Raw genomic sequence first — 115,343 nt, forward strand, 5'->3', positions numbered from 1 at the left:
TTTGTCGTTATTTGTGCAAAAGAAGATATTGTAGAGTCTTTTGATGCCGAATTTGAAGTACAGCTAGGTCGGGGAGGACTTCGACCGGCCATGATTTTAAACCTTAAAGAGAAGTCTACTTCTCAAGCAATCTCAATTGTAGGTCTCCACTTAAAAGCGGGCACAAGAGAAACCCAAACAAGACTTAATCAAATCGAAAAGCTTGCGAACTCGTTAAAGATTTCAAAAAAGAGTCTTATTATTGGTGATTTTAATACCTTTCCTTTTGATGTAACTGGTAATTGGAAAGATGATCATGAGCTGATGGAAGATATCCTTTCTCCTGTTGGTTACCAGCATATTGAAAATAGAGTAGCTACTTTTCTAGGGCGATTTCCAAAAACCTTAGATCGTGCGTTCTCTCGTGGACTAGAGATTCAATCTCTTCGTGTCTATGGACCTTGTCAAAAAGGCTCAGTACAAACCCCCTATCAAAACGAAAGATTTTACAATCGTAATATCTCTGACCACTGCGCTGTTCAAGTAAAGCTTTAAGGGGTACTCATGAAAGATACATCATTTGGTAGAATGAGAACTCTTGATCTCAATGCGGATCTTTATAAATTAGAACATCTTATCTTTGAAAGAGAAGGGAGATTTCATTCTCATTTAGAAGATGAGTATGTCTATGTCTTAAGTGGACAGGGTGTCATTGAAACGCCCAAAGAAAATATGGAATTATTGAGTGGGATGATACAAAAAATTCCCGCCAAAACGGCGCATAGAATGATTCCTGAAAGTGGAAAATCGCTTGAATGTCTTATTTGGTATCGAAATCCGGTTTAAAAGATAAGTTGAAGTTCACGATATCTTGATATGCTCATCTGCATTTCTTTTTTAAAGAAGCGTCGAAAGCTAACATCATCGATAAAGCCTAATTGAAAGGAGATCTCTTTAATAGGGATCTTCTTTCCAATTAACTTCTTTGTTTCATAGAGACGGTAAGTTTTAAGAATCTCTCTAAATGAACAATCATATTTCTCTTTTAAGTAGCGTTGAAAACTTCTCTTAGACATTTTGTAATGATGTGAACATTCTTCGAGAGTGAATTGCTCTGGGTTTGCTCTAGAGAAATAGTCGTATAAAACGGGTCTTTTTTCATTCTCTTGGTATGTTGGTTGATATTCTCTAATCCCTGGTCCTTGCAGAAAGTGGTTAAATGATCTTGCTACCTTGATTCCGTGAACCTTTTTGATAATAAAGCAGATGACATCGAGATAACTAAGAAGTCCTCCAGCGGTAACGAGTTTACCTTGTTCAATCAGTACGTGGTTAAGGGCCGGTTTAATATTTGGATATTTTTCTAGCAAATCATTTTGAAATATTCTGTGAGTCGTCGCTTTTTTTCCATCTAAAAGACCTAAGGATGCAAGCTTTAAAACGCCACCGCAACAAGCAATAACGTACTTTTTATCCGAAATGGCCCTGTGAATGAGATTCGCTTCTTTTTTCGTAGGAAGGTGAATATCAAAACTTGGAGGTAGAATGAGAAAGTCGACATTCTCTTTAGGAGATAATGGAGATTTTGATTGATTTGTAACTAGAAAGTCACTTTTATGAATTAATTTCTTCGCAATCATAAAGTGGTCGTAAAAACTATAGGTAATACTTTTAAGAGTATTTGAGTCATCTAAAATATGAATTCTTGTTGGCGTATATTGCATAGATTGTGTTTTATGTGACAGTGCCCAATAGGTCAAGAAGAGATTAAATTGAGGGAAAAGGATTATAATATGAAAGAATTAGTTGCTCCCTCAAAGTGTTTTCTCGTTAAGAACTTAATCAAACATGAATTTAAAGAATCTCTTTTTAAGCTTTCAAAAATGATTCATCTAAATAAAGTAGATTATCTAAATGAAGATATTTGGGAAATTCCAAAAAGCTCAAGAGTCGAGAAAATTCTTAACTTGGCCAATGAACTCTATGAACCAGCTCTTTTAAATCATGGACTTCGAAGTTATTCGTTTGGAAAGATGATGATGAAAGCAAATAATGAAAGAGTAGATGATGAAGTATTCTTTGTCGGTTCACTTTTGCATGATCTTGGACTTATGAGAGATTGCACACATACAACATTTGAAGTCGCTGGAGCAAAGGAGGCCTGCTCTCATTGTAAGGATGATTTTGAAGCACGTGAGCTTGATCTGATTCATGAGATGATTATGTACCATGATGCTATAGGGGTTGCTGAATCAAAGAGTTTAGAGCTTAAGTATCTTCACTATGGTGCGGGAATAGATGTTGCAGATCTTTGGACCCATCGACTTCATGAGGAAAATTATAATGAAGTTTTTGAGCGCTATCCTGGAAAAAATCATATCTCAGTCATGATTGAACTTATGAAAAAGCGTATGAAAGACAATCCAAAGATGTATCTTTCAACGCTTATTAATTTAGGGTTCTATGAAAAAATGAAATCTCATCGTCACGCTTAAGAGCTACATGAAAGCTGTGAGCAGCCAGCCGTTTTAAAGGCCCACTTGGGAGCTTTCTTAGGAAAGCTTTTAAGGTGCTTGTCACTATAAGGGTCTTTAAGGGCCTCTAGAAGTTGATCGAATGTCTCTCTCTTTCCTTGATTCAGTTCGCTAATGGCCTCGTGAAGAAGATAATTTCTTAATATAAAAGATGGATTGGATTTTTTCATTAACTTAAGAGAGCTATCACTAAAATCTTTAAGAGAAAGATATTCTTTTAAGTAGGCCTTAATTAAAAGCTCATCATCAGATGAGATGTCTTTATAAGAAAATTCTTTGATTTCTTCACGTGTGAGTTTATCGATGCTCGATTGATTATGAATCGTTTCAAGTAATTTAAAAAATGAAGTGTAATCGAATTCAAATTTTTCTAACACCTGAAGCGTTCTTTGAATGAACTCTGTTGATTTGTCACATTCTGTCAGTGAAAGTTTTTTGTGCATCATGAGTTCATATTTTCTATAAAAGATCTCTTGATATGATTGAAGAAGGGTCTTAATTTTGTCGTTATTCTTGTCTAATTTAAAAAGAGATTCAGCTAGCATCGCCAAATTCCAATAGACAACAGAAGGCTGTCTTCCATAGGCATAGCGACGTCCAGGAAGATCTGTGGTATTGGGAGTAAAATTAAGATCAAATTTATCGAGCATAGAATAAGGGCCGTAATCGATTGTTAAACCGAGAATGGACATATTATCTGTATTCATTACTCCATGAGTGAATCCGACTCTCATCCAATGAATAACCATATCGATACTTCGATGAAAGACCTCTGAATAGAATTTAAAATGGGAGTCTTGATCCGAAGGGTCTATTTCTGGATAGTAATTTTCAATTGTATAAGTGACAAGAGAGCGAAGATTGTCGATCTCTCCTCGGGCAGCGAGTAACTCGAAATTTCCAAAGCGAAGAAAGCTCTCGGCCATTCGGCAGACTACTGCACCTTGCTCGTAATCAGGATTTCCATCATAGAACATATCGCGAAGAACATCTTCACCTGTTAGGGTTAGACTTAATGCTCTTGTCGTTGGAACTCCTAAGTAGTGCATCGCCTCACTCATCAAAAACTCTCTTACAGATGAGCGTAGGACGGCCTTTCCATCGGCCCTTCTAGAATAAGGAGTTCTTCCTGCGCCTTTTAATTGTAATTCCCATCGTTGATTCACTCCCTCAACTTCACCAAGAATAATGGCCCTTCCATCTCCCAGTTGTCCGGCCCAGTGACCAAATTGATGCCCCCCATAGCAAAGAGAATAGTAGGGGATATTTTCATCGGGACTACCGGTTAAGATATCAATTGATCTTTGATCGAGTGAATCGATTTTAAGTTCAGACAACAACTCGCTAGAATATCCAATCAGTTTTGCATTGCTCGGCTGCTCAGGCTGAATTCGAGCATAGAGCGCATTGTGTGTTTGTCTTGGCATAAAATTAATATCATCTTCACCTTGGAAATTCTCAGTGAATGGTGCCTTGAAGCTGAGGTCTGTTAATGTTTTTTTCATAGGTTACACTTTCTTTTTAACTAAATTTTTTTCACTATAGCACATTAATCTCAATTCGTATGTTATTCCAAAATAGTATTATAAATGCGAGTTAATAACGAATTTATTATGAAAAACCTGAACCTCAATTACCTAAAAACATTTGTCGACTTGGCCAAGACATTGAACTTCTCAAAGACAGCACAAAACTTGAGTGTCGCTCAACCAGCTGTTTCAAGGCAGATTAAGGAATTGGAAGCTCAGCTTGGGAAGAGTCTCTTTATTCGTGACAATAAGAAAGTTCATCTCTCTTCAACAGGACTTATGCTTAAGCAGTCATTGACACCTTTACTTGAATCACTTGGTGAGAGTATTTCAATGGCCCTGGATAAAGAGGGAACAGTAAAAGGTCATATTAATTTCGCCTGTCCGCAAGAACTAGGTGAGCTTTTGGTAATTCCTATTATTAATCAATTTAGTAATCTCTATCCCGAAGTAACTTTCAATATTCTGTTTACAAAGGCAAATGAAATTCCAGAGGCCCTCTTAAGAGGTGAAATTGATTTTGGCATTTGTCTGAATCCTCTGGATCATGAAAATTTAAAATTCTATAAAGTCATTGACCAGGAATCGTATTTATTGACCAATAAGGAGAGTGAGAAAACGGGAGCCCTTAGAAAGCTTCGATATATTGGTTATCGAAAGAACGATCCTTTGATTGAAACATATATTCGAAAATTCTCTCCAAGAAGCTCTCTTTCTAAGATAGAAATGCCGATGACTATGAATTCTCACAAGGCCATCGTTGAATATATTGCAAGAACAAAAGATTACTATGCCGTTCTTCCTTATTATTCCGCTCCTGTCATTGAGGCCCTTAAAAGGAAAGATATTCGAGTGGCCAGTGAAAAGAAGCTAAAAGGAAGCCTCTATTTTGTGATGGTCGATCACGAATATACATCAGCAAAGAATCAATTATTTAAAGACTTCTTTATTAAAGAGATAAAGAATTAAAGATTTCTTTCAATTGTCTTTCTTATCTCGCGACTCATTGGTCCCATCATCGAAGGGTATCTCTTGATGAGCTTTCCATTTTTATCAAATAAGAACTTTGTAAAATTCCATTCAATTTCGTTCTTCGTCGATTCTTTAACAAGATACTTATAGAGTGCGTGTTTTTTATCTCCAGTCACAATTGTCTTCGTCGTGATTGGAAAAGTAGCTCCATATTTTAGTCGACAAAACTTGGCAACGTCACTGTCATTTTCCGGCGTTTGTGAAGCAAAGTCATTTGAAGGAATTCCTACAACTTCAAATCCTTTCTCTTTGTACTTCTTATAGAGCGCTTCGATATCATCGAGTTGTCCAGTTAGGCCACACCTTGTTGCAATGTTCACAATAAGAAGAGTTTTTCCTTTGAACTTAGAAAAGGGAAGTGATGTTCCATCTGTTTGTTTCATTTCAAAGTTATAGAGTTCTTGAGCAACGCTGTAACTTGAGAAGCAAAAGAGCGATATAAATACAGCTAATGATAACGTTTTCATAAGTATCTCCAGAGTTTTGAGACCCTATATTACTCTAAAGAAGTCGCATTGCCATCTAAAATATAATTGTTCGAATATTGACATAATTTATACTGCACATGGACTTACTAAGTAGTGGCAAATGGGAAAAATATGACTGATTTTTGATAGTTTTTTCAACGTGGTCTCGCGGTTTAGTATGGGTCATAATAGAGGGATGAAGTTTTTATTTATTCTCTCTTTGTTATGTCTTGTTGATCAGTCTTTCGCTCTTGATAAGGTTAAGCTTTACTTAAAGTGGAAGCATCAATTTCAATTCGCAGGCTACTATGTCGCCTTGGAGAAGGGGTATTTTCGTGAAGAAGGACTCGATGTTGAATTGATTGAAAGATCTAGAGACGTTGTACCAAAGGAGGTAATACATCAGCAAGCTGCTTCCTATGCGATTACTGACTCAAGTATCGTCTTAGATTATTTACAGGGGGCTCCTGTAACGATCGTAGCAAGTGTTTTCCAACATTCGCCTATTGTTTTAGCAACTAGAAAAGAAGATCAAATTACTTCACCGGCCCTTTTAAAGGGAAAAAAAGTGATGTTTCAAAAAGATGTCGATGATGCGGCCATTTTGACGATGTTTCAAACAGTCGATGTTTCTTTTGAAGATATCATTCATGTTCCTCATTCTTTTAAAAATGATGACTTAATTAATAAAAATGTCGATGCGATCAGTATTTATTTAACAAATCAGCCTTATTACTACGCCAAAAAGGGAATTGAAATTAATATATTGAAGCCCGACAATTATGGCGTTGATATGTACGGGGATATGATTATTACCACAACTAAAGAGGCGATTGAAAACCCTGATCGTGTTGAGGCCTTTCGGCGAGCGAGTCTTAGAGGTTGGAGTTATGCTCTTAATAACATCGAAGAAGTCGCTAATCTCATTCATTTAAAATATTCCAAAAGCAGTGAAGAACAAATTATTTTTGAAGGAAAAGAGACGAAGAAAATGATTTTGCCTGATTACATTAAGCTTGGTTCTACCAGTGAAATGAGGTTAGAGAAAATTGCTAATATCTATTCAAAAAGGCGAGAAATTGAAAGGGTTAGGGATCTTAAAGACATCCTTTTTGATAATATAAAAGACCGTTCCTTCTTATCAAATAAGACGATTCAATTAGTTCTCGCAGGATCATCATTATTTCTCTTTGTTACAATGACATTAGTCTTCTTAAATAGGCATCTTCGCAAGCTCGTTGATGATAAAACGAGAGAACTTGAAAAATTACATGCTCAAAAAGAGCAGTTCTTTTCTAATATGACTCACGAACTTCGAACTCCTCTCAATGGTGTTATTGGAGGAGTAGGGCTTCTAGAAGATACCTCTCTCGATAGTAATCAAAGGGAGATCATTGATGTTATTAAATACTCGAATAAAGTTCTTCTCGATATCGTAAATCAGATTTTAGATTTATCTAAAATGGGAAGTCGAAAGTTTAAGCTAGTAGAGGAGCCCATTAATATATCCCAAGTATTAAAAAATGTATCAAGAGTGTATGACTTAATGGCGAAGGATAAGGGCATTGAATTTCATTTTGAAAAATCTCTAGAAGAAAACATAATTGTAAAACTCGATGAAATACGCTTCGTTCAAATTCTCAATAACCTTTTATCGAATGCAATTAAATTCACTGAGAAGGGTTTTGTTAAATTAATTATAAATTCAGAAAAAAGAGGCGATTCTCTCTTATTAAATGTTGAAGTTATTGACTCTGGTATTGGATTGAATGAAGATCAAAAGAGTCATGTCTTTACTCCCTATAATCAAGCAGAAGGAATGGATTTTAAAAAATATGGTGGTACAGGACTTGGATTATCTATTACTAAAGAACTTGTTGAAATGATGAACGGATTCATAGAAGTGGAAGATAATGATCTTGGTGGATGTTCTTTTAAATTTAATGTCGAATTTAAAGTCTGTGATAATGAAGAGGAAATGAAATTAGAGCAAATCCTTCTTACAAAAGAAGAGATTCAAAAGCTCGAGCTAAAGGCCCTTGTTGTCGATGATAATACAATTAATCAGAAGGTTTTAAGTCGATACTTAGATCGTCTCCAAGTTCAAGTTGATTATGCAAGTAATGGTCAAGAGGCCATTGATAAAATTCTAGCGAATGACTATGATCTCGTCTTTATGGATTATAAGATGCCTGTCATGGATGGTATTAAAGCAACTAAAGTGATTCGAGAATTTGACCAAGAAATTAAAGCTAAAACTTATATTGTAGGCTGTTCTGCTAACATTCTTGATCACGACCGAGAGTATTTAAATTATCAAATGAATGATGCTATTGGTAAGCCAATCACTTCTGACAAGCTCCAGCAAGTCTTTACTAAATTTCATCAAGAAAAATTAGCTTAACTTTTCTCTTAGCCAAAGATTTACTTCTAAAAGAGCAACACTTGAGCCAAGAGCACCAAGTAACCACATTAGGCTCATTGTTAGATAGAGCTCAGCTCCAAAGAGGTAAAAACAACTAAGGGCCAATGAACTAATGGCAAGAGTTAAAAGGTATTTAGATTTTCTTAGGGACAATAATTCATTCGAATTCAATATTAGTCCTGCAAATAAACTTCCTGTTCCAAGAAAAATCGTTCCACATACCAACATACAAATTTTCATTCCATATGTATGGTGAATATAGTGATAGAACTCATGATTGTGAGTGAAACTCAGATTGAATTGAGGACAGAAAATTAGTGTTAACGTACCGATAAAACCATGAACGAGAAGAAGTTTAGTAAAGAGAAGAGACTGGTTAACGTTCAAATCACCATGAATTCGACTGATAATTGAACCACTGAGGGCCTCAGGCACTTTCGCGCTCGATTGGTTGAAGTCGTTATATTCTTTATTGAGTGTCTTTTTATTAGTCATATTCATCTCTACAAGTTGTTTCTACTTTATCATACGAACAGTAAAGCTCTTTTGTGACATAAAAAAGAAAAATAATTTTAAGTTATTGAATACATTGCCTTATTTTCTCAGGAGAAAATAATTGTCACAAATTTCATATCCTTTTCGTAGTAGTTAATGAAAACAACTGAAGGAATATGAAATGCGTTTATTTTATTTAGTGTTCTTAATTTCTCATGCTTCTAGCGCTTATGATTTTCAAGAGGTTATTAAGAAAGTAGGAGACCACTCGAGCGTTAAAGAATTACAAGCTCGTTCTAATGAATTGAAAGAACAGGCAAGTTCCGCAAATTCCTGGGGTGATCCCATGCTAAAACTTGCGGCTAAAAATTTTCCAAAAGATTCACTAAAAAAAAATGAAACACCCATGACTGGAATAGAAGTTGGGATTAGTCAAAAAATCTCTCTCGTTCCAAAATATCATTATAGGGCCCAAGGTATTGAAGAACTTTCTCAATCGAAGGTATATGAGTCAAGTGATCTCAAAAGAAATTTAATCAAATCACTTTGGTCAATTCTAATTGATAAAAAAAGAATTGAAAGTGAGCTTAGTATCTTCAAGGAGAATGCTAATTGGCTCAATAAGATGATCGCTGTTTCAAAGAAACTTTATAGCAATGGTAATCTTTCACAGCAGGCGTTGTTAGAACTTCAAATTAGACTTTCAGAATTAGACTCATCAATCAATAATAAGGCCATCGAGTTATCTCAATTGTCATCAAATTATCGTTACTTTTCTAATTTAGAGATGAGTAAGCTCAATGAAAAAACTATTCCATGGCAGATTTTAAAAAAGAATTCTGCTGGAAATGAAGATTTTAAAGAAAAATCAATACAACAAATACTAAAGGCGAGTGATCATAAAATTACTGCCGCGAAGTTAGATTTTATTCCTGATATGACAGTTTCTTTCGGATACACAAAAAGGGCAAATATTGATGATCGAGGAGACTTTGTCAGTGCTTCCATCAGCTTTCCTATGCCATTTTCATCGAAGAAGTATTCTAATCTCAATGCTGTAACGGAATCTAAAATTGCAGTTAGTAAGGCCTATCTAAATTATAAAAACTATAAAGAAGATCGACTTCGAAACTTTAATTTGGAAATTTCCAAACTTAAAAGTGAGTTAGATGTATTAAATAAGCGAACAGTCAAATTAGCGACAAGTTCTAAAGAAATTACAGCTAAATCATATCAGCTTGGAAGATCTACTTATTCTGAACTTCTGCAGTCAGAGCTTAATCTACAAAAAATTCTTCTAAGAAAGGCAAATTTGGAGGCCTTACTTTTAAAAAATTACTTAAGTTTAAAATATCAAAGAGGGGATACTCTACATGAGTAAGTTCGCAAAAATTATATTGATTAGTTTCATGGTTTCTCTTGTTTCTTGTTTAAAAGATAGCGTCGTAGAGTCAGAGCCTGCTGGTCACGAACATTCAAAAACAGAAGTTTATTATACGTGTTCAATGCACCCACAGGTTAGAGAGAATGAGCCTGGCAAGTGTCCTATCTGTCATATGAACCTCACCAAAGTAGAAGTGGAAAAAGGGACAGAACCAAAACAAGTAAAAGAAGAAGTTCAAAAAGAGCTATACCAATGTAAAGATTTTCCTGATGTAACGAGTGAAGTCGCTGGAGTATGCCCAATTGATGGAACACCTATGATTCCTATGATCAGATCAAAAGCTGCTAAAGTCGTTGCTAAATTAAAACTTAGAAAGGCGCAACTTCATCACTTTAAGCCAGAGGTCTTTCCTGTGACTTCAATGAAAATGAGTAAGAATATTCGTTTACTTGGTTCTGTTCTTCAATCTGAGGAAAAAGAAAGCAGTATTCCTGCAAGGATTAATGGTCGTGTTGAGAAAGTCTACGTGAAGTCGACAGGTAGTTTTATTAAAGCAGGTGACCTTGTTCTTGAGCTTTACAGCCCTAAGCTCATCGCTGCAGGAGAAGAGTATCTTCTTGCTCGTAAGAGTTATCTAAAAAATAAGTCAAACGAATTTAAAGACCTTATGAATCAATCGGAAGAAAGATTGAAATTATGGGGGATTCAGAAAGCGCAAATTGAAAGCTGGTATAAAAATAGCGAAGTACCAAGACAAATTAAAATTTATTCTGATTCCACTGGTATCGTCCAAAAGAGAAGTGCCATCGTTGGAAAATATTTTAAAGAAGGTCAAAACTTCTTCGAGTTATCTGATCTATCAGATGTATGGGTTGAACTAGATGTTTACGAACAAGACTCAGGTGTTTTAAAGCTTGGACAAAGAGTCGAAATGGAGTTTAATGCTATTCCTGGAGATATTCAAAAGGGTGAGATTGATTTTATTAGCCCAGTTCTTGACCAAACAACTAGAACATTAAAAGTTAGAACAACAATTAAAAACTCGCTTGGTAGATTAAAGCCTGGAATGATTGCAAGTGCCACTTTGAAGCTTGATTTTGAAGGAATGCCACTCGTTGTTCCAAGAAGTGCTGTCATAGATACAGGAAAAAGAAAAGTTGTATGGGTTCAAAGTGATGAGAGAAGTTATCAGGCCAAAACTATTTTAACTGGTGTTGAGTCCGAAGGTTATGTTGAAGTAAAAGAGGGTTTAATAGAGAATGAGAAAGTTGTTGTAGAAGGAAGTTTTCTTCTCGATGCTCAGGCTCAGCTCTTTGGCGGATATGAAGACTTTAATCAATCTGGAGAGTCTAAATGATTCAAAAGCTCATTGAATATACAATTAAAAATAGAGTCTTCGTCGTCATTGTTTTTGTCTTTATAGCTCTTTTTTCTGTCTATAGCTTAAAGACTGCAAGAATCGATGCTATTCCTGATATTGGAGAAAATCAGCAAATCGTTTTTACTAAGTGGGATGGTCGATCACCTAAGGATGTTGAAGAGCAAGTTACTTATCCTTTAAGCATTCTTATGCAGGGAATTCCAGGTGTAAAAAATATTAGAGGAATCTCTGCTTTTGGTTTCTCTACAATTTATGTGATTTTTAAAGATGATGTTGATTTCTATTGGAGTCGATCGCGAGTCTTAGAAAAACTGACAAGTGCTAAAGAAGAACTCCCTACAGGCGTTAATCCTAAGATGGGACCAGATGCAACGGGTCTTGGTCAAATTTATTGGTATACTCTAGAGAATAAAAAAGATAACCCTAGGCCTAAGTCTCTCTCTGATCTTAGGACCATTCAAGATTTTTATGTGCGCTATTTACTTCAAGGAGTAGAAGGAGTCAGTGAAGTTGCCAGTATTGGTGGCTTTGTTAAAGAGTTCCAAATTGACGTGGATCCACAAAAACTCTTTGCCTATGATACTCACTTTAGTGCGCTTATTAAGGCCATTAAGGAAAGCAATATCGATGTTGGTGCTGAAGTAATTGAAGATGGTGACAGAGAGTTTATTGTCAGAGGGAAAGGTTTCTTTAGGTCTCTATCTGATATTGAAAATGTCGTTATCAACATTAAGAAGGGTATCCCTATTCGTGTTAAGGATGTCGCGAGTGTTGGAACTGGACCTGGCTTTAGACGAGGGGCCCTTGATAAAAATGGCGTAGAATCAGTGGGTGGTGTTGTGACGATGCGCTTTGGCGAAAACCCCAAAGAAGTCATCGAGAAGGTAAAAAAACGATTGGAAATTGTGAAGCAGGGGCTTCCCTCCGGAGTCGATCTTGTTCCATTTTATGACCGCACAGAGGTGATTGAAAGAACGATTGGTACTGTTTATCGTGCATTAACTGAAGAGATTATCATTACTGTTTTTGTTATTCTCTTCTTCTTATTTCACTTTAAGTCATCTGTGTTGGTTTCTTTGACGCTTCCCTTTGGTGTTGGAATTAGTTTCATTCTAATGAAATTACTAGATATCGATTCTAATGTTATGAGTTTATCAGGGATGGTTATTGCGATTGGATCGATGGTTGATATGGGGATTATCATGACTGAGAATATTTATTCTCATCTCTCAGAAAATCCACACTCTTCAAAAGAAGAAAAAGTTCAAATAGTAAAAAACGCTGCTAAAGAGGTCGGTCCTGCAATTGTGACCGCAGTTGCAACAACTATTATTACTTTTCTTCCTGTCTTTGGTCTTGAAGGTAGTGAAGGTAAGCTATTTGGTCCTCTAGCATGGGCAAAAACACTCGCCATGCTTGGTGCTGTTATTGTTGCGATTTTTCTTGTCCCTTCGCTTTCCATTTATTTTTTAAAAGGGGATTTGAAGCCTGTAGAAAAAAATAAAGTTAGCCGAACGATTATTAATTTCTACGAACCTGCTTTGAATTGGGTATTATCAAATAGAAAAAAGTTTCTTGTGCTACCACTCATTTTACTCCTTTTTGGTGGTTTCTCTTATTCAAAGCTTGGAAAGGAATTCATGCCTTCTCTAAATGAAGGAGAAATTCTCTACATGCCGGTGACAACGCCTGATGTCTCTATGACTAAAGCGAGAGAACTACTTGCATACACAGATAAAAAGCTTAAAGAACACCCTCTTGTTGAAAATGCCGTTGGAAAATTAGGGCGAGCTGATACTGCAATTGATCCAGCTCCTGTTGCTATGTTTGAAACCGTTGTGAAATTAGTGGATGAATCGAAGTGGCCTGCGGGAATGACGATTTATAACATCATGGAAGAACTCGACCAGCATCTTCAAGTTCCTGGTTTAGTAAACGCATGGCTTTTCCCGATTGAAAATAGAATTGCGATGATTTCAACAGGTATTAAAACACAAATTGGAATTAAAGTTTTTGGAGAAGGTCTTAAGACTCTCGAAGATATTGCAGCAAAAGTTGCTAAGGAAGTTGAGTCGATTGATGGTGCCTACGGTGTCTTTGCCGAAAAAATCACAGGTAAACCTTATATTGAATTTGATATTGATAGAGTAGCAGCAAGTCGATACGGAATTAATACTGGAACTGTTAACCAGGTTCTTCAAACTGCTATTGGTGGAATGCCTATTGGTCAGTACTTTGATGGAAGAAAGAGATTTCCAATTAGGGTGAGATATAAAAAGGAATTGAGAGATCGTATTGATGAACTGAAGAAAGTTCTTGTACCGAGCCCACTTGGACAACATATCCCAATCAGCCAGCTCGCTAAAATTGAAGTTGTCACTGGACCAGCTGTTATTCAATCCGAAAATGGTCTTCTACGCTCTCTAGTCTTATTAAACGTTAGGGGACGTGATCTCGTAGGCTTTGTTGAAGAGGCAAAGGTAAAAGTAGAGTCAAATGTTGAGTTACCTCATGGTTATTCTCTTCATTGGGCGGGCCAGTATGAGAATCAGGTACGATCTAATAAACGACTTTTAATGCTTATTCCACTGGCCTTAATGATCAATCTTGTCATCATTTACTTAGGTCTCAAGAACTTTAGAAATGCAGCGATTGTCTTTAGTGCTATTCCTGTTGCTCTTTCTGGTGGTTTGATCCTTTTATGGGTTGGCGGATTTAATACTTCTGTTGCCGTTTGGGTTGGCTTCATTGCTCTTTTTGGTATTGCTGTTGATGATGGTGTCGTCATGATGACTTATTTGCAAGAAGAAATGAAAAAGCACAAACCTGATAGTTGGCAAAAGCTTAAAGATTGTATTCTTCAGGCCGGCAAAAGAAGAATTCGTCCTCTTGTTATGACGACAACGACAACGATCATAGCACTTTTACCGGTTATGTGGTCTACGACAACGGGGAGCGAAGTCATGAAGCCTATGGCCATTCCTGCTCTTGGAGGGATGCTCGTAGAATTAATTACTCTTTTTATTGTACCTGTTACATTCTCATATTTTGAACAAAAACGTATTCAAGGAGAACAAAATGTTTAAAACAATGATGTTAAGTTTAGTTGTAATGATTACAAGTTTTGGATCATTAGCAAAAGAAAGAATTTCTCTTTCTAAGAAAGAAATGAAAGAAATTGTTGAGGTTTTGAAGTTGAATGAAACGCTTCATGCTTCATTTTTTAAGTATGATGGAAAAGAGGTCGAAGCGGCAGCTACAAAAGTAAAAATGGCGATTGATAAAATTAGCAATAAAGATGTGGCCAAACTTCTTACTTTTTCAAAAACTAAGTTAAGTGAAATGAAGAGCACTTCTAAAAGAGAAGCTAATAATGAAGCTTATAATCTTGTTTCTATGGCCTTGATTCATGTGGTGAACTCTTATGATGTTGGAAAAGAGTACAACGCTTATTCTTGCCCAATGGTTAAGAAGAAGTGGGTACAAAACTCCTCTAAGATGGCAAAAGTACATAATCCCTATGCTCCTAGAATGCCGCATTGTGGATCACAAGATTCAAAATACTAAAGAGAAGGGTCCATATAGGGCCCTTTTTTATTGCATTTAGCTTAAAATAAGCATACCCTGTGGGGGTATAGAAGGGGGCGATATGAAAAGCTTTTTGTTTAATGTTGAAGGTATGACATGCGGTGGTTGTAAAAGCAAGATCGTAAATAAGTTAGAATCACAAGTTAAAACTATTGAAGTCGATCTAGATGATAAGACTGTTAAGGTTTCTTCTGAAACTCTATCAGGAATGGCCATCAAAAAAGAGATCGAAGAACTTGGCTTCACTATCACTAAAATGAGTAAGACGGATTAATGGAAACATTAGCGCTAAAAATTGAGGGCATGAGCTGTGCAAGCTGTGCCTCTTCAATTGAGAAAAGTATTTCTAAAATTAATGGAGTACTTTCATGTTCAGTCAATTACGCAACTGAAAAAGGTTATTTCGAGCTTGATAATGAATCACTCGTCGAAACTATTCAAACCGAAATAATAAATCTAGGTTACTCTTTTCAAGAAGGGAATGAATCCTCTAAAGATGCTAATGGTAAGGATGAAAACCTTAGAAAGTTTTTGATTTCAATTATTTTATCAATAGCTCTTTTTATTTTTGCAATGTGGCCTTTAATGAATTGGCCAGATCAGAGAACAAATTGGTTTATTCAATTAATTCTTGCAACTCCTGTGTGGCTTTGGATTGGGTCTCGCTTTCAAAAATCTGCACTTAATTTCTTTTTAACGGGTAAGTCCAATATGAATACTTTAATTGGTATTGGGACTACAGCTGCTTTCGTATATAGTTCATTCATAACTATCTTTCATGAGTTATCAGTAAATTTAGGATTAACACAAAAGGTACATTTTGAAGCTGTTGGCTTTATTATTTCTTTTGTTTTTCTTGGACAATATTTTGAAGAAAAGGCCAAGAAGAAAACGAAAGAAGCCCTGAATTCTCTTTTTAAGCTTAGCTCTAAGAAGGCCTTTGTAAAAAGAGGTGATGATTTTATAGAAGTCGATATATCTAAGGTTCAGGTTAATGATACTATTCGAGTAAAGCCTGGAGAAAAATTTCCTGTTGATGGAAAAATTACTAAGGGTGAATCAAATATTGATGAAGCAATGATTACAGGAGAGCCCATTCCTGTATCAAAGAAAATAGGGGACTCACTCTTTGCTGGAACAATTAATGGAGAAAGTGTCATTGAATATAATGCAACCAAAGTCGGCGGAGATACTTTTCTATCTCAGATCGTTAAGTTTGTAGAAACGGCTCAAAGTTCGAAGCCACAGATTCAAAGATATGCAGATAAAATTAGCTCAGTTTTTACTCCTGCTGTCTTAGTCATTTCTGTGATCACTTTCATTATGTGGTTCTTTTTTGGTCCTGAGCCAGTTTGGGGCAACGCAATCTCTAACTTTATCGCCGTTCTTGTAATTGCATGTCCTTGTGCTCTAGGACTTGCTACACCAACAGCAGTTGTCGTTGCAACGGGAAGAGCATCTTTAAAGGGTCTACTGATTGGTGGAGGCGAGGTTATAGAGAAGGCACAAAATATTGATGCCATCATTTTTGATAAAACAGGAACTCTCACTGAAGGGCGACCATCGGTTATCGACTATATCTGTACAATTAATCATGACAAGGTTCTCTTTGATGTTGCTTCAATCGAACAATTTTCAGAGCACCCACTTTCTAAAGCGATACTAAACTTTTATCAACAAGAATCAGATAGACCGTTAGATGAGCCTGATCTCTTTGAAGTTATCAAAGGAAAAGGTCTTGTTGCTGATCTAAATGATGATGAATTCGTTATTGGTAATATGAGTTTAATGAAAGACCACAAACTTGATGTTCCATCGGCTCTTTCATCACAACATATCGGTAGTACTGTTTATGTAGCAAAGAACAAAGAGGTTATTGCTTTATTTGTCATAGGTGATCAGATAAAAAAACAAGCGCTCGACTCTATTTCTAAAATTAAAGATATGGGAATACAAACTTGGATGATTACTGGAGATAATGAAGCTGTTGCTCAAGATGTTGCCAATGAGCTTGGTATTGACCATTTCATGGCCAACGTATTACCACTAGATAAATCGACTGCGGTTGAGTCTCTACAAAAGAAAGGGCTTAAGGTCGCTATGGTAGGAGATGGTATCAACGATGCTCCAGCTCTTTCTAAGGCAGATCTTTCTCTGGCCATGGGGACTGGAACAGATGTTGCGATTAATGCTGCTGATGTGACAATTGTTCATGGAGATATTTCAAAGGCGCTAGATTTTATTATTCTTTCCACAAAGACAATGAAAGTGATTAAAGAAAACCTCTTTCTATCGATGATTTACAACACTCTTCTCATTCCCATTGCTGCTGGTGTACTCTATCTATTCGGTGGACCCTTAATGCCGCCAGTTCTTGCAAGTGTGGCCATGGCCCTGAGTAGTATTTCAGTCGTTAGTAATAGTTTAAGAATTAGGAAGTTTATTTAATGAAAGGTGCAAATCATAAAGCATTGTTAAATCGTATTAAAAGAATTGAGGGGCAGGTTCGAGGTTTGGCCAATATGGTTGAATCAGAAAAATATTGTATCGATATTCTGACTCAAATAAAGGCGCAAAGAAGTGCTTTGAAGTCCTTAGAACTTGAGATTTTAGAGAATCATCTTCATCACTGTGTAAAAGAGGCCATCGACTCTGGAGATAATGATGTTGTTGATGATAAGATTAATGAAGTTTTAGAGATTTTAAAGAAGAGTTCTAAATCATAAAAGTTGCTAGGAAGAGTTATGAGTACAATACTTGAATCTATTTTTGAACTAAACCAAGTAAAAGAGCTTAAAGAAGCCTTGAAAGTGAATAGGCCATTTGTGGCCCATAATCTTTCTTTCATTCATGATGTTCTCTCTAAAAAGGCACATCTTCAGTCTTTGCCTTCTTTGATCAATCAATGGCCAGCAAAGGTTGATGTACACCTTCCAGATGCTTCTGATGAAATTAGTACTCTAGAAGTCAATTCAACAGACGCTTATAAAATGTATCTCAATAAAATGGGCCTACTTTTTAATCATATTGAAAGATATGATGATGAGTATAACGAATTACTCTTTGCTTTTATGATGGCGCTTGGTTTTTCCAAGCAATCTTTTGCTCGTGCTTTGGTATATGCGACACCTGAAGGTGGAGGAACTGCAACTCACTTTGATCAAAATATTAATCTTATTTTTCAATTAAAGGGAAAAAAGAGATGGTGGATTGCTCAAAATGAAACATTTATTAATCCACTCACTAGACACACGCTTCATCAAGAATTAGATCCAGAGTTAGCCTCTTATCAAGAAGCACCTCTACCTGAAAAAATGCCTGAAGATGCACAAGAGATCCTCTTAGAAGCGGGAAGCTTTCTTTTTCTTCCCAGAGGTTGTTGGCACAAGACGAGCGGGGAAGAAGATGCGTTGGCCCTCAATTTCACTTATACAGTACCTACTTGGATTGATCTTTTTGGTGCTGCTATTAGAGGTCGTTTGAGTGGTGATCCTAAATGGCGTGAAAGTGCTATTGGCTTTGATGATTTGAACACTTCCAGCGAAGCCGAGAAAAAATTTGATGAGTTACTTGATGAATTTAAGAGTGAGTTTACACACTGGCAAGCCGCTCAGATTCTTGGTGTTACTGAAGGAAATTAAATTCCGATTTTTTGAAAATTCAAATTTCGATATTTTTTCTGTAAATCTAGTGGTAATTCATCCACAAGGGATTCAACATAGGATTTTTGTACCAAGGGATCACTTAGGCATTTATTTATTTTTTCTATAACATCACTAGATTGAGCGGAACAAAGAGCATAGGCTTTAATTGGTCCCATTTCAGTATTTTCCCTTAGAAGAAGATAGCTAAATTCATTTCTTTCTGTTACCGATAGATTTCTCACGTGATGAATAAAGCTCACTGGATATTCGAAAAAGAAGTCAAATCTCTTTTGGTGAAGCATCTTATAAAAACCAACGGGATCAACGGCATTTCTTTTTAGAACACGATTTTCATATTTTTTAATCAACTCATTGACTTGTTCACCATAAGTACCCTTTTCGACCATACCTCCAATAAGAGATGTTTTTCGAAAGAGAGTTTCAAGTGATACCTTGTTATTCTTTCCTTTAAACTTCGCTTCATCTTCTTTTCGAATAACAATAAAAGCATTAGGAATCGTAAAAACAAGTTTTGAGATATGTTTGTCTGGATGAACTTTAGGCTCTGTTCCAAGGGCGGGGAGACAGTAGATACTCTTCTTACTGTCGAGAAACTTAAAAATTCTTGGAAAGCTACTCTGACCCAGTTCTACATGCTTATAGCCTTCAAGACATTGTTTAAATTGCTTTAAAACGATATCTCCAAACCCTTTATGATTGCTCTGATAAATTGGGGGATAGTCAAAGGTCATCCAAGTAATAACTTGATCTTTTGCAAGGGTACTTGAGTTAGCAATTACTCCTGTAAGAAAAAAAATGAATGGGATAATTGCGTTGCGAAGCATAGAAAAAGAATACTATTAGGGGGATGCAATTATCAATTTTTTTTTACAATCTGAAAGATAGATCATGTATTAAGGAATTAAATCTCTGTAAAAATTAATTCTTTAGGCATTTCATCTTCAAGAATTTTGTATAATTCAGCTTTTCTTTTAAATCGTGGTGTTAGCCAATTATTAATAGCTATTTCATTTAGAAGTATAGGGCTGCGATGGTGTCCTGCTTCGCGAACTTCTCTACGAGCATCTTTTGTAAGAAGGGAAAAGCTATTAATGATCTCATTAGGATCTTGTGGATTAATCCAATGATCCCAGATTCCTGCTGCAAAGAGAAGTTCTTGCTGATTCTCTAATGAGAAATGACCTTCTCTTTTCTTTTGCCCCTCTTTTTGTACCCATTCGTAAAATGAAAGGATAGGGACAATGCAATGAAATTTACCAAAGAGATTTTTATATGTTTTTCTTTTTTCTATTGTTTCTATTTTTGCATTGTAAGTTTTAATTTCTTTTTTTCGTCCTGTTTGATGATCAATCATTGTGTAACGATTTTCTTTTGAGAAATTTGGGAGAAGATTAAAGCGAAGAGGAACAATTTCCCTTTGATCATTTCTCCAAATTATTGAGGGAGCATAGTGGTTTGTGAACTTTCTTTCTTCTAAGCGAGATAAAATTTCAAAAGTCTTATCACTCATGTGAGCATTCATGAGTTTAGAGAGCTTTTTTATATCTTGAGGCGAAGTGAATGAGAAACACATAATCCATCCTTTTACTCATTATACACTAGTTGACCGTTGATTGGTTGATTGAGACAATTTAATAAATATTGGAGATAAAATGATTACATCAATCTTTATGGGTTTTTTAACTTTACTTTATATTAGAATTACTTTGTATGTGATTGCAAAAAGAAAGCAATATCAAGTCCTTTACGGTCCTGGTGAGAATTCACAGATCGCAGGGGCCATTGCTTCACATTCTAATTTTGTTGCTTATGTTCCAATACTCATTTTACTTATGTATTTTGTAGAAGTTGTTGGAAAAGCGCCAGGGTGGTTAGTTATTCCATTTGGATTGGCCATTTTCATTGGACGTTGTTTACATTTTCAAGGACTAAAAGAAAATGATGAACAGTTGAGTCAGCAAAGAGAATTAATTTTAAAAAAGCGTATTATGGGTATGAAGTTGACAATTTTTTCGATGATTGGTCTTTCTATATTAGCGATTGTATTGCCTATTAAGGAACTCTTCTTTTAACCAAAGTAATTGTGCTTTTCAAAATTCTTGAACACTCGTTTAACGACTTGACGGTGGTTTACTGCTTCTCTTGGAGCATTTAGAATAAATTTCTCGATTTCGCTCGTGCCTATCTTCGCTTCACCTCCATGGGCGAGAAGGTAATTCTCTATTTCTAATTTGAGATAACGACGGAGTGAATCTCTATAAATATCAGGATAATTGACAGGATAGGGTGAAACGATTTTTTTTCGAATCTTAATTATATTATCTGCAATATAAGCCGTTTTTGATTTTTCATGCCAAAGGGTCAAGTCACAATCGGTGTGACCTGGGCAAAAGAGAGCTTTCCAGTCAGGGAAAAAGGGAAGTTGATCACCATCACTTAAATGAAAGTCTATGCTGATTTTCTTAGGAAAACGAATGGGGCGTTTTTGTTTTTTCATTTTCTTAGCGACATAATGAGTGAGAAAGAGGTCAATCTCATATTTTAAATGTCCTAGAAAACCCTTGTACCAAGAATTAACTTTTGGGTGAGCTGCAATGTGACAGCCCCACTTGCTTTTTAAGAAAGAAGCTGCTCCCGCATGATCTGGGTGCATATGGGTCACTACAACTAGTTTTAAGCAATCAAGGCTGAGTTTGAGATCATTTTTGATAAAGCTTTCAATTGTTTCGATGTCTGCACGCGAGCAGCCATCGAGAAGGGCCAATTGATTGTCTTTCTCAACGAGATAGATTGACTGAATATATCCTTTAAGATGATGAATTTTCACTCTCTTACTATAACTTAATGTCTGAAATCTTGCCAATAGTCGTAGTGTTCGGTTTCAACTCTTTTACAGAGTGTGTCCATGGAGAGTATAATTTAATCTCAAAAAAGGACGTTTTATGATTAAAATTATTCTCACATTAGTAGTGACTTTTTTAATTTCTGTTCCCTTTTTCTCAACACCTGTTGGGGAACAACTTTATCATTCGTACCAAGAAACTGATCTTCATAGAACTATCTACTGTCAATATGTAGAGTGGTTTGGAGTAGAAGGTTTTGATAAATTAAAATTTTATTTACGCTGTAAGTTACAATAGGTGCTAAGTGAAAATATTGCATACATCTGACTGGCACATTGGACGCCAGCTTCATGGTATTTCCTTACTTGAAGATCAAAGACATATTTTAAATGAAATATTTAATCTTTGTAAGAATAAGAGTGTAGAGGTTCTTCTTATTGCTGGTGATATTTACGATCGTTCTGTTCCTCCTGCAAATGCAGTCGAGCTTCTTGATCAATTTCTGACGAAAGTAAAGAGCGAATTAAATATTCCTGTCATCTTGATTTCTGGCAATCATGATGGACCAGAAAGGTTAGGCTTTGGCTCAAATCAAATGAAAAATAGTGGCCTTCATATTGTTGGACCACTCCAAGAAAATATTACGCCAACTATTATAAGCGATGAATTTGGAGAAGTTTTCTTCTATGGACTTCCTTACGCAGATCCTGTCCAAGTTCGAGATAAATACAATGTTGATTTCAAAAATCACGATGAGGCCATGGGTCACTTAGTCTCTTTGGTTAAAGATGACTATTCAAAGAGAAAACAGGAGAGGACTGTTGTTCTATCTCACTGTTTTATCGACGGAGCTGAAGAATGTGAGTCTGAAAGACCACTTTCTATTGGTGGTGCAGATAGAGTCTCTTATAAACACTTTGAAAGCTTTAATTATACGGCCTTGGGTCATTTACACGGAAGACAGTTTAAGGGAAAGGAAAATATTCGTTACAGCGGAACACCGCTTAAATATTCGTTTTCAGAAACAAAACATAGGAAGAGTGTCACTCTCGTTGATCTTAAAGAAGATGGCTCAATTGAATTTGAGCAAATCGAACTTAGCCCACTTCGTGATCTACGTGTGATTGAAGGTGAATTAAATGATATTTTAGAAGCTGCTAAAAGTGATCAGCATAGAGATGACTATATTATGGCGAGAATTCTCGATAAACATGCCATTTTAGACTTAATGGCTAAACTAAGGGCCGTATATCCAAATACGTTACATCTTGAGCGCCCATCATTGTCTTCAGATCACAATATAGAGCTTAGAAAAGAGAATTTGAAAAAAAGTGAATTCTCAATGTTTCAAGATTTCTTTGAACAAGTACTCGATGAAAAAATGAATAAGCAGCAGCAAGAATATATGGAAAGTGTTATTAACGCACTTCATGGGGAGACTCGAGAGTGAGACCAATCCAATTAGAAATGTGTGCTTTTGGACCTTTCAAAGATACGCAGATTGTTAATTTTCAAAAATTAGGAGAGAACCCATTATTTCTCATTAATGGGCAAACAGGTTCTGGAAAAACGACTATTCTCGATGCTATTTGCTTCGCTCTTTATGGTTCTGCGACAGGCGTTGAGCGCGATGTTCGAGAAATGCGTTGCCACCTTAGTGATCCAAAAGTTGAAACCTATGTGAATTTAACATTCACGCTAGGCCAAACGACCTACCTTGTTGAGAGAAAGCCTGAGCAAGAAGTTCAAAAGAAAAGAGGTGATGGCTTTACTAAGAAATCTTCAGACGCAGCTCTATATGAGATTGGTCGAGAAAAGAAGTTAATCGCAAATAGAACTAAAGAAGTTAGTCAGTTCATTGAAGATCTAACGGGACTTAGCGTCGTCCAGTTTCGACAAGTAATGGTTCTTCCACAAGGAAAGTTTAGAGAACTTCTCATCGCTGATTCAAAAGATAGAGAGCAGATCTTCTCAAAATTATTTCAAACATATTTTTATTCAAAGATTGAAAAAGATTTAGATTTCAAAGCAAAAGATATCCGAGTTAAGAGAAAAGAGTTTGAAAATAAGATTGTTGGTAGTTTAGAGACTCTTTCTGTTGAGAATCTTGATGAGTTACAAAAGCTCACAAAAGATCTCGCTCCAGAGCTTGAAATTTTATTTAAAGAGAAAGAAAAACAGAAAGATGAATTTAAACAATGTGAAAAAGATTATCAAAGCGCATTAGCTCTCGATAAGAATATTACAGATCTTTCTAAAACAGAAATTGAATTAAAAAATCTTCAACTTAAAAAAGAAACAATCACTCAAGACCAAGCAACTATTAAAGAGATTGAACAGGCCCTTGAATTATCATCTGATTATACTAGTTATATTAATTTAGAAAATAAGTCCTCTAAGGACCTCCTTTTATTTGAAGAAATTTCTCATCTTTTTGGAGAACTTGCTGTAAAAAAAGAAGAATTTTCTAAGCAATACGATAATAAAGAATTACTTGAAAAAGAAGTTGAAGCCTTAAGTGCGAAAAGAGAGACTCTTGCCCGTTACTATGAACTTCAGCTTTCAATAATTAAAGAGAGTAATGAAGTCGAAGTTAAGACGAAGGAACGGGATAAATTACTGAATGCTCTTGAAAAGGATAATGAGAAAAACTCCAATCTAATTATTCAGTTTGAAGATCTTAATGAACAAAAGAAAAATCATAGCGCATATTTTGAAGCAAATAAAAAAGAAGATCTTTTAAAACATGAATTTTCTTTAAAAGAAAAGAAGTCTATTTTTGAAAAAGTGAATCTCCTTAATAAAGAGATACAAAATAAAAATGATCAACTTGCAAAAAATAAAAATGAAACGCTCTTACAAAAAGAATGTGTTGATAAGGCGACGAAACTTTTAAAAGAGTTACAACTTAAATGGCATAGAGCTCAAGCGTCACTTTTAGCAAAAGATTTAGAAGAGAACACTCCTTGTCCTGTATGTGGTTCTAAAGATCATCCTGCACCAGCAATTATCGAAGAGCAAGTTCCTAGTGAAAGTGAGATGCAGGAGTGTGAGCGCATATTACAAAAAGAGCTTGCAAATCTAGCTCGCTTGGAAACTCAGGCGAGTGTTCTTAGAAGTGAGATTGAAGGGCTTTCAAATGAAAGGAAAGCTCAGCAAGATCTTCTTGGCGCACTTAGTATAGAAGAATATCAAGAACAAATGAACGATATTAAAAGTCGACTCACTGAATTTGATGAATTTGAGATAAAATCCAAGAAACTGCAAAGTGATTTAGAGGCTCTTTCTCTTAAAAAAGAAGCGCTACAAAAAGAAAGAGAAACGATTGTTATTAAAGAATCAAAATTAGCAAGTGAAATTGAATTATTGAATAAAGGAATAGATGACAAGAAGGAAAAAATTCCAAGCGAATACGATGGACTTGAATCTATTAAAGAGAAGGGATTAGAAGTTAAGTCCTTACTTGATCGAAAGAAGAATGATCTTATTCATTTAGAAAAAGAGGCCCAGGAAATCAATGTGAACTATGCTAAAGCTCTTGAAAATCGCACATTGCGCGAGCAAGAGTTACAAAAAACTAGAGCACAATTGAAAGAAGCAAAAGAGACTTGGCTTTCGAAATTTTCAAAGAGTACTTTTGAAAGTGAAAATCACTTTAGTGAAACATTAAATAAGAAATCGATGCTAGAACAGCTAAGATCTGATGTTCAGTCCTATAAGACACAATTAAAGCTTTTAGAATCGAGTAAGGTTCGTCTAGAAGAAGAGATCAAGGGGAAAGAAAAACCTGATCTAGGTTCTCTCGAAGCTAAACTTTCTGCTTTAGAAGAGGCGAGTATTAAGAGCTTTGATTTATGGAGTGAAACGAAACGACGTTTTGACTCTTTGACTGATGGCCTTAAGAAGTTAGAAGGAAATTTAAAGACACTTGATAGTTTAGAGCATGAGTATAAAGTAATTGGAACTTTAGCTGATGTTGCTAATGGGAGGGTGGGAAATAAGATTTCTCTCCAACGATTTGTTCTATCTGTTCTCTTAGATGATGTCCTTCTTGAGGGATCACATCGCTTAAAGCTCATGAGTAAGGGGCGTTATGAACTTATTCGTAAACTTGATCGAGCTAAAGGAAATAAGGCCTCTGGGCTAGAAATTGAAATTAATGATATGCATACCGGTAGGATGCGATCGGTATCAACTCTCTCTGGTGGGGAGAGTTTTATGGCCGCCTTGGCCTTGGCCTTAGGACTTTCCGATGTCGTGCAAGCTTACTCTGGTGGAATAAAGCTAGATACTCTTTTCATTGATGAAGGTTTTGGCTCGCTCGACCCTGAGTCTTTAGACTTGGCCTTAAGAACATTAATTGATCTTCAATCAAGTGGACGTATGATTGGTCTAATCTCTCACGTTGAAAGTCTCAAGGAACAAATGTCCAAGAGAATTGATGTAAAAGCAAGTAAAGAAGGAAGCCAGGTAGAGGTTGTTAGCTTTTAATCTTCACTCTTGTGTGATCCATCACAAAAGGGAGCATTCATCGTTTTTTTGCACATGCAAAGACTGAAGCTCCCAGATTTCTGTGCTACGAATTTTATCGGTGAAAAGTCTGTCCCCTTATGTGAGCCATCACAGAATGGCTGCTTCTTTGAGAGCTTACATTTACACCAAAAGTAGGTTTTCCCTTCTTCTAATTCGACTGTTATTGGTCGTGAAAAATTGTCTTCTTTCATGAGGGCCTCCTCATCTAATTATGCGCCTCTTTGCTTGTGAATATGGCCTAATTCTAGCTTTTGAAGTACTGTTGTGTCGTGATTTCAGATGTTTAGATCGCGGTGATTTGGGAACACTTTTCAAATTTAGTGACAGAAGTTCAGGATTTCGATAGATAAGCATTACTAAGGAGCTTATATGAGAATCATTCTACCAACAATTCTTACTTTATTATCCTTTTCTGCATTTGCAGCATCTACAACAGTGCGCCCATTTGAAATTGAGTTCGTTGTTCAAAAAGATCTCGATGTTCAAGGTTCTGTGAAGATGTCTTGTCGCTATGAAAAAATTGTTTTTAGTGATTCTTCGGAATATGAAGCGACATATGAAGATCATTCATTGAATGTTTCGACAGAACCATTAGATTCTCAGTTTAAAAAAGTGACTCTAAGTCTTGAACAGACAAAGTCTATGGAAGTTACAGGAATTTTTAAGCCTACTAAAGGATGCTATTCGAATCTCAAACTTGAATTTAAAAGTTCTCTTTACGCAATTGGGTGGGCAAATCAATTTCATAGAGCAATCCAATTTGATCTTGGAACTGATTATTTTTATCAAGAGGGAGATCGTTCATTTGATCTTTCTGATTTTTCTAACCAATATGAAATGAAAGAGTTTTCATTTTTCTATAAAGCTGTAGGGAATTCTCAAGTAAATGTTTTTCTCTATGTTGATGGTAAGAGAGACCATGAAATCTTCTCAAAAAGTGCCGCAATTGACCCTAAAACCAAGATGCCATATCGATTACAATAATGATCAATAAGAGGCAGTATAATAAAAAGAAAATTCTAGGGTTAATCAAAACCTATCATGCAAAGAGTCGCCAAAAAGAGCGAGCTGTCACAGACTCTAAACTCAAAGAGATCCTTTCAAAGGGCAGTTACGAAGATACTTACGAAGGTGATATTGTTGTTAAGTTTCAAGGCTATCTCGTCTATATAACAGAGGAGCCTGCGCTCATAAAGACAGTCGTTGCACCAGAAAAAGCTCCAAAGAAGATTAAAGCATTCGATACAGGCCTTGCTGAGGATATAAAATTAAAACTCAACCTTAGTTCAAAATCTGATGACTCTAAAGACAGTTATCAGTTGGAAGAGGATGAGGATGTTAAAGAAATGAGTTTTGATGAATATATGAAAAAACATTTTCCAAAATAAAAGGCCCTCGTTGAGGGCCTTTCTTTTACCAGTAATATGTTGCACGCACTCCATACTGCCTTGGAGTATTGACCTGGTGATAATTTGCTTTATAAGTCGATGTTGAACTCGATGGTGAACCATCTTTTAAAAGATATTTCTTGTCTAAGAGATTTGTAACATAGGCTTCAATGAGAGTTGAGCCTAATGAATACTGAGCATTGAGGTCCAAATAGAATTGCTCTGGAACTGATCTCGTATTTTCGGCATCAGAATAAGATGAGCTTAGATAACGAGCTATTGGGCCAAGAGTAAGTGAATCATTGAACTTGTGCTGATAGCTTAACGATGAAGTCCAGTTCGGTGCATTTGGGAATTCTTTATTCTCATAGTTCGTATTATTATTAATAAAATCATCAAAGGCCGTCTTAACATATCCTAGATTTAAGGCCAGTTGATCTTTGTTAAAGAGCTTGTATTTAGCTTCCAGTTCACCACCAAAGAGGTGAGATGAAGAAGCATTTTCAACCTGTGAATCATAGAAATCTGAAGAAAGCTTTACTTGAACTTGTTGATCTTTCCACTTGATGTAAAAGGCATTAAATGAAAGGTTCAATCCCTTTTTTTCAAAGCGATATGTAAGATCGAGATTATCTGTGAATTCTGCTGAGTAATCGACGGCCTTAGCCTTTGAGCGGTTAATGCTAAGACCACTCGTGCGATAACCTTTCGTGTAAGCTACTCCAACAGAATGTTGATCAAAGTTTTTGATATAGGAAAGCTTTGGTAGAAAAATAACATCATCATTATCTCCACCGTAAGGACCATTAACTCCGTTTAGATAATTGTCGATCGAAGTATTTATTGATGACCCTAAATTCTGGGTTCTCTTTGCATCAACATGGGTTGAGTAATCATTTTTAACATACTCAATTCTTGCCCCAAGATTAAATATCTGGTCATTGTGATAATAGTTGAACGAGTTAAAAAGAGAGGCCGCAAATCTCTTTCTATTTGTAACTTGGTTTGTTTCTAAAGGTGTTGAACTTGAACCAATTGGATAGAGGATATTAAAGTCGTGCCTATTGTTGAGTTTGAATTCATGAACATGAAGCCCAAGCGTATTTTTGAACTTCGAAGAGCTCATACTAAGGCGATTTTCAAAACTCATAAATTGATCTTTATGTTGCTCTTTTCTAAGCCCTGCCTCGTCTGTCGCAAGTCCTTCTCCATCAGAGAGATGTTTTTGATAAGACTTTGAATAGGCAAAAACCATTGTGTTTTTAAGGTCCTTTTTGAGCTGATGTTCATAAGTTAAACCGTGTTGCTCGGTCTTAGTGGTTTCATCAAGTTCGATATTTTCATAAACTTCATAGAGAAAAGGGTCTGAACTTTGTACGTACTGACTGCCCGCCGTTTTTGTTGAAAATTTATTTGTATAAATAAGCTGGATATCATCATTAACTTGATAGACTGTACTAATATTCGTATTTAGGTTTTTTACTTGCGAAATCTTATCATTATTTGTTGTTGTGTTTTTGATAAACCCATCATCATTTTGATAAGAAAGGGAACCGCGAATGGCCATTTTATTAGCAATAACCACTTGGTTTAGGGTTGCCCCTAGCTCATAGTGATTATCTTTTCCATAACCAAGTCGAATCGAATAATTTTGAAAGTCCTCTGCCTTTTGCCTATAGACATTCACACTCCCTGCGAGAGAATTGACTCCTTGAGTAGTTGATTGAGCTCCTTTATGAACTTCTACTTGTGAGAGGTCCCAAGTATTGAAAGATCCCGCTTTGAGTGCAAGATCTGTTTGAAAGATATCATCAATAATAACGCTGGCCAGATTGTCTTTTTGAAAGCCTGTGACTCCAGTGTTATTGATTCCTCGTATACTAAAATTTGTGCCATTTTCATTAACACTGACATTCGAATTTGCATTGAGTACTTCTAAAGAATTCTTCTGTCCCGCGATATCGAGATCTGTAGACTTTAATACAGAGATACTTTGGACATTATCTTTAAGTTTATTGTTTTCTTTATTTCCTTTAACGGTAATCGTCTCAAGTCGCGTTTCATTTGCTTGAGTAAGTCCACTTGTTAAAAGGCTAAGGATAATAACTGCCTTGCTCATAGATTTCCTTTTATCGTTGTGTTTCATAAGTTAAAAAGTTTGGTACAAAATTGTTGAGTTCATATATATCTTCATTAGAGACTGAATTGGTGATCACTGCTGATCTCCAGGCCATGAGACTCGTTTGAGGCTCGGAAATTCCATGGCCATATCTTGAAAAGTTTTGAGCGAAGATTTTATTTTTATCATGACCATCCCACATGATTGAAAAGTCCTTGTTGATCTTGAATCTCTTATAAGGGTCAAAGTCAATAAGCTCTTGTATTGGTTCAATAAGAGTAGGGATCTTGTTTTCAAAACCTGTGCAAAGAATGACAATATCTGCTTTAATCAGTTCACTATTACCATCAAATGAATTCATTAATTGCAATGTATAGTAATCGTTCGTATCAATAACTTCTTTAAATCTTCTATAAGGAAGAATTTTAAAGTTAATTTCAGATTTTTCGATATTTTGCATGAAGTAGAGATCGTTATAGAGGTCTTGTAAGTAGGTTGGAGTATTTCCATCACTTGAAAGTCTTTGGTAGTTGACTATTTTCTCTTTGACCTCTTGTTTAATATCATAAAAATTTTCGACATAATTTGGAGTAAAGTACTCATTAGTAAAAGGGGATTCATCAAGTGGTTCTAGATTAGGTCGCGAGCTTACAAGAGTGATATTTGTGGCCTTGCCCCATTTGCCTTTTAGGGCATTCCTAAAGATCTCAACTCCCGTTTGTCCTCCTCCAATGATTGCTAGTCTCTTTCCTTCTAAGTTTAGTGAGCTAATTTCCTTAGACTTTGCATGGAAGAAGTTTTTTGAAAGGTATTTCCTAGAAAATTCCGGAATTCTTGGGCTAACACCTGTTCCAATACAGATATGTTTACTTTTGTATTTCTCTTTATCTGTTTCGATTGTAAATAAATCACCATCATATTTGAGAGATTCAATCTTAGAGTTAAAAGAAAGCTTTTGTGGCATTTGTCTCGTGACCCATTGGCAATAGAGTTCAAATTCTTTTCTTGTAACGACCGTTCTTCCCGTATTCATAAAAGAGTGGAAGAGTCCGTTCTTCACGAGATAGTTTAAGAAAGAATAGGGGCTTGTTGGATCAATCCCAGTCACTAAATCTTTTAGAAAGGATGTTTGCATATCTGAGTCTTTGAAACTGATTTCTGAGTGCCACAGAAAGTCTGGTTTCTGATCAAAGAAATGTGTTTTTAGATTTTGGTTCTTCTCACTAATAGCAGCGAGGCTTAAGTTAAAGGGGCCAATTCCAATACCTGCTAAATCAATTGGATTACACATATTTTTTCCTTTTTGCTCTTAGAGGGTTTTTCATAGGACTACCAAGTTCTGGTTTTGGTCTTAGAGTTTGGTCTTGATAGCCAATAGAAAATCGTACTTTATTGAGTAACACTTTCTGTATTGTTTCTTCATTCAATGAAGGAATAAGGGATTGCTTTAAATGAGTTTTTTCGTACTGTTCTATGACATGAGCAAGAGTTGAGTAAAAATTCTCTTCAGGGTAGGCACACTCTTTTAACAGACATGCTGAAAGAAAACGTAGAACAGAGACAAAATGTCCAGTTAGAAGGTCGTGAACAATATAGTGTGGTGGAAGATGATCAACGACTTTAAGGCATTCATGATTAAAAAGAGCTTTAATGAACTCAGGCATATCAGTGTTGAGTCTTAAATCTCCCTGAAAGTCTTTAACGATTAAACCAATTGGACGATTGTTTTCAAGAATAATCTGTGTATTCTGTCCATGAGCGACAAGTCCGATACCATACTTTGCTTGTAAATGATAAAGGGGAATGACGATATGATTGAAATATTGGGTTAACCACTGATCAATATTAAGAGAGCTCGTTTCTATGAGGTGATTGAGAAAGCTTTTTCCCGATTGGTCGACATAACTTAGGGCACCCGTCATGATGGCCTTCTGACCCTCTTTTAATTTGCTCTTAGTACTTTGGCGCCAATAACCACCGAGCATTTCTCTATAGCGGTAAGGAGCATCTTGTATGTCTTCATAGTCTTGTCCGACATAGCTAAAGGCTCCACAATCTTTGAGGGCCTTTGTATTTAGCTCTTTAAAAAGATCATCAGATTCGAGAATCGTTTCAAATGTATCACTTAGATCAACAGCTGTTTTGACAAATTTATCTGATATCCCTCGATAACAAGAGGTATTTAAAATGGTGATAGGTAATTTGATATCGAATTGAGATTCATTATCTTGATTTGAGAGTGTTCTAAGAGAAATATGGGGTTTGTAAAGATCTCCAAATTCACCTAGAAATAAAATTTCATTCATTTCGATTTCTTTTAAAAAGAAAGTCTTGATTTTATTTTCCCATTGCCATGGATGAACAGGAATAATGAGATAGTCGTGAGGATTGAGGTCTTTTTCAAGAATCTTTCGCTCAATTTCTTTTTGTTCAAATTCAGTTAAGTCACAATGAGCGACCTTCTCTAGAGGCGTATCAGAAAGAGAGACTGTTATGAGATCTCTTTTTATGGCCACACGTGTGAGTTTGAAACTTGAGTTAGCCTCTGGTGAGTATTGTTGCATTTCTGTTGGATTCCAACCGATTCTTCCTTTGTTTAATAGAAGCTTCGGATGGCCATTAAGATAGGACTCAATCTCTAAAGAGTTCTTACTTGCAAGTTCACTAACTGATGGTGACTTATTAAAGAAATGAGTATCACTATAAATTGTCTGTTTTAGTTCTTCCAAAAAATTGGCAAGAGTAATATCAGTCATTTGAGTTAGAAATTGCGTCTCTTTAAAAAATGAACTCGCTAAGAGTGGTTTCTCGTCATTTCTTTTTAGAGTTGATTCATCGATAATCAAATGGCCCCAAATACTCTCTTTTGCTTGAAAACTGTACTTTAAATTATTTTTTAAATGCAAAGTGTAGAATTGTTCATCTCTTTCTAGTGCATCATTAATGATCTCTTCAAAAAAGAGTTCAGAGAGCGATTTACAAATGAGATTTCTATTTGCGAGTTTAAAACTCATAGGTAATCTCCTGAAAAGAGTCGGTCTCTAGTGCATTCTACGAGAACAGCTTTTTTATGAGGAAATTCAAATTCTTTAATTTTTTTCCATGCAGGGAAGTATTCAGTGTATTTTAGAACTTTGTTATTATCTGAACGGGGCTCGGCCATAACTCTTTGTGTTCTTGGATCATCAACAAACATATAGTGAACTACGCTCTTTAAGACGGCATCAGTATTTCGTAGACCTAGAAACCTTCTATCTCCAATGAGAAAATGAAACCCTCTATCATAGTTCTGACTGTCATAGATAGGACCTAAACGATCTTCTTTGGTCCAATAGAATTCAAAGTAACCAGTTGGCTTACCATCAATGAGAAGTAAACATGGGGTTGTATGTTCATCCTTTAAATTTGTTTCAATATATTTAAGATGATCTTTTTTTTCACCTTTAAGTTCCCAGAACTCATTGATCCTTGCTTGATTGTGCCACTCACTAAAAATATCAAGATCAGTTGTTGGATCGATGACTTTGAAGGTAATTTTCTTTTCAATTTCATGGCTAAAACGTTCATAGACCACTTTACCTGCAGGTTCATTTGTTCTTTTGGGGTGAGTGATCGTTTCTGTCTTAACCCAGCTTGTTGTGAGTAAGGAATTCAGAGATTTTTCAGACCAATAGAGAGGGTTTTGAAAATAGTCATTTCTTTCTATACTCATCTTTCTATTTTTGAGTTTAAGCTCAACGATCTTCACTGACGGTTTAAAATGAGCGTGAAGAAGGGCCTTAAATTCTTCTGTTTCAATCTCTTCTTTATCTATATTAATGACTTCTTTCATTTGTATTCCTAAAAAATGGATTCTTAAGTTTCGTATATATTTTTGTTGGATCACTTTGCGTGTTTTCGTTAATGTTTTGAAAGCAGCAAAGAAAATTCCCTTTTTGTTTAACCGATTTGTTTTCTAAAAAATAATCAACTAAAAATGTGTCGAATTCTTTCTTTTGATAATCTTCTAAAAAAGTAATCATTGTAGAAATGAGCTCTCTTTCAAGTTCTTGATCAGTCGTCGATAGAGCACTAATTGTTGAAAATGTAGAGTTGATAAAAAGATAATAGCCAACGAGAGTCTTTGCCATTTCGTAGCTAACGATATTACCGTTCTCTCTTTTTAGAGAACTTACATGGTCTTTCATTTTTTCAAAGCCAAGCTCTGTATATCCTGTGCCTTGGCAATCTCTAAAAGTAACAGATTCTGGATAGCTATTTTTTAGATTAACGATGATATTCTGTTGATGGGCACCATAGAGGATTCCAAATTCCATCGCTGCATTTAAAAAAGGAGTTAGAATATTTTCTAAGTAGAGTTGAAACCATTTTCTTTTATCTACTTTTCTAAGATCAAAGAACGTTTTATTTTGATAAATACTTGGCTGGTTAATAGTAGAGAGAACAACTTGTTCAATATTCTCTTGTGTCTCAATATTTTCTCTAATGAGAACAATTGTATCGATTCTTAATTTGTTTTTACCGTCAAGAATGGCCATATAAGAGGGCTCATTCAATATCTTAAAGTTTTTGTTCTTTTCTAAAAACTTTCTACCATGTTTTGTATCCATGACATCGCAAACTTCCATTCCTCGTACTACTTCGACTTCTTGTAGGTGTCTTATAGAGTTGGTGATCTGTAAGCTAAGGGAAAATTTTAACATATAGTCATAATTTTCACTGTAAAGAGATCGCAGAGAGCTTGTTGCACCAAAGTGGCAGTTTTGATGGAGCGCATCTACGACGAGAATCGTTTCATCGTCATAGTATTTTTTAAATAACTCAGTTTCTTTGAAAATATTGAATTGCCAAGGGTGCATGGGAAATGGAGAGTAGCCACTTTTAATATCTTGTTGAAGATCTTTGATAAAAAAGTTCTCATTCCAATTTTTCTCTTGGAAATTTCTAGCAGAATTTTTAAAGAGCTTGTCTTTTTTTATAAGTAACCACTTGAGAGGGAATTTATTTGAATACTCTGGAGAGTAGAGTCTTTGATCTTTCTCGCTAAATTGGGCCTTACTTTTGGGACAAGGATGAGCGTTGTGACCTAGTAAAAGGAGTTGCTCTGCTTCAAGAAAACTTAGACTCGATTGATCCATGAGCTTTTTGTATTGGAGTTCTTTTTCTTTAATTATATTTTGAATGTTATCTCTACTCTCAAGAATTCGTTGCTCTAGTTGAGTTGTTGATTGTTGATCATTTTCAAAGTGCTTTAAGAGGGATTTGATAAATTCTTCAAATGAAATTTCTCTTGCTTGCTCTTTGATACTAACGATTTTACCTGTAAAGCGATGTAGGTAGAGAGATGACTCATATTCTAGCTCGAGTTTAAATGACTCTTTATCGAAATTTAAAAGAATATAATTTTCTCTTATTTCATAATTGTTAATCTCTCTAAGAAGTGAATTCATAAGAGGATTGAGTGAATGAATATTGGCTAAACTATTAAGCATTCATTTTCCCTTTTCTTGTCACCTAGATAAAGAACCGTCATGATCATTAAACCCATTAAAGCGAGTGGAATTCCATAATTTATGACTAATTGATATTTCAGATAGAGTGAGGCAATGAGAGATCCAAGAGTTGCGCCAATAATTTGAAGTGAGCTAATAAGCCCCAGTTTTATTGTCATATCTGAGCTAACTTGATCTTTTAATTTAGAAGTATAAGTCGCTGGCAGGAGGGCCACACCTGGCGTAAAAATGATAAAGGCCATTGCTAGATTTAAGTAGTTAAAGCCACTTATGAATATGAGGCTTCCTATAATTAAACTTGCACTGAGATAGTATGATGGTAGCTCTTTTCTTTTCAAGAGAATTTGAGCAATGAGTGCCATGAGTGTAGAGAGAAAGACTGCTATGGCCATGGCCTCTCCCGCACTAGATTTTTCTAATCCTAATCTTTCAAATTCAAAAGCGAGTGTCGAATTGATAAAGCCGATAAAGCACGTATAAATAAGAGCTGTGAGAAATGGGTAGGGCGTTTTCTTATAAAGGCCCATGAGAATAACAATAAGATTATCGTCTCTATTTACAGTATTTTTTGGTCTATAGTCTTGATTCATTAGAAAAGTGCTCATTAAGACGAGTGTAATAGCGAAGACGAGAAGATGAACTTTACTAAAAGGATATAGGGTAAATGAAAGGGCCGCCATAACTCGGCCAAGGTTTAAATACTTTGAATGTCCCACTATTTTCTTATAGATTTCTTTCTCATCGGCGTCTTTAACTCTTAATGCCTGCAATGTTGGTGGAAGTGCACTAACAAAAAGACCGTAGACAATACGAGAAAGAGCAAAAACGGCAATATGTGTTTCATTCCCAGTGAGTATTTGGATAAGAAGAAGTTGCGAGACGACAAGTCCAAGACAACCGATCAAAATAACTTTCTTTGCACCGATCTTATTCATAAGCTTAGACCAATGCGGGGCCATGATTAAAAAACAAAGGGAACCAATGGCAAAGATGATGACGAAATAATGAGCATCAAGAGTAAGAGCATTTTTAAGATTGGGAAAGAGAAGAAGAGCGATCAGCTGAGTAAACGTAAAAAGTGAAGTAAGGAGATTAAGCATTTTCAGGCTCCTCTTCAACTTTTGAGTTGATCATAAAAAAGAAGAATATAATCGTAATAAAGAGAATGAATGAAAAATAGAGTGCTAGATTCTCTTCTATGAAAAGCTGTACAGCTATTGAACTTAAAATAAAGAGTGAAAGGGCAGATGTAAGTAGGTAAGGGCGATGCTGCCACTTAAATCGCGCTCGTAACTTTCTTTTTGATGTTCTTTGAAAGTAGGCCGGTTTCTTTTTCTTAAAGAAAAAAAGTGTAATAGCACCTACAGGAAGCCAAAATGAAATGAGAGAGAAAACGAGCCAAATGATTTTTAATGCATTTCCACCATAATCACCAAAGTGCAGAGGTTCAGAAAGTAAAAGGGCCTTAAGATAGAGAGGGAATTCTCTAACGGCTTCAATCTTGCCACTTTCTCTATGAACGATGGCAAGAGAGCTAAGCTTTTCTTCGAATCGACCTCTTCCTTTTACTAAAGCTAAATAGTGCATTGGAAGAGAGAATTCTGTATCGGCAAAAGCGATGAAATCGAGATCTTTATTTGGAAATCTTTTATCAATTGAATCAATGATCTGTGCTAGAGGAGCATCTTCTACAGTTCCATCAACTTCTTTATATTGTTCTCTAAGTTCTTTGAGCTCAAAATATTGATAGGTCTTTATCAGTGTACTATTAAAAGCGAGAAAAGAACCTGTCAGGGCAATGAGAAAGCACCATGAGAAGGTAAACATTCCAATGGCCTTATGAGTATCACTTAAAAAGAAGCGAAAGCTTTCTAGCCTGATACTTCCAAGAAAAGAATTCTTTGAAAAAGGGCGGTAGATATAGAGTCCACTTAATAGAATGAAACAAAAAATAAGACCGAGAACACCAATATAGAGTTTGCCTAGAGTTCCTAACAAAAGATCGCGATGCAATTCTAAAATAAAGTCAAAGAAATCATCTTCTTTCGTTTGTGATTGAATAAACTTATCTTGAACGAGGTTGTACTCAAGTTTAATTGCGCCTCGAAACTTTTTTGTTCCATCTTTTCCAAGGCGAATCTTTAAAATATCCGAATTTGATTCATCGACAAATGTAGAGAGGAGTCGTGCATTGGGATACATTTGCTTAGCCTGGGCAGTGGCCCTTTGAATTTGATGGGAATCGAGCTTAACAGACTGATGTTCCACAGGAGCTTTGTCATCGAGAAAAAAGCCATCTTTAAAAAGTAGAATTGTACCTGTGGCCATCGTAATTATGAGATGGAAAGCGAGGAAAATCCCCAAATACTTATGTAGTTTATAGATTGTTTTAAACATAAAGAGCGTTCAAGTTCCTTTAGAACCTATGATTATTACGCTGCTTTTGAATGGTCAATAAAAAGTTTGATGTATGGAACAAAATTTTGAGAAAATAGATAATTATTATCTATATGCGACTAATTCACCTCTAAATTAACAGTCTTGGCCTTGACTTTCTTATTTACGAGAGAGATTCCAATGATAACAAGGGCAATTCCAATAAGAAGAGATGACTCAATTGACTCGCCGAGTAGAAAAGCACCAAAGGAGACTCCAAAAATAGGAACGAGGTTGATAAAGGCCGCTGCTTTGGCCGCTCCAATTTTTTGAATACCTCCGTAATACCAAATAAAACCAAGGCCAGTTCCAAAGGCTCCAAGATAAACGACATTTATCCAATCGAGAATTGTTGCCGTTTCTAAACTTTGAGCGAGTCCATTTTTAAGACTAAAAGGAAAGAGGAGAATTGTTCCAATAATACAGGCAAACGTTGTTGTCTCTAATGGTCGCAACTTTTTTAGAGCAACTTTTCCAAGAAGAGTGTAGCTGACCCAACTAAGAACGGCTCCAAAAAGAAGTATCTCTCCCTTATCAATTCCACCAGATGTGATGGTATGGAGATCTCCCTTTGTGATGACAATAAGGGCCCCTGTCAAAGCGGTAAGAGCTCCAAGAATTTTTCCGGGAGTGAGTAGTTCCTTAAGAATAATCGCCGCTAGAAAAGCTGTTATTGTCGGATTGATTGCGATGATAACCGAGGCCTTTCCAGCCTCAACATATTTAAGACCACCAAAGAAGAAATAATTGTAACTAAATACACCTGTCAAACCTAAGAAGAAAAGCTTGAGCCACTGTAGGCGTGTATATGAAGGTGTCTTCTTCTTTGAGAAAAAGAGTACGGGACTTAAAACTAAACTGGCCGTTAAAAAGCGAAGAAATGAGATGGTAAAGGCAGAGTGATTTTGTGCGAGCATTCTCCCTGAGATAAACGTCCCACCCCATAAAACCATAACGGCAACTAAAAGGGCATAAGTCTTAATAAAGGATTCGTTTTCTTGGGATGATGTATTCAAAGGTGGCTCCTAGCAATAAGCACCCTCAGTATAGAACTAATCGGTGCTCATTGCTAGAAACAATTTATATCGCGATTTGCTTATTGTAGTGAAAGGCATATTTTTTAAAGTCTTCGACTTTATTTGTTGAGGAAACTTCATGATTGAGAATTTTTTGAAGATGTAATCCTAGTGTTTTTGCAAGTTCCACTGGAACGGCATTTCCAATTTGCTTGAAAACTGAAGTTGTACTTCCTTCAAAAGAAAATTCATTTGGAAAGGATTGAATCGCCGCGGCCTCTCTCGCTGTAAGATATCTATTTTCCGTTGGGTGAAAGTACATTGTTCTCGAAGTGAGGATTGTTGGAGCTTGCTCTTCAAGGTTAAGACGCTGAAGTCTTGTCTGTCTAAAGCGAGACTCTCTCAATTCTTGCCAATTAACATTGTAGTGGAGCTCACTTGGAAGCAGTCTAATTTCATCTCTTTGATAACGAATTCCTTCACCTTGTGGAATATGAGAAAGTCGTTTCTTGTCGAGTTCATTTTTAAGTTGGGCTTTCTCTACCAGATGGTGATTGGCATCCTTTGAAATAGAAGAAAAAGCTTCGGCCACTGTTTTTAATGGCCAACTTCCTCTTACTCCATGTGTTGGATTTGGAAAGCTTGGTTCAAATTCATCTTTAAAACCAACGATGATTGTTCTTCTTCTCTTTTCTGGCACGCCAAATTCTTCTGCACTAAGTACACGCGCATCGACGTTATAACCTAGTTGATGAAATTCATCGAAAACTCTTGTAAGAACATCTTTATTTTTCTTTGCAAGAAGACCCGTCACATTCTCAATAAGGATACCCTGCGGCTTAAAGAGTTTAACGAGACGTAAAAATTCGAGAAAGAGTAGGTTTCTTGGATCTTCTGACTTTCCTTTACCAACAGTTGAAAAACCTTGGCATGGAGGTCCTCCAACGATGAGGTCGACTTTTTGATTGCCAACCATTTCCATGATTTTAGCATTATCAAGCTCACGAATATCACCACAGAAACTCTGTGAGTTTGGATGATTTCTCTCGAAAGTTTTCATGGCATCACGGTCGTGATCAATTCCAAGAAGACAGTTTAACCCCGATTGCTCAAGTCCATAAGATAGACCTCCGCAACCACTAAATACATCAATAAAGTTATATGTTTTTTCCATAACTTTATTGTCTCTTAATCTAGGGAATTGGCCTAAGGGGAAAAAATTGCCGATTAGATATGGACGCTCTTAAGCAGCGTCCATTAGATGAATTTTAATATCTTTGAAACCTTCATTCTTTTCAAGGTATTCTCCAAAAGTCCATAGGGCCTTGTTGAATTCTTGAAAGAAGTTTTCTCCTAGATCAAGCTTTTGAAAGTAAGGAACAAATCTTTCGAAATAGAAGATTTCCATTTTCTCTTCACAAAAACTTGAGTCTTTTCCACCTTTAATAAAGTGAAAGGCCTTGAAGATATGCTCATTAAGAATAGGGAAGTCACTTGGTGAAATACAGTGAAGAAGAAACAGCTTCCACTCTGGATTTAAACGAGCAAAGTGCTTATCAAATACTTTCTGATCAAATGAAGATTTAAGAGCGTTAATTGTCTCAATCTTCGCCACGACTTTTCTTTCAAAGGCCTTTCCCTTGAGTTGGCAAAATTGATCTTGATTGAACCATTTAAAAAGAAGATTAAGATCTGTTTTTGAAAATTTATCTTTCTCAATGATTGGAGAGTAGCTGAATTCTTCCATTGGTCTTTCTGAGTATTTATCAGACCAATAAGTAAAAAATGATTGGATTTCAGTGTGATCAAATTTCGGGATTACGTAATTCATAGATTCTCCAGTTCTCTCAAGGTAATGGTGCTCTTTTCGTAAGAATGGGAAGGAACCTAAGTACTTTTTATTTTCCTAGGCACTAAAAGGTAATTCCAGCTGGTTTTTAAGCATTTGGAATTTGCTTTTAATAAGTTCTACTCTTTGCTTTGATTTAGGAAACACCAATGAAGTAACGACAACGCTTCCCTTAGAATCTAAGTTGGTTGTGAATTCAATGTAATGGTGAAGGTGGTTCATGGATAATTTTCGATAACTCGCAAGAAATTGCTTAGAATGTCCATCCTCAACAACGAGTGTATTCTTTTCGAAATTTATATCAATGACTTTCCCGTAGCGCTTCAAACTTTCTCCTCTCAAAGAGTCTTTTCGACAGTCTTTGAGAGAAGTTGAGTTATTTGTTCTTATTTATTCAGGTAATAATCTAATTGTAGTTCTTTGAAATATTCTTCATAAGGAGTCATTGCTGTTTTATTAGATCCTGCAACGTTATCACTTTGATAATAGACTGATTGAATTTTCCCATTTTTTCCTGTCTTATCATCGAGACTGATAACATGAGTAACTGTTCCAACAAAGTAAAGTTGATTATAAGGATTTTCAATTTCTTCTTCACTTAGATCAGCATTGGAAACGATAACTCCACCACTAGCACCTTGATATGAAGTCGCATCGAGATAAGGATTAATATAATCATATCTAATACTTTGATCGTTACCCTTTAATTCAGTGTATGTTAGGGCCCTTCCATTTCTCCCTTTAATTGAATCTGCACTGTAACCGGCGACGAAAGTCTTTGATGCGTAGTAAGAGAATTCATCATAGTCAATATAGAGATCATCAAGAATAAGAAATGGCTTTACCTCATTAAAGGAAACCTTATTATCAAGTTTTAAAATTGTGATATCACTTTCGCCAGAAGTTCTTACTATATTAGCATTTCTTTCGATCAATTTTCCGTTAGCTAATTTCGTAACCCATTGGATCGATTGAACTTTCTTGCCTTTATTTGTAAAACAATGATCTGCTGTAAGAACGAAGTCTGAGCTCTTTCCTGGTTTATTTGAAATAAGACCAGATGAACATTCTCCAATTGATCCATCTTCAAATGTGATAAAGAGTTTTCCAACAGCATCAAGATGTGAATCCTTTGAAGTCTTCACCTTTCTTGTATCAGTTTTCTTTAAAACGTTGAGATCACGAATATAGAGAGTACCATCTCCCTCGTTAACAAGCTTATTACTAGCATTTCTTGTGAAGTTAGCAACTTCTTTCACTTGATCTGAAAGCTCTACTGATGGCCTTTTCACTCCACACTCTGATGCGAGTGTTGAAATGTTAAACACTGTTAAGAAGATGATCGATGTAAAAGCTAGTTTCTTGTTCATAAGTCACCAAAAGTAGTTAATTGATACTTATATAGTTACAAGATTGATGCCAATTACTTAAAAGAGATCATGATAAGGAAATTCAATACTCGCTTGCCCTAGCGGAATAATTCTTGTTTTATCCGAGCCAAGAGAGCCCATGGAGTTAAAGAAGATTCTTCGATCTTCGGAAAGATTTAAACTAATTCCACCTTTAATTGTCCCAAGGTAGTAGTACTGAGAATAGGGGTTTTTTACTGTCTTGTCTCTTTTTGAGAGATCGGCCTTTACGATGAAAGCTCCTCCACTTGCCCCTTTATAGGTCACACTCTCAAGGTAGTGTGAATCAAGAAATGTCTTAAGAGTAAAGGGTGCTCTTTCATTTCTCGTATAAGTGAGAATACTTCCTTTTTGTCCCTTAAGCCTATCTGAGCTATATCCGGCCACTATCGATTCGCTTGTAAAGTCGCTTAAAATCTCTCGAGCTTCAAATGATTCGGGAGGAATGAGTATAGGTCTTATCTTTTTAAAAGAAATAGGTCGATCTAACTTTAATAAGAGTAGATCTGAATGCAAAGCAGATTGAAGGACTGTTGCAGTTCTTTTAATGATCTTCCCACTTGCAAGAGTTGATTCCCATTTAACAAGTAAAAGAGAAGATTTCTCATTATCAAAACAATGTTTGACTGTTTGTACGATATCAGAGGACTCCCCAGGCCTTAGAGCAATGAGAGTTGATGAGCACTTCTTGTAGCGATAGTCTTTGAAGATAACTTGTATTCTTCCAATGGCATCGAGGTGTGAGTCATCACTGGTTTTCAAGAGTCTATGGTCATCTTTTAAAAGCTCTTTCTTATCTGTAATAAAGGTCGTTTCATTTTTATTAATATCCTCGGCCAGTGTTAAAACATTAAACACTGATGCAAAGATAAACAATAAAATGGGAGCGAGCACTTTCATAAACTACCTTAATTTCAAAGTCGTATTAAATAATATTCAATTCACATGCCACTTTATTAATTGAATGGCAAAAAAAGTTGGCGGCCTTTCGAATCTTCTTTTAACGATTTAGAGGTCAATTTAGTTTTTTACTCAGGTATTAGGGTAGGATGGACGATAGGTACATAGAATGAATTTATATAAGTTAAACCTCTTCCCATTACTCCTTATTTCACTCATGCTCTTTTCTTTAGAGTCGATGTCTTTCTATCTTAATGATGAGCATGAATATATTTGTATGGGTGCTAAAAATAAGAAGCTAAGAGAGGTTGAAGTTTCTTATTGTGTAAAAGAGCCTGTTTATGAAAATAAAGAAGCCTCTGATGAGTTAACAGAAAATGTTTTTAAGTCTGTCGTAAATTATAAAGAGGCTACATTTCAAAGATACTGTGCTGACTATAGAAAAGAGCGAGCGGTGAGTCTTGAAGTTTTCTCAAAAGATAAAAGTGATAGTTTTCAATATAAAGGGTGTCATTGTAACTTTGCTTCAAGAGGAAAGGCGAGGTCATATTGTCGTGAGACAAATAATGATTCAAAAATGTACTACGATGCCTTTACTCTTTCTAAGATTCAATACTTAATACTTTTGAATGAAAGTGATCAGTGTCAATTAACAAAGAGCTTTACTTGTCAAAATAAAGAGGAGATGGAATCAATCTATAATTCCTATACTGTAGATAAAAGCTTTTCATTTTCTACACTTATTAACTCTAGTTTAACGAAGAATGATAAAAAAGTTTGTCGCGATATTCAGGCAAACTTAGAAGGACTCTGCTCATTAAATAGAGAATCAACAACAAAAGAGATTCTACCACTCTTTTCCGAGGCTGAGTTGGTCCCTTTTTCTCGAGAAAACGTTACTAACTATACTAAGCTATATACGGCCTTAAAGAAGGCCTCTAAATTTTCTTGTTTCTTAAATAAAGTCCCTATTAAAAAAAGTGAGAACCTTAGAAAATTACAAGAAATGCGTAATAAGGAGAATGAAAAATTTAGAGTGTTACAAATAACAAATCATTCAAATAGAAGTGCACCAACTTTATCAAATATAGAAATGGAAAGAAGAAGTGAGAAACTTGTATCAGCATCTCAAGTTCTAGAAGTCAGTGAAGAAATCGTAGAAGAAGTCAGCGAAATTATCGAAGAAGGAAATTACACAAGAAGTAACGCTCCTAAGAAAATTCTTCGCCTAGAGTCACGCCTTAAAAAACTCCTAGGATATGATGATATCGATGTTTTTAATGATGATCCAGAATTGATTATGACTAAGGCCTATCTGGTCAGTAATGATAAAATGATTGAGGAGAGTATCAAGCGCGTTGATAAAATGACAGATGATATTCAAAAATTAAAGAAGAAAAAACCTGTAGCGAAGGCAAAAAAGAAAGTGGCCGTACCTAAAAAGAGTGTTGCAGGCTCATCGAAAAATTCGTCTTCTCCATCACGAGTTAGTGCTCCAAGAAAAACGTACGAAGTTGGTACTCACGATGTTCAGGCGCCCGTTTCTTATGAGCCTGTGAATGAAGTTCAATATGAGTTTCAAGAGTTTGATGCCGATAATAAAATTGTTGATTTAAAATCATCTACAAATAAAGGTGACAGTCCATCTTCAAGTGATACTGGGGCCGTTGAAAATACAAGAGCACCAAGTTCTGTGGCCGGTATTAGTAGTTCAGCTTCTGCTGGAGCAAAGGCCAAGAGATCGGCGAGTGGCCTTAATAATGCACTTTCAAGTGTTCAGGGCTCAAGAGGTCCACTTAGTTTGAGTTCAACGAGAGCTCCGATTTCGCGCAGCTATCTCGCTGAGAATGAGAAGAGAGAATCTAATATTTTAAAAGAAGATGAAGATGTGAATTTAAAAATTATCTTTTTAGAGAATAAGAAGATTTTGCGCGTCTATGAAAAAGATGAAGAAAGTTATGATTTAAAAGATGAGATGGATGTGAAGCGATTTGTTGAAAAATCTCCTGAGTTAACTGAAAAGGTAAAAGAAGAGGGGATGAAGTATTTTAAGAAGTATGCTTATAAAGATCTTGTGAGATTATTAGAACAATCGAAATAAAAAAGGCTCCCAATTGGGAGCCTTTATTTTTAGTTTTGAAAGAAATCAATACTTGTAATTTTTGTTACGTCCTCTCCACGACAAGAGTCCATTTGACAGTAAACAGGAGCTTTACAACTTTTCCCGTTAACTCTTTTCCACTCGTAGTCAGTATGTCCACGAACAAGAATCCCTTCTACTGTTCCTGATGCTGCATTGAAAACTGCTGATCCAGAGTTTCCTGCGAATGTATCAAGGTTTGTTTCAAAATATTTACTTCTAGAAGCATCTCTTACGAAAGCATCTCCAGCAACTTTTGTTGGAAGACCAGTTGGGTGACCAATAACGAGAACTTCTTCTCCAACTTCGATTTCACCTTCATAACGGATATTAAGGGCCGCTCTGTCTGTAACTTCTCTGTCTAATTCGATAACAGCGTAGTCATCCTTAGTAGAAGAGATTAGCTTTCTCTCAACAAGTCTCTTACAGCTATAAACGCTGTTTTTAGAAATGATGTGCTCTTGTTGCCCAGCTTCGTTCATCTTGTAGTCAAATACCCACTTTGAATCTTTACAAGCTGATTGGCTCGTTACACAGTGACCTGCTGTTACCATATATTGCTTTCCTTTGTGTCCTACTAGGAAACCAGAGCAATTGGCCGCTGTTAATTGACCGTTAAATTTTTCACCGCTACAAACACTTAGTTTGCTACCACTTAGTTTAACCGTACCATCGTTAAGGTCTTCTACTCTATAGTTTGGAATCATTCCCGCAGTTGAAGATGCAAGGTCAAGGTGTAGCGCTCTTTCTACTTCGAATAGGTCTAATCTATTATCTTCACCGTAAACTACTTTATCGACGGCCATAGTGTTGAAAGCTGACATAAGGATTGCAGCTGATAAAATCTTCCTAATTTTCATAATCATCATCCTTTGATTTTTTTAGTGAATAATTAATTATCCATCGTCCAAGGATTTGGCGAAATAGGGAAATGCTCATTTTGACTAAATGAAAGAAAAGGTTAGTTTTAACTAAACAGAAAATTAATGAATGCTAGAGGAAAGAAAGCGGGTATTTAACTTACTTTTTTAGGTTGTTAAATAGAACTTGAAGTCCGTGCTTCTTAGGACGGTCTTTCTTTTTGATCTTCTCTTTAACAATTTCGATTGGCTTTGCAATAATATCTTCGCGCTCTTTTGCAATACTAACTTTAAGAGTACGACCATCAACTTCTTTTCCATTAAGGGCTTCAATGGCCTTTGTGGCATCGGCAAGTTTAGGCATGATCACAAAACCGTAGCCCTTGCTTTTTTCAGTCTTATTGTCTTTTACGAGGTGAACTTCCTTAACATAACCGTAACGAGAGAAGAGGTGTTTAATTTTCTTTTCGTCTCTGTTGTAATTGAGGTTACCGACGTAAATAGTGACTGAGCTTGGCTTTTTCATAATGCGATCCTTGTAGAGACCTACTTATAGCCTTAAAGGAAATTTAGGGAAAGAGAAATCTTGTGATTAGGTAAGAAAACACAGCAAGAAGAGCTCTCACTGTGTTTTTTGATCGTTTTTTATTTACAGCTAGCGATACAAGAGTTTAGCTGTGGTCCTGGTCTGTGGAATGTAAGACAAGTGTCGTAACATTGCTTAAGAGTCAGGTTTGTAAGTTGGTAAGAAATAGCGTCACAGTTAGCATCAACTTCAACACCAACAAGGTATTGAGATTGTGTTGTTTCGATGTTTGCTTGAAAAAAGTCTAGCTCAACTTCTTTCGTTTCAACGTTCCAAAGTTTAGTTGCAACGTCATACTTGATTCCTAGTTCTTGTGATAGGTAATCAACAGCTTGAGTTTCAACAACTTCTACTGGACAAGAGTTAGCAAAAGCTGTGCTCATGTTAAATGCAAGAATAAGTGCGAGTATTGTTTTCATAGAATTCCCTCCATTTGTGAATAGCCCTTGATCTCAAATATTCACATATTTTGTCAACGGTGGATTGGGGATTTTATGGGAAACTTAAAGCTAAGTTAGGGAAATAAGAAGGGCCTTGTGATAAGGCCCCTTTTTCAATTTAAGATAGTAGTGAGTCATCGACAAGATTTGGAAGAGTGACTTTGAGATTAGGCTCTTTTTCCATGGCCCTTTTAATGGCAAAGATGGCCCCTTCATTCCTGGCCCATGCACGTCGATTGATACCGTTATTTACGTCCCAAAAGAGCATTGATTTAATTCTTCTATCACAATCTTCAGAACCATCGAGAACCATTCCAAAACCACCGTTGATAACTTCGCCCCAGCCAACGCCACCACCGTTATGAAGTGAAATCCACGTTGCTCCTCTAAAAGAGTCTCCAACGAAGTTTTGAACCGCCATATCGGCCGTAAAACGTGAACCATCATAAATATTTGAGGTCTCACGATAAGGAGAGTCTGTTCCTGAGACGTCGTGATGGTCTCTACCAAGAACGACTGGACCTTTCAGTTTTCCATCTCTAATGGCCTTATTGAAGGCCAGGGCGATTTCAATTCTTCCATCGCTATCGGCGTAGAGGATTCTTGCTTTGGAGCCAACGACGAGCTTATTTTCTCCGGCACCTTGAATCCATTGAATATTATCCTGCATCTGCTGTTGAATCTCACTTGGAGATTCTTTCATGAGCTTTTCTAAAACTTCTGTTGCAATTTTATCTGTTAGTTCGAGATCTTCATCAAGTGAACTGGCACAGACCCATCTAAAAGGTCCAAACCCATAATCAAAACACATCGGACCCATGATATCTTGAACGTAAGAAGGGTATTTGAAATCACCATTTTCTTTCATGATATCAGCACCAGCTCTTGAAGATTCAAGAAGAAAGGCATTTCCGTAGTCAAAGAAATACATTCCCTTATCTGATAGAGCATTAACAGCATCGACATGTCTTCTAAGAGTCTTTTGAACTTCTTCTTTAAACTTCTCTGGATCATTGGCCATTAATTCATTTGACTGCTCAAATGTTAAGTCAGCTGGGTAGTATCCACCGGCCCAAGGGTTGTGAAGAGAAGTTTGATCTGATCCAAGGTGGATGAGCATATCTTCTTCTACAAAGCGCTCCCAGAGATTGACAATATTTCCTTGGAAGGCAATTGAAACGGCTTCTTTATTGGCGCTAGCTTCTTTAATTCTTGGAATAATTTTATCGAGATCATCGTAGACTTCATCAACCCAGCCTTGTTCGTGACGAGTTTTAACGGCCTTTGGATTCACTTCGGCAATAACTCCGACACAACCGGCAATAACAGCGGCCTTTGGTTGAGCTCCACTCATTCCTCCAAGTCCAGCTGAGACAAAGATTTTTCCTGCGAGGTCTGTTTGTCCATTGGAAATCTTTCTTCCCGCATTGAGAACCGTAATCGTTGTGCCGTGAACAATTCCTTGTGGACCAATGTACATAAAAGAACCTGCCGTCATTTGTCCGTACTGAGTAACACCTAAGGCATTAAACTTTTCCCAATCATCTGGTTGAGAGTAATTTGGAATCATCATCCCATTAGTGACGACAACTCTTGGGGCTTCTTTGTTTGATGGAAAGAGACCTGCTGGATGTCCTGACTTTAAAACGAGAGTTTGCTCGTCAGTCATTTCACTTAAGTACTGCATTGTTAAAAGGTATTGCGCCCAGTTTTGAAAAACAGCTCCATTTCCACCATAAGTGATAAGCTCATGAGGGTGTTGGGCAACGGCGTAGTCTAAGTTATTTGAAAGCATGAGCATAATCGCTGCTGCTTGTACTGATTTATGTGGGTATTCGTTGATTGAGCGTGCGTGAATTTTATAATCTGGACGAAAGCGATACATATAAATACGCCCATACTTTTCAAGTTCTTCTTTGAATTCTTCAATTAGCTCAGCGTGAAACTTTTTTGGGAAGTAGCGAAGAGCATTTCTAAGAGCAAGTTTCTCTTCTTCTTTATTAAGAATCTTCTTTCTTTTTGGAGCATGATTAATTTGTGGCTCATACTCTTTTTTAGGGGGAAGTTCGTTAGGGATCCCTTGAGAGATCGCTTGTTGGAATTCTTCTCGAGTCATATCTGTCTTTCCTTGAAAGTTCGTTTCATTGGCATTTTTAAGCCTGCGTATCTTAACTTCCAAAAGACAGATTTTCAAAAAAAGAGAAGGCCTTTTTTAGTTAAGGCCTTGATATTGAGTAGACAAAACTATTTAACGCAGGATGTATAAAACTCTTGAAAGTTGAGATTGATCTCATCGTAAGAGTAGGCGTAATCAAGAGAGCGTAAATCTCGTTCGTAAGCGCTAATGACAGCACTAGTCAAACAAGGAACGTCAATATCTCTTGGAGATTGAAAGTGATTTCTAAGCCAAGATCTCGATTTGGCAAAATGAGTATAGGGATCGAGATAACTTGCAATCACTGACGGCGAAGACTCGTACTTTCGAGACTGTGCAACGAGCGGATTTCCTGTCACGTTAAAAACAGTTTCATGCATGATATTCCAATCATTGTAATAGATGATTGAAAGTGTATCGGCAAAAAACTCTTGGTAGGGAACAAGTCTTCTAAATGTGTTTGTTTTTTCAATAACGTCTTTTAGTTCACGATCGTATTGGTAAGCTTCTTCTAGAAAGTTTAATTCTTTTTCATACTGGGCCTTTCTCGTATCAATTGCAGGTACTAAGGCGTGGTCTCCTTGAGAAATAAAAGACCTTCTAGCGCTATCGAGATGACTAATTGATTTTTTTAAGTTTCTAATAGAATCACTCAAATCACTGAAGCGAACAGATTCTCTGGCCTTGTAGTAAAACCAAACGGGCGATTGCTTAAAGAGATTGGTATCAAAAATTTGATGGGCAAATTCGTGAGTGATTGCCTCTAACTCGGTTGTCGCAATATTGAGGACACCTTTTTTAATATCATAACTGGTCCCAACAGTTGGGCGATATGTGATTAAGACATCTTGTGGAAATGCTATTTGATCTTTTAAAAAATCTTGAAGTCCTTCAATCTCCTGCTGAAGTTCTTGTTTAAAAGTCTCAGACTCAAAGTAATAGAATTCAACTTCGGCCTTGGTAACTTGGGCCAGTACTAAAAGAACGAGTAATAAGATTAGATTTTTCATGAATCTTAAATAACATAGCTAAAAAATCTGAGAGGGCCATATTGTATCTTATACACACCTGCAATTTATTCGTAGCCTTTTATTGAAGGATAGATAAGTTAAGTGTATGAAAATTCGAAGTTTACTAGCAATGACATTCTTACTCAGCTCATGCCTTATTAACGAACATGATGGGAAGGTCGCTTTTGTCGACTCATCGATTGTAAATGGACAGGAGTTAGAGAGCGATCAAAGAGAGAGTTCTCTTTTTATTGAGATTCGAAAGAATAGCTCATGCAGCGGAACTCTCATTAAAAAAGATCTTATTCTGACTGCAGCCCATTGTTTAGTTGGAGCTAAAGTTGGGCATTTAAAAATTAAATATAAAAAGAAGACTCTTAAAATTGATTCTTTTTCTTTTCCTACACAGTATCTCTATGGTGATACGGCACGAGACTTTGGCTATATTAAGCTGAAAGAAGAAGTTGAAATAGATGATGAGAAAATTCCTGGAACAATCGGTGCAAATTATTTTTTATTAGAAGATTTTGAAAATAAGAAACTCGAACTTGTGGCCTTTGGTAAATCAGAGAGTTCTCGCTCCATTGGAAAAAAGCAAAGCGGCTTTTCAAAACTTATTAGTTTCAATGATAGAGAGCTGCTTCTCGTTGATTATGCAAGTGCTTGTAGCGGCGACTCTGGTGGAAGTATTTACGATGGAAAATATCTTATTGGACTAATCACCTCAGGGCAGGAGTCCTGTGAATATGTGACAGGCGCTATAAGAATTGATTTTGCTCTCAATTGGATACACTCAGATCTTACAATAAAAAAAGCTCTTGAAGATCAAGATAATGAGCTGGCCTTGAATCTCGCTCTGGCCGTTGAGAATTTGAATTATCCTGAACTTTTGGATGAGAGCTTCGACTTGAAAAGAAGCTTACAAAGACTAAGATCAATTGATTTCTTAGAGAAAATGGTTCTCGCTGATAATTTTATTTCAAAAAGTGAAATGCAAAAACTCGAAATGGCCTTTCAAGATAGTCCTAGAGTCTTTAGTGATCTACGCATTTTTCTTGCCATTAACTATGATGAAGTTGATGATTTTGAAAAGGCGAGAGAACATCTTTTCGATGTCATTAATCAGGGACAAATCTTTTATCGCGCCTATGCTTACTTTGCTCTTTATGAACTTCATGTGAAGAGGAAGTACTATAAAGAAGCTGAACACTTTCTTTTACAAGCTCAATATCTCTATCCTCATGAAGAGGCCTTCCAAGTTAATCCTCGATAGCGAGAGCTTCTTTCACTTTATCAAAAATAAAGTCCATAAAGAGCTGTACTCTTTTTGGTTGCTTACTTCTATCTGTAAAGAGCATTTGAAAAGGGGAGCTATCTTCTGTCCAACTTGGAATAATTCGAACAAGTTTCTTCGATTCAATTTCTTTTTTCACAAGGAAATAGGGGATTAAACCAATTCCAGAACTTTTTAGACAATATCGTTTAATTGTTGGAAAAGAGTTTGATCTCATGATGATTCTTTGATTGTAGGGAATCGAACTTTCTTGTTCGTAGCGAGCAGAGATAAAATAGAGCAGATCATGTTCTTTAAGATCTTTTACGTTCTTTGGTTTTCCTCTTCGTTTCAAATAATCGGGACTAGCAACGAAAATAGATTTTGTTACGCCAATTGACTTTGAAAGGAGAGAGGAATCTCTCAGTTGGCCTGCTCGAAAAGCGATATCAATATTTTGGGCATTCAAATCGAGATAGTCATTGGTATAAAGGAGATTAAATTCAATAAGCGGGTAGAGTTTTTGAAAATCGATGAGGAGGTCTTCAAGAACTTCGTGTCCAAAATCTTCAGGTGCCGTAAGTGATATGACTCCCTTGGGTTCCGATTTCTCGTGCATTAATTGATCAAGAGCATCTTCAATATCGCGCAGAGAGTGTGAAGTCTCTTTAAAGAGTTTTAATCCGGCCTCAGTTAGAGAGATTGACCTAGTCGTTCTTTTAATAAGTTGCACCCCTACGTGTTCTTCAAGACTTGAGATTGCCCTTGAAATTCTCGATTTTGGCTGCTTTAGGTGAGCCGCGGCCTTGGTAAAACTACCAAGTTCTACGACCTTCTGGAATGTTTTCAATAGGTTAAGATTCATACATTGTTCCTTATATGAAATAGTCTATTTCAAAAGTGTCTCCTGTTGCAACAATTAAATCTCTGGCAAGATAGTTTCATAAACCAAAAAGGAGTATAGAAATGAAAGGATTATTTTTTGGAGCACTACTTTTGGCCACAAGCGCATTTGCTGGAAATGTTGATACAGCTAAGAGTGAGTTCAAATGGAAAGGAACAAAAGTGACGGGTGAGCATTATGGACTCATTAAAGTAAAAGACGGTAACGTTGTTCTTAAAGATGGAAAAATTGATAAAGGTAATGTTGTGATGGATATGGGCAGCATTGATGTAACTGATCTTAGCGGAGAGTGGAAAGATAAATTTCTGACACACATTAAGAGTGGTGACTTCTTTGAAATTTCAAAATATCCAGAAGCAAAACTTGAGATTAAAGGAATCAAAGGAGATAAAATCCAAGGTGTTCTTGAAATCAAAGGAAAGAAAGGAAACGTTGAGATTCCTTATAAGAAAGACGGTAAAACTTATTCAGGTAAGCTAACTTTCGATAGAACAAAATTTGATATGGTGTACGGATCAGGTGATTTTTTCAAAAACCTAGGTGATAAGATGATTCACAATGAAGTTCAAGTCGACTTCAAAGTTGTCTTGAAATAACCTTTTTGGTTTTGAGGGCCAGTTTTGAACTGGCCCTTTTTTATTATTTAAAATAACCAATGAGAGTTTCTACACCTTGACCTGAACCACCTTTTTGAACCAGGCTTGGCTTCGCTCCACTTGTCCATCCAAAAATATCTAAGTGTGCCCATTTCGTCTTTCCAACAAACTTCTCTAAGAAGAGAGCAGCTGTAATTGATCCACCAAATCCTGTTGAAGCAGCATTGGTCATATCGGCAAAATCAGATTTCATTGCTTGAAAGTAAGGATTATAAAGAGGCATTCTCCACATGAGATCACCCATCTCTTGAGAAGAGTGAACGAGCTTTTCTGCGAGTTTGTCATCATTGGCAAAGAGACTTCCAATATCTTGTCCAAGAGAAATCTTTCCTGCACCTGTTAAAGTTGCAACATCGATAAGAACCTCTGGTTTAAGATCAAGGGCCATATCAATAGTATCAGCTAGGGCAAGTCTACCTTCAGCATCAGTATTATGAATTTCAACTGTGGCACCATTTCTTGCTGTGAGAATATCACTTGGGCGTGTTGATCTTTCACTGATGGCGTTTTCAGCAAGAGCAAGATAGAGGTCAATATTCTTTTTAACGCCAGAGTTTTCTAGCCAACGAGAGAGGCCAACAATTGTTGCAGAACCGCCCATATCTTTTTTCATGAGTCTCATTCCAGCGGCAGGTTTAATATCTAATCCACCTGAATCAAAAGTTAGTCCTTTTCCAACAAGGGCCGTCGACTTTCCTTTTGCTCCCGCTGGGCGATATTTAATATGAACAATTTGTGGTGGGTTTTCTGCTGAATTCCCAACGCCAAGAAGAAGACCACATTTTTCTTTTTGAAGTCTCTTTTGATCGTAGATAGCAACCTTGATCGTTTTACTTTGAGCATACATCTTCTTAACTTCTTTTGCATAAGAAACTGGGTGAAGAATGTTTGGAGGTAAGTTAACAAGGTGTCTGGCTTGGTTGATCCCTATAGCAATATCAGCTGCATTTTTTATAAGCTTTGAAGCAACTTTTTTCCCATTACTTGTAAACGCTGTCTTTCCTAATTTATAACTCTTTTCATAGTCGTAGAGACCTAGGTCTAATCCAACGAGAGAACCTGTGATCATATCGTCGCTACAATTCATAAAATTAAAGAAGACGTCTTTTGATTTTAACAGAGAGATTTCTCTTGCAACTTTTCCAAGGGTCTCTCTAGCATTAGAGTAGTCGCTCTCACTTAGAAGATTGTCGTGTGCTTTATGTGTACTCGCTCCAAGAACAACGATGACAACGGGACCAGTTTGTCCTGTTATAAATTGTGTTTTCTCTTCTAGGTTTTTTAGAGTCCATGCAGGGAGTTGCTTTTCTAGTGTTTTTTTAAGTGACTTAAATTCTGACTTTGGGCAAATGTAGATGTTTGATTGAGTATTTTTTAGATTGCTCGATTTTTCTTTTGTCGCTAATGACGACTCGATTTTAAAATTCATGAAGTAAACTTCCTTTTTTCAGTTGATCTGGGGATACTATCAAAAGGAAGGTGAGAAAGTGAAGCCTCTTTTAGAGGCTTCTTATCATTTCAATATATGAGATAAACTCTTGGTTTGCTTTGTTTGAAAGATCATCCTCAATAGAGAGATTATCGATAATGTTTTTTAGCACTGGGTCAATTTTTAAAGGCTCATTAATTGATTCTAAGAGGTTTTTAGTCTTGGCAAAGCCATCGAGTTTTTCCAGTACATCTCTTTTAGTCGATTCATTTCCACCATTAAATGTCGACTTCATTTGAAATGTTCCAAAGGCACCATTTGATAACTTGAAACTAAAGGCCCTAAGCTTTTGTGCTAAAGTTAATTCTTTTAACTCCCCAGTAGAATTCTTTACAGCTAGGGCAAGCATCATATTCATTCTCGCCTGTAAAAGAGCAATGGCGATATCTCGGTTTTGACCCGCATTAACAATATGCTCATAATCTTTTAGTTCGCGACCTTCTTGTTCTTTAATGAGAGCATTTCTTAAAAGATCGTAGAATGAAACCTCTTCAAAGCCACCAATTGTTTTAACGAGATGCTTTTGATGATGGTTATTCATGTGCATCACTATACTTAGAGCATAGAATGCCATTTCATAATTATATTCTTTAGCATCGGTATCGATAGGACTCATCTCGTTTGGATCCAAATTTAAAAGAATGGCTAAATTCGATTGACCATAAATATGATCCCAGATTGAAGCGAGCTTCATGAAGTATTCATTAACGGCATCGTAGAAGAGTTTCTCTCTCACTTCTTTTGTGTCGTAAGTTCCGTTATTTGTCCAAAGCTGATACTCAAAGCTTTGATAGAAAGCTGAGGCCGCGGCAATCTTATCTCCAAGAGATTGATTATCACTTAAAACAATTTGCATCATTTTATTTCGCGTATCATGACTTTCTTTCGTTCTGATTTGCGGATACATATTATTTGTCGTGGCATTCATTTGGTTTGTTGTATGACTCATCTTTTGAGTCGTATTAGACATATCCTCAGTGAGGTTTTCCATTTTTTTTACTTTAGAACAAGATACGAGTGCTGATAACGAAACAAGAGTAACGATGGCCCTTTTCATTGAATCTCCTTAATGACTAATTATTCGTTAGTTATAGCGGAAATAATGAATATTTAGGTGGAGCTTGTAAAAATTGCAGGGAACCTGAGGGGGCGTTGGGACCAATAAGCTATCCTAACGCCTTAAGTTTATTCATTTTGCACTAGAGCAGCTAGCTCCTCCAAGGACGCAAAATTGAGCGCAAAATTTATGGTTAAGTTGAACTCTGGACTTTGAGTCCTTCAAGGTTGAACCTAAATTGAATTGCTCATCATAAGCAAGAAGAGTGCAGGGGAGTACAGTTACTGAAGCATCGCCCTTTCTTTTAACGATCATTCTCTCTGTTGCACACATTTGGTCGTTTGGTGACTTATTTAAAATTGACCAGCACTCTGTTGTAATTTCTGGAACGTCACGATTTAAATCCATCTCAGGAAAGACGACAATTTTTTTATCACTCAATGAAAGAGGGATATTCCATTTCTTAAAAAGGTTTTGATAACATTCTTTTTCTTGTTCGAGGCTTTCATTGGTCAAGCTTCTGCCAGCAATTGAAATATTAAAACTTTGATCACAAAGCCATTTGATTTGTTCTAGTGTTTTATTAAATGTTCCCTTGCCTCGCTGCTCTTCGTGAATGTCTAAGGTGTGATGATCGAGTGATACCCTAATGTGGAGCTTGTCACCGTAGATTTCTTTAATCTTAACTAACTCATCGAGGTGGCGATTGATCACCCGATAGGCATTAGTTAGAACGAGAACTTCAAAATCGTGTTTTAAAATAGTTGAGAGTATTTTAGTAATCTCAGGATTCAAAAAGGGTTCACCGCCAGTGAGGCCGATATATTCAACGGGATAATTCTCAGATTTTATTTCCTCTAAAAACGGAAGAACCTCTTCATTAGTAATATATTCTAAGCGGTCATTTGTAGGACTCGATTCAATATAACAGTTCTCGCATGTGAGATTGCAGCGAGTCCCTGTATTAATCCAAAGAGTTTTTAAGGCCGTAAGATCGACGTAGGCCCTCTCTTTACCCTGGAGAGTTTTAAAAGGGTGAGTAAATTTCTCATCTTTCTTACTTTGTAACATAGTCTTCATCCTTAAAAATATCTTTATTCAATCATAGCATGCACAAATTCAAGGCGCATGGGCATGCAACTTTTTGTATTTCATAATAATCTTGATTATGCGCCTTTTCTCTTAGTGATTTCTTAAGGGGAAATGTGACAAGAATCTTAGGAAATATTCACGGATGTTGTTGAAGTTACGGAAATAAGGTCTTGATTTTAAATTAATTAAGAATTTAGCTGATTTAAATCCTTAATTCTAAATCCTTTCTATATAATATTAACAATATATGAACACTAACGATGATCTTATTTCAAAGTCTCGCTTTCCCATTGGACTGAATCTTCTGATTTTGATCTTTGCTTTTGCTGGGGGCTATCTCATTAATCACCTCTATATAAGAGGTGAGAAGAATGATTTAAAACTATCAAATGCACAGTTGGCCAGAGGGATTAAGCAAAACTTCTTCTATGATGAACGCCATAATATTTTAAAAATCGTTGGTGTTAACGATCCTATCTTAAAGGCCTCTCTTCAAGGTTATGATGTAGAAAAAGATGTCTCTACTTTACTCAATAGTATTCAAAATGAATCTGGCGCATCAATTGTTTATCTCATAAATCGAGAGGGCGTTGTTATTCAGTCGACCGATTATACTGAGGGAAAGAGTTTACTTGGAAGAAATTATTCTTTTCGGCCTTATTTTAAAAAGGCCATTAAGGGAATTCCCTACGTTTATACCGCCTTAGGAGTGACTACGAAAAAAAGGGGTGTTTATTATTCAGCACCTGTTTATCAGATGCCTGAAAAGAAAGGTGAAATCATCGGAGTTATCGTTCTCAAAATGAACTTAGATAATCTCGATGGCATAATGAATGCTCATGAAGAATTTATCACTCTGGTTAATCCGCAAGGAGATGTTTTTGCAACCAATAGAAAAGAGTGGTTGTATAAGAATATTGATGCCTTTAGTGAACGAGATCGAATCTATGATCTTAAACGCTATGGAGATGTTGAGCCTAGTAGTATAGAGAATTTTGTTATTATTGATGAAATGTATGTCGCTATTGATGGCAAGAAGTATCTATATAATGTTCAAGAGTTCGAAGTCTTTAGTGAAACTTGGAAAGTACTCTCTTACAGTGACTATCGTAGTGACTTTCCTGTTTATATCTTAGTGATCTTTACAATTATTATGCTCATCGTTTTCTTTTTAAGTAATACGATCTTCTTTATGTTTAAAAAATTAGAAGTGGCAAAGAGAGAAGCGGTAGATGCAAGTCTAGCAAAAGGTCAATTTCTTGCGAATATGTCACATGAAATTAGAACGCCGATCTCAGGGATATTAGGGCTTTGTGAAATGCTGTTAGAGGATCACAAGATAGTTCCTAAAACAAAAGAAAAGCTCACTTCGATTCATCAGGTCGCAAACCACCTTCTCTACATCGTTAATGATATTTTAGATTTTTCTAAAGTTGAGGCAGGTAAGCTCGACTTAATGGAAGAGGATTACGATTTAGCTAAACTCTTAGAAACGATTCTTTATCCCATATCGTTAAAGGCCCATGATAAGAACCTTTCTTTTTCCTATCATATTGATTCAAAACTCCCTCTTTATATTAAAGGGGATTCAAAGAGGCTTGGCCAAGTTCTTACGAATCTCGCTGGAAATGCTGTAAAGTTCACTGAAAAGGGGAGAGTTGAAATCGATCTTAGGCCATATGGACAAAGTCTCTTAGAGATTAAGGTTTCCGATACTGGAATTGGCATTAAAGAAGATGATCAAAAGAAACTCTTTGAATCCTTTGTCCAAGCTGATCTTTCCACTTCTAGAAAATTTGGTGGAACAGGACTAGGATTGGCCATTTCTAAAAAGATTGTTGAGCTGATGGGTGGTCGAATTGAGCTTGAAAGTGATTTTAATAAAGGAACTGTTTTTAGAGTTCTTATTCCTATAAAAGAAGGACAAAGAGTTGAGCATGTCGAGACTTCGAAAACACTTCTCTTTGAACCGCACCAATTTAAAGTTTTACTCGCTGAGGATAATCGAATTAATCAAATCGTAACACGCGGTAAATTGCATAAACTCGGTTTTAAGGTTATTACTATTGCAGAAGATGGAGTTCAAGTTTTAAGGGAATTTGAAAAAGGGATTTACGATATTGTTTTCATGGACTGTCAAATGCCTAATATGAATGGTTTTGAGGCGACAGAGAGAATAAGGGAATTGGAAGAAGACATTAAAACACATATTCCGATTATTGCTCTAACTGCCAATGCTATGAGAGGCGATAGAGAAAAATGTCTTGAAGCTGGCATGGATGAGTATCTATCAAAGCCAATTAATGAAGATGATTTAATTGCTTGCTTAAACTACTTACATATAGAGAAGAAAATTTGAAAAATAGAGGACTCATTATTGGGCATGGTCATGTTTCTGGCTTTGTTGTGGAACTATTAAAAAGTGAATTTCAACTCTTTGGTACAAAGAGAATAATACCTAGTGAGCAAGAAGAAGATATTGAGATTATTTCTTTAGAGCTAGCGCAAGAGGATTTTGATCCTCGACTTTTTGAAGATTATCACTTTGTTCTCTTCTTATTGCCTCCAAGAGAGCACTATCTCAATTTTTTGATCTCAATGCACGAAAAGAGCTCTATAGATATTCCTTGGATATTTACGAGTTCAACATCTGTGTATGGTAGTGGGATTGTTAGAGAGTATTCACCTAGAGAAGGCACTGGTCGTAATAGTGCAAGTTTAATTGAACTAGAAGAGTTCTTAGAATCAATTAAAAGAGATGTCGTTATTTTAAGGCCTGCCGGTCTTGTGGATGAGAAGAGAAATCCTATTAACTTTTTTAAAAAGGCGATTGAACAAAAACGTGAAGTTCAAGGTGGTTCTTCTCCTGTTAATCTTGTTCACTCAAATGACGTTGCCCGTTTTATTCAATTTATTCTTGAGAATAAGATTCGAAAGGGTGTATTTAATCTCTGTAGTGACACCCATTTAGAAAAAAGAGAATTCTACGGAAAACTAATGCAACATTATCAGATGGAATTACCCCGTTGGTCTAAAGAAAATGGATCTTATAAAGTTGTTTCCAATGAACTCTCTAAGGAAAGTGGATTTCACTACCTTTACCCCGATCTCTTTTCTTATTTCTTAGATTTTTGAGTTCCATTTTCAAATTTTGTCCACATTATTTTTAAAAGGCCGATCATTTTTTGAAATATCGTGTAAATCTTTCAAAGCTTGATCGCCGTAAGCTCAAGGATATATCAGTGTTTACGCTTGCTTAGAGCATTTTAATGAAGCTTAAAGATTCCTAAGTTTTTTTGACATGGGTTTAGTGAGGCCTTAGGCTGAAGTTCAAACAACAGAACTAACATTCACTTTTTTCAATTATATGTTTTTAAAATTGAGTACTTCTAAATTGAAGTTAAGGGATTTCTATGTCTTTTTTTAAGAAAATCAGATGGGTTATTAACCCAAATGTTTATATCGGATCATCTCTGATTATTTGGTCATTGGTACTAATGTCAGTGATCTTCACGAAAGGCTCGACTGAGCTTTTCACAAAAGTTCACACGGCTATTATTCATAATTTTAGTTGGCTCTTCATCGGTGGCGTCGCTATTTTTCTTATTTTTAGTGGTTGGCTTCTTATTACAAAGTACGGTCATATTCGCTTAGGTAAAGATAATGAGAAGCCTCAATTTTCTTTTCTAAGTTGGATGGCAATGCTCTTTAGTGCTGGAATGGGAATTGGCCTTCTTTTTTATGGTGTTGCCGAGCCGATCATGCACTATTCAAACCTTCCAACGGGAAAAACTTTAACGGCATCTACTGATGCAGCTAAGGCCATGAATATTACTTTCTTTCACTGGGGACTCCATGCATGGGCGATTTATGCCATCATTGGACTAGCTCTTGCCTATGGTACTTATAGAAAGGGAAGAGCATTGAGTATTCGCTATACACTCTATCCCTTGTTTGGAAAAGCTATTGAAGGGCGATTAGGTGACCTTATTGATATTCTAGCTGTCGTAGGTACACTTTTTGGAGTTGCCACCTCTCTTGGCTTTGGTGTTACTCAGATTAACTCTGGTTTAAATTATGTTTTTGGAGTTCCAATTTCTGAAACTGTTCAAGTAGGACTCATTGCTTTTATTACCCTCGTGGCCACAATTTCTGTTGTTACAGGTATCGATAAAGGGGTTAAGCTTCTTTCTGAATTCAATATTATTGTTGCCATTGGTCTACTCCTATTTGTTTTCTTTGCAGGACACCCCAATGATCTTATGAATCTCTACGTTGAAAATATTGGTACTTATATTAGAAACCTACCTCAACTAACTTTTAGTACTGGGGCTCGTAACGATGGGACTTGGATGGGCTCATGGACACTTTTTTACTGGGGTTGGTGGATTGCATGGTCTCCCTTTGTCGGAATGTTTATCGCAAGAATCTCTAAGGGAAGAACTTTGAAAGAATTTGTTTCAGGAGTTCTTTTTATCCCAAGTTTGTTTACTTTCTTTTGGATGACTGTATTTGGGGAGAGTGCCATTTCTATGATTAAAGATGGATCGGATAAGCTCGAGACAATGGTCAATAGCAATGTTGCAGTTTCTCTTTATGCTTTTTTAGAGAACCTTCCAATGTCACAGATTACTTGTGTTCTTGCTATTTTAGTTGTTTTCTCTTTCTTTGTTACTTCAAGTGATTCGGGCTCATTTGTTATTGATATGATTACTGCTGGAGGTGATCCAAATCCTCCGACACATCAAAAAGTCTATTGGGCCTTTATGGAAGGTATCGTTGCTGCTGTTCTTCTTTGGACAGGAGGTCTTAAGGCCTTACAAATGGCCTCTCTAACAGTTGCCCTTCCATTTTGTGTGGTCATACTCTTTATTTGTTTGAGTCTCTATCGAGAGCTCAGGGCGGAGGCCTTGGGATTAGAACTTGATTTTGAGACAGAGTCCGAAGAGGATGAACGGTCAATTCAATCTGAAAAACCATTAACGACATAAGAAAAAGGCCATTAAGTTGGCCTTTTTTATTGGTTTTTCCAATCTACTTTTTTATAGGGAATCAATAACGCCTCATCAAGTGGTGTTTTACCATCTTTGAGACTACGACAAAAAGATCTCTTAGAGTTCCAATGTGATTTTAATTGAGACCACTCTTTATTAATTTGAAAATCATCTATTTCTTTTTTTGAGATGATTTGACGATAGAGATTGAAACTATATCTCTTTGTTCTTTTCATTGTTTTTCTGTCGACACTAACAAGACCAAATTTTGGGCAATAACCATCTGCCCATTCCCAGTTATCAGTTAAAGTCCAATGGACGTAGCCGAGAACTTTTTGACCCAATTTAATTCTCTCTGAGAGTACTTTTAGGTGGGAGAGTAAATAACTTGGACGTAGATAGTCTTCATTATCGGCAATACCATTTTCAGTAATGATAACGGGAGTATTGTTATAGCGAAGCTGTATTTCGTTCAAAATCTTATCAAAAGACTGTGGTGAAATTGATCGACCGGCTTCACTATACTCTCGATCATCTCTAATGCTTGGCCCTTTAAAGCCAATGAATTCTTTCCCATAGTAATTCACCCCAATAAAGTCTTGATGATCTTTTATCTCATCAATAAATTCAAAATTAACTGTGGAGTTAAAGATCCTTGCCATAGGTGAAAGTAAAATATTATCAGCTTTATATTTAGCAAAATTATGAGCAACTCCTGTTGGAATCTTATAACTTTTGGCCAATTGATAAATGGACTTGTGCGCCAAGATAATTTGATCAAAGGCCTTGTAATAAGAACCTTTGTAGAGTCCAAGATTTAAAAAGCGAAAATAACTTCCTGACTCAAAAGGACTTGGCCAAAGACCATCGACCATACCCAAAAGTAAATAAACATTGGCCTCATTAAAAGTGATGAGATAGTCGATATAAGGATGAGCTCTTTCTAAAATGATCTTTGAAAACTCATAGAATCTAGTTTTTGCTTTAGGATAGAGCCAACTTTTCTTTTTGAGCATCCATTTAGGTTCTGAGTGGTGAAAGAGGGTTAGCATAATTTTAAGATCATTCTCTTTGATCAGCTTAAATATTTCAAGATAACGATTTAGTGCTTGTTCATCGAATTGGCCCTCTTGTGGTTCTATTCGATTCCAATCGATACCAATTCTTATGACTTGGATTCCTAATTCTTTAGCAAGTTTGATTTCAACTTCAGGCTTAGTCCAAAATTGGAGTCTTTTCTCTGGAGAATCTTGATTATGATAAGCACGAACATGACCATTCTTTGCAAAGTCTAGCCACATATCATCTAGCTGATCTTCCACATGTCCTGGAGCATTGGCAACGGCAAAGAAAAAGTCTTCAGGAAATGAATAGGGTGTTGCAAAAGTTGTAATAGAGATAAAAAAGAGAACTAGAATCTTCATTAGTTTATTTTAAAAAAACTAAAGCATCAATTCAAGTTGGGATTTGATTAGGATTATGGCCTTCTCTACTTTTTTATCCGGAGAAATTCCACAATTGATCCTAATGCAGTTTTTATAGGTTTTATTCGAACTAAAGATATGCCCAGGAGATATTGCAACATCCTTTTTAATGAGCTCTCTATAGAGTTCAAATGAATCAACTTTCTTAGGAAGTTGTAACCAGAGACAAAAGCCTCCTTCTGGTCTATTGATGCTGACGATGTCCTTTAAATGAGTCTCAATATAGTTAGTAATTTGCTCGATATTGTGTTCAAAACTCTTGTTAAGCTTTTTCAAATGACGATCATATTGATGACCATCTTTTAAGAAGTTCTCTATCATCTTCTCGTGAATGATCACGCCGGAAAAAGTTGTCGCCAATTTTAATCGTTTATATTCATTGAAATACTTCTTTGGAACAACTGCCCAACCGACACGAAATCCTGGTCCAATTGTTTTAGAGAAGCTACTGCAAGAGAAGACGAGTTCATTTTTATGATCATAGCTTTTGAGGTTAGTAAGATTTTTTCCCTGATGGGAGAGTTCTCCATAAGTGTCATCTTCAACTAGTGGAATTGAATATTGGTGAAAGAGATTAAATAATTTCTTTTTTTCTTCATCTGAAAGAGTTAGGCCCGTTGGATTATTATAATTAACCTGAAATATAGCGGCCTTAATATCTGGATTCTTCTTAAGGAGAGACTGAATCTTTTTTAAATTTATCTTATTCTCTTTTTCATGAACTTCAATGACCTCTAAATCCAGCTGATCGATAATATTATGTGTCCCAAAAAAACAAGGGACTTGAACCATCACTTTATCTCCTGGGCGAGTAAGGAGTTTGAGCGAGAGAAAGAGCGCTTCTGTTGCACCAAAAGTTGTTATAATGTCAGCGGCACTAACATTATTTTCTCTCAGTTGTAGTCTCTTTGCTATCTCGGTTCTAAGACCTTCTTCTCCTGGAGGGTAGGCATACTTTCCATTGAGGTTCATAAAAGAGGACTGTCTAAGGGAAACAGAATTAATAACTTTCTTTAGAGGAAGATAACTCTCAAGGCGAACCGCTGTTCCAAGAGGTAGAATTTGAGGGGCACTTTCTGTTTCTAGGAGATGGGCCAAGAGGTTACTGTAACTGAGACTCTCTAAGTTCTCCTTGGATTTATTCAACGTTTCAAGTGGGGTCTTTGAACTTTGATTATCTTTTACGTAGTGGCCAGAGCGTGGCCTGGTTTCAATTAAGTCTCTTCTTTCTAATTCGATGTAAACATTGACGGCCGTCATATGAGAACAACTAAATTTATCACATAATTCGCGCACCGATGGGAGTCGCTCCCCTATAGTGTAGGTTTTGTTTAGGATTGAGTCGCTAATGAGATTTGCGATCTTAATAAACTTGGCTTCACGCTTTGCATTCATTCATCTGTTATACCTAAAAAAGATGGAAACTGAAACTGTTATATTTAACTAAAGAGCGATAGAATAGGCGAGATAAAGAAAGATTTTATGGAGTAAACAGATGCCAAAGAAAATGTTTTTAATTTATTTATGTTTCTTTTCGATATTTCAGGTTTCTGCTGGAGATAAGTGGCTGATTAATAAAGATCACTCTCATGTGAATTTCACAGTACCTTATATGCAGTTTTCAGAGGTTTCTGGACGATTCCTGAGATTTCAGGGTTCTATGAACTATAACAGAAAGGAAGACTCAATCTCTAATATCTATGTCGAGCTCGATGTGAAATCTATTTTCACAGGTAATAAAATGAGGGATCAGCATTTACGTGAAAATGATTTCTTTGCCGTAGAGCACTTTCCTAAAATCGCTTTTAAAGGAAAGAAGGTTAAGTATGAGGGGTATGATATTACTGTCATTGGTGATCTCTCGATGCATGGAGTAACGAAAGAAGTTACTTTCAAGGGAAAGAGAACTGAGTTACAAAAAGATACTTGGGGTTATGAAAATATGTTCTTTACTCTCAAGGGTAAAATTAATAGAGAGGACTTTGATCTTCAATGGAATAAGACATTAGAAGCTTCTGGCTATCTTGTCGGGCGTGAAGTTGAAATTGATCTTGCCTTTCAAATGCAGCCACAGGGAAGACTAACTCCGTTTAGTAAACATAAAATTCCCGATACAAAAGTGATTCGCTTACGTGAGAAGCTTTCACGAGGTGAGATTTCTCGTGAGGAGTACGTTGAACTCTCTGGAGAAAAACCAGCTTTTGAAATCATTAAAGAAACAAGAACTGTCGAGATTCCAACTTATCAGAAAAAAGAATCTGCAAGCTCTAGAGAGAAACTAGATAATGTCGGATCTGCAAAAGGGATGGTTGATGAATCGAAATCTCATAAGTATGGCTATATTCTTTTTGAAAGAGAGACATTTGCCTATTATTTAAGTTCTATGTTTCTAGGTGTCTTAGCTCTTTTTGGAACAATCTCTCTATTTAAAATGGTTTCGAGAAGTTTTGAAAATACAGGGCTTAAGTACACACTTCATTTTCTTCTATGTTTTAGCTTCTTTCTCTGTAGCTATATCGTAACTTTCGATGACTTTATGCAATTTTCAATAGCTATTTTTAAATAATGGCTAAAAGAAGTGGTCTGAATTCAGGCGCAGACCACTTCTTTATATCAATCTATTTCTGCAAAAATTTCTGAAGGTTTTTTTCTACTGACAGATCGAATGATCATACGTGAGATTAAGTAGATAAATCCCAGTGTTAAAAAGAAGATCCCTAAAGATGAAAGAGAGCCAACTGTTGGAATCGTATCAAAAACGATTTTTGATAAAAAGAAGGCCACTGATTCTGCAATGAGGATTCCCACAAAAAGAGAGGTCGCCGATAGGATTAGAATTTCAATCGTTAACGACTTTTCGATATCTTTACTTTGAATTCCAAGAACCTTTAAGAGGTGAATATCTTTTTGTCTCAATTTAAACTGATGATTAATAAGTGAATATATAACAAGTAATCCAACTAAAAGAGTGAGAATCGCCATGACAACGAGAATCTGGGCCATACTTGAGATGATGGAACTTATTTTTTCAATGACTCTTTTAACATCAATAATAGAAACGTTTGGAAAGAGGTTACTTATTTCAGTTTGGGCCTGATTGAGATCGACAGTATCTTTAGCCGTCACGGCCATAAGATATGACTTTGGAGCCAACTCAAGAACGCCTTCTCCAAAATTGATAAAGAAGTTTGGAATGAAACTTGTCCATTTTACATTTCTAATTCCGACAATCTTCGCTTTAATAGGCAAGTCGAGGACATCAAAGAGAAGTGTATCTCCAAGATCTACACCGAGTCTCTTTGCATAACGTCGCTCTAAAGTGATCTCTGCTGGCTCTTCAAGATTAAACTCCTTGACCGCTTTTGGAAGTCGTCCTCTGACAAGAGATTCACTGGCATCGAGATATCCTCTGTAACTGAGATTAATCCCTCTATTGCGCATGCGTATGGCGCGTTGTTCTTCTCTGGTTAGCGCTTGCTCTGTTGATGTTTTAAGAGGCTCTCCGTTGATTTCGAGCAGTCTTGATCGAACCATAGGAGAGGTATTTAAATCTTCTAATGAAAGTTTTTTAAGGAGCTCCAGTAGGTTCTCTTTTTGATCTTCTTGGATATCAAAGAGGAAAAATACTGGGCTTCGAGAGCTTGAGGGACTGATCTCTTCTTGAAGATTCGTCCTAATCAAAGGAATCAAAGCGATAAATAGTGTCGATAGTGTTAGTGAACAAAAAATAAAGAGGGTCGAAATCTTGTGTCGAATTAAATACTTTAATGACAATTTCTTTGCAAGAGATCCTCTCCATTGAATGTGTGATAACTTTGATAAAATCGTAGCACCCAAAGGAAATGCCAGTAGAACAAAGAGAAAGATGATTCCAATGAATAAGCTTCCAATGAGAAAAGAGTGGGCCAGATAGATTGCTAGAGGCCAGTAAAAAAGAAGAACAGGTAAATAAAGAAGCTTATCTTTTAAACTTGAGCTCATTTGTTCATCAAATGAAAAAAGAACTTTATGATCTATATTCGTGTAGGGGATAACGAGTGCTGGAGCAATCGTTAGTGTTGCCATTATTCCAATAAGAAAAACGACAAGAGATTGGAGGTTGAAAAGACTTACTGGAATTTCAATTGCCAAGGCATTTGCTATAAATGTTGAAAGTATAAGTGAGAGAACAGTCCCTAGAATGACACCAAGTAAACTTCCAATTGTTCCAAGAAAAAATAATTCGCCAAAATAAACTTTTTGTACCTGAGACTTCTTAAGCCCGAGAAACTTCATAATAGCAATTTCTTTTCTTCGGCCATGGAGGAAGCCTCTAAATAGATAGACGAGTCCAAAAGTTGCTAAGAATAGCCCTGCGAGAGAAACAAGTCCTAAAAAGTCATTGAGATAGCCAAGAACTCTTCCCACTTGCTGAGAGGAGGTTTTAGGTGTGTTGACCCTAATAGATGGTTCATCGAGAGCTTTCGTTATTTTCTCTCTTAATTTCTCTTGATCAATTTTTGCATTTCTTAATTTAAAGTGGTGAGTATATGAGATTGTACTTCCAGCTTGATTGAGACCACTTAACTTCAGTCCTGCTGAAGATATGTACATCCTTGGGGCCAGTGCTCCCATTTGCAAATTCTGTTGAGCATCGTCTTTAATAAAACCTTTAACAATGAAAGTTCCTGAACCAATTTTTAGAGTTGATCCAAGAGTAAGTCCCAGTTGAAACTTTAATTCAGGGTAGGCATAGACGTGGTTCTTTTCAATGTTTCTTAGACTTTGATCATCTTCTAAAACAATTTTACCATAGAAAGGAAAGTTATCTTCGATGACTCGTAAGTTAATAAGTTTACTCTTATCTTCCTTTCTAACCATAGAAAACATCGATAGGACGAGAGAGTGATCACTGAAATCTAGATTTTCTTTGACGATTTTTACATGCTTATCTTCAATCTTTCTGCGCGCACCTATAGAAAGGTCTGATCCTGAGATACTTTTTGAACGCTCTTTAAGTTGAGAATCAAAGCTTGTTTTTAATATCTCAATTGCACTCAGTCCCATCAGACCAATGGCAAGATTCAATATAAAAAAGAAGATAAAGCGCGGAGAGCTTTTTAGTTCTCGTTTAATGAGTCTAATAAGCATTGAGTTTTCCTTCTTCTAAAATCAGAGTTCTTTGACACTTTTTTGCTAACTCTGGATCGTGAGTTACGAGAATAAGAGACATATCAGTTGATTTAACTAAATCGAAAATCAACTCCATTACTTCATTTCCCGTTTTCTCATCGAGGCTTCCACTGGGCTCATCTGCAAGTAGAATTCTTGGAGTCGTTGCAAGAGCTCTTGCTATGGCAACTCTTTGCTTTTCTCCACCGCTTAACTCGCTAGGAAAGTGAGCTTCTCTATGGGCCATCCCTACTTTTTCTAGGAGTTGCTTGGCCTTTTGCTCAGGATTGTCTTCACCTTTGATCTCAATGGGCAACATGACATTCTCAAGAGCATTTAGGTGATCAATGAGATGAAATTGTTGGAAAATGACACCAATGTGGTGACTTCTTAGATAGCTTATTTCATCTTCAGAAAGAGTTGAGATTTTTTTATCAGCATAGAGAATCTCTCCTTCATCGAAACGGTCAATACCACATAGAAGTGAGAGAAGTGTTGATTTTCCACTCCCTGATTTTCCTAGAATTGCTATGGTCTCTCCACTTGAAACCTCAAGGTTTAGATCTTTAAGCACTTGAAGCTTTTGTTCAGCTTGGTGATAAGATTTTGAAATATTCTTTGCTTGAAGAATCATTTTTTATCCTTTTTGAGGGCCGTGAGTAAATAGGGCTTAACTGTGTTGGCCATGATTTGATGACCCTTTTCATTCGGATGAATTCCATCTGCTTGATTAAGTTCTCTTATTCCGGCCACATCTTTTAAAAGAAATGGAATCATATCAAGTTTATATTTTGTTTTAAGATCGTCATAGATCTTTTTAAAGCCATCAACGTAGTCTTTCCCATAATTCGGTGGCATTAGCATTCCTGCAAGTATGACGTGGATGCCATTGTCTCTTGCCATTTTAATTACTTTTTCAAGATTGTTCTTCGTGGCCTCCAGCTTAACACCTCTAAGACCATCATTGGCACCAAGGGCCAATAGTATAATGCTAGGCTTTGCTCTTAGATACCATTTTAAGCGACTAACAGCTGATGCACTTGTTGATCCACTGATGCCTCCATTGAGAATTTTGACTTCTTTACTTAATTCTTTATTGATTTGTTTACCTACGAGATACGGGTAGGAGAGTTCTTTTTTTATTCCATAACCAGCGGTTAAAGAATCACCTAAAAAGAGAACGGTCTGCGCTAATGATTGAAAAGAAAATAAGAATAATATCGTAAGAAATAGTGACTTCAAAAGAGCTCCTCAATGTTTTTTAAATTCTAACATCTAGGCACTCTCTTGTGTCAGAGAAATGTCAATTTAGGAGCTCGATACCACTAAATTCATTGACTCAATGGCCTCAATTATATCTTTGATATGATCGTGTCCTTTTGTTTCTAAAGTAAAGTGGACAGCTGTTTCCCCAAGGTGAGTATTTGAGAATGTTCTGTTGTGATAGATATCGACTATGTTTGCTCCGTGTTTTGCAATTTGTGAGGAGATATCACTAATAATTCCCGGAGCATCTGGAACAATAATCTTTAGATTGCAAATTCGACCATCTTCGCAAAGTCCTCGTTCAAGAACTTTAGAGAGAAAGTTGAGATCAATATTTCCACCGCTGACGATAATTCCAACCCTTTTTCCATCAACATTTTTGATCTTGCCAGCACTCAGGGCTGCAAAGCCAGTTGATCCCGCACCTTCTACAAGAACCTTTTCAATTTCTAAAAGCTTCACAATGGCGTGGGCCATTTCAAGTTCTGTCACTGTGACAATTTCATCAACATATTTTTGAACAAGTTTGAATGTATTTTCTTTAACAGTTGTTACAGCAATACCATCAGCAATTGTTTTCTTTTTAGGAATTTCTACGATTTTACCTTTTGCAATGCTTTCCTTCATGGCCGGCATTTGTTCGGCTTCAACTCCAATAATACGAACCTTAGGATTGAGAGTTTTAAGTGCGAGTGAGACACCTGAAATCAGACCGCCTCCACCAATGGGAATAATAACGACGTCGAGATTTTTAACACTCTCAAAGATCTCTATTCCAATCGTTCCCTGACCGGCGATAATATCTGGATCATTAAAAGGATGGATGAAGGTCTGTCCTTCTTCTTTTTGGATTTCTAAGGCCTTTTGATAGGCTTCATCGTAGAAGTTTCCATGAAGAATTACCTTCGCTCCAAATTTCTTTGTTCCTTGAATTTTAGAAAGAGGAGTCGTTTCAGGCATGACAATTGTCGCATTAATACCAAGTTTCTTGGCCGCAAGAGCGACACCTTGAGCATGATTTCCAGCAGAAGAGGCAATGACACCATTGTCTTTTTCCTCTTGAGTTAGCTTCTCCAGACGATTGAGAGCACCCCTTACTTTGTAGGCACCTGTTAGTTGTAGATTTTCTAACTTTAAAAAGACGGAACAATCCGTTTGTTCACTTAGGAGTGTTGAATAGGTTGTTGGGGTCTTGATGATTTGGTCTTCAATTCGACTTTTTGCATCAAGGATATCTTTAAATTCAATCATATGCTCAAATCCACTCTAGAGTTTTATGGATGCATCTTAAAACATAGAGTGGATTTAGAAAAGAAAAACAGAGGTCTATTTCTTTTTATACTCTGCTTCAAAAGTGTCTGGTGCAACTTGACGTGGCTCTCTCGAATGGGGTTCTTGAGTGTTGTAAGGATTGGTGCCTTGTGAGTGGTAGCTAAAGCCTCCACCACGTCCAAAAGTACTAAATTGAACATTTCCGCTTGCGACTGCTTTTTGAAAGTAAGACTTTAAGAAAACAGCTAATAGATGTCTTGTTCCAGGAAAAACCATCGATAGTCCAAAAATATCTGTTAGAAACCCCGGAGTTAAAAGAAGGAGACCGCCACCAAAGACGAGTAGTCCATGAATTATTTGATCGGCCGGAAGGGCTCCTTGCTCTAGGTCTTTTTGCATTTTAGAGAGAATGGCAAGGCCTTGTGTTTTTGCAAGACTAGCACCAATCACACCAGTGAGAAGAACAATAAATAGGGTATTGAGACCACCAATTTGACCACCAATAGAAAAGAGTAAATAAATTTCTAGAGCGGGAATGACGGTAAAAAGGAGAACTAATATTGAAAACATATAACCTCAGTTTGTTTCACTTAAAAACATAAGATGGGATTGCCTCTATTATTGTCAAGGTAAGCTATTGAAAATATTTTCTAAGTTCAAGAAATTAGGTGATATTTCCGATAAGATCATAAGGTTTTTTAAGAGAGACTTATGCGATTACAATGTCTTATCATTCTATTTTCTTTTTTGTGTTTATTGAACACTGCTGCGCATGATGGTTGCGCAGAGATGAATGATACGCCAAGTGCTCCTTTTGACTCTTCCTTAGAAACGATTCTCCAACTCACTTGGAATGTGGCCGATGAAAAGGCCATGAGAAATCCTCACTGTAAAAGAGAAATTCCAAGTATTTTAGAGATCGAAAAATTTTTAAACGAAAAGGCGGTTGGAAAAAAAGAAAAGCGATTGATTGCAGGTCAAGAAATTGAAGGTGACTCCTATCATCTGGATCTCTTAGAAAAACTCATTTATCAAAAAGATACTTTCCACAATCTTGTAAAAGATGAATCGATACGCATTCAAAGTATAAAAAAATGTAAAAAAGCCTTATGTGCCTTAGAGAATCTTGCCCCATCAAAAGAAGTCTCTCTTAAGCAAGCCTTTTTACTTTCAAAGTATGGATTTAATAGTTCGCCTTATGTTTTTAAAGAGGCAGAATTTTTTAATCATGATGAAATTGATGATGCTCTAAGGGCCCTAGAGCAATATCCTGATTTTGTTTTTCCGTTAGAATCCAATAGACAATTTATTCGCTATCCAAAAGGTGTAGAACATCCTGAGAGCAAAACAGCTATTGCGGATGCTACGATGTCATTTTTTGGCAATTGGCTTAAAGAGCCTTCTTGGAAAAGAGAGCAACATGTGTTTCATGAAGTGGCCCATCGCTTTGCGATTAATTTCAAGTTGGATGTTGAAACTGATTGGTTAAAGCTCTCAGGTTGGGAGAGGGCCGATGGTGATCAATGGACTAGAAGAGAGAGCAATCAAGTATCGCTCTATGGTGAAACGAATCCATTTGAAGACTTCGCTGAAGCTGTTGTCTCTTATCGTTATCGTCCAGAACTTTTAAGAGAGATCGCCCCTAAGAAATATGAATATATAAAAACACTTATTTTTCAAGGTGTAGAGTATCTCGATGAATTAAAATGCGAGGATAGATCTGTCATTGCTAAAGCTCAGCAGATCGTTGATTCGATCTCTTTAAAAGACAGAGAAGAACAGGCCTATGCCTATGAAGCAGTCGATATGTGTCATCCGCTTTTAATTAAGACATTCTTTGTTCAACAGTCCTACAAGCATGATAAGAACGAAAAAGAATTGAATACATGCCTTAAGCAAAGCTTATTTGCTGTTCAGCTAGGGCAAAAGTTCAATATGAATTTAGAAGAGTTGGCCCTTTTAAAAATTAAGGGGATTGCCTCGAATGTTAAAGTTAGGCCATCGCTCATGAGAAAAATGAAATCTCTCTTTTTTACAAATCTTAAAGAAGAATTAGTTCAATCATATGATCAGTTTGAATCTAAAGATATAGTAAAAAATGTGATCAATGGAGCCCTCTCTTGTAAAGATTCTAATTTAGGAAGTTCGTCTCTATTTTTGAAATCTCCATATTTTAATTCATTTTATGCTGTCGATAAGAATAATGAGAAGCATTTTCAAGATTTTTGCCGAAGATCAAAAGGCAATAGCTATACCAATGATCGAGACTTTGTCTCCGATTATCTCGATGAAATTGGTTTGAGATTTCTTCAATAACTTAAAAGTTTACAATGACCTTACAATTGTTTCATTGACTCTCAAGTCGATTCTAAAGGAGAATACCTTTAGATAAGGAGCTCCAATGAAATCAATTCTAATACTGGCCTTGAGTGCCATTTTTTCATTTCAAACATTCGCCGATTCGACACTCCAACAGAGATTGGATCAAAGAAAAGATAATGCTAATAAGAAAAGACCAGATGAGGTCAAAAAAGTGATGGATGATGCTCTAAAAGAGCTACAGAAGGCGGGAATTGCTGAGGCTTCTCTTAAAAAAGATACAATTGTTCCAAGCTTTTCTATTGATGGAAAAGATATTAGCGAATTTTATAAAGATGGAAAAATCATTGTTAGCTTTTATAGAGGTAGCTGGTGTCCATACTGTATGATGCAATTAAAAGAGTATCAAAAGTATTACGATGAAATTCTTAAAAAAGGTGGAAAGCTCATTGTTCTAGCTCCCGATACAAAAAAAGAAATTGCTAAGACTAAAAGAAATCATAAACTTACTTTTCCAATCTATTCTGACAAAGACAATCAAATTGCGAAGAAATTTGGATTGGCCTTTAAGCTTGATGAAAAACTTAAGAAGCTCTATACAAAATTTGGAATTGATTTAAAGAAGAACCAAGGAAACGAGAACTTCGAACTTCCTCTTCCTGGAACTTATGTGATCAACAAAAAAGGTCAAATTATTTACGCTTTTGCCGAGGCTGACTATACAAAGAGAGCTGAGCCGAGCGAAGTGATTAAACTTCTCGATTAAGAGTATTATTTTTTTTTGAAGATAAGCATTCGGTTATTAGCTGGCATTTCATGGTCAGCTAGTAACTCTATCCCTTCTTTAAGGAGGAGTTCACAAACTTCTTCAAAGTCTCTAATCCCCATATGAGGCGCTTTCATTTTCAGAAATTGATCAAACTCTTCATTGCTCTTACTGGTAAATCTTCCTTGGTAATTAAAAGGGCCATAATAAGCAAACAGAGCACCATTTTTTAAATTCTTACCTAGGTCTTGAAAGAGAACCTTTGCTTGATCAAAAGACATAATATGCAGTGTATTCGCACTGAAATAGAGATCATAGTCCTCAGCAGGTAAAGGCGTTTGACCTGCTTGATAGTGAAGAGGTGATAAAATATTTACGAGATCTTCTTGATCGTTTATCCAGCTTTTTATTGCTTGGTGGTTTTCAAGAAGATCACTGGTTTGCCACGTGATATTTGGAAGATTTTCGGCGAAATAAAGGGCATGTTGCCCTGTGCCCGAGCCAATCTCAAGAATATTTAAATGTTGATCTTTGATGAGTTCTTTTAAAATCTCAAAAATAGGTTTCTTATTGCGCTCACATGCTGCGGAGTATGGTTTTGTCATAGTTATTATTATGGAGAATGCATCGAGGGTGGTCAATGAAATGTTGCGCTGTCTTAAATTTGCCAAGTCACGCTAAAAGCATTGTAATGTTATAGCAATAAATGACTTCGATAGATTGGAGGACGCGTGAAGCGCTATATTTTAGTTTTGTTAATGTTAGTCACTTCTACTTTTGCTTCTGAGTGGGTTTTTGTTCAAGAGTATGAGGGTGTAAAATTATTTAAACTCAAAGAACAAAAAGATGGAATTATTCCTTTTAAAGCAACTTTTGATTCAACTTATGAGCAAGAAAAATTTGTACAGCTCTTACTTGATTATCAAATGAAAAAGGATTGGTCTCCAAAGCTTAAAGACGTTAAGCTCCATAAGCAACTCAATAAAAGAAGTTATGTTTTTAGTGAGTACTATTCTACTCCTTGGCCTTTTTACGATAGAGAGTTTCTTCTAACAGGTGAGATCATTAAGAACGGTGATGTCGTTCATTTTAAAGCAAGCCAATTTGATGATTCTTCATATGCTGATGACTCCCATGTTGTGGCCAATGTTCAACTACTTGATGTGGCCTTGAAGCCAATTGAAAAGGGAACACATATTGAATTTCGCTTTATTGGAGATATGGGCGGGGTGATTCCTTCTTGGGTCTCAAATATTATTCAAAAAAAGTGGCCTGTTCGCTTTATCCAAGCAATGGAGAAAACTCTGAGTATGAATAAACAAAAAGTTTCAAAAGAATATAAAGACTATCTAGAAGATATTAAATAGAGGGAGAGATATGAACGTTTTTATTAAGATAATTTTGTTATTGGGACTAGTCAGTTGCGCAAGTACGTATGATAAAAATATTCCTGTCAATAAAGACAACATCCAACCGGGTTCAAATGTCACACTTGGGGGAAAAGATGTTTCTTTGTATAAGGGCAAGCACCCTTTAAAAGTTGGAAGTAATTTTGTCGATCTTATGAAGACGATTAACTTTCCATTTGAATTTAATAATAAAGTTACTGTCATTAATGTTGTTCCTTCAATTGATACGCCAGTATGTGAAGCCCAGTCCCACATTCTAGGCGAAACAGATATGCTTAAAAAAGGAATTGATCTTGTCAGTATTAGTCGCGATCTTCCAATGGCACAGAAGAGATTTGCTAAAGAGGCGAAGTTAACTAATATTCGCTACCTTTCTGATTATGCTAACGGAACATTTGGACGCAGCACAGGTGTTATGATGAAAGAGAAGGAGCTTCTTGCAAGGGGAGTGATTGTTCTCGATGCGAAGGGATATATTCGCTATATGCAATTTATTTCTGAAGTAACTCAATTACCTGATATGGTGAAGGCCTTTGAAATCGCAAATCTACTCGTTAAATAAGTGGTCAAGTTAGTTTTAATTCAAATCTTATTTTGTATCGGCCTAGGTTTTTTACTTGGGCCATTGTCTCTTAGTTTTATTTCTCTTTTTATTCTTATCGATCTTTTTCTTACCGTTTTACGTTTAGTCAAAAAAGAAAAAGCTCCTTTTTCACGCTATCTTATTGGTTCTCTGATTTCTTTTTTTAGTCTCTTTTACTATTTTGATGCCTATGGTGGATTTGCCTTAAAAGAACAGGGAAGAAAAGTGAGAGTATTAAGCTTTAAAGAGCAGAGAGAATGGTTTAAAGAGAAGAGAACGCCCTATCCCTGTCTGTTCTGTGAAGAGTTTCACTTCATTGAAAAAAGAGAGCATGCTCCTTATCCTATTCTTTATCTTAATATCTACTATCCCTTCTACCGGAAGAAATATGACTTTGAGACAGGTACTGTTAAGAGGTTTTAGTTCTTAAAATGGGACTTTCTTCTTTTAAATGCTTCGTGAAGGCATCCATAACGATTTTGTGCATAGGTGCTTGGGTTACAATATAAATGTACCAAGGTAGTGAAGGAATAAATTCATGAATGGCCGCAATCGTATATTCTTTATTCAAAACTTGTCTAAATTCGAGCCAACCAGTGTGAGTCGTCTTTGATAAAAGACCTCCGATAATGTGAAATTTTTGACGATCTTGATCGTACTTACCTGGAATATACTTAAGAATCAATAGGGGCGTATTAGGCATAAATGACAAATGAAACATAATCTCGTCATGTTGTTCATTTGTTTTCACATGAATTAAAGTCTTCATATAAATTGGTAGCCATTCAATATATTCTTTCGCAATAAATTTACAGTCAATATCTTTAATTTTTGGAAGTCGTTGTATCGAACGTACTGAGTTCGATTCTTTTAGTTTTCTTTTTATTCTCGATCTTTTTTCACGAACAGTTGTCGAATTTATCTTTTCGATCATTTTCGCAAAAGTTCGATATTCAATATTCTCTCTAATAAATGGTGATTGGGTGTGGGAGTCAAAGTGACAAAGTAAGCTATCGACAAGTGGTGAAACGAGTTCAAATGTTGATTGCCCAAAAATGGTAACCCAGAGTTTGGAGAATTTAACCGAATTTATTGGAACAGAGAGCATTGCTCGCTTTAATTTTCCCTTGTCAGCAAGAGTCCTTATCAATTGCTCATAGGTGAGATTTTCCCCATTAATAACATCGATGGTTTTATCGTAGTGTTCTTGGTTTCCAATACACTTTGAGATAATGTTAATGAGATCATCAATATAGATGACTTGCGTTTTATTCTGTGTCCAGTTGGGTAAGACCATAAAAGGCAGATTGTTCACAAGAGATCGAAGGATTTCAAAGCTGGAACCTCCTTTTCCTACAACCATACCTGCTCGTAATATTGTTGTCGGAATGCCCGTTGCTTTTAAAACGTTTTCAACTTCTTTTCTACTTTGAAGATGCTCACTTAATTGTCCATTTGGAATGAGTCCTCCAAGATAGATAATTTGTTTCACATTATTTTCAATACATGAACGAGCAAAATTATCGGCTAGGAGAAGATCTGTATCTTTGAAATTACCTTGAAACAATCTCGTTGAAGGAAGCATTGAGTGCACGAGATAGATGGCAACATCTGCTTCTCTAAGGCCATTTCTTGTACTATTGAGAGAGAAGAGATCGACTTCCCGCCAGGTAACTTGACTGTCTTTACTCTGTCGCAAAAAACGAGAAAGCCCAAGTACTTCAAAGTTTTCTTTAATATTATCGATGAGATGATTTCCAACAAATCCCGATGCCCCGGCAATGGCCACTTTAAGTCCCATGAGTCTCTCCTTTTGAACTAAGATCATTATAGCCTAGATCTAAGTTAGAAAATCATTCGTCTAAATACCGTCTAGAGATCGATCTTTACTTAGAGTTGAGGTAGTCGCTCTTACGTCCTTTAAATTCTTCCATGGAATTATTAACCCCAAAGAAATTTAAAAGAGCATCAAAAATTGTAGGAGAGAGAACTTTTATCAAAAAGATACTAAAGATAAATCTTGGCATAATTAATCGTGGTTTTTTCTTATCAATTGCTCTAATGATTTTATCTGCAACATATTCTGGTTTTAAAATAGGAAGGAGAAAAGGGAATCGGGTTTTAACTCCATCAAACATCCCTGTGTTTATATAAAAAGGACAGACAGCCGTTGTGGTTACATTACTTTTCAGTTGCTTCAGCTCTAGTCGTAAGCTTTCATCCATATTGAGAATTGCTGCTTTTGAGGCCGCATAGTCTGAGAGCTTTGGAACTCCAACATAAGAACTCGCTGAACAGAGATTGACGATTTGCCCACTATCATTTTTAAGCATGTACTTGAGTGCCTCAGCACTTAGATAAAAGGGAGCATAGACATTTATTGAAAATGTTTTTTCGATATCTTTTTTCGTTAAATCAATGAAAGACTTCCCACTAACAATTCCTGCATTATTGATAAAAATATCTGGTTGAAAATCTCTGATGAGTTCTTTCGCTTTCTCAATATCATCATCAAGGCTTAGGTCAGCTTTTAATGTGCGAATTTTTTTATTGTCTGTTTTTATTTTATTTAGTGACTCTTCATTAATATCAACAATGGCAACACTAAAATTTCTCTTCAAGTATTTCTTTACAAGAAGTAGTCCGATTCCCGATGCTCCACCTGTAATAAGTACTTTATTTGCTTTCATATATTTTCCTTTTTTTATAGTTTAATGAGCTTTAATTGAATTTGAAAGCTTCAAATTTGCCTGCAATTAAGCTAGTGTAGGAGAGTGTATACTTTAAGACCATATCAAGAAGAAGCCGTTCAGCGAACGGTATCTCATTTTCAAAAATCACTTGATCCAGCTGTCGTCGTTTTGCCTACGGGAGCGGGAAAGAGTTTAGTAATCGCTGAATTAGCTCGCATTGCACGAGGTCGTGTTCTCGTTCTCGCACACGTTAAAGAACTTGTTGAACAAAATCATGGAAAATATGAAAGCTATGATTTGAAGGCCGGAATTTACTCCGCTGGTCTTTCGAGAAAAGATTCAAAATCAAAAGTTATATTTGGAAGCATTCAATCTGTTGCACGGGCCAAGGATGACTTTTTCAAAGACTTCAGTCTTCTGATTATTGATGAATGTCATCGCGTTTCTTTAGAGTCGGATACTCAGTATCAAAAAGTCATATCAAAGTTACAAGAAAATTCAAAAAGACTTTGTATCTTGGGACTAACGGCAACGCCCTACCGACTAGGAATGGGATGGATTTATAATTATCATTACCACGGTATACAAAAGAGTGAGTTAGAGTGCTTTTTTAAGCGTTGTGTTTATGAGCTTCCTTTAAGCTATATGATTCGCCACAATTATTTAACTCCTCCAATTAAAATAGATTCCCCTGTTGCCTGCTATGATTTTTCTAGCTTAGAAGTCGGTGCAATGGGACGCTTTGAACCTCGAGAAATTGAAGAAATTCTCTTTGAGCAAAAAAGGGCCACTCCCGGAATTATTGCTCATATCGTAGAACAGGCAAAAGATCGAAAAGGTGTGATGATTTTCACTTCTACTGTTCGCCATGCCAAAGAGATTATGGAGTATTTACCTGATGATCAATCGACTCTGGTTGTAGGGGAGACGAATTTAAAAGAGAGAGAAGAAATTATTTCTCGCTTTAAGCGACAAGAGATAAAGTTCTTAGTGAACGTTTCCGTTTTAACCACGGGCTTTGATGCTCCCCATGTGGATCTTATTGCGATTTTAAGACCAACGGAGTCTATTAGCTTGTATCAACAAATTGTGGGTCGTGGGCTTCGTTTATTTGAAGGGAAGAAAGACTGCCTTATTCTCGATTATACGGGACAAGATCACGATATTTTTATGCCTGAAGTAGGTGAGACGAAACCTTCTGGGGACAGTGAAATTGTTCAAGTTCTTTGTCCTCTTTGTGGTCATGGCAATATCTTCTGGGGCAAGACAGACGAAACGGGGGCGGTTTTAGAGCACTATGGTCGAAAATGCCAGGGGGCCTTTGAAGATGAAGACACTGGAGAAATAGAATATTGTGACTTTAGATACCGCTTTAAAGAATGTGAACAATGTGGATGTGAAAATGATATTGCCGCAAGAAATTGCAGACAATGCCAAGCTGTTCTCGTTGACCCTGATAAAAAGTTAAAAGAGGCCATGGAATTAAAAGATGCTCATGTCTTGAGATGTGACCATATGGCCATTAGTGTAGGAAAAGATAAGAACTCGCGTGAAAGACTTGAGATTCGCTATTATGATGTTGATGCGAATTATTTAAGTGAGTTCTATCTCTTTGAATCAAAATCACATAAGGCAGCTTTTTTTCATACTTTCACTCGTTATCATCTGAAAAATCCCGGGGCCAAAGTTTTCTTTAATTCAGCTTCTGAAGTTGCCAAGGGGATTGGTCTTTTTCGTTTTCCTAAATTTGTGATCGCCCGTAAGAAAGAGCGCTTTTGGAAGGTGCGCGAAAAGATTTTCTAAGTACTTAACTTCATTAAAGAAAACTTGATTTTATATCGCTAATTTCTCTTCTTATGAGCAATCTTATCTTTTTCAATGATGATTATTTAACCGAAATCGTTTAGAATAATTGCTCGAGAGGAAGCAATAACAATGAACGCAAATTTAACTAAGCTTGGAGAGTTTGAAGAAGTCGAGATGGAAGATCTCTATAAAGATCGACTATGGTCTTCAACGAAGTCTTATATTTTTAAGACTTACTTCGCTTGTTGTTTCTTCTTTGTTTGGGCCGGAATTCTCGGTGATTATAATCGCCACTTCTATATTGGTAGTGCCGATATCTTAACAAGCCTTCGCGTGATTCTCCTTCTTATCTCAATTGGCTTTTTCATTCGCTACAAAGATGAAGCAACGAGACCTAGGAATTTAGAGTATTGGCTCGATTCAATGAAAGGTCTTTCTACTTTAGTTATTATTCTCTTAACCATTTGGACAAAAGGAACAAGCTTAACCCTTCTTCCTGGTATCATGATGATGGTTGGTAGTTTTTTTCTCATCCTCCCTGGCAGGGCAATCTCTTCGATTCTTTGTGGTGTTGCTCTTTTTATAACATTTCTCTTCTTTCAAGATCCTGAAAAAACATTTGGTCCAAAGATTCATTTGTATATGTCCTTTATGCTTCTTGCCATTGAGATTTTACTCTTATTTTTTAAAGTTAAATTTGAAGGTACAAGAAGAAGAGAGTACTTCACTCAGCTTAGCCTGAAGGAAGTTAATCTTGCTAAGGATAAAATTCTCGCAACTCTCGCTCACGATATAAGAAACCCCTTAATGACGATTCTTTTAAGAGCAGAGAGATCTTTAAAAAGAAATAAAGACAACGAATCCCTCATGAAAGATCAAACTGCGATTGTATCCTCTGTAAAAAAATTAGATCTTCTTATAACTGACTTAACTGATTGGGCCTTAACAGAGATGAGCCCAGGGGAGCTTGTGAAGAGAAAGTCTTGTGTCTCTCAAACAATCGTTGATGCTGTCGACTTTGTCGAAGAAGTTGCCCAAAATAAGAAATTAACATTTAATGTTGATATCGTACCTTTTGAATTTGATCACGACCAAAAGATGCTGACGACTTGTGTGAGAAATCTTTTATCTAATGCAATTAAGTTCTCGCCCTCTGAAAATGAAATTTTCGTAAGAGGAAATGTGAACAAGAGTGCTTATGTTATAGAAGTTGAAGACCGTGGTCCAGGAATGAACGAGAAACTTGTTCAGCAAATCGTTCAAGGCAAGAATATCGTCAGTTTAGATGGTAGTTTAGGCGAAAGAGGTACTGGGCTTGGAATGAAACTCGTTCACAATATCGTTTCAAGACACGGTGGAGAAATTGAAATTCTGTCCTCTCTTGGTAAGGGAAGTACTTTTCGTCTGATCATGCCTATCTAATGTCAATTTTTTGTAAAATTCTTTTTTTCCTAGAGACTCAAAGAAAGTTCTCCCGTAAGATTGTCAAATCGCAATTTGTTTTCTTTAGGAGTAAAAATGAAAAACATCTTTATAACATTAATTTCTCTTGTTTCACTTTCTGCATTTGCTAGCAATGTAGATCTTAAAAAAAGTACATTCAAGTGGACGGGAACTAAGATCACTGGTGAGAAGCACTTTGGAAAAGTACCTCTTAAAAGCGCTGATATTAAGCTAAAAGAAGATAAGCTCGTCGGAGGTTCTTTTGAAATGGATATGACTGGAATTACTGTTGAAGATATCGAAAGTAAGGAATGGGCAACGAAGTTTGTTAATCACATGAAGAATGAAGATTTCTTCGTTGTAAATAAGTACCCAACATCTAAGCTTGTTATCAAGTCTGTTGAAGGTGATAAGGTAAAAGCTGATATGACTCTAAAGGGTCAAACTAAGCCAGTTGAATTTACTTATAAGAAAGATAAAAAGAACTTCAAAGGAACACTTGTTTTCGATAGAACTAAGTTTGGTGTTAAATATGGATCAGGCTCTTTCTTTAAAAACCTTGGTGACAAAGTTATCAATGATAAAGTTTCTGTTGAATTTGACGTAGTCCTAAAATAATTTCTTATTTAAAAAGGTCTTTCTTGTCTTCTAAAAAGTCGAGAAAGGCCTTTGTCTTTGGTGAGAGATAATCTCTCGATGGATAGAGTGCGTAGAGGGGAACCTCTTCACCTTTATACTCTTTCACAAGAACTTTCAATGTTCCCTTTTGAATATCATCTGTAAACATAAAGCTTGGTACATAACCAATTCCTAGGCCTTGAACGACGGCATTTCTAATAATCGTGAGGTTATTTACAGATAGACGAATATTTTTTGGGCGTAGTTCAACAGTGACATCATCTTTTGCAAATTGGAAAGCACCTTTTGATTTTTTTAAAGCATGAGAGTTAATGATCCATGGAAAGTTATTAATCTCTTCAAGTGTTGTGGCCTTTTGAAACTTCTCAAGCCACTCGTCATTTCCAACTAAAACGAATTTTCCTGTCCCAACTTTTTTACTAATAAGATTTGAATTTTCTTCAATGAGTGGAGCAGGTCGAAGAGCTAAATCATAGTTCTCACTAATAATGTCATCTTTAATTGTACTGAGATTCAATTCTATATTGATCTTTGGGTAGAGCTTTAAAAATTGAGGAATGATTTCGGCCGAGACAAATTGTCCAAGAGCGATGACGGAGGTAATTCTTAGTTTTCCTTGCGGCTCATAGTGCAGAGATTGAACGAGATCTTTTGCATCTTCAAGACCTTCGATGAGAGGTTCAATTCTCTCGTAAAAGGCCTGTCCTTCTTCAGTGAGTGATAAAGTTCGAGTGGTTCTATTGAGTAGGCGAACTTGAAGGCTGTCCTCTAGTGATGTCATTCGTCTTGAAAGTTTTGATTTTTGTACGCCAAGGGCCTCAGAAGCTTTAGTGAAACTTCCATATTTCAATATCTTAAGGAAGAAATAAGCGTCATTAAAGTCCATGAAAACCTCTCTTCTTTGTTCTATAAATAGAACAATCATTTCCATTATGGGCTATTTATTGTTTCTAGTAAAACATTTAAGATGTTCTCAAGGAGAATCTTCATGGCCAAATTAACTACTGGTTCTGAAATTAAGCACATGATTCACTTAAGCTTGCCGCTTATGGTGGGGATTCTCGCTATCTTTGGTTTCAATCTCGTTGATACATTCTATGTTAGCCAGCTTGGTAATAAATATCTGGCGGCCATTTCATTTACTTTCCCCGTAGTTTCAATCATGGGAAGTATCGCTTTTGGTTTAGGGCTTGGAGTGACGAGCTTGATTTCAAGAGCTCTTGGTCGAGGTGATCAAGATAAGGTTCAAGAGTATGCAACGGATGGACTCTCTCTTTCATTTATTATTGTGACTCTTTTAAGTTTTGTAGGCTTCTTTTACATTGATCCACTTTTTAGATTACTTGGAGCTAGTGAGGAGTTACTACCGCTCATTCGTGAGTACATGGAGATTTGGTTTTTCTCCATGATGTTTATTGTTATCCCAATGGTTGGTAATGGCGCTATTCGTGCGACGGGAAATACTAAATTTCCAGCACTCGTTATGATTGTTGCCGGTCTTATCAACTTTCTTCTCGATCCCATATTCATCTTTGGACTCTTGGGATTTCCAAAGATGGAACTTCAGGGGGCGGCCCTTGCAACTGCCTTCTCTCGGCTTGCCACTTTAATTGCCTCTCTCTACTTTTTGCATTTTAAACTTGGCATGTTAGTTTCGCCCTTTCGAAGTTTCAAAAAGACATGGGAAAATTGGAAAGATATTTTAGAGCTTGGAATACCTGGAGCGATTAACAACGCTGTTGTTCCACTGTCTATGGCGCTTCTCACTAAAATGGTTGCTTCCCATGGGCAAGACGCTGTGGCAGGTTTTGGAGTGGCCACAAGAATTGAGGGCTTCATCATGATCGCCATCATTGGTGTTGCCGCAAGTTTATCACCTTTTATTGGACAAAATTGGGGGGCCAAAGAATTTGGTCGTATAAAAAAAGTCATGGCCACGTCAAATCTCTTCACGATGATTTGGTCAGTTTTTGCCTTTATCGTCTTTCTTTGCTTTTCTGGTGACATTCTCTCTTCATTTTCAGCAAATAAAGAAGTGCAAGACGTGGCCCACTTTTACTTGGTGATCATGATTCTCACATTCATCTTTGAGGGAATCATGCTCAATATCAACTCATCCTTTAATGCTATTGGAAGACCCAAAGTCTCGCTCTTTCTCAATTTCTCTCGCGTAGGATTTGTTTACGTGCCTATGGCCTATTTTCTCGACCAGTACTATCAAGTTGAGGGAATCTTCATCGCGGGGGCCATCGCTAACGTAACTATTGGAATTCTCGCCATTTTAGTCTTTCGTAGTAAATTTTTTAACAGTAAGACAATCTAGTTCTTCCATGGTACAAAGCTCTCTGTAAGGAGAGATGTCATGAAGAAAAATTTTGATGACTTGGAGTCATGGGCGCCAAAGAAACTAAGAACACTTAGAAATAACTTAAACAATAGAATTCAATCTTATAAAAATAATCCTTCTAATCCGAAGGTTCTAAGCGAAAGCCATATGCTTTATGGGCTCGAGCAAGATGAGTGTGAACAACTTCTAAAGAAGGTTAAAATTCTCATACTAAAAGCAAAGTAAATAATAAAAAGGCACTCACTGAGTGCCTTTTTTTTTGGGAATGTATCAAGTTGGAAGATTACTCTTCTTCTACGTGAAGATCACCGATCAATTTAAGAGCATCACTTGTTGTGAAGATTCCAACAACTTTCTTACTTTCATTGTGAATAAGAATCGAGTTGATTTTCTTTTCAAGCATGAGCTTGGCAATAAGAGTTACAGGTGTATTTGTGTCTACTGATAGAGGATCTTTTGTCATGATATCTTTACAGCTCATGTCATTATTTCCCCAAACAGTGACAAATTGAAGGTCTCGATCACTGATAATACCAATGGCATCACCATTAGCGATTACTGGAACGTGATGGATTTGGTTTTTCTTCATCATTTCATACACTTTAAAAACTGAGGCCTCTGGCTCAACAAAAGTTAAGTTTTCTGTGACATAGGCCGTTGCTCTTAGTTCTTGCATTATTTTTTTCCTTGTTTTCTATTTAAGTGAATTATCGTCAAAGATGCCTAAAAAAAATATAACCTATCTCACGTTTTTGACTGTTTACTCGCATAAATAACCGCTATACTGTGGGGGCAATTTTTTTTGAGGAGCCCCATTGAAAGCTGTAACGAGTAAGGAAACTCTCGATTATTTAACAAAAATCGCCAAACATTTTGATAATGTTGTCGAACTTATAAAGACAATACCAACGATGAATTTCGATGCTCTTATACAAATTGAAAAGAGTATTGAGGCCCTGCGCTTAGAAGCAAAGTATTGTAAGTCAGATGACCTTCCTGGAATCATGGATCAATTGAATACTCAACATGATCTCGCACGCAAATTTTCAAAGGCCCTTGAATTACCTGAAATATCATCACCCTTTTTTGGTCATATGCAAATTAATCAAAAAGGTAAATTGAAAGATATCTATATTGGACATAAGTCTTTCTTTCATAAGACGATTCCCTTTAAAATTTTGGATTGGAAACAAGCTCCAATGGCCAAGATGTATTATCAATTTGATGAAGGGGATGAATTTGATTTCGATGTCGAAAATCGAACAATTGAAGGAGAGATCGTTCAAAAATCTGTGATTACGATTGTCGATGGTAAACTTTATCGAATCGATCGAGACGGGGAGAGTTATCTTTTAAAAGACAAAAATTGGTGTACTTTACAGGCCAGTCAGATCGTACTTTCTGGTGGAGAGGGAAGTTCTTACCAGGACCTAAGCTTTGGAACAGGGATGACCGACTTTGATTCTCCCGATGTTATTTCACTGCTTGATAAAACTCAGTTTGAAATTGTTAATAAGGATGCAAAAAGTCCTCTTCTTATTATTGGTGGAGCAGGAAGTGGAAAGACCACAGTCTCTCTCTTTAGAATTGCTCGTTTGGTTGAGAAGAAGGCGTTCTATCCCAATGAAGCTGCCGTGCTCGTTCCTAATGAAGGTCTGATTCGTCTCTCTAAGTCTCTTCTTGATAAGATAGGACTCGAAAAAGTTAAAGTGAAAACGATTGAGGATCTTTTATCACAATTACTATTTCAAAATATAAAGAATTTAACTAAGAAAATTCATGACAATACTCTTTTATCTGTTTCTCTCATAAAGAGAAATCCACTTCTATTGCAAGCAATGAAGGAGTATGTGAAAAATGAGAATAAAAAACTTTCTGAAAAGATGCGCAAGTATGGAGTGGATGTGGACTTCAATAAGAAGCCAATGGACGCTCTAGATGATGCTAAGATTGCTGTTTTCGAACTGAATGATCCTATTGCTAAATTGAATGCTAAGAGTATTCTTGATAAGGCCTTTGATATCAAGAACTATTATTTCAACTTTTTAAGTTCAACTTTTCTCTATGAATATCTTCTCAAGAACTCTGAAGGAAAAATAACAAAAAGGATGATTGAAGAGCTTAAGGAGTACACTCAGAGACAACTTTCTAAACTTGATGAAGATAGAGAGTACTATGAAAGAGAAGTCGATGGGAAAACAAAAGATCGCAGCTATCTCGATAGAGAAGATGTGGCGCTCTTGTTAAAGTGTATCGACCTTAAAAGAGGTTCTCTAATAAATCAAAGAACAATGCGTCCTTTCAAGCATCTCTTTTTAGATGAAGCGCAAGAATTAAGTGCAGTTGAATTACAAGTTCTTTCTAAGATCATTACTGATAAGGGAACATTCACTGTGGCAGGTGATGCTGTTCAACAGATTGATCCGACTATGAGCTTTCAATCTTGGGAAAATGTTCTGACAAATCTTGGTATTGATGATCACTCAGGAATTACAAAGTTAAATGTCTCGTATCGCTCTCCGCGTGAAATTGTAGACTTTGCTCATACAGTGCTAGGGCCGCTTGCTCCAAGTGAGAAACCCCAATCTAATAAATCAGGTGCTCCAGTTATTAAAACGCAAGTACAACACCTTGGTCATGCGGCCATCGTTCTTTCAAAATCTCTTGATGATCTCATTAAACGAGAGTCGAGAGCTTCTGTGGCAATAATTTGTAACAAGAAAGAAACAGCGCGAGCTCTATATCAAGAGCTTGACTCTCTTTCTCAAGTTAGGCTTGTCGAGAATGCTGATTTTAGTTTTAAACCAGGTGTCGATATTACGACGGTAGATCAGATTAGAGGTTTAGAATTTGATTATGTGATTATACCAGATGCAGATAGAGAGAATTATCCAGAAGGCCCTAGGGCGAGAAAGAGACTGCATCTCGCTGCGACTAGGGCCATTTATCAACTTTGGGTTCTTCATCCTGCCCAAAGAACGACTCTTTTCTAGAAATCAGAGACTTCAGAATCGTCACTTTCTTCAAGTGGCGAAGACTCTTCAGACGAGTCGATATCCTCAGAAGAAAGAGTAAAGGCATCAGAAGTAGAGATTGAGCTCTCTTGTTCTTGCTCTTTTTTCTTTTTCTTTTTTTCCTCTTCTGTTTCTTCTTTTGCCGTTTCTGTAGTAACTTCTGTATTGATCGTAGGTTCACTATTGAAAGACGTATCAGCTAAAGTCTTTGTAACAAAATTACCTGAAATGACGATAAGAAAAGTAGCAATTAAAAATAGTTTTGTAGTCATGGGAAACTCCTTTGTTTCACCCATATTTTCTACGAAATTTAAATTAAAGATAAATCGTTTTATTTGCCTAATCAGTTAGGAAAAAGCTAAGTGGATTAACTATGGACTTCAACTTTCCCGAAGGAAAAATTCTCTCTAAGAAATACGAAATTGTTCAACGTTTAGGTGGTGGACTAGAGGGCGAGGTTTATCTCGTACGAGAATTGGGAACGGGTATTGAACGTGCTGCAAAGTTTTTCTATCCAAGCCATGATTGGAATAAAAGAAAGATACAGTCCTATGCTAAAAAGCTACACAAACTTAGTAGCTGTAACTCACTCATTAAGTACGTTTCTAAAGAGTCGATGATCTATAATGGACAAGAAGTAACTTATCTTCTTTCTGAATTTGTTGAAGGGTCTACCCTTTGCCAATACATGGATCTCTACTATAAGAAAGGTCTGCCTTTTTACCAAGCACTTCACATTCTCTATGCAGTGGTAAAAGCGGTAGAGGAAATTCACTTGAAAAAAGAAGTACATGGAGATGTGCACGAAGAGAATATCATCATTCAAAAGTCGGGGCTGAAGTATGAGATTAAGCTCATTGATGTTTTTCATCAGCGCAGAGGTGCCATCCAGGATGATGTTATTCATATGTGTCAGCTACTTTATTATCTTGTTGGTGGGAAAAAGAAATACGCCAAACAGCCATCTATTATCAAAGGAATTTGTTTGGGGCAAAAGCAAACTTTGATTCGAAAGAAGTTTAAAAACCCAACAATGTTGAGGATTTACCTCGAAAATACTCCCTGGGAAGAAGTCTAGAATCTTGTGTCAATTTATTGATCGGCCTATGGAAATCCTTCAAAGTCTCTTATTTTGAGACCCGTAATCGTATAAATTCAAAGAGATAAGTAATTTTGTAAAAGGATCGCTCATGTCTTTGAAGGCATCACTTCTCATTGCCACACTTGTTTTCTCTACTCAATATGCTTATGCAGGTAAACGTAGAAAGGCCACTGATTTTGGCAGAGAGGCGCAGAAGAAATCACTTAAAAGAAAAAAAGAGAAGAGAAAGAATCAGTGCTTTAATGCAGCGGAAGCCTTTCGCCACCAATACCGTATTGAGGAAGCTCTTTCTCATTTAGGAATTTCCTTAAAGCAAAAGTTAACAGAAGAGCAAAATAGTCTCGTTGATAGTGAAGTCTTTCAGGAGATTTTTAATTTAAAAACTGATGAAATAGGACATCTTCTCTTTGATCTAGCTGAACTTGGTTATGAAGCATCTAAACAAACGCAGACGAAGCTTGATCAAGCTGTCTATCTTGCTGTTGATAATTCAACGATTCATGATTTTAGTATTATTTTAAAAGGAGCTTCTCGCTTCTATAATGGCAATATTGAAGACTTTGTTAAAGAAATTATGGCGCAAAAGGCAGAGAGCTTTATTGCAGAGGCTTCATTTCTTTCGCTTCATTCAACAACTCGATCTCTTAAAAATATAAATATAGATATGACCAATAGCTTTATTCAGGGTCTGACAAAGCGATTAATTTATTTTATAGAATCGAGTTCTCAAGATAATATACTTCCTAACGTCTTTAGTTCACTTAATTATCTCGTTCTCGACCATGCCGAAAACAAAGGGGAAGCACTTAATAGCGTTCTTTTGGCCATTGTTGATCATTTAGAGATTAATAGTGAAGAAGAGCTTAATATGATGAGTATGATTGCAAGAAAGTACTTTCATATGGTTGATAAGAAGTTTGTTGAATATCTTTTAACTGCAAAAGATTTTGATCAACATCTCATTGCAAATGATCACATTGCTCGTAATATCGCAATTGCAATGCATGGAACGAGATCCTCTTATGAAGTAACAGATGCTCAGAAAGAAATATTTAAATCGAAATTTCGTGCCGATGAAAATCCTTCTGATAAATTAATTGAGTCTTATAACATTGCTCTAAATCTTATGGGCGCTAGCTCGGAACAAGAGGGCGGAGTTGGAAAACTTGCAAGTCTTTTAGAAGAACCTATTACTAATAAAAATAGATCACTCATTCTTTCTGAGATTACATCGGGAAGTGAAGAGGAAGTAGACTATGCTGTTCAAAAATTTTGGGGTGATGAAAGAAAAGATAAAGTCTATGCAAGAGCACTTGCTAAGATAGTAAAGAAAGATTTTTCTAAATCTCTCAGAGTTAATAATCTTGTTGGAAAGGGACTCCTCGTTAGTCGTTATGGAACTCTGAATCCTGAAGCGGCCAATCGCTTCTTTTTACGACTCAATGACTTTAAAGACGTAGTAACTCCTGAACAAATGCGAACAGTGGTTGAGATATTAAAGAAAATGCCTTCAACTTCAACAAATGTGCATAAACTTGATAATCTTGAAAACTTATCTCCTTACTTAGAAGTTATAAACAATGACACTCTCTCTTATATCCTTTCTGATTTAAAAGGGGATGGTCTACTGCCAGAGAAAAAGACGTTAGAAAAAATCGCCGCTGAAATAGAGAGAAGAGCTCCTGAGTTACAAGGACAGGAAATCTCAAAATTTGTTTTTAGTATCTCATCTTTCGATAAAGAACTGGGGACAAAATTAGCGAAAACTCTTCATCCTTATCTCATCGATGATTTGCAAGAAATTGAACTCTCTTACATTGTTCCTTATCTTCAGGCGATCAAAGATAAATGTCCTGAGTGTGTTGAGTCCGTATGGAATCGTGTTAATTGGGGTGAAGCTAATATTGATCACGAAGATATAAAAGTGATTCACTCGCTCTATTTAACGAAATCTTACATGCAAAATGTTTATGGTATCGAATTATCAAATAAAGGGCTGCCAAATATTGTTCGCAAAGATAAGAACTACTTTGAAAATCATTCTGATTTCAAAATTTCTAATTTTCAAAAGAACGTGGAAAGCTTTATTCGAAATGAGATTAGTTCCGCAGTTCTTCGTGAACACTTTGATCAGGACTTGTTGGGCCATATTGATATTTTTATTCCTGAGCACCACTTAGTTGTTGAAGTTGATGGACCAACTCACTATTTTATGAATAAGGCGGGAGAGTATATCCCAAGACCAATGGAGCAAATGAAAGAAGACCTTCTTAAAGCAAAAGGCTTAAAGGTCATTCATGTTCCATTTCATGAGTGGAATAATAAATTTAAAGGTCAATTAAGAACGTTATTGAAAGAGCTCAACTAGATTGAGCTCTGACTTTACGAGTCTCTCTTTTTGAGATTTAGTAAAAGTTTTAATTTCGTATTCTCTTTTTGAAGCCGAACTTCTATTTTCTGATTCTTCCACATAGACGATTTCTTTAGGTGTGTTTGAACGAAAAAAACGCGCACCTTTTTTTCCCGATTTATGCTCATTAAATCGCCTCAATACATCAGTTGTTATTCCTGTGTAGAGTTTATTTTTTGTCGTTCGAATCATGTATATGTACCACATAGAATTTAGGGTATAATTTAAATTATTATTAGGGAAGAGCTAATGGATGATCGATCTGAACATGAAGAGTTTAAGAAATCATGCCGTCTAAATCGCAGATGGCAGCTTTGGGTGAAAACAAAGACCTGTGCTCTTTGTGGAGAGGTTATTGAGGCCTATAAGGACTCTTCTGTTGATCATATTGTCCCCCTTTCTAAAGGAGGCAAGGATAATTGGTCTAATATTCAAATTACCCATCGTCATTGCAATCAGTTAAAGGATAATTTAAACCCTTTGACCTTCCGATTCTTGAACTTCCTAAATAAATATCTTTTTAAAATAAAACCTCGAAAAATTAACAAGTAGTGTGCAAGCTTGCGCAGACTTTGTTAGAATAAGCGAAACAATTTCGAGGTTATTCATGCTTAGTATTTCAAATGTCTCTAAGATTCTAGGGGGCGAGAGCCTTTATTCTTCTGTTAGTTTCCAGATCAACCCTGGAGAGAAAGTTGGTCTTGTTGGTCCAAATGGTGCCGGAAAAACAACTCTCTTTCGTATGATCATCGGTGAAGATCAACCCACAGAGGGGCAAATTAGCTTTCCTGATAAATTGAGATGGGCCTATTTTTCTCAAAAAGTAGGAGAAATGGCCGGTAAGACTGCTTTGCAAGAAGTTATGGAAGGGGATGCAAAAGTTAAAGAACTTCAAGTTCAACTTGATGAATTCCAAGAAATGATGAATGACTACGAAAAGTATTCGGACGATGAGATGAATGACATTCTCATGAGAATGGGTGATGTTCAAAGTGAGTTTGAAAAGCGTGGTGGATATGACCTGGAAAATAGAGCGGAAGAAATTCTAACAGGTCTCGGTATTCTTCCTGTTGATCACCAGAAAAAAGTTGAAGATTTCAGTGGTGGTTGGAAGATGAGAATTGCTTTAGCGAAAGTTCTTGTTATGCAGCCAGATCTCATTCTAATGGATGAGCCTACCAACTATCTCGATATGGAAACAATACTATGGCTTGAAGAGTGGTTGAAAGTTTATCCTGGAGCTATTTTCATGACGACCCACGATAGGGATTTCATGAATAATGTTTGTAAAAAAACGATTGAAATTGCTCATGGTAGAGCAACTGTTTACTCTGGAAACTATGATTACTATCTTCAAGAAAGAGAGCTTCGTCTGACTCAGTTAAAGGCGGAAGCACAAAGACAAAAAGATATGTTAGCTAAAGAAGAGGAATTTATCGCAAAGTTTAAAGCGAGGGCCTCTCATGCTGCCCAAGTTCAATCTCGTGTTAAGAAATTAGAGAAAATTGATCGTATTGAAGTTCCACCAGAGGAAGAGACGATTAGCTTTCAATTTCCTGTTCCGCCAAGAGGTGGGGATGATGTTATCGTTTTAAAAGATCTTTCTAAGTCTTGGGAAAATTCCAAAGGTGAACATGTTAATGTTTTTGAAAACCTAACAACACTTGTAAAGAGACAAGAAAAAGTAGCTATTGTCGGTGTCAATGGCGCTGGTAAGTCGACTTTATTAAAATGTATAAGTGGTCAAACGGAACCGACGAGCGGAGAAGTGAAAGTTGGACCAAGTATTAAATTAGGATACTTCAGCCAATACTCTCTTGAAGTTCTCGACCCTGAAAGTTCTGTCTTTGATGAGGTTCGTGCCGTTCTGTCACAAGCATCTGATGGTTATATTAGAAACTTGCTGGCTGCATTTCTCTTTAAAGGGGATGATGTTAAGAAGAAAGTTAAGTATCTTTCCGGTGGAGAGAAATCGAGACTTGTTATGGCCGTCCTTCTTTCTCAAAATAACAACCTTCTGATTCTAGATGAGCCGACAAACCACTTAGATATTAAATCGAGAGAGGTTCTATTGGATGCTCTTAAGCGCTATGAAGGAACAGTTCTCTTTGTAAGTCACGATAGACACTTTCTTCATGAACTTGCTGAAAAAGTTTATGAAGTAGACAAAGGGGGAGTTACAATTTTCCCTGGTGATTACAAATATTATCTCTCAAAAGTTCAGCTATAAAACTGCCGAAGGTTTAGAGATAAATTTAGAGAGTACCTGTGATAATTTTTGAATTTCTAATGGCTTTGGAAGAGCAAAATCAAACTCTTCTAAGGCCCCAATCTTTTTAATAAATCCACTTACAAGAATAACGGGAATACTGGATTCATTATTCTTGGCAAATTTTAAAAGATCGTGACCATTATAATTTGATCCTTCAAAATGAAAGTCAGTAACGATTGCTTGAATATCTTCAAATTCCATTTCCGACTCAATGAAGCTCTCAACACTTGGAAAGTCGATGACATCGTATCCTAAGCTGTTAATCAGATCAACATTAACACTTCTAAGCCCATCTTCGTCTTCGATGAGAACAATTGTTCCTCGTCCTTTTACAACATCTTTTGTGAACTTAATGAAACTCTCTTCCATTTTCTGATCAGCAATTGGTATGTGAATGATAAAAGTCGTTCCAACTCCAAGATTGGTTTGCACTTCGATCATTCCATCTTGCATAGAGAGAATCTTCTTACAACTGGCTAATCCTAGACCAGTACCATTGTCCTTTGTTGTGAAATAGGGGTTGAAAATATTAGGGAGAATATTTTCTGGAATTCCTCCTGCATAATCAGTCATCTTAATGCAGGCAAATTCTTGATTCTTTCTTGATTCAAGTTTTGTTTTAGAAATTTCAATTGTAAAGTTTGGCTCTTCAATTTTTGCTTGGTGAGCATTAATAATAATATTATTGATGAGTTGAAAAAACAGACCTTCATCAAAGAGAACTTTTGGAGAGCTATCGATGTAGTTGAGTTTAATTCTCATTCCAGAGCTCGTCGAAAGAAGGGGAAGATGCTCTTCAAAAAAGTGCTCAAGGTCCATGACCGAGAGAAATTTTTGTTCTTCCTTTGTGAAGGAAATAAATTTATTGGCAATATTTTTAGAACTATTAATCGCTGTGGACATTTTTTTGAATGTCTTTTCTAGGAAGTCCTTATTATCAATTCTTCTTTGGGATAGGACTAAGAGTCCCGAGAGGACAGAGAGAGAGTTGTTAAAGTCGTGTGCAATGCTACCGGCCAATTGAGCAACCAGATCGAGCTTCTCTTTCTTTATATTTTCTTCTTCAAGAAGAACTTGTTCTGTGATGTCTTTGAATGCTCCCAGTAGACCAATGACTTCACCTTTCGAGTTTTTCATTGGCATTTTATTGGTTTCTAGCCAGTGAACGAGGCCATCACTTTGAAGTTGTGTTTCACGAATCGCAATTTCGTTTTCACCTGATTCCATGACTTTTTTATCGTAGGCCTGAAAATGTTCGGCCATATCAACCCATGGAAGGTCGAAGTCACTAAGCCCAATAATTTCAGAAGGGCAATTCAGTCCTGCAACCATGGCGAAGTTTTTATTACAGCCGAGGTAGCGAGAGTTTTTATCTTTCCAAAAAATATAAAAGGGTAGGCAATCGAGAACTTCTTCGAGAAATCTTTCTTTATCAAGAAAAAATTGCGAGTCACTATTTTCAATCATACGTCATCCTTGAACAGGGAAATTGTAGCATTAATTTGTGGAAATGGTGGTGTTTTTGTTTTTGTGTGCTGCGTAGGGGGGGATTTTCCTTTTTTAGACATGCGTTAAGTGTCCGTATTTGGATTGGGAAAACTCAGATTTAACGGCATGCTTCTAGTAGCTTTGAGTGTTTTACGATAAAAACTCTTGAACATTGGGAATGGAGTTTAACACACATGAATGCAGAGTTTTTTAAGTACGCATTAACCGCACTTTTTGTCGCGGTGACTTTTTGGTTTTCATTTATTGGAATGAAGCGAACAAAAGGTCTCAAGTCTTTTTCAATTGGAAATAAAGACATGAGCCCACTCTTAGTCGGAATCACGATGGCCGCCTCAATCTCCTCAACGGCGACATTTGTTATTAATCCTGGCTTTGTTTATAACCACGGCTTTTCAGCATATCTTCACTATGGTGTAGGTGCTTCTCTTGGTATTTTGACGGCGTTTCTTCTTTTAACAAAAGGATTTCGCCGCCATGGAGATAAGACGGGCGCCCTGACTATTCCTGATTGGATTTTTCATCGCTATGGCTCTCGTAAGCTTTCCCTCTTTTTCGCTGGAATTAATCTTTTAAGCGTCACGTTTGTTGTCCTTATTTTAGTTGGATGTTCAATTTTAATGAGCTCTATTTTTCCTGTCTCGCAAAAGATGGCCTTAGTGATTTCTCTGGTTTTCGTCTTTAGTTATGTTTTAATGGGTGGAACATATGCTCATGCCTATACAAACAGCTTTCAGGGTTTAATGATGGTATTCATTAGCCTTTTTCTCTTTTTCCATGGCATTAAATATTTCGATGGTGGATTTTTTGAGAGTCTTCAAACGGTAGGTCCTAACTTTGCATTACCATTTAATACGGAAAGTAATTTGTATTACGATTTCTTCTCAGTCTTTGGATCAAGCTTTATCATAAGTTTTGCATTGATGTTACAGCCTCATATCTTTACAAAAATTCTTTATCTTAAAGATGATAAAGATATTACAAAATTTATCTCAACGACTATTATCGTTGGAGTTGTTTTTAGCTTAATGCTCTTTATTGGCTTCTATGCTAAGCTCTCTGGTCTTGCTGCTATTAAACAAGATGCTGTGGTTAGTGAATACATTATTAATGAATTCTCAGGAACTTCTTGGGGGAAGTATTTTCTTACCTTTGTCACTCTAGGTCTTCTTGCCGCAGGTCTTAGTACTTTAGATGGTATTCTTGTTGCCCTATCAAGTATGGTTGTTAATGATATTTACAGACCCCTTGCTGGTAATAAAATCACCAGTGAAAAACACGGTCTATGGCTATCTCGTCTTGTTCTCGTTGTGATTGGACTTGTGGCTTTTTCTCTTGCATGGTCTCCACCACAATTTGTTGGTCTCTTCGCGCAAAAGGGTGTCTATGCTCTTGCCGCTGCCAGTGTTGCACCCATTGTTTTTGGTGTCCTTCTCAAGAAGACACTGCCAATTTGGGTCGTCGCTACTTCAAGTTGTATTGGTTTTTTTGGTCATTTGTACTTAAACCTCTTTCATGGAATTTATAACCCTAGTGTTAGTAGTTCATATAGTATAATTGCCTCAATAATGTTTATGGCCTTTTGTCATTTCATGACTTTCGGACCAAAATTAGAGCAGGCACCTATTACACTAGAGGACTAGATTCATGATTAATAACGCTCATGAGCTTCAAGAGGTATTTTCAAGTCAAAGAGACTCATTTTTAAAAGAGCCTTTTCCTTCACTTGAGTTGAGAAGAGATCGTTTAAAACGATTAAAGAAGCTTATTCTTGAAAATAAAGAGGCCCTAACAAAGGCCATGAGCGAAGACTTTAACCATCGTAGTGAATATGATTCACTCTTTGGTGATATCTTACCTGTTATTAATAATATAAATTACTGTTTGAAGAACACAAAGAAGTGGATGAAAAAAGAGAGCCGTCATAGTGGTCTTTCAATTCTTCCATCACGTGTGCACGTTCATTATCAACCAAAAGGGATTATTGGAATTATTGTTCCTTGGAACTTTCCGTTAATGCTCTCTTTTGGCCCACTTTCTTTTGCCCTTGCTGCTGGAAATAGAGCGATGATTAAGATGTCTGAGCTTTCAACTTCTTTAACGCAGCTTTTAGAAGAAATTGTTCCAAAGTATTTTACAAGCGATGAGGTCATCTTCTTTGGTGGGGATGCTCCTATGGCCCAGGCCCTCACAAATCTCCCGCTTGATCACTTACTCTTTACTGGTTCAACTCAGGTCGGAAAGTATGTGATGAAGGCCTGTAGTGAGAACTTAACACCTGTTACACTTGAACTTGGTGGAAAGTCCCCCGTCATTGTCGACTCTAGCGTTGATATTGATTTTGCGGTATCAAGACTTTCTTATGGAAAGAGTTTAAATTGCGGACAAATTTGCGTTGCTCCTGACTATGTTCTCGTAAAAAAAGGACAGGCCTATCATTTTGCTAAGAGCTATCAAAAAAAGATAGAGCAAATGTATCGCGATAATCCGAGTGATTACACTTCAGTTATCAGCCCCTCTCATTTTGATAGAATTCGAAACTGGCTTGTACAAGCACAAAGAGACGGGGGAGAGGTTATTGAATGCTTAGAATCTCTAAACGATGAGAGAAATCGTAAAATGGGTCCTAAGCTCATTTTAAATCCTTCACTTGAATCAAAAGTTATGACGGATGAGATTTTTGGTCCGCTATTACCTATCATTGAATATGAATCAGTAGATGAGGCCATTCAATTTGTTCAAAATAGACCAAGACCACTAGCTTGCTACCTCATTTCAAACGATGGCAAAGTTAAGGAAAGAGTTTTAAAAGAGATTCATTCCGGGGGGGTTGCCATTAATGATACAGTTATGCACGTGGCAGCTGATGATGCTCCTTTTGGAGGAATTGGTCCTTCGGGCATGGGTCATTATCATGGAAGAGAAGGGTTTCTAACTTTTTCTCACGCTAAGACTGTTCTTAAGGCAAATCGTTTTTTTACTTCAACATTATTACTACATCCTCCCTATGGAAGTTGGATTCAAAGAATTATTGCGAAATTCTTTTTAAGGTAAATGAATGAATCCTTTTTCTATGCTCTCAGATGAAGAGCTTATGGCGAAGTATAAATTAGGTGAAAGTGAGGCTTTTGATGTTCTCTATTCTCGTTTTCATCAAAAAGTTTATGCCTACCTTGGAAAGAGGCTTGCTAGTCAAAATGCCGTTGATGAAGTCTTTCAAAATGTCTTTTTAAAATTTCATAAGCAAAGAAATAATTACAATTCAGACTATGCTGTTTCTAAGTGGGTTTTTACTATTGCCAGAAGTGAACTCTACGACTTCTGTAAAAAGAAAAAAGTAGAGGTGATAGAATTCGATGAAAATAATCATGGTGAACAACAAGATACGAAAGAAGAATTAGACTTAAGTTCATTAAGTTCCAGAGAGCGTGAGGCCATCGAAGGTCGTTACTTTAAAGATTTAGAATACGAAGAGATTGCAAAGGATCTCAATATTGCTCCAGCAAATGCAAGAAAAGTAATCTCTCGCGCTATGACAAAGCTTCGAAAGAAGTTTCTCACTAAAGATTAAACGAAGAAGGCTAGGCCTTCTCCGTTTTATGAATATAAATAATTGCGATTAATGAACTAAGAGATAGCCCTAAAAGAGTAAAGGCCAGTGGCTTTCCTTTTAATAAGAGTGCACCGATTCCAAAGTTAAGACCAAAGAAAGCACATAGAGAAAGCAGCCACATCATAAGACTTTTTTTCATGAATTCGCCCTTTGGTAAATTGAACTTTTCTGTGATCTTATTCCAACCCGCTGATCCTGGTCTTACTTTTAAAACGAAATCTTTTAGTACTTGATCATCTGTTGCGCTCGTTAGAAATGTTACTGTTACCCAGACAACAGTTGAGAAGGCAACTGTGATGAGAAGCTTGTCTGTGTAGATCATGTCGTTTGCATAAATCTTTAACACTGTAGCGCAAAGACCTGAGGCTATCATTCCTGAAAACTCTGTCCAAGCATTAGCTCTCCACCAGAACCAACGAATAATCCATGTGAGTCCAGCACCACTTGCAAATGTTAAGAGAAATTTCCAAGTCGAAGCGACACTGTCGATATTCTTTGAAATAGCATAAGAGACAATCATAAGTAATAGCATAACGATGCGAGAAGCAAAGACATAGTGCTTTGGTGTCTGATCTTTAACCATGAATCTCTTGTAAATATCGTTGACGATATAGGAAGCCCCAAGATTGAGGTGAGTGTCGATAGTAGACATGAATGCACCAATCAAGCAAACGACAACAAGTCCAAAAAGGCCGTGAGGCAACACTTCTCCCATCATTCTTGGATAGGCCATTTCAGGGTCTCCTGATTCTCCTAAAAGAATAATGGCACAAAGGCTTGTGATTATCCAAGGCCAGATTTGAAAGCAATAGGTAAGAGATGTATAGAGAGCACTTCCTTTGAAGGCATGTTCTTCATCTTTTGCTGAAAGCATTCTTTGAATGTGCTTTCCTCCACCATCGGCATATTTATGGGCCCACCATTGAACAAGAATATAGACGAGAAACACACTAAAGGGCATGAGTGTCGAATTATCAAAGTCTGGAAAGAAATTTAAAAGGTCTGCTTTTTCTTTTCCCATTGAGCTTAGTGATGTTGTCAATTGATCGAGACCTCCAACTTTCGCAACTGAAAGGTAGGCCAAGATAACCGAACCAATAAGGGCTATGAAGTATTGAAAAAGGTCTGTCATGACGACGCCATAGAAGCCACTTGAAATAGAGTAGATGAAAACAACGCTAACGCTCACGATCATCGCCATTTCAACATTGAGGTCGGTGACGGCCGTAAGAACTTTATTGAGTGAGAGAAAAACCCAGCCAATGATAAAGGCATTGAAGATAACTCCAAAGTAGAGTCCTTTAAAAAGTCTTAGGTATTCAGCGGCCTTACCACTATAGCGCTGTTCAATGACTTCAGCATCAGTGAGAACCCCTGTTCTTCTCCATAGTCTTGAAAAGAAAAATGTGACAAACAGTGCAGAGATAGCTGATGCCCACATGAACCAGACGCCACTGATTCCTTCTTTTTGCACAAATTTACTGACAGCAAGGGGAGTATCAATACTAAAATTTGTCGCGGCCATAGAGATTCCGACAAGCCACCAAGGCATTGTCCTTCCACCAAGAAAGAAGCTATCGACAGAGTCTGATGCCTTCTTTGTTAGGGCCATTCCTGCGATGAAGACTAACAAGATGTAGACGCCAATAATGACGTAATCAATCGTAATGAGTGTTCTCATTAAAAATTTCTCCTCTCAATTTTCAAGAACCTTTGTCATCTCAGAGATTAAAATTATTGTCTTTAATTATCGGCCCATGTGATCATATTTACTCATCTTTTTTCACCGATTGGTGTAAAATATGATAGAATTAATTCTCCAAGGGAGCATCGTTTTGGGTCGATCAAAATCTTATATTCGTGAAGAAGCACTAGAGAAAATTATGTTCCTTTTTTGGCAGGAAGGCTTTAGCGCTATGAGCTTGAATAAAATTCAAGATGAGACAGGACTCAACAAAAAAAGTCTTTATAACGAATTCGGTTCCAAAGAAGAGCTCTATTTCTTGTGTCTTGAGTACTACTTAGCAAGACAATACGAATTGTTTAATGAAGTTCTTCTTAAAAAGCCTCTTGGTATGAATAACATAGAGGAGTTCTTTAATGACTTCCATCTAGAAGATGATCACCGTGGATGTTTTGCTATAAAGACGATTGTTGATTCGGGTAGTGTTCCTAAGAAAGCTCTCGAATTAGCTATGGAGTCTCAGTTAAATTTGGAAAAAAATATGACTCTCAATTTAATCGAATCTCTAGATGAAGTTGAAGCTCAGAAAAAAGCATTTTTACTTGTGACTCTTTACAACGGCTTGATGGTTCAAGCTCAATCCAATTCTAATACAGATAAAATAAAAAATCTGCGTCCTTTAATCGAAAGTATCTTAAAGTTATAACCTCCTTAAAAATCTACATTCTCAATAGATTTTGAAAGAGCTTTGAACATTCTTCCTGATTGCTATGAGATGATTAGAGTAGGGAGGAGAGTATGAAAGCTTATCTCGTGGGCCTTTCTCTTTTGTATTCCACATTATCGATGGCCAACTCCTACAAGGAGGAGAGGATGAATATGGTTGATCGCTATATCAAGGCCCAGGGAATAAATAATGAGAGAGTTCTTGAGGCGATGGAGCGAATACCAAGACACGAATTTATCCCTAAGCAGTATCGAGAGTATGCCTACGATAATACGCCTCTTCCCATAGGTCTTGGACAGACGATTTCTCAGCCCTATATTGTCGCTTATATGACTGAGGCCTTAGAGATTAAAGAGAGCGATCGCGTTCTTGAGATAGGCACAGGTTCAGGTTATCAAGCCGCTATTTTAGGAGTTCTTGCTAAAGAGGTCTACAGTGTTGAACTCTTATCTGATCTGGCCCAAAGAGCAAATGATAAATTACAAAGTATTGGTATTCGAAATATCAGTATTCGTATTGGAAACGGCTATAACGGCTGGAGTGAGAAGGCTCCTTTTAATAAAATCATAGTTACAGCTGCACCAAAAGAAATTCCTATTAAACTGATTGAACAATTGGCCAAAGGAGGAATGATGATTCTTCCAGTTGGTGAGATTGAACAAGTACTTTTTCTTATTATTAAAAATAGAGATGGAACGATTAGTAAAAAGGAATTACTACCCGTTCGTTTTGTTCCCATGATTGAACCACTAATTCAATAGGAGGGTCTATGAGCCTACCAATTAAAGTTCAAACTTATTTAAATGAACATAATTACCATTATAAACATATGTCTCATGAACCGACAGAAACGGCACTGGAGACGGCCGCTAGTGTACACTGTCCGCAAAGAAGAATGGCCAAAGTTCTTGCTTGTCGAATTGATGGGGAGAAAGGACTTCTCGTTCTTCCTGCAAATGAGCGATTTCATGCAGAGTCTTTTAAAGATTCTACAGGAACACGACATATTGAATTGATGAGTGAGAGTGAAATGGAGATGACTTTCGATGATTGTGAAGTCGGAGCGATTCCTCCCTTTTCAGAGCTTTATAATGCAACGATTTTTCTTTCTAACCATTTTGAAAAGGATGGCGATATCTATTTCAATGCAGGAACACATCGAGATCTTGTTCGTATTCCTTATTTGGAATTAGTTAAAAATGAACGTCCAATGATTAGCTTTTTCTCCGTTCCAATCAAGGAATGGGAAACTTATAAAGACGATTATATACACAATTTCTCTTAACGCTCAAAAGGCAAAAGGTTTGCATAAATAGGTGTCGATATATGGAGAGTTTTTTATAAACTCTTCATCTCGACATTTATAAGAAAGATAGAGTTGGAGCCCTGTTAGGGTCATGGCCCCTCTCATGTAGTAGTGGAAGTGATAGCGGCTAAATTTATTTCCGTAAGAATTGAGATAATCAGTTTTAGAGTATCTCTCATTGAACCTTTGTCTTTTTACAAATTCTCTATAATTAGGTGCAATGGGCTCGAAGTAACTTAAAAAAACGGACTTCAGATTCTCTTCTTTCATATTCTCAAAAAGCTCTCGGCTCATTTCATCCCACAAATCTTCAGGAATAGAACGCAAGTATTTCCATTCAGCGGCCATCGCTCCTTGTTCTTGAAAATAACTTACCTCTAAATCATTGTTATATCTTTCTAGATGATTGAGTGCTCTTTTTGGTTTTTTAAGTAAGGCATCTTGAAAAGCTTCATGCTGAATAACGTGAAATACTTCATGAAAGAGAATAACGTAGACCAGAGGTGAATCTAGAATCTCTTTACTGAAATAGAGGACAATTTGGTGCTCTCCATCTTCTGATGTTAAAAAGGCCGTTGCTCTATTTTCCTTTTTAGAAAGTTTTTCATAAACTCCAGGGGGAAGATCATATTTAGATAAATCTCCATCTGTGGCAACAAAGTGAATATGATTAAGGGCTTCTTTAACTTGTAAAGAAACTTGTTGAGAATAAGGTTTAAGTTCTAGCTCAAGCAGGTGATTAAAAATTGACCTAAGCTTTTCCTTAGAGTTGAGAGTACTGTCGATCATTTCTTTGACTTTAGTGAACTCTTTGTTTCTTTGAGATCTCGAATTAATTTGCTTTTGAATATTTATAAATTCTTTTTTGAATTTTGCGTATTCCATTTCATTTAAATAGAACTTGGGATTGAAGGTGTCTGAAATAAACTTGAAACAATCGCTTGCTAGTGAAGAAGGACTTCTTTCTTGTTGAAGCTGAGTACAAGAATTGAATATAAGAGTAAGAAGAAGAGATCCAATGAATAGTAGGTGACTTCTTTTGTCGGGCAATCTCAAGTTTATTCCTTTTACGAGCTATTAGGAGTGTTATTTCAGCTAGCTAATCGGAATATAGCAGAGAAAATTTAGGCCCAAAAGGGCCTAAAGCTTATAGAATCCACTTAATCATGAACTTTGGATTATTTTCAACTTGTCCACCACTTGAAACTGGAGTCCCGTACTTTCTATTCCAGTATTGATACTCCATACCAGAATAAAATGAATTGGATTTTCCAAAGAAGTGACCAATATCGAGGAGAATTTGTTGAGCAGTGTGAAAGTGAGATTCCACAAGTGTGCTATCTGATTTTGTTCCTTCTTTTCCGTGAACGATATCGATATAAGCACCCCAAGTCATTCTTATCTTTTCATGAAAATCAAATTGCTTCTTATAAGCAATGGTTGTTTGAAATGTAGATCCCGTTCTTGTTGGATCATTTCTAACATAGAAATTTATTTGAAAAAATTGGAAACCAGCAAAATTTAAATCAACTCCAAGACCGTAGAGTTGCTTAACCGCTCTTGATGTATCGAATTCAAGAGTATTGGAAATGAGGACATCTTGAACGAGACGATCTCTATTGTAGAAACCAAATATTTTTCCAAGAGAAAATCGAGGAGACCATTCTCCGTAGAGAGAGGGTGCTTTTTGTTTTGAGTCAAAGTCGGCATTAGTTCCTTCAAACCAAAAAAAGTTATCTCCATAACTCCAGCCACTCGCGTGTTCAAATGTTAATTCCGTTTGATTATTATCTGAGCCAAATTGCTCAGAGAAGTTACTTCCCTTTAAATAGCTAATTGAAGTTGTTGACCAGTCTGCTGCAAGAGTTGAACAGCTAAAGAATGTTACTAAGATTAAAATCCATTTTTTCATTATCCCTCCCAAGAATATATATTTATGATAGCGACATTCTTTATGAGAGACAATAAAAGAAAGGAGTGAGAAGAAATCTCACTCCATTTTTATTCAGATACTTTTAAATCGATAAATTCAAATTTAGTGACATCAATGAGACCTTGGTCTGTGATTTTGAGTGTCGGTATAACTGGAAGAGCAAGGAAGGCCATTTGGATAAATGGTTCATCAAGCTCAACACCTTGTGCTTTACAAGCTTTTTTTAGTGAGACAAGTCCTTCAGTGATTTCTTCAGCACTTTGTAAGCTGAGAAGACCTGCAATTGGAAGTGCTAAATTGGCCTTGAGTTCTTTATTTTGACTCACGCAAAATCCGCCACCTTGTTCAATCAATTGATTGATAGCAAGGGCCATATCCTCATCGTTCTCACCAATACAAATGATATTATGAGAATCATGAGCAACACTAGAACAAATTGCTCCTGATTTCAGACCACTTCCTTTGACAAGACCAATTGTGATAGGTGAATTCTTTCCATATCTCTCAACGACAACAATCTTTTTAACATCATCTTTTAAAAGGTCATTTGTGTATTCAAGCTTAAGGTGGTTTGTGATGATTTCATCTTTAACAATTTCCATCACATTATATTTCGATCCAATTTCAAATTCATAGTGAAGCTCTTTTGCTTGAACGGCAGAGCGTTTCATTGTGTTTTCAATTGGAGGCTTTGAAAAATCTAGCTTAGAAGAAAGCTCTCCTTGAAGGTTCATCTCGCTAACAAGTTTTCCACTTTTTAATACATCATCGATTTCAACATTTTTTAAATCTTTCAGAAGAACGATATCGGCAACTTTCCCAGGAGCGATTAGTCCTAGTCTCTTTAGTCCAAAGTGCTTGGCAGCAGAAAAAGATGAGAGTCTATAGGCCACATGTGGTTCTACACCAAGTTCATTTATCATCTTCTTAATAAGATAATTAATGTGTCCTTCATTAAAAATTTCATATGGATTTCTATCGTCAGTACAAAGAAGGCATTGTGATGAATTGAAATCTGTTACAAGTGGAGCAAGTGTTTTTAAGTTCTTCGCAACAGAACCTTCTCTAATAATGAGACTCATTCCTTTTTGTAACTTTTCTTTTCCTTCATCTGCCGTAACGGTTTCATGACAGTTTTGAATTCCTGCAGCGATGTAGGCATTAAGTTCTTTTCCTCTTAAAAGAGGGCAATGACCATCGAGATTCAACTCATCAAAGGCCTCTAATTTATCGAGAACATCATCATTAGCATAAATGACTCCTGGAAAATTCATCATTTCAGCGAGACCAAGTGTATTTGGATGTTTTTTGTATTCATCCATATTCTCTAAATTAAATTCTCCACCATTTGTTTCAAAGCCAGGAAGGGCTGGAACACAAGAGCTAACTTGAACAAAGAGATTTTGCTTCATTTGTTCACTACATCTTAAAAACCAACTAAATCCTTTGTCTCCCATGACATTTGTAATTTCATGGGGATCGCAAATAGCCGTTGTGGTTCCTAGGGGAAGAGTTAATCTTTCAAATTCAAAAGGATGCATAAGAGATGATTCAATATGAAGATGGCCATCAATAAAACCTGGAACGGCTATTTGTCCCTTGGCATCAATTGTCCTCTTTGTTCTTTGATCATCGTACTCTTTTCCTGTCCCTGCGATATGATTTCCTTTGATCGCAATAGAGGAATCAATTAATTCACCGTTAACGAGATCAAGAATTTTAACATTTGTAATCAGAAGATCGAGTTCTCCCTCTCCACGCGCAGCACTTAAAAGTTCTTTCATCTCTTCGCGTGTAAGTTGTTGTGTATTCTTAGTACCTAAATTCCCTTTAGACATATTTCTTTCCTATAATAAATATTTGTTCATTTCTCCAATCATAGCCCATTTATCGAAGGGTTCGCAATTATCTGCATCCAATTTGTATAAAGGGGTAAAAAACGATAGGGTGAGGGGGAGAGAAGACTATGAAACACTTAAAATTACAAGATATCGAAGATTATGAAGCCATTAGTGAGCTTTCTCTTTCTAATGCGCAAAAAAGAGAACTCCTAAAAAATGAAGCCCTTTTCTCCTTTCAAGAGATGACCTATGCAAACCAACTGAAGGTTTCTACGATTATCGATAATCTATTTGATTTTAATGTTCAATCGATCGAGCAAGAAATGCTAACAGAAGCTAAAGAGAAATTTCCAAGTGGAAATCAGCGATCTTGGGGGCGTTCTATGCACGATGATCATCAAACCTACGTCGGATTGAGTCCGTCAATTCTTCAAACACCGTATTGTGAACTACAAGAAATTGTCAATGAACTAGAAATTGAAAAAAATGAAACAGTCATTGATTTAGGGGCCGCGTATGGCCGTATGGGAATTGTCTGTGAGCAAGTTTGTGAGACGATTGAATTTATAGGTTATGAGTATTGCAATGAACGAGTTGAAGATGGCAATAATGTCTATGAAGATCTCAATCTAGAAAATAAGTCCTTAGAGCAACAAGATATCGTCAGCGAGAGTTTTGATCTTCCTGTTGCGGATTATTACTTTGTTTATGAGTTTGGCCATTTAAAAGAAATTGAAAAACTTTTTGAAAAGCTTAGAGAAAAATCTAATGAAGAACAATTCAAAGTTGTTGTCCGTGGAGAAGGGGCCAAGAGTATCGTTTTCCATAAGCACCCTTGGTTAACCGTTTTTGACTATAAAGAAGTTGGAAATTGTCTAATCTTCTCAACTTTCATGGAAGACTTATAAGAGATCATCGAGATTTAAATTTAAATTTGATTCATTCTTACATTTAGGACACCAAGTTCCTTTTTGACTTTTTTTTCCTAAGACCTCGAGTGCCGTCGCTTTCCATTTGTGCCCATTTTTACACTTCCATAAGTAGGACGTTGTCGTGCTGACATACTCTTTTGAAAGACATTGACCTCCATGGCTTAGAGCGTATTCTTGAAGATCTTCTAAAGTAAAAGTGCGCGACATGAGTAATTCCTTGGTCTATCGAGGTAGACTTTAAATTAACTTAATTTTCTATCCTTGAACAATTCTTTTCTCTCATCGTGATAAAATTAATGATGATCAAGAGGTGAAATATGAATTCTTTACTGAGTTGGATAGATCAAAATCCTATCGAAGCGAGTGTCATCGGACTATTTCTTTTCTTTATTCTCTTGTTTATTCATGATGTCTTCATTCAAAAGAAATATGCAATTTTGCACAACTTTCCCATCGTTGGTCATCTTCGTTATCTTCTTACTATGGTTGGACCAGAGATGCGCCAGTATTGGGTTGCCAATGATAAAGAAGAGCAGCCTTTTAATCGATCAGAAAGAGAGTGGATTTATTCTTCTGCAGAAAATAAAAATAGTACTTTCGGCTTTGGTACGAGTGAAGTCATTTACTCTATTGGTTATCCCATTATTAAAAATGCAGGGATTCCCTATCCAAGCGAGAAGGCCTTTTATTTAAAAGATAACAAAACAGGGATTCCCTGTTTGAAGGTTATGGGAGAGTTTAATAATCGAGAAAAGAAGTTTAGACCGAAGTCTATTATTAATATCTCCGGAATGTCTTATGGCTCTCTTGGAAAGAAGGCGATTAGTTCTCTTAATCTTGGCGCTAAACTTGGGGGCTGCTATCACAACACAGGAGAGGGCAGTGTAAGTGATTATCATCTTCAGGGAGCCGATATCATGTGGCAGATTGGGACGGGCTACTTCGGTTGTCGCGATCTCGAAGGAAATTTTAGTATTGATACTATGGTAAAAAGGTGCCAAGAAATTCCTCAAATTAAAGCTATCGAAATAAAGCTCTCTCAGGGGGCAAAGCCAGGCAAAGGGGGGATTCTTCCAGGGACAAAGGTTAATAAAGAAATTGCTCGTGTTAGAGGAATTCCCCTTGGTAAAGATTGCATTTCTCCTAATGCCCATAGTGAATTTTCAAATCCAAATGAGCTCATCGACTTTATTGAAAAAATTGCTAAGGCCACTGGTCTTCCCGTTGGGATAAAGGCCGCTATTGGTCAGGGAGATTTTTGGGAGGAGTTAAGTGATCTCATGCTAAAAAGAAATGAAGGTCCGGACTTTATTACAATTGATGGTGGAGAGGGAGGTACGGGCGCTGCTCCTCTAACTTTTGCTGATCACGTTTCTTTGCCTTTTAAGATAGGGTTTTCAAGAGTGTATCAGATCTTTCAAAAGAAAAACCTCTGTCAAAGAATCGTATGGATTGGATCGGGGAAACTAGGTTTTCCCGATCGCTCAATTGTTGCCATGACTTTAGGGTGTGACATTATCCATATTGCTCGAGAAGCAATGATGAGTATTGGCTGCATTCAGGCTCAAAAGTGTCACACCGATCATTGTCCTGCGGGGATCGCAACTCAGAATGCTTGGCTTGAGGGAGGTATTTCTGTTGAGCGCAAGGCCTTGAACTTTTCAAATTATCTCATGCAGCTTCGAAAAGAGTTACTACAACTCTCGCATGCGGCCGGCTACGAGCACCCAGGACAATTCACGGGTGAAGATATTGAGTTTAGTAATGGGGTTAATCATTTTAGTACCTTGAGAGAAATCATGGGCTATGAGAAAGAGCCTTTAAAATTTGAGAGTATGGAGAAGCTCTTAAAAGAGTAGATTAAAGTTTAAGAGAGGGATATACTCCCTCTATGTTTGAACTCACTCTTTTAGAATATTGCGCTCTTTTTAGTCTTGTTGCCTTTGCTGGATTTGTCGACTCTGTCGCAGGCGGTGGAGGACTGATTACAATTCCCACTTACCTCGCTTTTGGTGTTCCCAGTGAATTAATTCTTGGAACTAATAAATGTGTGAGTACATCAGGGGGATCTCTTGCTATTTATCGTTACTTAAAAAATGGTGTTATCAATTTTAAAGTCATGATTTATGCTATTGTGACAGGTCTGATCGGTTCAAGTATTGGAACTCAATTGAGTCGTCATCTTGACTCTAAGCGAATGGTTTATCTTCTTATTGTATTGGTTCCCTTTGTTCTCTTTTTAAATTGGTACAAAGGAAAGAGTCTTAAAAAGAAATCTGATGCCGAAGTTGAAGCACTTAGTGCTAAGCAAATGATCCTTCGCTCTAGTCTCATAGGGCTTATTATAGGCTGTTATGATGGATTCTTTGGCCCTGGGACGGGAACATTTCTGATTATTGCCCTCGTCTTCTTCATGAACATGAATATGGTGGAAGCATCTCCCAACGCTCGAGTTGTGAATTTCACTTCGAATATAACGGCCTTCGTTATCTTTCTAGCGAAGGGGCTCATTCTCTGGAAAGTTGCGATTGTCGCCATTGTTGCTTCCATGTTCGGAAATCACATCGGAAGTGGCCTTGTTATTAAGGGAAATGAGAAAGTCGTTAAAATTATCTTCAACTTCGTTTTAGTAGGACTACTTTTTAAATCGATCCTTGATTTGATTCAGCAATAGATCTAAAATAGTGTTAGGAAATTACGAACGCTGCGTTCGAAATAATGTTCAACTTAGGCTCAAAAGAGTACACTTTTTCCTATGGCACGAGAAAAAAGATTAAAAGAAGTCAATTGGAATCATTTATACTGCTTTCATGAAGTAGCGAGATCTCGATCACTTAGGGCCGCTGCTGAAGGTCTAGGCGTTGCTTCCTCTACAATCAGCGAGCAGCTTAAAAAGCTTGAACACTTTCTTGAAAAAGAGCTCTTTAATAGAACCTCTAGGGGAATGAGTCTAACTGATGAGGGAAAAAAGCTCTTTGTTAGAACAAAGCAAGTTTTTGAAGCAGGTTCTAAACTTCTAGACGACTTTCTCACAGATGATATTGGTGGCTATCCCGTTTCTGTTGGAATTGAAGATACCATCTCTTCTGATATCTCCTTAGAGTTTACCTCACAGTACTGGGACTTATTCACTCCCTTTGGAGTTGTTAATACATCAAGACAGGCCGAGCACGATATCTTAGTAGAAAATATACTGAACTCTCATATTGATTGGGGAATTTCAGTAAAAGAGCCTAATAGAAAGAGACTTGAGTCTAAAGAAATTGGTTCATTTGAAGTGAGTTTTTATTGCTCCGAAGAGCTTCTTGAAAAATTCAAAGACCCAAAAGAGATCATTAATAACATTCCTTTTGCAAAGAGTTTTGAAGATAGTCTTACCAACAAAATTATTGAAGACTACTTAAGACTTAATGGATGTGCTCCTCGTGAAATTATTTATAGTGATCATAACGACTACATCAAAAAACTCTGTTTAAGAAGTCGATGTGTTATGGTCATGGCAGAAAACCCTCTCGAGGATTATTATCAAGGTCTTGCCAAGATTGATCTGGATGAACCTCTCAAAGTGAAGCTCTTTGCTATTTGGAGAAGAGATCACGAAAAGTTGATTTCAATTAAAAAGCTGAAACAATTAATTCACTCGAATATCAAGCAAGTTCCTCTTACTTATGATGATCACGACCTTCAAATTGAAGTTTCTGATGTCGCTTCGGATCTTCTTGTTGATAGTGATGAACACGAGAAGTGAAATAATTATCAAAATGAGAAAATAATAAGCACTTGAGTAGCTTCTTCTATATACTTGGTCTCAGTTCAATAAAATTGGGAGATCTTGTTTTGAAATCTATTATTGTCCTCATTTCACTTATATCCTCTTTAAGTTCTTATTCAGTACCAAAACTTCAATTTATCGGTGAGCAATCATTTGATTCATCAAAGATATTGAATGGATTAAAATTTGGAGGAATTTCAGGAATCGTAAAGGCCGATGAATCTACATGGTATGCCATAAGTGATGATCGTGCCGATCATGGTGTTGCTCGCTACTTTTCTCTAGAAATAAAAGAGAAGGATCGTTCTTTATTCGTAACTCCCAAAAAATGGATTGAACTTAAGGCCCAAGATGGAAAAAGCTATGAAAAGGGAAGTATTGATTTTGAAGGGATTACTTTACTTGGCAATGGAAACCTTCTTATCTCTTCTGAAGGGGATCATCGATTTGAAAAAAAGATTGATCCAGCTTTAAGTGAGTACAAGTTAAATGGAGAATTTGTTAAGACGTGGACTGTCCCAGTTAAATTTCTTCCCCCAAAAAGAGGACTTCGAAACCGTGGAGTTCGTTTTAATCTAAGTCTTGAGTCCCTCGCTGCATCCGATGATCAAAGCCGAGTTTTTACAATCAATGAAGAGCCTCTTGTCCAAGATGGAGAGCTATTAGATAAAGAAGATGGAATTGTTCGCATCGTCGAATACAATCGCTCAAAGCCTGTGGCCGAATATCCTTATCTTGCTTCTCAATTGCCAAACCCTTGGAAATTTCCAGAAGCAAAGGGAAATAATGGGGTTGTTGATCTTTTGTATTATGAAAAAAATCAAGTAATCGTAGTAGAAAGGGCCTTTTTAAAAAACAATTATAAAAATGTGATTCGACTTTATTTAAGTGAGCTTGATGCTAAGAAAAATATAAAGATGGTAGAGTCACTAAAGAAAAGTAAAGTGGTACCTCTTAAGAAATCTCTCCTTTTAGATTTAGAAACAATTCCAACGAAGCTTGATAATATTGAAGGGATTGCGTGGGGCCCAAAGTTAAAAGATGGCTCTCGTACAATTATTCTCGTGAGTGATAATAATTTCTCTTCCAAGCAAAGAACTCTTTTTCTTTTCTTTAAATTAGTTCCTTAACATGATTGTTTAGTTCATGCCCTCTCGCTATAATAGGGGGCATGAATAATTTCAATGCAATCAAATATCATGAATCTGAAAATAAATTTCTTGGAAGTGAGGATGTCTCATTTGAAAGTGAGTCGTTACAATTTCAAGATCAAAATATTTCATTTCAGTCACTTAAAATTAGGTTGAGTGGAGCTAATAACTCTCTTGTCTATTTTTATTATACTGATAGTGAATCACCTCTTTTCTACATTAGAAGAAGTAAAAGGCTGATAAAGCTTTTAAAGGAATGCAAATTCTCTAATCGGGAAGAATTCAATAAGTCCCTTCTTACATATTCAAATCATCTTGGAATGCAACTCTCTTTAGCTGTTGTTATTCTTACTTTCATTGCAGGTACACTTTTTCTGTTAAAAAACCCTCTTATAAATGGTCTTTCAAAAACAATCCCTTATAAGTATGAAAAGATGCTTGGAGAAGCATTGTTTGAATATACGCAAAAGGATGATCTTCTGATCTCTGATAAAGAGGTTTTGGATGAACTTCATTATATTTTAGGCCCGTTGATTGAAAATCTTCCAAAGAATTACCGTGAACCTAAAATTTATATTTCTAAGAGTTCGAAGTTAAATGCCTTTACCATGCCAGGTGGGATTATTGTTTTTAATGAAGGTCTTTTAAAAAGAAGCACAACTATTGAAGAAGTTCAAGGCGTCGCAGCTCATGAATTTGCTCACATGAGTGAGCGTCATGTGATTAAAAATATCTTTAGCGCTGTGGGTGCCTTTGCTGTTTTTGATGTTCTCATTGGTGATATGAGTGGCTTTATCGCCGCAGTACTTGACCAGGGAAGTTTTCTTCTTAGACAAAGTTTCTCTAGGGATTTTGAAAGAGAAGCCGATAGGATTGCTCTAGAGTATTTAGAGAAGTCACAAATTAGTCCGCAAGGCTTAGTTGATATGTTCACAAAGATGAAAGAAGAGCATTCTCTCAGCTTAAAAGAGGGAGAGAAGGCCCTGAGCTTTTTAAATACTCACCCAGATACGGATGAAAGGATTGAGACAATAAAAAAGAGTCCGTCTGCGTATTGGGAAGTAAAGTCAGATTATCCATATGATAAATTTATACAAATGCTAGAGAAGGTAAATTAATGAATGTTCAAAAAGAAGGTGGAAGTTCATTTTCATTTCTTAGAATTAAATTAGCTAAGGGAGAAAAACTCACAACTGAGTCTGGTGCAATGGCCAGTATGGACAAAGACATTGAACTTAGAAGTCGTTTAAATGGTGGTTTTTTACAGGGACTTATTATGAAGTTTCTTGGAAAGGAGTCGCTTTTTATTAACACTTTTCAAAATAAATCAAAAGTTGAAAAGGAAGTCGTTCTCACTCAAGCTACGCCTGGAGATATTAGAGAAGTCGTCCTTGATAATGAAGAATTATTCATTCAGCCAGGTTCATATTTAGCAAGTACTTCTGGAATCAAATTTTCTTTGAGATGGGCCGGATTCTCTTCGTGGATTGCGGGTGAAGGTCTCTTTAGAATTCGCATTTCGGGTAGTGGAACTTGTTGGTATGGCGCCTATGGTGCTGTCATTGAAAAAGAAATAGATGGTGAATATATCGTTGATACAGGACACCTTCTATCTTATCCGTCGACAATAAAGTTAAAGATTATGTTACCTGGTGGAGTTTTTTCTAGCTTCTTTGGTGGAGAAGGATTTGTCCTTCGTCTCGAAGGAAAAGGGACTGTCAAATTACAAACTCGAAGTATTGAAGGACTTGCCAGTTGGTTAAATCCTAGGTTTTGGAATTAGGAGCATATTTTGAAAGTAGATATTCAATATAGACCAAGTAATACAGCTGCTAAGATCACTCTCAACACTGGAGAAGAGTGTACGACAGAAGCTGGATCAATGATTTCGATGTCATCTGGGCTGACAGTTGAGACGACAACTCATAAGAAGGGAAAGGGTTCTCTTTTAAAAAGTTTAAAGAGGGCCTTTGCAGGCGAGTCTTTCTTTTTAAACCACTATGATTCAACAAAAGAAAACAGCGAGCTTTGGATTTCTTCTCATCTTCCTGGAGATATGTGTGAGGTTCAATTAAATGGGGTCGGACTTGTCGTTCAGAGTTCTTCGTTTATGGCCTGCTCAAAAAATATAGATCTCGATACAGGTTGGCAGGGGTTTAAAACTCTTCTCTCGGGAGAAGGACTTTTTTGGCTTAAACTTAGCGGTAGTGGAAATGCCGTTTTAAACTCTTTTGGATCAATCTATTGTGTTGATGTTGAAGATGAATATATTGTCGACTCTGGGCATATCGTAGCATTTGAAGAGACTTTGAATTTTAAAATTTCAAAAGCAGGATCTAGTTGGCTACATAGTTTTATGGGTGGAGAAGGTTTTGTTTGTCGCTTTCAAGGGAAGGGAAAAATTTGGTGTCAATCCCATAACCCATCGAGCTTTGGGCATTCTTTAACTCCCTATTTAAGACCGAAAAAGAGGTAATGATGAATTATAAATTTGATATACTAGCAAAACCTGATTTTAGTTCTGTTAAGATAACAATTCCTGCCGGTGAAAAACTCAAGGTTGAAGCTTCTTCAATGTCCAGTATGGATAGCCACATTTCAATGAAGACAAAATTGAAAGGTGGTCTGGGAAGATTTCTTTCTAATGAGTCAGTTTTTATAAATGAGTTTACGAGCGAAGGTGCTGATGGTGAGATCATGCTTTCTCCTGGGCCCTCCGGTGATATTTCTCATTATGATGTAACTCAAGGTGATCTCTTTCTTACTTCGTCCTCATTTGTCGCTTCGGGATCAAATGTAAATATTGATAGCAAGTTTCAAGGTTTTGCCAAAGGGTTCTTCTCTGGTGAAGGGCTATTTATTATGAAGTGTAGCGGCCAGGGAGATGTTTGGTTTAATAGTTATGGTGCCATCATAGAAGTTGATATAGAGGATGAGTACTTTGTAGATACTGGCCATATCGTTGCCTTCACTTCTGGACTCGATTATGAGGTGAAGTCATTTGGTGGTTATAAGTCTTTTTTCTTTTCAGGAGAGGGTTTCATTGCTCGCTTCAAAGGAAAGGGGAGAGTTTGGATTCAATCAAAGCAGCCCTATGCTCTTGTTTCATGGGCAGATCGATATAGAAGAATTGAAAAGAGAAATAATAATTAAGAAAGGGCGATTTACTCGCCCTTTTTATTTGCGTCTAGACACGCTTTAATTGCATTTTGAAAGAGAACATTTCCATAAATGGATGTGCCCTTATTTCCGTTTAGATCACCCCAGCAGCCACCATGAGAGTGGATACCAATAATCTTTTGGCTAATCACATCAACAATAGATGAACCTGAATTACCACCAAGAGTATCAGCTCTGTGGATGATTTTAGTTTGATTAGAAACGAAATTTAGAATTGGCCCAAAAGAGACTTGCTGAGCAAAGTTTCTCTCTTTTTCTTTTTCATCATAGTCACGCCCATATCCAGCGATTTGTATTTGATCACCGGCCTTTGGAGCCCTCTTAGCAATGTTATAAAAGCCATAAAGATCACCAGGAGCTTTCATCGTTAATTTATTGTTCTTTACAGAGTAAACGAGCCAGTCATTTCCTGGACCATTGTCCTCATGACCATAGATTTTATCTAGCTCATAGATATCTTCTTTTTTAGAATGAATAAGTCTTCCTGTCACAGGATGAGACTCAGGTGTATTGAACTCTGTTAACCAGTTGTCAGTCATTTTACAGTGACCAGCAGAGACTAAACAATTCTTTCCAATAAG

Annotated in this window: 107 protein-coding genes (2 of these 107 cut by a window edge); 56 read left to right on the forward strand and 51 right to left on the reverse strand. The window is 36.6% G+C overall.

Annotation, left to right across the window (positions count from 1 at the left end; all coding sequences use genetic code 11):
• Nucleotides 1-534, forward strand: the 3' portion of a protein-coding gene (locus HBN50_RS01440; protein WP_273867326.1) for an endonuclease/exonuclease/phosphatase family protein. The gene continues 276 nt to the left of window position 1, outside the view; 534 of the gene's 810 nt are visible here — the last part of the coding sequence; the start codon falls outside the window, past its left edge; its stop codon occupies nucleotides 532-534.
• 9 nt (nucleotides 535-543) lie between these two features.
• The gene (locus tag HBN50_RS01445; RefSeq protein WP_273867327.1) at nucleotides 544-825 is read left to right on the forward strand and encodes a cupin domain-containing protein; all 282 of its coding nucleotides are present in this window, start codon (nucleotides 544-546) and stop codon (nucleotides 823-825) included.
• Here the strand turns inward: HBN50_RS01445 and HBN50_RS01450 are convergent.
• Complete coding sequence (locus HBN50_RS01450) at nucleotides 822-1,703, reverse strand: helix-turn-helix domain-containing protein (RefSeq protein ID WP_273867329.1); 882 nt, start codon at nucleotides 1,701-1,703, stop codon at nucleotides 822-824. The two genes, HBN50_RS01445 and HBN50_RS01450, sit on opposite strands and share 4 nt — an antisense overlap.
• Before the next feature lie 69 nt (nucleotides 1,704-1,772).
• On the opposite strand from HBN50_RS01450, the gene HBN50_RS01455 reads away from it, so the two are divergent.
• Entirely contained in the window at nucleotides 1,773-2,474 is a 702-nt protein-coding gene (locus HBN50_RS01455) for a hypothetical protein (RefSeq protein WP_273867331.1), read from the forward strand.
• On the opposite strand, the gene HBN50_RS01460 is transcribed toward HBN50_RS01455, so the two are convergent.
• A complete protein-coding gene (locus tag HBN50_RS01460; protein WP_273867333.1) occupies nucleotides 2,471-4,018 on the reverse strand; it encodes a protein adenylyltransferase SelO in 1,548 nt (515 codons plus the stop codon). The genes HBN50_RS01455 and HBN50_RS01460 overlap by 4 nt on opposite strands.
• 108 nt (nucleotides 4,019-4,126) lie before the next feature.
• Here HBN50_RS01460 and HBN50_RS01465 point away from each other — a divergent pair, with 108 nt between their 5' ends.
• Complete coding sequence (locus tag HBN50_RS01465) at nucleotides 4,127-5,011, forward strand: LysR family transcriptional regulator (RefSeq protein WP_273867334.1); 885 nt, start codon at nucleotides 4,127-4,129, stop codon at nucleotides 5,009-5,011.
• Here HBN50_RS01465 and HBN50_RS01470 read toward each other — a convergent pair.
• Nucleotides 5,008-5,541, reverse strand: coding sequence for a glutathione peroxidase (locus HBN50_RS01470; protein WP_273867337.1), 534 nt, complete (start codon nucleotides 5,539-5,541; stop codon nucleotides 5,008-5,010). The two genes, HBN50_RS01465 and HBN50_RS01470, sit on opposite strands and share 4 nt — an antisense overlap.
• 196 nt (nucleotides 5,542-5,737) lie before the next feature.
• Here HBN50_RS01470 and HBN50_RS01475 point away from each other — a divergent pair, with 196 nt between their 5' ends.
• Nucleotides 5,738-7,945, forward strand: coding sequence for an ABC transporter substrate-binding protein (locus HBN50_RS01475; RefSeq protein ID WP_273867340.1), 2,208 nt, complete (start codon nucleotides 5,738-5,740; stop codon nucleotides 7,943-7,945).
• Here HBN50_RS01475 and HBN50_RS01480 read toward each other — a convergent pair.
• A complete protein-coding gene (locus tag HBN50_RS01480) occupies nucleotides 7,937-8,461 on the reverse strand; it encodes a hypothetical protein (RefSeq protein ID WP_273867341.1) in 525 nt (174 codons plus the stop codon). The two genes, HBN50_RS01475 and HBN50_RS01480, sit on opposite strands and share 9 nt — an antisense overlap.
• 181 nt (nucleotides 8,462-8,642) lie before the next feature.
• Here HBN50_RS01480 and HBN50_RS01485 point away from each other — a divergent pair, with 181 nt between their 5' ends.
• The 8 genes from HBN50_RS01485 to HBN50_RS01520 all read left to right on the forward strand — a co-directional run bounded on the left by HBN50_RS01485 (nucleotide 8,643) and on the right by HBN50_RS01520 (nucleotide 18,455).
• Nucleotides 8,643-9,842 carry a TolC family protein gene (locus tag HBN50_RS01485; protein ID WP_273867342.1) on the forward strand — a complete coding sequence of 400 codons (1,200 nt, stop codon included), beginning with the start codon at nucleotides 8,643-8,645 and terminating at the stop codon, nucleotides 9,840-9,842.
• Entirely contained in the window at nucleotides 9,835-11,202 is a 1,368-nt protein-coding gene (locus HBN50_RS01490) for an efflux RND transporter periplasmic adaptor subunit (protein ID WP_273867343.1), read from the forward strand. Before HBN50_RS01485 ends, HBN50_RS01490 begins: the two co-directional genes overlap by 8 nt.
• Entirely contained in the window at nucleotides 11,199-14,312 is a 3,114-nt protein-coding gene (locus tag HBN50_RS01495) for an efflux RND transporter permease subunit (protein ID WP_273867344.1), read from the forward strand. The genes HBN50_RS01490 and HBN50_RS01495 overlap by 4 nt, the downstream gene beginning before the upstream one ends.
• Nucleotides 14,305-14,793, forward strand: a complete 489-nt coding sequence (locus HBN50_RS01500; RefSeq protein WP_273867345.1) for a hypothetical protein — start codon at nucleotides 14,305-14,307, stop codon at nucleotides 14,791-14,793. Before HBN50_RS01495 ends, HBN50_RS01500 begins: the two co-directional genes overlap by 8 nt.
• A gap of 82 nt (nucleotides 14,794-14,875) precedes the next feature.
• Nucleotides 14,876-15,088, forward strand: coding sequence for a heavy-metal-associated domain-containing protein (locus tag HBN50_RS01505; RefSeq protein WP_273867347.1), 213 nt, complete (start codon nucleotides 14,876-14,878; stop codon nucleotides 15,086-15,088).
• Nucleotides 15,088-17,262: a heavy metal translocating P-type ATPase gene (locus HBN50_RS01510; RefSeq protein ID WP_273867348.1), complete on the forward strand. Its 2,175-nt coding sequence runs from the start codon at nucleotides 15,088-15,090 to the stop codon at nucleotides 17,260-17,262. The genes HBN50_RS01505 and HBN50_RS01510 overlap by 1 nt, the downstream gene beginning before the upstream one ends.
• On the forward strand, nucleotides 17,262-17,540 hold the full coding sequence (locus HBN50_RS01515; RefSeq protein WP_273867350.1) for a metal-sensitive transcriptional regulator: 279 nt from the start codon (nucleotides 17,262-17,264) through the stop codon (nucleotides 17,538-17,540). The genes HBN50_RS01510 and HBN50_RS01515 overlap by 1 nt, the downstream gene beginning before the upstream one ends.
• A gap of 18 nt (nucleotides 17,541-17,558) precedes the next feature.
• Nucleotides 17,559-18,455, forward strand: a complete 897-nt coding sequence (locus tag HBN50_RS01520) for a JmjC domain-containing protein (RefSeq protein WP_273867352.1) — start codon at nucleotides 17,559-17,561, stop codon at nucleotides 18,453-18,455.
• Here the strand turns inward: HBN50_RS01520 and HBN50_RS01525 are convergent.
• Both HBN50_RS01525 and HBN50_RS01530 read right to left on the reverse strand, forming a co-directional pair.
• Nucleotides 18,452-19,303 carry a hypothetical protein gene (locus HBN50_RS01525; RefSeq protein WP_273867353.1) on the reverse strand — a complete coding sequence of 284 codons (852 nt, stop codon included), beginning with the start codon at nucleotides 19,301-19,303 and terminating at the stop codon, nucleotides 18,452-18,454. The genes HBN50_RS01520 and HBN50_RS01525 overlap by 4 nt on opposite strands.
• Before the next feature lie 77 nt (nucleotides 19,304-19,380).
• Complete coding sequence (locus HBN50_RS01530; RefSeq protein WP_273867354.1) at nucleotides 19,381-20,052, reverse strand: SOS response-associated peptidase family protein; 672 nt, start codon at nucleotides 20,050-20,052, stop codon at nucleotides 19,381-19,383.
• 79 nt (nucleotides 20,053-20,131) lie between these two features.
• Between HBN50_RS01530 and HBN50_RS01535 the strand changes: the two genes are divergently transcribed.
• Nucleotides 20,132-20,551 (forward strand): MAPEG family protein, encoded by a 420-nt coding sequence (locus HBN50_RS01535; protein ID WP_273867356.1) that lies wholly within the window; start codon nucleotides 20,132-20,134, stop codon nucleotides 20,549-20,551.
• Here HBN50_RS01535 and HBN50_RS01540 read toward each other — a convergent pair.
• Entirely contained in the window at nucleotides 20,548-21,306 is a 759-nt protein-coding gene (locus HBN50_RS01540) for an MBL fold metallo-hydrolase (protein ID WP_273867358.1), read from the reverse strand. The two genes, HBN50_RS01535 and HBN50_RS01540, sit on opposite strands and share 4 nt — an antisense overlap.
• A gap of 115 nt (nucleotides 21,307-21,421) precedes the next feature.
• On the opposite strand from HBN50_RS01540, the gene HBN50_RS01545 reads away from it, so the two are divergent.
• The 3 genes from HBN50_RS01545 to HBN50_RS01555 are packed head-to-tail and all read left to right on the forward strand — an operon-like array spanning nucleotide 21,422 to nucleotide 25,813.
• Entirely contained in the window at nucleotides 21,422-21,619 is a 198-nt protein-coding gene (locus HBN50_RS01545; protein WP_273867359.1) for a hypothetical protein, read from the forward strand.
• A gap of 7 nt (nucleotides 21,620-21,626) precedes the next feature.
• Nucleotides 21,627-22,772 carry an exonuclease SbcCD subunit D gene (locus HBN50_RS01550; RefSeq protein WP_273867361.1) on the forward strand — a complete coding sequence of 382 codons (1,146 nt, stop codon included), beginning with the start codon at nucleotides 21,627-21,629 and terminating at the stop codon, nucleotides 22,770-22,772.
• Complete coding sequence (locus tag HBN50_RS01555; protein WP_273867362.1) at nucleotides 22,769-25,813, forward strand: SMC family ATPase; 3,045 nt, start codon at nucleotides 22,769-22,771, stop codon at nucleotides 25,811-25,813. Before HBN50_RS01550 ends, HBN50_RS01555 begins: the two co-directional genes overlap by 4 nt.
• Here the strand turns inward: HBN50_RS01555 and HBN50_RS01560 are convergent.
• Complete coding sequence (locus tag HBN50_RS01560; protein ID WP_273867363.1) at nucleotides 25,810-26,046, reverse strand: CDGSH iron-sulfur domain-containing protein; 237 nt, start codon at nucleotides 26,044-26,046, stop codon at nucleotides 25,810-25,812. The genes HBN50_RS01555 and HBN50_RS01560 overlap by 4 nt on opposite strands.
• Nucleotides 26,047-26,224: 178 nt before the next feature.
• On the opposite strand from HBN50_RS01560, the gene HBN50_RS01565 reads away from it, so the two are divergent.
• Nucleotides 26,225-26,839 carry a hypothetical protein gene (locus tag HBN50_RS01565; protein ID WP_273867364.1) on the forward strand — a complete coding sequence of 205 codons (615 nt, stop codon included), beginning with the start codon at nucleotides 26,225-26,227 and terminating at the stop codon, nucleotides 26,837-26,839.
• Nucleotides 26,839-27,243: a hypothetical protein gene (locus tag HBN50_RS01570; protein WP_273867366.1), complete on the forward strand. Its 405-nt coding sequence runs from the start codon at nucleotides 26,839-26,841 to the stop codon at nucleotides 27,241-27,243. Before HBN50_RS01565 ends, HBN50_RS01570 begins: the two co-directional genes overlap by 1 nt.
• Before the next feature lie 25 nt (nucleotides 27,244-27,268).
• On the opposite strand, the gene HBN50_RS01575 is transcribed toward HBN50_RS01570, so the two are convergent.
• The 13 genes from HBN50_RS01575 to HBN50_RS01635 all read right to left on the reverse strand — a co-directional run bounded on the left by HBN50_RS01575 (nucleotide 27,269) and on the right by HBN50_RS01635 (nucleotide 42,485).
• Nucleotides 27,269-29,362, reverse strand: a complete 2,094-nt coding sequence (locus tag HBN50_RS01575) for a TonB-dependent receptor (RefSeq protein WP_273867370.1) — start codon at nucleotides 29,360-29,362, stop codon at nucleotides 27,269-27,271.
• Between the two features lie 10 nt (nucleotides 29,363-29,372).
• On the reverse strand, nucleotides 29,373-30,653 hold the full coding sequence (locus tag HBN50_RS01580) for a lysine N(6)-hydroxylase/L-ornithine N(5)-oxygenase family protein (RefSeq protein WP_273867372.1): 1,281 nt from the start codon (nucleotides 30,651-30,653) through the stop codon (nucleotides 29,373-29,375).
• A complete protein-coding gene (locus HBN50_RS01585) occupies nucleotides 30,646-32,376 on the reverse strand; it encodes an IucA/IucC family protein (protein WP_273867373.1) in 1,731 nt (576 codons plus the stop codon). The genes HBN50_RS01580 and HBN50_RS01585 overlap by 8 nt, the downstream gene beginning before the upstream one ends.
• Complete coding sequence (locus tag HBN50_RS01590; RefSeq protein WP_273867374.1) at nucleotides 32,373-33,194, reverse strand: GNAT family N-acetyltransferase; 822 nt, start codon at nucleotides 33,192-33,194, stop codon at nucleotides 32,373-32,375. The genes HBN50_RS01585 and HBN50_RS01590 overlap by 4 nt, the downstream gene beginning before the upstream one ends.
• Nucleotides 33,178-34,854: an IucA/IucC family protein gene (locus tag HBN50_RS01595; protein ID WP_273867375.1), complete on the reverse strand. Its 1,677-nt coding sequence runs from the start codon at nucleotides 34,852-34,854 to the stop codon at nucleotides 33,178-33,180. The genes HBN50_RS01590 and HBN50_RS01595 overlap by 17 nt, the downstream gene beginning before the upstream one ends.
• A complete protein-coding gene (locus HBN50_RS01600) occupies nucleotides 34,839-35,975 on the reverse strand; it encodes an MFS transporter (protein ID WP_273867376.1) in 1,137 nt (378 codons plus the stop codon). Before HBN50_RS01600 ends, HBN50_RS01595 begins: the two co-directional genes overlap by 16 nt.
• Nucleotides 35,968-37,272, reverse strand: a complete 1,305-nt coding sequence (locus tag HBN50_RS01605; RefSeq protein WP_273867380.1) for a PepSY-associated TM helix domain-containing protein — start codon at nucleotides 37,270-37,272, stop codon at nucleotides 35,968-35,970. Before HBN50_RS01605 ends, HBN50_RS01600 begins: the two co-directional genes overlap by 8 nt.
• A gap of 119 nt (nucleotides 37,273-37,391) precedes the next feature.
• The gene (locus HBN50_RS01610) at nucleotides 37,392-38,327 is read right to left on the reverse strand and encodes a DMT family transporter (protein ID WP_273867381.1); all 936 of its coding nucleotides are present in this window, start codon (nucleotides 38,325-38,327) and stop codon (nucleotides 37,392-37,394) included.
• Nucleotides 38,328-38,391: 64 nt separating this feature from the next.
• A complete protein-coding gene (locus HBN50_RS01615; protein WP_273867382.1) occupies nucleotides 38,392-39,501 on the reverse strand; it encodes a DNA cytosine methyltransferase in 1,110 nt (369 codons plus the stop codon).
• Nucleotides 39,502-39,570: 69 nt separating this feature from the next.
• A complete protein-coding gene (locus tag HBN50_RS01620; RefSeq protein ID WP_273867383.1) occupies nucleotides 39,571-40,158 on the reverse strand; it encodes a hypothetical protein in 588 nt (195 codons plus the stop codon).
• Between the two features lie 75 nt (nucleotides 40,159-40,233).
• Entirely contained in the window at nucleotides 40,234-40,503 is a 270-nt protein-coding gene (locus tag HBN50_RS01625; RefSeq protein ID WP_273867385.1) for a hypothetical protein, read from the reverse strand.
• Between the two features lie 59 nt (nucleotides 40,504-40,562).
• Nucleotides 40,563-41,546, reverse strand: coding sequence for a S1 family peptidase (locus HBN50_RS01630; RefSeq protein WP_273867386.1), 984 nt, complete (start codon nucleotides 41,544-41,546; stop codon nucleotides 40,563-40,565).
• A gap of 57 nt (nucleotides 41,547-41,603) precedes the next feature.
• Nucleotides 41,604-42,485: a hypothetical protein gene (locus HBN50_RS01635; protein ID WP_273867388.1), complete on the reverse strand. Its 882-nt coding sequence runs from the start codon at nucleotides 42,483-42,485 to the stop codon at nucleotides 41,604-41,606.
• Nucleotides 42,486-42,654: 169 nt separating this feature from the next.
• Here HBN50_RS01635 and HBN50_RS01640 point away from each other — a divergent pair, with 169 nt between their 5' ends.
• Nucleotides 42,655-44,586 carry a hypothetical protein gene (locus tag HBN50_RS01640; RefSeq protein WP_273867390.1) on the forward strand — a complete coding sequence of 644 codons (1,932 nt, stop codon included), beginning with the start codon at nucleotides 42,655-42,657 and terminating at the stop codon, nucleotides 44,584-44,586.
• Between the two features lie 29 nt (nucleotides 44,587-44,615).
• On the opposite strand, the gene HBN50_RS01645 is transcribed toward HBN50_RS01640, so the two are convergent.
• The 5 genes from HBN50_RS01645 to HBN50_RS01665 all read right to left on the reverse strand — a co-directional run bounded on the left by HBN50_RS01645 (nucleotide 44,616) and on the right by HBN50_RS01665 (nucleotide 49,676).
• Nucleotides 44,616-45,485 carry a trypsin-like serine peptidase gene (locus HBN50_RS01645; protein WP_273867393.1) on the reverse strand — a complete coding sequence of 290 codons (870 nt, stop codon included), beginning with the start codon at nucleotides 45,483-45,485 and terminating at the stop codon, nucleotides 44,616-44,618.
• 160 nt (nucleotides 45,486-45,645) lie between these two features.
• The gene (locus HBN50_RS01650; RefSeq protein WP_273867394.1) at nucleotides 45,646-46,011 is read right to left on the reverse strand and encodes an RNA recognition motif domain-containing protein; all 366 of its coding nucleotides are present in this window, start codon (nucleotides 46,009-46,011) and stop codon (nucleotides 45,646-45,648) included.
• A gap of 119 nt (nucleotides 46,012-46,130) precedes the next feature.
• Nucleotides 46,131-46,490, reverse strand: coding sequence for a hypothetical protein (locus HBN50_RS01655; RefSeq protein ID WP_273867395.1), 360 nt, complete (start codon nucleotides 46,488-46,490; stop codon nucleotides 46,131-46,133).
• Between the two features lie 139 nt (nucleotides 46,491-46,629).
• On the reverse strand, nucleotides 46,630-48,627 hold the full coding sequence (locus tag HBN50_RS01660; RefSeq protein ID WP_443135161.1) for a urocanate hydratase: 1,998 nt from the start codon (nucleotides 48,625-48,627) through the stop codon (nucleotides 46,630-46,632).
• 128 nt (nucleotides 48,628-48,755) lie between these two features.
• Nucleotides 48,756-49,676, reverse strand: coding sequence for a hypothetical protein (locus tag HBN50_RS01665; protein ID WP_273867397.1), 921 nt, complete (start codon nucleotides 49,674-49,676; stop codon nucleotides 48,756-48,758).
• 106 nt (nucleotides 49,677-49,782) lie between these two features.
• Here HBN50_RS01665 and HBN50_RS01670 point away from each other — a divergent pair, with 106 nt between their 5' ends.
• Nucleotides 49,783-50,949 carry a trypsin-like serine protease gene (locus HBN50_RS01670; RefSeq protein WP_273867398.1) on the forward strand — a complete coding sequence of 389 codons (1,167 nt, stop codon included), beginning with the start codon at nucleotides 49,783-49,785 and terminating at the stop codon, nucleotides 50,947-50,949.
• Here HBN50_RS01670 and HBN50_RS01675 read toward each other — a convergent pair.
• The gene (locus HBN50_RS01675; RefSeq protein WP_273867399.1) at nucleotides 50,936-51,814 is read right to left on the reverse strand and encodes a LysR family transcriptional regulator; all 879 of its coding nucleotides are present in this window, start codon (nucleotides 51,812-51,814) and stop codon (nucleotides 50,936-50,938) included. The genes HBN50_RS01670 and HBN50_RS01675 overlap by 14 nt on opposite strands.
• Before the next feature lie 101 nt (nucleotides 51,815-51,915).
• Between HBN50_RS01675 and HBN50_RS01680 the strand changes: the two genes are divergently transcribed.
• The gene (locus tag HBN50_RS01680; protein WP_273867400.1) at nucleotides 51,916-52,449 is read left to right on the forward strand and encodes a YceI family protein; all 534 of its coding nucleotides are present in this window, start codon (nucleotides 51,916-51,918) and stop codon (nucleotides 52,447-52,449) included.
• 43 nt (nucleotides 52,450-52,492) lie between these two features.
• Here HBN50_RS01680 and HBN50_RS01685 read toward each other — a convergent pair whose 3' ends face one another.
• The 3 genes from HBN50_RS01685 to HBN50_RS01695 form a co-directional block, all read right to left on the reverse strand.
• Nucleotides 52,493-53,938, reverse strand: a complete 1,446-nt coding sequence (locus HBN50_RS01685) for a M17 family metallopeptidase (RefSeq protein ID WP_273867402.1) — start codon at nucleotides 53,936-53,938, stop codon at nucleotides 52,493-52,495.
• 70 nt (nucleotides 53,939-54,008) lie between these two features.
• Nucleotides 54,009-55,055, reverse strand: a complete 1,047-nt coding sequence (locus HBN50_RS01690; protein ID WP_273867404.1) for a hypothetical protein — start codon at nucleotides 55,053-55,055, stop codon at nucleotides 54,009-54,011.
• A gap of 132 nt (nucleotides 55,056-55,187) precedes the next feature.
• Entirely contained in the window at nucleotides 55,188-56,126 is a 939-nt protein-coding gene (locus tag HBN50_RS01695; protein ID WP_273867405.1) for a radical SAM protein, read from the reverse strand.
• A 268-nt stretch (nucleotides 56,127-56,394) separates the two neighbouring features.
• Between HBN50_RS01695 and HBN50_RS01700 the strand changes: the two genes are divergently transcribed.
• The 3 genes from HBN50_RS01700 (at nucleotide 56,395) to HBN50_RS01710 (ending at nucleotide 61,138) form a co-directional block, all read left to right on the forward strand.
• Nucleotides 56,395-58,506, forward strand: coding sequence for a hybrid sensor histidine kinase/response regulator (locus HBN50_RS01700; protein WP_273867407.1), 2,112 nt, complete (start codon nucleotides 56,395-56,397; stop codon nucleotides 58,504-58,506).
• Entirely contained in the window at nucleotides 58,503-59,282 is a 780-nt protein-coding gene (locus HBN50_RS01705; protein ID WP_273867408.1) for a hypothetical protein, read from the forward strand. Before HBN50_RS01700 ends, HBN50_RS01705 begins: the two co-directional genes overlap by 4 nt.
• Nucleotides 59,283-59,560: 278 nt before the next feature.
• Nucleotides 59,561-61,138, forward strand: a complete 1,578-nt coding sequence (locus HBN50_RS01710) for a BCCT family transporter (RefSeq protein ID WP_273867409.1) — start codon at nucleotides 59,561-59,563, stop codon at nucleotides 61,136-61,138.
• A 26-nt stretch (nucleotides 61,139-61,164) separates the two neighbouring features.
• On the opposite strand, the gene HBN50_RS01715 is transcribed toward HBN50_RS01710, so the two are convergent.
• The gene (locus tag HBN50_RS01715) at nucleotides 61,165-62,565 is read right to left on the reverse strand and encodes a family 1 glycosylhydrolase (protein WP_273867410.1); all 1,401 of its coding nucleotides are present in this window, start codon (nucleotides 62,563-62,565) and stop codon (nucleotides 61,165-61,167) included.
• Between the two features lie 18 nt (nucleotides 62,566-62,583).
• A complete protein-coding gene (locus HBN50_RS01720) occupies nucleotides 62,584-64,020 on the reverse strand; it encodes an aminotransferase-like domain-containing protein (RefSeq protein ID WP_273867412.1) in 1,437 nt (478 codons plus the stop codon).
• A 100-nt stretch (nucleotides 64,021-64,120) separates the two neighbouring features.
• Between HBN50_RS01720 and HBN50_RS01725 the strand changes: the two genes are divergently transcribed.
• Nucleotides 64,121-65,191, forward strand: a complete 1,071-nt coding sequence (locus HBN50_RS01725) for a YceI family protein (protein ID WP_273867414.1) — start codon at nucleotides 64,121-64,123, stop codon at nucleotides 65,189-65,191.
• A gap of 47 nt (nucleotides 65,192-65,238) precedes the next feature.
• Here the strand turns inward: HBN50_RS01725 and HBN50_RS01730 are convergent, their stop codons facing one another.
• The 5 genes from HBN50_RS01730 to HBN50_RS01750 form a co-directional block, all read right to left on the reverse strand.
• Nucleotides 65,239-67,755 (reverse strand): ABC transporter permease, encoded by a 2,517-nt coding sequence (locus tag HBN50_RS01730; protein ID WP_273867415.1) that lies wholly within the window; start codon nucleotides 67,753-67,755, stop codon nucleotides 65,239-65,241.
• Nucleotides 67,745-68,410: an ABC transporter ATP-binding protein gene (locus tag HBN50_RS01735; RefSeq protein WP_273867417.1), complete on the reverse strand. Its 666-nt coding sequence runs from the start codon at nucleotides 68,408-68,410 to the stop codon at nucleotides 67,745-67,747. Before HBN50_RS01735 ends, HBN50_RS01730 begins: the two co-directional genes overlap by 11 nt.
• Nucleotides 68,407-69,018, reverse strand: coding sequence for an arylesterase (locus tag HBN50_RS01740; RefSeq protein ID WP_273867418.1), 612 nt, complete (start codon nucleotides 69,016-69,018; stop codon nucleotides 68,407-68,409). The genes HBN50_RS01735 and HBN50_RS01740 overlap by 4 nt, the downstream gene beginning before the upstream one ends.
• A gap of 66 nt (nucleotides 69,019-69,084) precedes the next feature.
• Nucleotides 69,085-70,293 (reverse strand): threonine ammonia-lyase, encoded by a 1,209-nt coding sequence (gene ilvA / locus HBN50_RS01745; RefSeq protein ID WP_273867419.1) that lies wholly within the window; start codon nucleotides 70,291-70,293, stop codon nucleotides 69,085-69,087.
• Between the two features lie 75 nt (nucleotides 70,294-70,368).
• Nucleotides 70,369-70,884 carry an FxsA family protein gene (locus tag HBN50_RS01750; RefSeq protein WP_273867420.1) on the reverse strand — a complete coding sequence of 172 codons (516 nt, stop codon included), beginning with the start codon at nucleotides 70,882-70,884 and terminating at the stop codon, nucleotides 70,369-70,371.
• A 141-nt stretch (nucleotides 70,885-71,025) separates the two neighbouring features.
• On the opposite strand from HBN50_RS01750, the gene HBN50_RS01755 reads away from it, so the two are divergent.
• Both HBN50_RS01755 and HBN50_RS01760 read left to right on the forward strand, forming a co-directional pair.
• The gene (locus HBN50_RS01755; protein ID WP_273867421.1) at nucleotides 71,026-72,630 is read left to right on the forward strand and encodes a hypothetical protein; all 1,605 of its coding nucleotides are present in this window, start codon (nucleotides 71,026-71,028) and stop codon (nucleotides 72,628-72,630) included.
• Nucleotides 72,631-72,715: 85 nt separating this feature from the next.
• Nucleotides 72,716-73,399 carry a peroxiredoxin-like family protein gene (locus HBN50_RS01760; RefSeq protein WP_273867422.1) on the forward strand — a complete coding sequence of 228 codons (684 nt, stop codon included), beginning with the start codon at nucleotides 72,716-72,718 and terminating at the stop codon, nucleotides 73,397-73,399.
• 5 nt (nucleotides 73,400-73,404) lie between these two features.
• Here HBN50_RS01760 and HBN50_RS01765 read toward each other — a convergent pair whose 3' ends face one another.
• Nucleotides 73,405-74,004 (reverse strand): DUF938 domain-containing protein, encoded by a 600-nt coding sequence (locus HBN50_RS01765; RefSeq protein WP_273867423.1) that lies wholly within the window; start codon nucleotides 74,002-74,004, stop codon nucleotides 73,405-73,407.
• Between the two features lie 126 nt (nucleotides 74,005-74,130).
• On the opposite strand from HBN50_RS01765, the gene HBN50_RS01770 reads away from it, so the two are divergent.
• The 3 genes from HBN50_RS01770 to HBN50_RS01780 are packed head-to-tail and all read left to right on the forward strand — an operon-like array spanning nucleotide 74,131 to nucleotide 75,814.
• Nucleotides 74,131-74,766 carry a hypothetical protein gene (locus HBN50_RS01770; protein ID WP_273867425.1) on the forward strand — a complete coding sequence of 212 codons (636 nt, stop codon included), beginning with the start codon at nucleotides 74,131-74,133 and terminating at the stop codon, nucleotides 74,764-74,766.
• Nucleotides 74,767-74,776: 10 nt separating this feature from the next.
• A complete protein-coding gene (locus HBN50_RS01775) occupies nucleotides 74,777-75,370 on the forward strand; it encodes a redoxin family protein (protein ID WP_273867426.1) in 594 nt (197 codons plus the stop codon).
• On the forward strand, nucleotides 75,371-75,814 hold the full coding sequence (locus HBN50_RS01780; RefSeq protein WP_273867427.1) for a hypothetical protein: 444 nt from the start codon (nucleotides 75,371-75,373) through the stop codon (nucleotides 75,812-75,814).
• Here the strand turns inward: HBN50_RS01780 and HBN50_RS01785 are convergent.
• On the reverse strand, nucleotides 75,801-77,192 hold the full coding sequence (locus HBN50_RS01785; protein WP_273867428.1) for an NAD-dependent epimerase/dehydratase family protein: 1,392 nt from the start codon (nucleotides 77,190-77,192) through the stop codon (nucleotides 75,801-75,803). The two genes, HBN50_RS01780 and HBN50_RS01785, sit on opposite strands and share 14 nt — an antisense overlap.
• Nucleotides 77,193-77,277: 85 nt before the next feature.
• On the reverse strand, nucleotides 77,278-78,081 hold the full coding sequence (locus HBN50_RS01790; protein ID WP_273867430.1) for an SDR family oxidoreductase: 804 nt from the start codon (nucleotides 78,079-78,081) through the stop codon (nucleotides 77,278-77,280).
• Nucleotides 78,082-78,165: 84 nt separating this feature from the next.
• On the opposite strand from HBN50_RS01790, the gene HBN50_RS01795 reads away from it, so the two are divergent.
• From HBN50_RS01795 to HBN50_RS01805, 3 genes are all read left to right on the forward strand, one after another.
• A complete protein-coding gene (locus HBN50_RS01795; RefSeq protein ID WP_273867431.1) occupies nucleotides 78,166-79,887 on the forward strand; it encodes a DEAD/DEAH box helicase family protein in 1,722 nt (573 codons plus the stop codon).
• A gap of 132 nt (nucleotides 79,888-80,019) precedes the next feature.
• Nucleotides 80,020-81,312: a sensor histidine kinase gene (locus tag HBN50_RS01800; RefSeq protein ID WP_273867433.1), complete on the forward strand. Its 1,293-nt coding sequence runs from the start codon at nucleotides 80,020-80,022 to the stop codon at nucleotides 81,310-81,312.
• 96 nt (nucleotides 81,313-81,408) lie between these two features.
• Nucleotides 81,409-81,951 carry a YceI family protein gene (locus tag HBN50_RS01805; protein WP_273867434.1) on the forward strand — a complete coding sequence of 181 codons (543 nt, stop codon included), beginning with the start codon at nucleotides 81,409-81,411 and terminating at the stop codon, nucleotides 81,949-81,951.
• Nucleotides 81,952-81,955: 4 nt separating this feature from the next.
• Here HBN50_RS01805 and HBN50_RS01810 read toward each other — a convergent pair whose 3' ends face one another.
• Nucleotides 81,956-82,903 (reverse strand): LysR family transcriptional regulator, encoded by a 948-nt coding sequence (locus tag HBN50_RS01810; protein WP_273867436.1) that lies wholly within the window; start codon nucleotides 82,901-82,903, stop codon nucleotides 81,956-81,958.
• Between the two features lie 57 nt (nucleotides 82,904-82,960).
• On the opposite strand from HBN50_RS01810, the gene HBN50_RS01815 reads away from it, so the two are divergent.
• Together HBN50_RS01815 and HBN50_RS01820 are read left to right on the forward strand one after the other, a co-directional pair.
• Nucleotides 82,961-84,295 carry an MATE family efflux transporter gene (locus HBN50_RS01815; RefSeq protein ID WP_273867437.1) on the forward strand — a complete coding sequence of 445 codons (1,335 nt, stop codon included), beginning with the start codon at nucleotides 82,961-82,963 and terminating at the stop codon, nucleotides 84,293-84,295.
• Between the two features lie 39 nt (nucleotides 84,296-84,334).
• Nucleotides 84,335-84,544 (forward strand): hypothetical protein, encoded by a 210-nt coding sequence (locus tag HBN50_RS01820; protein ID WP_273867438.1) that lies wholly within the window; start codon nucleotides 84,335-84,337, stop codon nucleotides 84,542-84,544.
• Between the two features lie 58 nt (nucleotides 84,545-84,602).
• Here HBN50_RS01820 and HBN50_RS01825 read toward each other — a convergent pair whose 3' ends face one another.
• The gene (locus tag HBN50_RS01825; RefSeq protein WP_273867439.1) at nucleotides 84,603-84,995 is read right to left on the reverse strand and encodes a CBS domain-containing protein; all 393 of its coding nucleotides are present in this window, start codon (nucleotides 84,993-84,995) and stop codon (nucleotides 84,603-84,605) included.
• A gap of 139 nt (nucleotides 84,996-85,134) precedes the next feature.
• Here HBN50_RS01825 and HBN50_RS01830 point away from each other — a divergent pair, with 139 nt between their 5' ends.
• On the forward strand, nucleotides 85,135-87,312 hold the full coding sequence (locus HBN50_RS01830) for a UvrD-helicase domain-containing protein (RefSeq protein WP_273867441.1): 2,178 nt from the start codon (nucleotides 85,135-85,137) through the stop codon (nucleotides 87,310-87,312).
• Here HBN50_RS01830 and HBN50_RS01835 read toward each other — a convergent pair.
• On the reverse strand, nucleotides 87,309-87,605 hold the full coding sequence (locus HBN50_RS01835) for a hypothetical protein (RefSeq protein ID WP_273867443.1): 297 nt from the start codon (nucleotides 87,603-87,605) through the stop codon (nucleotides 87,309-87,311). The two genes, HBN50_RS01830 and HBN50_RS01835, sit on opposite strands and share 4 nt — an antisense overlap.
• Before the next feature lie 101 nt (nucleotides 87,606-87,706).
• On the opposite strand from HBN50_RS01835, the gene HBN50_RS01840 reads away from it, so the two are divergent.
• Nucleotides 87,707-88,411 carry a protein kinase domain-containing protein gene (locus HBN50_RS01840; protein WP_273867444.1) on the forward strand — a complete coding sequence of 235 codons (705 nt, stop codon included), beginning with the start codon at nucleotides 87,707-87,709 and terminating at the stop codon, nucleotides 88,409-88,411.
• A gap of 112 nt (nucleotides 88,412-88,523) precedes the next feature.
• Nucleotides 88,524-90,803: an RAP domain-containing protein gene (locus HBN50_RS01845; protein ID WP_273867446.1), complete on the forward strand. Its 2,280-nt coding sequence runs from the start codon at nucleotides 88,524-88,526 to the stop codon at nucleotides 90,801-90,803.
• Here the strand turns inward: HBN50_RS01845 and HBN50_RS01850 are convergent.
• Nucleotides 90,783-91,052: a GIY-YIG nuclease family protein gene (locus tag HBN50_RS01850; protein WP_273867447.1), complete on the reverse strand. Its 270-nt coding sequence runs from the start codon at nucleotides 91,050-91,052 to the stop codon at nucleotides 90,783-90,785. The two genes, HBN50_RS01845 and HBN50_RS01850, sit on opposite strands and share 21 nt — an antisense overlap.
• Nucleotides 91,053-91,094: 42 nt before the next feature.
• Between HBN50_RS01850 and HBN50_RS17575 the strand changes: the two genes are divergently transcribed.
• Complete coding sequence (locus HBN50_RS17575; RefSeq protein WP_443135157.1) at nucleotides 91,095-91,397, forward strand: HNH endonuclease; 303 nt, start codon at nucleotides 91,095-91,097, stop codon at nucleotides 91,395-91,397.
• 55 nt (nucleotides 91,398-91,452) lie between these two features.
• Nucleotides 91,453-93,075, forward strand: coding sequence for an ABC-F family ATP-binding cassette domain-containing protein (locus tag HBN50_RS01855; RefSeq protein ID WP_273867448.1), 1,623 nt, complete (start codon nucleotides 91,453-91,455; stop codon nucleotides 93,073-93,075).
• Here the strand turns inward: HBN50_RS01855 and HBN50_RS01860 are convergent.
• The gene (locus HBN50_RS01860) at nucleotides 93,070-94,584 is read right to left on the reverse strand and encodes an ATP-binding protein (protein ID WP_273867449.1); all 1,515 of its coding nucleotides are present in this window, start codon (nucleotides 94,582-94,584) and stop codon (nucleotides 93,070-93,072) included. The two genes, HBN50_RS01855 and HBN50_RS01860, sit on opposite strands and share 6 nt — an antisense overlap.
• A gap of 215 nt (nucleotides 94,585-94,799) precedes the next feature.
• Here HBN50_RS01860 and HBN50_RS01865 point away from each other — a divergent pair, with 215 nt between their 5' ends.
• The 3 genes from HBN50_RS01865 to HBN50_RS01875 are packed head-to-tail and all read left to right on the forward strand — an operon-like array spanning nucleotide 94,800 to nucleotide 98,194.
• On the forward strand, nucleotides 94,800-96,266 hold the full coding sequence (locus HBN50_RS01865) for a sodium:solute symporter family transporter (protein ID WP_273867451.1): 1,467 nt from the start codon (nucleotides 94,800-94,802) through the stop codon (nucleotides 96,264-96,266).
• A 4-nt stretch (nucleotides 96,267-96,270) separates the two neighbouring features.
• The gene (locus HBN50_RS01870; RefSeq protein ID WP_273867452.1) at nucleotides 96,271-97,677 is read left to right on the forward strand and encodes a coniferyl aldehyde dehydrogenase; all 1,407 of its coding nucleotides are present in this window, start codon (nucleotides 96,271-96,273) and stop codon (nucleotides 97,675-97,677) included.
• 4 nt (nucleotides 97,678-97,681) lie between these two features.
• Nucleotides 97,682-98,194, forward strand: coding sequence for an RNA polymerase sigma factor (locus HBN50_RS01875; protein ID WP_273867454.1), 513 nt, complete (start codon nucleotides 97,682-97,684; stop codon nucleotides 98,192-98,194).
• 10 nt (nucleotides 98,195-98,204) lie between these two features.
• Here HBN50_RS01875 and HBN50_RS01880 read toward each other — a convergent pair whose 3' ends face one another.
• On the reverse strand, nucleotides 98,205-99,917 hold the full coding sequence (locus HBN50_RS01880; protein WP_273867456.1) for a sodium:solute symporter family protein: 1,713 nt from the start codon (nucleotides 99,915-99,917) through the stop codon (nucleotides 98,205-98,207).
• 121 nt (nucleotides 99,918-100,038) lie between these two features.
• On the opposite strand from HBN50_RS01880, the gene HBN50_RS01885 reads away from it, so the two are divergent.
• From HBN50_RS01885 to HBN50_RS01895, 3 genes are all read left to right on the forward strand, one after another.
• Nucleotides 100,039-100,626, forward strand: coding sequence for a TetR/AcrR family transcriptional regulator (locus HBN50_RS01885; protein WP_273867458.1), 588 nt, complete (start codon nucleotides 100,039-100,041; stop codon nucleotides 100,624-100,626).
• Between the two features lie 140 nt (nucleotides 100,627-100,766).
• Nucleotides 100,767-101,408 (forward strand): protein-L-isoaspartate(D-aspartate) O-methyltransferase, encoded by a 642-nt coding sequence (locus tag HBN50_RS01890; protein ID WP_273868339.1) that lies wholly within the window; start codon nucleotides 100,767-100,769, stop codon nucleotides 101,406-101,408.
• 8 nt (nucleotides 101,409-101,416) lie between these two features.
• Nucleotides 101,417-101,932: an aminoacyl-tRNA deacylase gene (locus HBN50_RS01895; RefSeq protein WP_273867460.1), complete on the forward strand. Its 516-nt coding sequence runs from the start codon at nucleotides 101,417-101,419 to the stop codon at nucleotides 101,930-101,932.
• Nucleotides 101,933-101,935: 3 nt separating this feature from the next.
• On the opposite strand, the gene HBN50_RS01900 is transcribed toward HBN50_RS01895, so the two are convergent.
• The 3 genes from HBN50_RS01900 to adeD all read right to left on the reverse strand — a co-directional run bounded on the left by HBN50_RS01900 (nucleotide 101,936) and on the right by adeD (nucleotide 105,724).
• A complete protein-coding gene (locus tag HBN50_RS01900) occupies nucleotides 101,936-102,838 on the reverse strand; it encodes a hypothetical protein (RefSeq protein ID WP_273867463.1) in 903 nt (300 codons plus the stop codon).
• Nucleotides 102,839-103,100: 262 nt separating this feature from the next.
• The gene (locus HBN50_RS01905) at nucleotides 103,101-103,865 is read right to left on the reverse strand and encodes a hypothetical protein (RefSeq protein WP_273867464.1); all 765 of its coding nucleotides are present in this window, start codon (nucleotides 103,863-103,865) and stop codon (nucleotides 103,101-103,103) included.
• Nucleotides 103,866-103,954: 89 nt separating this feature from the next.
• On the reverse strand, nucleotides 103,955-105,724 hold the full coding sequence (adeD, locus tag HBN50_RS01910; protein ID WP_273867465.1) for an adenine deaminase: 1,770 nt from the start codon (nucleotides 105,722-105,724) through the stop codon (nucleotides 103,955-103,957).
• 128 nt (nucleotides 105,725-105,852) lie between these two features.
• Here adeD and HBN50_RS01915 point away from each other — a divergent pair, with 128 nt between their 5' ends.
• Nucleotides 105,853-106,635, forward strand: coding sequence for a methyltransferase domain-containing protein (locus HBN50_RS01915; protein WP_273867466.1), 783 nt, complete (start codon nucleotides 105,853-105,855; stop codon nucleotides 106,633-106,635).
• Here the strand turns inward: HBN50_RS01915 and HBN50_RS01920 are convergent.
• Nucleotides 106,630-106,866, reverse strand: coding sequence for a zinc-ribbon domain-containing protein (locus HBN50_RS01920; protein WP_273867468.1), 237 nt, complete (start codon nucleotides 106,864-106,866; stop codon nucleotides 106,630-106,632). The genes HBN50_RS01915 and HBN50_RS01920 overlap by 6 nt on opposite strands.
• 110 nt (nucleotides 106,867-106,976) lie before the next feature.
• Here HBN50_RS01920 and HBN50_RS01925 point away from each other — a divergent pair, with 110 nt between their 5' ends.
• The 8 genes from HBN50_RS01925 to HBN50_RS01960 all read left to right on the forward strand — a co-directional run bounded on the left by HBN50_RS01925 (nucleotide 106,977) and on the right by HBN50_RS01960 (nucleotide 114,735).
• Nucleotides 106,977-108,518, forward strand: a complete 1,542-nt coding sequence (locus HBN50_RS01925; protein WP_273867470.1) for an FMN-binding glutamate synthase family protein — start codon at nucleotides 106,977-106,979, stop codon at nucleotides 108,516-108,518.
• A 32-nt stretch (nucleotides 108,519-108,550) separates the two neighbouring features.
• Entirely contained in the window at nucleotides 108,551-109,333 is a 783-nt protein-coding gene (locus HBN50_RS01930; RefSeq protein ID WP_273867471.1) for a sulfite exporter TauE/SafE family protein, read from the forward strand.
• Nucleotides 109,334-109,414: 81 nt separating this feature from the next.
• The gene (locus tag HBN50_RS01935; RefSeq protein WP_273867473.1) at nucleotides 109,415-110,407 is read left to right on the forward strand and encodes a LysR family transcriptional regulator; all 993 of its coding nucleotides are present in this window, start codon (nucleotides 109,415-109,417) and stop codon (nucleotides 110,405-110,407) included.
• An 89-nt stretch (nucleotides 110,408-110,496) separates the two neighbouring features.
• On the forward strand, nucleotides 110,497-111,561 hold the full coding sequence (locus HBN50_RS01940) for an esterase-like activity of phytase family protein (protein WP_273867475.1): 1,065 nt from the start codon (nucleotides 110,497-110,499) through the stop codon (nucleotides 111,559-111,561).
• Between the two features lie 41 nt (nucleotides 111,562-111,602).
• Nucleotides 111,603-112,700, forward strand: a complete 1,098-nt coding sequence (locus HBN50_RS01945) for a M48 family metallopeptidase (protein ID WP_273867476.1) — start codon at nucleotides 111,603-111,605, stop codon at nucleotides 112,698-112,700.
• The gene (locus HBN50_RS01950; RefSeq protein WP_273867477.1) at nucleotides 112,700-113,365 is read left to right on the forward strand and encodes a TIGR00266 family protein; all 666 of its coding nucleotides are present in this window, start codon (nucleotides 112,700-112,702) and stop codon (nucleotides 113,363-113,365) included. The genes HBN50_RS01945 and HBN50_RS01950 overlap by 1 nt, the downstream gene beginning before the upstream one ends.
• A gap of 9 nt (nucleotides 113,366-113,374) precedes the next feature.
• Nucleotides 113,375-114,058 carry a TIGR00266 family protein gene (locus HBN50_RS01955; protein WP_273867478.1) on the forward strand — a complete coding sequence of 228 codons (684 nt, stop codon included), beginning with the start codon at nucleotides 113,375-113,377 and terminating at the stop codon, nucleotides 114,056-114,058.
• Nucleotides 114,058-114,735 (forward strand): TIGR00266 family protein, encoded by a 678-nt coding sequence (locus tag HBN50_RS01960; protein ID WP_273867479.1) that lies wholly within the window; start codon nucleotides 114,058-114,060, stop codon nucleotides 114,733-114,735. Before HBN50_RS01955 ends, HBN50_RS01960 begins: the two co-directional genes overlap by 1 nt.
• A gap of 11 nt (nucleotides 114,736-114,746) precedes the next feature.
• On the opposite strand, the gene HBN50_RS01965 is transcribed toward HBN50_RS01960, so the two are convergent.
• A protein-coding gene (locus HBN50_RS01965; RefSeq protein WP_273867480.1) for a trypsin-like serine peptidase crosses the window boundary here: on the reverse strand, nucleotides 114,747-115,343 show its 3' portion. The gene runs 150 nt beyond the window's last position; 597 of the gene's 747 nt are visible here — the last part of the coding sequence; its start codon lies off the right edge, out of view; it ends in the stop codon at nucleotides 114,747-114,749.

The organism is Halobacteriovorax sp. GB3 (assembly GCF_028649655.1).
Lineage (GTDB): Bacteria > Bdellovibrionota > Bacteriovoracia > Bacteriovoracales > Bacteriovoracaceae > BSW11-IV.

Excerpts from the sequence above, each read along its gene's own strand:
- HBN50_RS01855 (WP_273867448.1), top strand. The coding sequence starts at position 91,453 with ATGCTTAGTATTTCAAATGTCTCTAAGATTCTAGGGGGCGAGAGCCTT.
- adeD (WP_273867465.1), bottom strand. The coding sequence starts at position 105,724 with ATGTCTAAAGGGAATTTAGGTACTAAGAATACACAACAACTTACACGC.
- HBN50_RS01575 (WP_273867370.1), bottom strand. The coding sequence starts at position 29,362 with ATGAGCAAGGCAGTTATTATCCTTAGCCTTTTAACAAGTGGACTTACT.
- HBN50_RS01620 (WP_273867383.1), bottom strand. The coding sequence starts at position 40,158 with ATGAATTACGTAATCCCGAAATTTGATCACACTGAAATCCAATCATTT.
- HBN50_RS01850 (WP_273867447.1), bottom strand. The coding sequence starts at position 91,052 with ATGTGGTACATATACATGATTCGAACGACAAAAAATAAACTCTACACA.
- HBN50_RS01475 (WP_273867340.1), top strand. The coding sequence starts at position 5,738 with ATGAAGTTTTTATTTATTCTCTCTTTGTTATGTCTTGTTGATCAGTCT.
- HBN50_RS01460 (WP_273867333.1), bottom strand. The coding sequence starts at position 4,018 with ATGAAAAAAACATTAACAGACCTCAGCTTCAAGGCACCATTCACTGAG.
- HBN50_RS01690 (WP_273867404.1), bottom strand. The coding sequence starts at position 55,055 with ATGAAAAGGGCCATCGTTACTCTTGTTTCGTTATCAGCACTCGTATCT.
- HBN50_RS01445 (WP_273867327.1), top strand. The coding sequence starts at position 544 with ATGAAAGATACATCATTTGGTAGAATGAGAACTCTTGATCTCAATGCG.
- HBN50_RS01960 (WP_273867479.1), top strand. The coding sequence starts at position 114,058 with ATGATGAATTATAAATTTGATATACTAGCAAAACCTGATTTTAGTTCT.
- HBN50_RS01490 (WP_273867343.1), top strand. The coding sequence starts at position 9,835 with ATGAGTAAGTTCGCAAAAATTATATTGATTAGTTTCATGGTTTCTCTT.
- HBN50_RS01905 (WP_273867464.1), bottom strand. The coding sequence starts at position 103,865 with ATGAAAAAATGGATTTTAATCTTAGTAACATTCTTTAGCTGTTCAACT.
- HBN50_RS01600 (WP_273867376.1), bottom strand. The coding sequence starts at position 35,975 with ATGCTTAATCTCCTTACTTCACTTTTTACGTTTACTCAGCTGATCGCT.
- HBN50_RS01790 (WP_273867430.1), bottom strand. The coding sequence starts at position 78,081 with ATGAAAGCAAATAAAGTACTTATTACAGGTGGAGCATCGGGAATCGGA.
- HBN50_RS01870 (WP_273867452.1), top strand. The coding sequence starts at position 96,271 with ATGATTAATAACGCTCATGAGCTTCAAGAGGTATTTTCAAGTCAAAGA.
- HBN50_RS01450 (WP_273867329.1), bottom strand. The coding sequence starts at position 1,703 with ATGCAATATACGCCAACAAGAATTCATATTTTAGATGACTCAAATACT.
- HBN50_RS01845 (WP_273867446.1), top strand. The coding sequence starts at position 88,524 with ATGTCTTTGAAGGCATCACTTCTCATTGCCACACTTGTTTTCTCTACT.
- HBN50_RS01695 (WP_273867405.1), bottom strand. The coding sequence starts at position 56,126 with ATGTTACAAAGTAAGAAAGATGAGAAATTTACTCACCCTTTTAAAACT.
- HBN50_RS01535 (WP_273867356.1), top strand. The coding sequence starts at position 20,132 with ATGATTACATCAATCTTTATGGGTTTTTTAACTTTACTTTATATTAGA.
- HBN50_RS01715 (WP_273867410.1), bottom strand. The coding sequence starts at position 62,565 with ATGAAGATTCTAGTTCTCTTTTTTATCTCTATTACAACTTTTGCAACA.
- HBN50_RS01665 (WP_273867397.1), bottom strand. The coding sequence starts at position 49,676 with ATGAAAAATCTAATCTTATTACTCGTTCTTTTAGTACTGGCCCAAGTT.
- HBN50_RS01945 (WP_273867476.1), top strand. The coding sequence starts at position 111,603 with ATGAATAATTTCAATGCAATCAAATATCATGAATCTGAAAATAAATTT.
- HBN50_RS01700 (WP_273867407.1), top strand. The coding sequence starts at position 56,395 with ATGAACACTAACGATGATCTTATTTCAAAGTCTCGCTTTCCCATTGGA.
- HBN50_RS01560 (WP_273867363.1), bottom strand. The coding sequence starts at position 26,046 with ATGAAAGAAGACAATTTTTCACGACCAATAACAGTCGAATTAGAAGAA.
- HBN50_RS01645 (WP_273867393.1), bottom strand. The coding sequence starts at position 45,485 with ATGAAAATTAGGAAGATTTTATCAGCTGCAATCCTTATGTCAGCTTTC.
- HBN50_RS01730 (WP_273867415.1), bottom strand. The coding sequence starts at position 67,755 with ATGCTTATTAGACTCATTAAACGAGAACTAAAAAGCTCTCCGCGCTTT.
- HBN50_RS01485 (WP_273867342.1), top strand. The coding sequence starts at position 8,643 with ATGCGTTTATTTTATTTAGTGTTCTTAATTTCTCATGCTTCTAGCGCT.
- HBN50_RS01570 (WP_273867366.1), top strand. The coding sequence starts at position 26,839 with ATGATCAATAAGAGGCAGTATAATAAAAAGAAAATTCTAGGGTTAATC.
- HBN50_RS01525 (WP_273867353.1), bottom strand. The coding sequence starts at position 19,303 with ATGCTTCGCAACGCAATTATCCCATTCATTTTTTTTCTTACAGGAGTA.
- HBN50_RS01875 (WP_273867454.1), top strand. The coding sequence starts at position 97,682 with ATGAATCCTTTTTCTATGCTCTCAGATGAAGAGCTTATGGCGAAGTAT.
- HBN50_RS01585 (WP_273867373.1), bottom strand. The coding sequence starts at position 32,376 with ATGAGTTTTAAACTCGCAAATAGAAATCTCATTTGTAAATCGCTCTCT.
- HBN50_RS01655 (WP_273867395.1), bottom strand. The coding sequence starts at position 46,490 with ATGAAAACAATACTCGCACTTATTCTTGCATTTAACATGAGCACAGCT.
- HBN50_RS01670 (WP_273867398.1), top strand. The coding sequence starts at position 49,783 with ATGAAAATTCGAAGTTTACTAGCAATGACATTCTTACTCAGCTCATGC.
- HBN50_RS01860 (WP_273867449.1), bottom strand. The coding sequence starts at position 94,584 with ATGATTGAAAATAGTGACTCGCAATTTTTTCTTGATAAAGAAAGATTT.
- HBN50_RS01530 (WP_273867354.1), bottom strand. The coding sequence starts at position 20,052 with ATGTGTTTCTCATTCACTTCGCCTCAAGATATAAAAAAGCTCTCTAAA.
- HBN50_RS01590 (WP_273867374.1), bottom strand. The coding sequence starts at position 33,194 with ATGAAAGAAGTCATTAATATAGATAAAGAAGAGATTGAAACAGAAGAA.
- HBN50_RS01865 (WP_273867451.1), top strand. The coding sequence starts at position 94,800 with ATGAATGCAGAGTTTTTTAAGTACGCATTAACCGCACTTTTTGTCGCG.
- HBN50_RS01890 (WP_273868339.1), top strand. The coding sequence starts at position 100,767 with ATGGCCAACTCCTACAAGGAGGAGAGGATGAATATGGTTGATCGCTAT.
- HBN50_RS01465 (WP_273867334.1), top strand. The coding sequence starts at position 4,127 with ATGAAAAACCTGAACCTCAATTACCTAAAAACATTTGTCGACTTGGCC.
- HBN50_RS01895 (WP_273867460.1), top strand. The coding sequence starts at position 101,417 with ATGAGCCTACCAATTAAAGTTCAAACTTATTTAAATGAACATAATTAC.
- HBN50_RS01950 (WP_273867477.1), top strand. The coding sequence starts at position 112,700 with ATGAATGTTCAAAAAGAAGGTGGAAGTTCATTTTCATTTCTTAGAATT.
- HBN50_RS01650 (WP_273867394.1), bottom strand. The coding sequence starts at position 46,011 with ATGAAAAAGCCAAGCTCAGTCACTATTTACGTCGGTAACCTCAATTAC.
- HBN50_RS01750 (WP_273867420.1), bottom strand. The coding sequence starts at position 70,884 with ATGTTTTCAATATTAGTTCTCCTTTTTACCGTCATTCCCGCTCTAGAA.
- HBN50_RS01635 (WP_273867388.1), bottom strand. The coding sequence starts at position 42,485 with ATGAAAGTGCTCGCTCCCATTTTATTGTTTATCTTTGCATCAGTGTTT.
- HBN50_RS01495 (WP_273867344.1), top strand. The coding sequence starts at position 11,199 with ATGATTCAAAAGCTCATTGAATATACAATTAAAAATAGAGTCTTCGTC.
- HBN50_RS01820 (WP_273867438.1), top strand. The coding sequence starts at position 84,335 with ATGAAGAAAAATTTTGATGACTTGGAGTCATGGGCGCCAAAGAAACTA.
- HBN50_RS01480 (WP_273867341.1), bottom strand. The coding sequence starts at position 8,461 with ATGACTAATAAAAAGACACTCAATAAAGAATATAACGACTTCAACCAA.
- HBN50_RS17575 (WP_443135157.1), top strand. The coding sequence starts at position 91,095 with ATGGATGATCGATCTGAACATGAAGAGTTTAAGAAATCATGCCGTCTA.
- HBN50_RS01755 (WP_273867421.1), top strand. The coding sequence starts at position 71,026 with ATGCGATTACAATGTCTTATCATTCTATTTTCTTTTTTGTGTTTATTG.
- HBN50_RS01520 (WP_273867352.1), top strand. The coding sequence starts at position 17,559 with ATGAGTACAATACTTGAATCTATTTTTGAACTAAACCAAGTAAAAGAG.
- ilvA (WP_273867419.1), bottom strand. The coding sequence starts at position 70,293 with ATGATTGAATTTAAAGATATCCTTGATGCAAAAAGTCGAATTGAAGAC.
- HBN50_RS01580 (WP_273867372.1), bottom strand. The coding sequence starts at position 30,653 with ATGTGTAATCCAATTGATTTAGCAGGTATTGGAATTGGCCCCTTTAAC.
- HBN50_RS01835 (WP_273867443.1), bottom strand. The coding sequence starts at position 87,605 with ATGACTACAAAACTATTTTTAATTGCTACTTTTCTTATCGTCATTTCA.
- HBN50_RS01615 (WP_273867382.1), bottom strand. The coding sequence starts at position 39,501 with ATGGAAAAAACATATAACTTTATTGATGTATTTAGTGGTTGCGGAGGT.
- HBN50_RS01455 (WP_273867331.1), top strand. The coding sequence starts at position 1,773 with ATGAAAGAATTAGTTGCTCCCTCAAAGTGTTTTCTCGTTAAGAACTTA.
- HBN50_RS01510 (WP_273867348.1), top strand. The coding sequence starts at position 15,088 with ATGGAAACATTAGCGCTAAAAATTGAGGGCATGAGCTGTGCAAGCTGT.
- HBN50_RS01815 (WP_273867437.1), top strand. The coding sequence starts at position 82,961 with ATGGCCAAATTAACTACTGGTTCTGAAATTAAGCACATGATTCACTTA.
- HBN50_RS01840 (WP_273867444.1), top strand. The coding sequence starts at position 87,707 with ATGGACTTCAACTTTCCCGAAGGAAAAATTCTCTCTAAGAAATACGAA.
- HBN50_RS01925 (WP_273867470.1), top strand. The coding sequence starts at position 106,977 with ATGAATTCTTTACTGAGTTGGATAGATCAAAATCCTATCGAAGCGAGT.
- HBN50_RS01805 (WP_273867434.1), top strand. The coding sequence starts at position 81,409 with ATGAAAAACATCTTTATAACATTAATTTCTCTTGTTTCACTTTCTGCA.
- HBN50_RS01760 (WP_273867422.1), top strand. The coding sequence starts at position 72,716 with ATGAAATCAATTCTAATACTGGCCTTGAGTGCCATTTTTTCATTTCAA.
- HBN50_RS01775 (WP_273867426.1), top strand. The coding sequence starts at position 74,777 with ATGAACGTTTTTATTAAGATAATTTTGTTATTGGGACTAGTCAGTTGC.
- HBN50_RS01935 (WP_273867473.1), top strand. The coding sequence starts at position 109,415 with ATGGCACGAGAAAAAAGATTAAAAGAAGTCAATTGGAATCATTTATAC.
- HBN50_RS01765 (WP_273867423.1), bottom strand. The coding sequence starts at position 74,004 with ATGACAAAACCATACTCCGCAGCATGTGAGCGCAATAAGAAACCTATT.
- HBN50_RS01720 (WP_273867412.1), bottom strand. The coding sequence starts at position 64,020 with ATGAATGCAAAGCGTGAAGCCAAGTTTATTAAGATCGCAAATCTCATT.
- HBN50_RS01500 (WP_273867345.1), top strand. The coding sequence starts at position 14,305 with ATGTTTAAAACAATGATGTTAAGTTTAGTTGTAATGATTACAAGTTTT.
- HBN50_RS01915 (WP_273867466.1), top strand. The coding sequence starts at position 105,853 with ATGAAACACTTAAAATTACAAGATATCGAAGATTATGAAGCCATTAGT.
- HBN50_RS01605 (WP_273867380.1), bottom strand. The coding sequence starts at position 37,272 with ATGTTTAAAACAATCTATAAACTACATAAGTATTTGGGGATTTTCCTC.
- HBN50_RS01725 (WP_273867414.1), top strand. The coding sequence starts at position 64,121 with ATGCCAAAGAAAATGTTTTTAATTTATTTATGTTTCTTTTCGATATTT.
- HBN50_RS01565 (WP_273867364.1), top strand. The coding sequence starts at position 26,225 with ATGAGAATCATTCTACCAACAATTCTTACTTTATTATCCTTTTCTGCA.
- HBN50_RS01660 (WP_443135161.1), bottom strand. The coding sequence starts at position 48,627 with ATGACTCGAGAAGAATTCCAACAAGCGATCTCTCAAGGGATCCCTAAC.
- HBN50_RS01880 (WP_273867456.1), bottom strand. The coding sequence starts at position 99,917 with ATGAGAACACTCATTACGATTGATTACGTCATTATTGGCGTCTACATC.
- HBN50_RS01810 (WP_273867436.1), bottom strand. The coding sequence starts at position 82,903 with ATGGAAATGATTGTTCTATTTATAGAACAAAGAAGAGAGGTTTTCATG.
- HBN50_RS01710 (WP_273867409.1), top strand. The coding sequence starts at position 59,561 with ATGTCTTTTTTTAAGAAAATCAGATGGGTTATTAACCCAAATGTTTAT.
- HBN50_RS01630 (WP_273867386.1), bottom strand. The coding sequence starts at position 41,546 with ATGAACAAGAAACTAGCTTTTACATCGATCATCTTCTTAACAGTGTTT.
- HBN50_RS01930 (WP_273867471.1), top strand. The coding sequence starts at position 108,551 with ATGTTTGAACTCACTCTTTTAGAATATTGCGCTCTTTTTAGTCTTGTT.
- HBN50_RS01680 (WP_273867400.1), top strand. The coding sequence starts at position 51,916 with ATGAAAGGATTATTTTTTGGAGCACTACTTTTGGCCACAAGCGCATTT.
- HBN50_RS01900 (WP_273867463.1), bottom strand. The coding sequence starts at position 102,838 with ATGGAATACGCAAAATTCAAAAAAGAATTTATAAATATTCAAAAGCAA.
- HBN50_RS01470 (WP_273867337.1), bottom strand. The coding sequence starts at position 5,541 with ATGAAAACGTTATCATTAGCTGTATTTATATCGCTCTTTTGCTTCTCA.
- HBN50_RS01735 (WP_273867417.1), bottom strand. The coding sequence starts at position 68,410 with ATGATTCTTCAAGCAAAGAATATTTCAAAATCTTATCACCAAGCTGAA.
- HBN50_RS01640 (WP_273867390.1), top strand. The coding sequence starts at position 42,655 with ATGAATTTATATAAGTTAAACCTCTTCCCATTACTCCTTATTTCACTC.
- HBN50_RS01825 (WP_273867439.1), bottom strand. The coding sequence starts at position 84,995 with ATGCAAGAACTAAGAGCAACGGCCTATGTCACAGAAAACTTAACTTTT.
- HBN50_RS01595 (WP_273867375.1), bottom strand. The coding sequence starts at position 34,854 with ATGCTTAATAGTTTAGCCAATATTCATTCACTCAATCCTCTTATGAAT.
- HBN50_RS01545 (WP_273867359.1), top strand. The coding sequence starts at position 21,422 with ATGATTAAAATTATTCTCACATTAGTAGTGACTTTTTTAATTTCTGTT.
- HBN50_RS01515 (WP_273867350.1), top strand. The coding sequence starts at position 17,262 with ATGAAAGGTGCAAATCATAAAGCATTGTTAAATCGTATTAAAAGAATT.
- HBN50_RS01920 (WP_273867468.1), bottom strand. The coding sequence starts at position 106,866 with ATGTCGCGCACTTTTACTTTAGAAGATCTTCAAGAATACGCTCTAAGC.
- HBN50_RS01885 (WP_273867458.1), top strand. The coding sequence starts at position 100,039 with ATGATAGAATTAATTCTCCAAGGGAGCATCGTTTTGGGTCGATCAAAA.
- HBN50_RS01505 (WP_273867347.1), top strand. The coding sequence starts at position 14,876 with ATGAAAAGCTTTTTGTTTAATGTTGAAGGTATGACATGCGGTGGTTGT.
- HBN50_RS01800 (WP_273867433.1), top strand. The coding sequence starts at position 80,020 with ATGAACGCAAATTTAACTAAGCTTGGAGAGTTTGAAGAAGTCGAGATG.
- HBN50_RS01685 (WP_273867402.1), bottom strand. The coding sequence starts at position 53,938 with ATGAATTTTAAAATCGAGTCGTCATTAGCGACAAAAGAAAAATCGAGC.
- HBN50_RS01785 (WP_273867428.1), bottom strand. The coding sequence starts at position 77,192 with ATGGGACTTAAAGTGGCCATTGCCGGGGCATCGGGATTTGTTGGAAAT.
- HBN50_RS01675 (WP_273867399.1), bottom strand. The coding sequence starts at position 51,814 with ATGAATCTTAACCTATTGAAAACATTCCAGAAGGTCGTAGAACTTGGT.